Below are 115343 nucleotides of genomic sequence, written 5' to 3'. Positions count from 1 at the left end.
TGCCCATGGTCAGTTTCACCGTACGACTCCGATTTCCCGCCGAGGAGCGCGCCGACATTGCGGAGACACTCCGCCAGCTGGCCGAGGCTTCCCGCCAGGAGCCGGGCTGCGTCAGCTACATTCCCCACCAGGTGGAGGATGATCCGGACACCATCGTGATCTACGAGCAGTACAAAGATCAGAAAGCGCTGGCAGCGCATCGCGCCTCGGACCACTTCCAGAAGCTGGCAGTCGGCGGCCTCTATCAACGAATGAAGGACCGCGCGGTCGAGAATCTGACTGCGATCCTCTAATCAACTCTCCTGAACGGCGGGCTGCAAAAGCCCGCCCATACCTACTTCCGCACGGCCTGTCCTCTTTCTTTTCCGATTCCCTTTGACCTGGACTCGCGTCCAAGGCTACGATGCGGTACGGATATGCCCACCCCTCCCCTGTCTTGTGAAGTTCGTAGAGCCGTCGCGTCCCCAAGGATGGCAGTGCTGGGGGCTTCCCTTCTGCTGTGCCTTTCAACCCCGCAGGCGTCGGCGCGGGCGATCCACTCGAACGGATTTTTTGCACCGGGAGCCGTCCCGCGCGCACAGCGCCACGAATACCGCCACGAAATCGAGCAGATGGAAGAGGCATGGCGCAACGCCATTCTCAAAGGCAACGCATCCACCCTGGATGGTCTGCTGGCCGACGATTACACCGGAATCACCGCCAAGGGTGCCATTCAGACCAAGGAACAGGCGGTGAACAGCGTCCGGTCGGGAACGCTCCAGGTTTCCGCTTTGAACATCTCAGACCGGAAAATCCGGGTCTACGGATCCACCGCCGTAGTCACCTCGATAGCTGAACTGAACGGCACACAGAAAGACGTGGAGCTTTCCGGCCGCTACCGGTACACTCGGGTCTACGTCCGCAAACCCGCCGGCCAGTGGAAAATTGTCAGCTTCGAGGCAAGCCGCATCCAGGACGGGGCAGAGCACAAGTAACCCTCAAGCACGCGGAAAAAAGACATCTCCTCTCAGGAACATAGAGGGAACCCTGTCCAGAACGGGACTGCGTTACCTTTGAACAACCTATACGTTACTTTTATGCCCATTGACTTCCTCCTTCGGAGAGCGTTACCTAGGAACTATCAGATTGTGGCCTGTTCTAAGTCACAAAACCTCTATTCGAAACCACTAGAGCAAGACACGTTCTCGTATAGACGAACTGCAATTCCTGCCAATGTCTACGCGATTCTGCCTTGGGGGTCCATGTGATCAAGCGCACAAATTTGTCTGTACTTAAATTTTTCGCACTACTCTTTCTGTTGCCCGGACTGGGAGGCCTCGTGTTCAGCGCGATGGTTTCGACTGACTACCTGGAGAACATGCCCAAGTCGCCTGCACCCGCGGAGCAGCGAACGATTGCCCGCAATGTCCACGGCGTCCTGATTTACCAGACGGCTGCAGAGGACCAGCGCCTGTCCGCGATGGAGTATGGCTCGGTTTCGGTCTTTCTGCTTGGTCTGCTGCTGGGGATTGTGTATCTGGAGAAGTGGTCTACGGTACGTCAGGCGGAAATCCGGATGGATACCGATTTGCTGGAAGAGGCGGGAGTTTAAGGCTTCATGAAGGGTTAAATCTCACATTCTCTTCGTTCGATACCTGCAAATGAGCCTCGCTGTGCATCTGAAGAGATGGCAGCGAGGCTCAATATTTAAGATCAGCTATCCTGCCAACCGTTTACTTGCTGTATTCGTCACGCAGGCAGGTCTGGCGGCTTACCATCGGTTGCGAAACTCCATCGATGTAAACCTGCTTCACGTCGGTCCGGACGTCGAGTGGATCGCCATTGGCAATAACCACATTTGCCGTCTTGCCCACGTCGAGCGAACCCAGCTTGTCTCCAAAGCCGAACATCTCTGCCACGTTCAGCGTGATGGCCTTCAGCGCGTCGTCATGCGGCAGCCCATAGCCGACCGCGAAGCCTGCCGAGTAAGGCAGGTTGCGTACGGAATGAGCACCGCCCGGTCCGCCCGCCTCCGCTGAGGAGATGGCGATTTTCACACCACGCCTGGCCAACTCGGCCGGCAGCGTAAACACTGCGTCATACCGCTCGTTCGCGCCTGGCGCCTCGTAGATCGATCCCACGATAACCGGCACCTTCCAGGCTGCGATTTCGTCGAGAATATCCTGCGTGTGGGTAACGTGGTTCAGGATGACCTTCAAATGGAACTCCTGAGCCACCTTCATGATCGTCTCCACGTCGTAAGCCTGTTCTACGCCAATCACCACCGGCTTTTCGCCGTGGAGATAGGGCAAGAGCGCTTCGAGCTTGAGGTCGCGCTCGGGAGCCTTGTCCGGGCCCTTATCGGCATCCTTGTCGCCGGGCTTAGCCGATTTCTCAGCTGGCTTGTCCTTCTTCTTCGCCGCGTCCAGACCCGCCTCGTAGTGCTGCGCGTCCATCAGGCTCTGCCGAAGCTGCGTGATCAGGCCCATGCGCGTGGAAGGGAATGCTCCGCCGTTCCGTCCGCGACGCCGCTGGTCCGCGCCATAGTTCATCGCCAACGCTACATCGCGGCCAAGGATCATCTGGTCGCGACTTTTCCCGGCAAGCTGAATGAAGATATCCTGCCCGGCCACCGAGTCCTCTGTGCCCGGAGCGACGACGGCGTTGGTGATGCCATTCAGCCGCGCGACGGGAATCAGTTCGGTCTCAGCATGGAAAGCGTCGGCCGTGTGCATGTGCGGCATGATCTCGTCCGAAGGCTCGGAAAGATCGTTGCTGTTCTCATCGGATCCAACTTCGGTCAGTCCCAGCGTCGTGTCCGGATCGATCAGCCCCGGGTAGACAGTCATGCCCTTGGCATCGACCACCGTCGCGCCCGCAGGCACTGTGACCTTACCCGCTTCGCCAACGGCGGCAATCTTGCCGTCGACGATGATGAGGACACCGTTCTCGATTGTTCCGTGGGAGACCGTGAGCAGCTTGCCGCCGGTGATCGCAATCGGACCCTGCCTGGTTTGCGCATACAGAGAAGTTAGTCCGGCGAGACACACCGCGGGCAGCAACAGAGATGCAAATTTGAAATTGGTCATTAGTCGCCGTCCTCGTTCGCGTGGCCATCGTCAGAACCAAACCCGCCACCATCGTGCATGGCGCCCTTAAAATGCGGCGTGCCCAGGCCGGGAGCCGCGATATCGAAGAAAAGATCGCCGTCGATATAGACCTTCTCTGCGTGGGCATAGTTTGAAAGCGGGTCCATGTTCCAGACCACAAGGTCGCCGTCCTTGCCGACATCAATCGAGCCCACGCGGTCGTCCACGCCGATGATCCAGGCCGGATTCAGCGTGACCATCTTGATCGCCTCATCCTCGGTCGCTCCACCGTAGTGCACCATCTTGCCCGCTTCGGAATTGAGCCGCCGGATGTGGTCGTTGGAATCGCTCTTGAGAGCCACGCGCACACCGGCGCGCATGCTCATGACCGCGTTCCACGGAATCGCATCCCAGGCTTCATCCTTGTAACCCCACCAGTCACTGAACGTGGCAATCGCCGTGCCTTCCGGCGCAATCTGTCCCGCAACCTTGTACATCTCCAGTGCATGATGGAAGGCGCGAATCTTGTAGCCATACTCCTTGGCAATCGCTTCTTCAGTCAGGAACTCATCCGCACGATAGCAGTGGATCTGCACGAATAGCTTGCCTCGCAGCACGTCGGCCAGCGCCTCCAGTTTCAGATCGACTTTCGGTGCAACGGCTGTCTTGTCGCCCTTGGCCACCTTGGCGTTGTAAGCATCCCAGCTCGCCATGTACACCTTGGCGTTCTCGAAGGACTGCCGCATGATTTCGAAGTTGCCCATGCGCGTCGAGGGCAGTTGATTGCGGCTGCCATACACTCGCTTGGGGTTTTCACCTGAGGCAAACTTGATCGACCGTGGCGCGTTGGGGAAAAACATCTGGTCGCGCGACAGGCCGAACTTGTTCTTGATGACAACAGCCTGACCGCCAATCATGTTCGCCGAGCCATGCAGCAGCAGCTCCGTCGTCACGCCGCCGGCTAGAGCCTGATAGAGCGCCTTGTCACGATTGTCGAAGGCATCGATCATCATCATGCTCGGCGTGACCGGGCTAGTCGCTTCGTTCACGTCGCTGCTCAGGGCAGAGTGCGAGTGCGGATCGATGATTCCCGGCGTCACCCACTTGCCGGTCGCGTCAATGACCACGGCCGAGGCTGGAGCATCGACGGTCGCGCCCACCGCGGCGATCTTGCCGCCATGCACCCACACCGAGCCGTGCTCGATGGTGCCGTGGCTGGCAGTCATCACCGTGGCGTTTTTCAGCACCAAGTCAACAGGCGCCTGTTGCGCGCCCGCGAGATGCGTTGAGGAGAGAATCACTCCCGACAAGAGCGGGAGACACATATGGCGTAACTTCAAGAGCTGACCTCCGATGGGGAGCGATGCAGATGGACTGAATCAGGAATCGAGCAGGGTTGGCGCGGTCGAACGGGCGCTCACATAAGGAATCGATTGCGCTGATGCTACCACGGCTGGCGGCCCCGGCGCGACGAGGGATTTCGATCGCTCAGCCGGCGGAGACGCCCGCCAGCAGCACCGCATCGGCAATGGCCGCAGCCTCCACAGCCGCCTGGACCGAATGTACGCGCACGATCGAAGCTCCATGCAGGATCGCCGCCGTGAGCGCAGTAATGCTGGCCCGTTCGCGGGATTCGGGGCCTACATTGCCTTCCCGCAGCACGGAAATCGTACGTGCCAGGAATGACTTCCGCGACAACCCAGCCAGCAGAGGCCGTCCAAGGACAAGCAGTTCTCCCTGCTGCGCCAGCAGCGCGTAGTTTTCGTCGAAGCGCTTACCGAAGCCGTAGCCAGGGTCAAGCACAATCGCATGTTCGGCAATGCCTGCTTGCAATGCGGCTGCGAGGTTCGCGGTAAGCCCATCCAGTACCAGTGGCAAGACTTCGCTCGGGGCCAGCGGCGCCTGCGTTTTCCACGTGTCCGGCGTGCCGCGTGTGTGCATCAGGACCACGCCGCAGCGCATCTCCGCACAGACAGAGGCCATCTCCGCATCCCATGTGAACCCACTCACATCGTTCACGATCTCGGCGCCTGCAGCTACTGCCGCGCGCGCCGTTGACGCCTTGTAGGTGTCGGCGGAAATCACCGCATCGGGTCGCGCCTTGAGCACACCCTCGATCACCGGCAACAGCCGCGCCTGCTCCTCATCCGCACTGACAGCGGCGGCTCTCGGATCACCAGCGTGGGAGCCCGGCCGCGTGCTTTCTGCGCCGAGATCGAGGATCGCCGCGCCTTCTTCCAGCAGAGTCAGCGCGTGATCAACCGCACGTGCCGGATCGAGATACCTGCCGCCATCGGAGAACGAGTTCGGCGTGATGTTCACCACGCCCATCACCAGCGTCCTCGCGCCAAGCTCCAGCGAGCGGCTCCGCAACCGCCACTGCACCAGTGAGCGCATCGCAAAGCCTCGGCTTCGTTCGTCAGAATTGATTTCTGTCGTCATTCCATCCCAATCGTATAAGGTGGCAGCAACATGCCCGAGCCCACCCCACCCGCAGCCAACGAAACCGCCCGCATCGAAGCCTTCTCCGACGGCATTTTTTCGATCGCCGCCACGCTGCTCGTGCTTGAACTCAAGCATCCGCCGCCGGAGTTGCCCTTCTGGCAGGGCCTCCTGCACATGTGGCCCGGCTATGTGAGCTTCGTGCTCAGCTTCTTCTTCATCGGCATCATGTGGATCAACCACCACCGCCTGTTTGCCCACATCACCAAGGCCGATGACCTGGTGATGACCGCCAATCTCATGCTTCTGTTCGGAGTGGTTTTCGTACCGTACCCCACCTCCCTGATGGGTGCGTCGATCACCATGCTGGACACTGGCTACTCACGCAACGTCGCCATCTTTTACAACGCCAGTTACATGGCAATCGGCGTCCTCTTCAACCTGCTCTTCTTCGTCTGCCGCCGCCAGAAGGTGCTCGACCACTACCTCGGCGTGACCAACGTCCGCGAAGCTGCGCGACAGTATGCTGTCGGTCTCGCCTACTATGCTGCCTGCGTCGCCATGACTTTCTGGAGCGTGCCCTTAAGCCTTGTCATGAATGCGCTGATGGCGGTCTGGTTCCTCATTCCGCCGCGCCACCGCGTACGACGCCAGCGAAGGCAGGCCACCCGATCCGCCTTATAAATCCTGCTTCTAACCCGAGCCCTCGTAACGCCGCAAGCTACAATCATTTCGATACCTAGAACGAACAACATACTGTTTTGGAGATTTCAGGATGCAAATGAAGCTGTTTCGCGTGTTCGCCGCTATCTCACTTGCTGCGACCATGATCGCCGCCCATGCCGCCGATAAGCCCAAGGTCGAAAAAGCCAAGCCCGCCGAGGTCGATCCATACAGCCAGGTGCAGCCAGCCACCGAAACCCTCGACCTGGCCGCTTACCAGCGTATCCGCGACGAAGGACTGAACCACTCGCACGTGATGGATTTTGCCTACGCGCTGATGGACGGCATCGGTCCGCGCCTCACCGGGTCGCCAAACCTGAAGAAGGCCAACGAGTGGACCCGCGACACGCTGACCAAGATCGGCCTTGAAAACGCGCATCTGGAAGACTGGGGCGAGTTCGGTCTGGGCTGGCAGCAGTTGAATACGTGGGCGCGCATGGTCACTCCCGACACGGCCGTCCTGATTTTGCAGGCCACGCCGTGGTCGCCCTCGACCCCCGGCCCTGTGACCGGCGATGTGGTCTTCGTCAGCATCCAGACGGAGAAGGATTTCGACCAGTACAAGGGTAAGCTTGCCGGCAAGGTTGTCCTCTTCGGCGCCATGCGCGAAGTGTCGCCTGTCGATAAGGCTCTCTTCGAACGCTACACCGAAAAGGAGCTGGAAGAGATCGCCGAATTCCCCGTTTCCGGCGGCGGTGCTGCCGGTCTCACGCCCGAGATGCAAGCTCGTCTTGCCACGCGTATGGAGCGTCTGCGCCTCATCGACAAGATCGCCCAGTTCTTCGCCGATGAAAAGGTCGCGGCCGTGATTGAACCCAGCCGCGATGCCAAGAACGGCGGCGGCTCCGGTGGCACGCTGTTCGACGACAACGGCGCGACCATCGGCCGTACGCCTTACCTCGCTGACAAGCGCGTGAAGATTCCCGTAGCCGTGGCGGCGATTGAAAGCTACGGTCGGCTCTATCGCCTCACCCAGGCGCATGTGCCGGTCTCGGTCGAGATCGACGTTGAAACCAAGTTCACCGGGGAGCACGAGCACGGCTTTGACACCATCGCCGAAATCCCAGGCACTGACCCGCTGCTGAAGGATCAGGTCGTCATGGTCGGCGGCCATCTCGATAGCTGGATCGCCGGCACCGGCGCTACTGACAACGGAGCAGGCACGGTCGTCGCCATGGAGGTCGTTCGGATCATCAAGTCGCTAGGCCTCAAGCCACGCCGGACGATCCGCATTGCTCTCTGGACAGGGGAAGAACAGGGCATCTTCGGATCGAAGGGCTACGTGACGCAGCACTTCGGTTCGGCGCAGCTCTCGACCGCGCCTGACCAGATGCAGCTGCCGGAGTTCATGCGCCGGGCGACCGGGCCGCTGGTGCTGAAGCCTGAGCACAAGCTGCTCTCCGGCTACTTCAACATCGACAACGGCACCGGCAAGATTCGCGGCATCTACACGCAGGGCAACTATGCCATCGCGCCTATCTTCGCCCAGTGGATCGCGCCGTTGAAGGATCTCGGCGTCACCACCGTAACCAACCGCAACACCGGCGGCACCGATCACCTGCCCTTCGACGCTGTCGGTCTGCCCGGCTTCCAGTTCATCCAGGACGATATGGACTACGAGAGCCGCACCCACCACTCCAACGAAGACACGGTCGAGCGCCTGCAGCCGGCTGACCTGAAGCAGATCGCCACGGTCGAAGCCATCTTCGTCTACAACGCAGCCCAGCGTGACCAGATGCTGCCTCGCAAGCCGTTGCCCACCCCAGACCAGGAAGAGCAGAAGCGCAAGCCGCTTGAGGGCATCTATCCCGGCGCGGTGACACCCGAAGCAAAGTAAGACCTGCTGAACCAACAACGCCCGCGTGAATAACTTCACGCGGGCGTTGTTTTGCCTTCGTTCTTGCCTTTCTTTCTGTCATTCCCGAAGGGAATCTGCTGTACCGTTTCGACAATGATCTGCAATCGCCATGGCACGTATATTGGTAGCTATGTTCGGCCTAAGACCCACACCTCAAAGATTCTGGAAATGGTTCGTTGCCAACGATGACGAGCTTTTTGATTTTGAAAAAGATCAAGAGCGAGTCTTCGATAAACTCGCGTCCAAAATGCGCCAGATCGACCCCAATCTAACCTTCGAATTCGGGCCTAAAGCACTGGCTGGCCGCGACTTTGTTGTCAGCGCCGGCGGCATTAAGAGTGCATTCCCTGCGGTTATATCTTTGGTCAGCGCAACACCCAAACTCGCTCGCTGGAATGTCATCGCCTTCCGTCCGCGCAGAACGCCGATCATGCAGCTGGAATTTAAGGGCAAACAAGCAGATCCCGAATTGATTCAGTTTTCGCTCATCGATAACGGCAAGAACATTGGAATTGTCCTCTTTATCCCTAACTACCAAGAGCAAGAAATCGCCTGGAAAGAAATCGGCTACCTCCTGCTCGATGAAGCACTCGGAGAGTACGATGTCGAGACAAAAGTCGGTCCTATCCAATTCTTCTCGCCTGACGATCCGAGTACCGAAGAGCGGTACCCTTTCGTCGACCTGCCTGAAATCTTTGACAGGCATGTTCTCACCCTGCAGAGACGCAACGGAATCAAGCCGCTACTAGCAAACTAGTCTAACTAGGCGAGCCGCCTATTCAGCAAGGCTGTGTGGCTTACGAATACGCCTGCGCCGTTCACTCGACCTCTTCGCTGAGCGGTCCCGAACAGCCTTCGGATCGACACCCTCGCCGCGATCAAGCGCAGCCAGCCTTGCACCGAGCTCTTGATTGAAGATTGCAAGCTGCGCAGCCCGCGCCTCATCATGCTCTTCGAGCAACCGCAGTGCTTCGCGAACTACTTCACTGGCGGATGTATAGCGACCTGATTCCACCTTGTCTGCGACGAACTTTTCCAGTTCCGGAGTCAATGAAATATTCATGGCAAGTCTCTGATGTCGATCTTCGATCAAATAACAGGCTTTGTCAAAACCTGTTATCGACAAATCTAGCGTTCCACATTTTGATCGCCAGTTGCGACCATCTGCCTGTCAACGGACTCAAACGAGCGCCGAGTATAATCCGCACTGAGAAGCAGTGATAGAAACTCGCAGGAGAAGATGATGTCCGCCCAAATTACCCCGTTGAAGCAGCTACCAGCCTGGCAGGCCCTCGAAGCACATGCGGCCAGCCTCGCCCCCGTGCATCTCCGCCAGCTCTTCGCCGATGATCCTTCGCGCGGCGACCGCCTCAACGCCGAGGCTGGCGGCATCTACCTCGACTACTCCAAGCACCGCATCACCGACGAAACCCTGAAGCTTTTCTGGCAGCTCGCCGAAGAGTCCGGCCTGGCTGCGCGCCGTGAAGCCATGTTTACCGGCGAAAAGATCAACCTGACCGAGAAGCGCGCCGTCCTTCACACCGCCCTGCGCGCGCCGAAAGACGCCGTCATTGAAGTCGACGGCAAGAACGTCGTTCCCGAGGTTCACGAAGTCCTCGACAAGATGGCTGCCTTTGCCGACCAGATCCGCAGCGGCAGCTGGCTTGGCTATACCGGCAAGCCTATCGTGAACATCGTCAACATCGGCATTGGCGGCTCCGACCTCGGCCCGGTAATGGCCTACGAGGCGCTGCGGCACTACACCCAGCGCAACCTCACCTTCCGCTTCGTCTCGAACGTGGACGGGACAGACTTCTTTGAAGCGACCCGCGACCTCGACCCCGAAGAGACGCTCTTTATCATCTCGTCGAAGACCTTCACCACGCTCGAAACCATGACCAACGCCCACACGGCGCGGGTCTGGTCGCTGGCCAAGCTGAAGGAGCATGCAGCCATCGCGCGGCACTTCGTCGCTGTCTCGACCAACGCCGAGGCTGTCTCGAAGTTCGGCATCGACACCGCCAACATGTTTGGATTCTGGGACTGGGTCGGCGGGCGCTACTCGATGGATTCCGCCATCGGCCTCTCCAATATGGTCGCTCTCGGCCCGGACAACTTCCGCGCCCTGCTGGCGGGTTTCCACGAGATGGACGTGCACTTCCGTACCACGCCCTCTGAGAAGAATCTGCCGGTGCTGATGGGTATGCTCGCTGTCTGGTACAACAACTTCTTCGACGCGCAGACCATCGCCGTGCTGCCCTACGACCAGTACCTCAAGCGCTTCCCTGCCTACCTGCAGCAGCTCACGATGGAATCGAACGGCAAGCACGTTACGCTCGATGGCCGCATCACGGACTACCAGACCGGACCCATCATCTGGGGCGAGCCCGGCACCAACGGCCAGCACTCGTTCTATCAGCTCATTCACCAGGGCACGAAGATTATCCCCTGCGACTTCATCGGCTTTGAGAAGTCGCTCAACCCGCTCGGCAAGCACCACGACTACCTGATGTCCAACGTCTTCGCGCAGGCTGAAGCACTGGCCTTTGGCAAGACCGCCGAAGAGCTTAAGGCGGAAGGCGTCGCCGACTGGCTGATCCCGCACAAGACCTTCGAAGGCAACCGGCCATCGTCAACCATCCTCGTCGAGAAGATGACCCCGGCTGTCCTCGGCAAGCTGGTCGCGCTCTACGAGCACAGCGTCTTCGTGCAGGGTGTGATCTGGCAGATTGACTCCTTCGACCAATGGGGCGTAGAGCTGGGCAAAGTCCTCGCCCAGCGCATCATCCCCGAGCTTGAGAGCGAAGAAGAGCCCGCGCTAAAGCACGACAGCTCCACCAACGCGCTGATCAAGCGCTACCGTGCCGGAAAGCGAAAGTAGCAGCGACCATTACAGGAAAAATCATCACAAGCAAAAATATGCCGGGCGCTCAACCCTCTTCGTGGGGACGATCGCGCCCGGCATGGCTGAATCTCAATAAAATCTAGTAGTCGATACCCTTCAGATAATCCCCCGTCTGCACATACTCAAAGTGGTTCGGATCCAGCTTCATGATCAGCGCCGCGGTTCCGTTATCCATTGTGGCGTGCGAATCATCCGGCGTGTAACGGACCACAGAGTTATCGAGGATGTAGTTGCTGAACGCCTGGCTGGTCCTATCCTGCGCATCCTGCCGCTTGTAGTAAGCCTCCTGGTGAGATGCCCAGGCGGCATCGCTGGCTTCATGTTGAATTTTGGCTCGTTCTCCCACTGCGTGGATTTCGTTGATCGCCTGCTGCGTCTCCGCTTGAATGACCGCAGGATTCGTCTTGTAGCTGGCATACATAGCCTGCAGTGTTGCGAGTTCCTCGCCGAGCAGGTTTTCCGGCAGCATCACCTGGTTGATCGTCACCGCATATGTGCCCGGCATGAAGGGCTGCTGGATACACATCGTGATCCCAGCGAACAATACTCCTTTGCCATCGTGAGAATCAACATGCGTTTTGAAGTAGTGGCAGTTGTTCCCAAGATCGTCGGCGCTCACCATCTCGATCGACGGCGCTGGCTTGCGGCTCTTCGCTGCCATCTGCGCTGAAAGTGTCTGCATGAGCTTGAACGCCGGCATTCCGTAGGGTGCGGCTACGTAGCTGCCCGGCAACGGTAGACGCCCGCCCTGGGTCTCCATCTGGATCATCGAGCGCTGCTGCGGATTGGTCGGGTCCATCACCGGAATGTAGGCGCCGATCAGAAAGCTCTCATTGCCTGGTCCCTGCGCATACATCGTCCCCTGCTGACCGCTGGTGATGCGCCAGCCTTCGGGCAATCCTATGCTGCCACTGTTATCCGGAAAAGGAGTGGTCCGTAGCTGCCGCGCCGGAGCGCTCTTTCCACCGCCTTGGCCGGCTTGCGGCGCATCTTTCTTCCACGCTTCGTTCAGCGTCTTCATCATGGGAGCAGCGGTCGTCTTAAAGCGCCCTGACTGGTCGTAGATGACCGCAGCGCTCGGCCTCTGCCCTGCGGGCATGGCCACGATCACGATCCCTGCAATCGTACCGGTCCCGTTGGTCTTCGGCGTCAGCGTGAAGGTCGTCGCCATGCTGTCCGCCGTGCCCTTCGGCCGGAAGAACTTGCCGACCTGCGGCTTGTCACTGAAGTGCCCATGCACCTGCTTCAGGATGAAGCCCATCGCCCCTGGCATGGTCGACTGCCCGCTGATGGGCCCATAGACAATCTCACCGCCGCCCGGGTTATGGATGAATTTCAACCCGTCATCCGCAGCACTTGCCGGCACAGCCGCCAGAACAGCGAGCAAGACACTCGCTGCCATACCCAACACGTTCAAGTCCTTAACCCTCATCAGCTTCATCGCAATCTCCTGTCACTACACAGACTGCGGCAAACGCCGGAATTCTGCGTCATCGCTCGCATGCGAGAAGTCTTGCACAGCACAATGGAGCCAAACCATGGATAATCCGAGTGCAAGCATCTTTCCGGGCTAACCCTACTTCCAAGATGCAAAGGGGATTTCCAGCATGGCAGACGAAAATAAAACTACCCAGAGCAAGATCGCCCTCCCAGGCAGCCACAAGGCACCCGTGCCCGAGGCCACCCTGGTAGGTCCTACCGATCCCAGCCAGCTCGCCGAAGTCTCCATCGTCCTGAAGCAGCGCCGCGCTCTCAAGCTCAGCCATCTTCAGGGCAAGGTGCTCAGCCATGACGACTTCGCCTCCGCTTACGGCGCCGAGCCAGAGCAACTGGAGCGTGTCCGCCAGTTCGCCCGCGATAACGGCCTCACCGTCATCGATCGCCCAGACGAAGCCGCCCGCCGTACCATCACCGTGCAGGGCACTGTGAGCGATCTCGAAAAAGCCTTCTCCGTCAAGCTGAACGACTACGTCCATCCAACCTGCAAGTTCCGCGGTCGCACCGGCGCCGTCATGATCCCCACAGACCTTGCCGACGTGATCCAGGGAGTTTTCGGCCTCGACAACCGCCCGCAGGCCAAGCCGCACTTTCGCAAGCTACGGGCTGCCGGAGCGTCGGATGCTGCCGCCCAAAGCGTTTCGTATTCGCCAGCCCAGGTCGCGCAGCTTTACAACTTCCCAACCGACGTCACCGGAGCCGGTCAGACCATCGGCATCCTCGAACTCGGCGGCGGATTCAACCAGGACGACATCGCCAACTACTTCCAATCGCTTGGCATCCCCGCGCCCAACGTCACGACCGTCTCGGTTGACCGCGGCACAAACAGCCCCACCACCCCCGACAGCGCCGACGGCGAAGTTCTGCTCGATATTGAAGTAGCAGGAGCTGTCGCCCCGGGCGCGAACATTGTCGTCTACTTCGCTCCCAACACCGATCAGGGCTTCCAGGACGCCATGAGCACCGCAATCCATGACAGCACCAACAATCCTAGCGTTCTTTCCATCAGCTGGGGCGGTCCGGAATCCAGCTGGACGGATCAGTCCATGCAGAACATGGACCAGGTAGCGCAGGAGGCCGCGGCTCTCGGGGTCACGATCACTGTCGCTTCGGGCGACAACGGGTCGACGGACGGAGTCACAGACGGCTCGGATCATGTCGACTTTCCCGCCTCCAGCCCGCATGTACTGGCCTGCGGAGGCACCACGCTTGACTCCTCCAATGGCGCCATTACCAGCGAGACCGTCTGGAACGACGGCGCACAGGGCGGAGCCACCGGCGGCGGCTACAGCACCACCTTCGCCTCGCCCAGCTATCAATCTACGCTGGCAGTGCAGACCGGCCGCGGCGTGCCTGACGTCTCGGGAGACGCCGACCCGAACACCGGCTACAACATCCTGGTCGACGGTCAGCAGGGCGTCATCGGAGGCACCAGCGCCGTTGCCCCACTCTGGGCGGGCCTCGTCGCCCTGCTCAACCAGAAGCTCAACACCCGCCTCGGCTACCTCAATCCCGCACTTTACTCCACGGCCTCAGGCGGCTTCAACGACATCACGGAAGGCGACAACGGCACCTATTCCGCAGGACCCGGCTGGGACGCATGCACCGGCCTTGGCTCCCCGAACGGAACACAACTCGCCGCGCTGCTAGCTTCCACGCAAACCACGCAGGGAGCCTGAGATGACCGAGCCAACGAAACCAGCGCATGCAGACGCAGAAAAGGGAGAGGGCGCAGGCACCTCTCCCGATCCAACTACCCCGAACAATCCCTCGGGGCCTATCACCCCGGTCCAACCGGAAGAGCAACCCCAACCCGCAAAACCAGCCATTCCGCCGAACGAGCAGCCGCAGTATTAGCGGCTAGTAGAACAAATACTTCCGCCAGCGATCGTCGCCACGGCCCAGCATGCGCATGATTTGCCGGCTGGTGTGCAGGCTGAAGGAGCGCGGCTCCTTCATGAGCCTCATATCGTCCAATTCATGTAGCATGCGGTTGCCCTTGCGCCGGTTGCAACTGTGGCAGCACGCAACGAGATTCTCCCATGTCGAGTTGCCACCCCGCGAGCGCGGAATCACGTGGTCCAGCGTGAGCTCACCCGCAGGCAGCACCACGCTGCAGTACTGGCAGGTGTTGCGGTCGCGCAGGAGGATGTTCTTCCTGGAAAGTGCTCGCGTCTGGTGAGGAATGCGCCGATACTCCAGCAGGCGAATCACCGAGGGCATCGCCATGCGGCTGCGCTGGGCATGCAGGGTCAAGCCATGCTCTTCCTCTGTCTTCGCCACGCCCTTCAATACGAGCACGAGCGCACGGCGCGCTCCGCAGATGTTGATCGGCTCATAGGACGCATTCAGGACCAGCACCGGCATCTGCATGACCTGGCTCGACTGCGTCCAGCTGTGGCCCTCCCCCTGCGTACTAGCGGCATGGGCGGCTGCTTTGGCGAGTGACTTCTGCTTACGGGCATGTATCATGGCTTTTCCCAGCGACATCGCTTCCCCTCGTAGAATCTCGGTAAAGTCCTGTTACGGTTCCTGCACTGCGTTGCCTGTAACTTCCCTCTAACTCAACTGGCTTAATGCACCATCGGGTCAGGCCAGTCGTTTGCCAGCTCCTGCTCCGGCACTGAAAGCCGAATGTACTTCCGGATGTCGCGATCCATGGCTGGGGTTGTGCGTTGCGCCCGCGCCAAAGTCGCTACGCTTACTGAGGCGGCACCAGCCTCCACCAACATCTTGCTGCATGCCCGCGCCGTCGCTCCGGTCGTCAAAATATCGTCGACCAGCAAAATGTGCCGGCCTCTTACCGCCTCTGCGTCGGACACAAAAAAAGCGCCGCGCAGATTCACGCGACGCTGGCGGGGACTCAGTCCCGCCTGACTCTCCGTTTGCCGTTGCCTCACCAGCGTCCGCGCAGACAGCTCCAGCCTCCAGCCGGGATGCGTCCTCTTCAGTTCCCGTAGCGCCTCGGTCGCCAGCGCCCGCGCCTGGTTGAATCCGCGTTCAGCGATCTTCCCGCGATGCAGCGGCACCGGGACTATCAGCATTTCCTGCGGTCCACCAGCATCCGGCGCAAGCTTGGCAATTGCCATAGCCAGCATCCGCCCCAGTCGCCGAGCCAGCGGAGAGACCCGGTCATACTTCAGCAGGTGAATGGCCCCACGCATCGAGCCGTCGTACGTTCCGTAACTCACCGCGCGCACAAAAGAAGGAGGCGCCATCCGGCACGCTCGGCAAACGCCAGCCTGCGGGTCGGTTGCAGAGATAGGCGCAAACAAATCCTCGCCGCAGCGTACGCAGCAGTGTTCCCTTGCAGGAGGAATTTCACTCCAGCAAGCCGAGCAAACCGGCGATTCAGAAATCTCAGGGATGAGGGAGCCACAAAGGGCGCAGGCAGAAGGGAACAACGTGCAACTCAGTGCGTTACCCAGGCCATTCAGGATTTTTGCAGGCGCAGAAACCGTCGCGCGCCAGAAGAAGCCTCCAGAAGTGGAGACACTTCGCGAAGCACCGGAAATCGCTGAACGAGGGTCGCTACTGAAATCGCACCTCAATCTCGGCCGGCCGGTACACGCCGCCGTACCCTCAGTATACCCAGACCTCAGGAAAGAAAGCTATCTCCGCCTCCAGTCTTTTCATGTGAACGCAATCTCTTACGTACCTTCCACTCCACCTTCGATAGGCTCATCCTCGGCGAAGTCATTTGCAATCAGGTCACCGGACTTGCAATCCAATCGCCGGCACAGCATAGGCAGAGTCGAAAGGCGGATTCTGTGAACCTTGCTTGATGTGCGCTTGCCAGTCTGTCCAGTCCGCCCTAACAATAAAGCTGCTGGAGGACATGTTTGATGAAAACACGGAGAGAGTTCATTACCGGTTCGGTTGTCGCTGCCACGCTGTTCGGCGGCACAGTAGGAAACGGGGAGGAATCAATGCAGAGCCACAATCCAAATGACAGAGCCGAGGATCCCAGGGTCACTCGCGCCCGCCTTGCCGGACCGGAGCATGTCACGAAGGACGCGACGGTCGCAGAGTTGCGAGCCGACGGCACGATGGAGGTTCTGGTCAAAGGAACGAATGAATGGGTATGTGTTCCCGGTAACGAAAACAAGATCGGCGCTCCACCGATGTGTATGAACCCCATGGGCATGCAGTGGATGATGGATGCCATGCATGGGAAGCCGAAACCGACCAATGCTTCGCCCGGAATGATCTATATGCTCTGCGGTGCTACCCAGAGAAGTAACACGGATCCATCCGACAAGACTAGCCCCGCTATCCCGATAGGACCGCATTGGATGATTACCTGGCCCTTTGATGCTGCGGCGAATGGTCTCCCAACGACAGTTCGTGATAAGGGGGCCTGGGTAATGTTCGCCGGAACACCCTACTCTTATCTGCACGTGTGCGGCTCCCCTTGGGAAGGAAATGAATATCACGAAGGTGACAAGGCGGTCTGGACGATGGAGTATGCTCGGCCCTAAGTCCGGCCCTCGCTTGGCAGGGATCGTTCCGGCTCAGGGTAGAATTCTGACTTCCCAGCCCTGATCTCGTATATTCGCTGTATCCCGCAGCCGGAGGCTTCACCTTGCCTGACATCAAGCCAGAGAATCAGCCCGTTTTCAGTCCCTACGTCTCGCCCTCGGACAAGCGCCCCGAATTCACCCCGCGCGCTCTGCTGCTCGGCTGCTTCTTTGGCATCATCTTCGGCGCGGTCACGGTCTATGTCGGTCTGCGGGCGGGCCTTACCGTCGCCGCTTCGATCCCGATCTCGGTGCTCTCGATCAGCATCCTCCGCGTCTTCGGTAAGTCCTCCATCCTCGAGAACAACATCGTCCAGACCACCGGCAACGCCGGCCAGTCGATCGCCTCCGGCGTCATCTTTACGCTGCCCGCGCTGATCTTCCTCGGCTTCGATCTTGAATACTCCCGTATCTTCCTCCTTGCCCTCGTCGGCGGCTGGCTTGGCGTCCTATTTATGATCCCGCTGCGCCGCCAGCTCATCGTTGAAGAACACGCAACCCTCGCCTATCCCGAAGGCACTGCCTGCGCGGACGTTCTGATGGCCGGCGACCGTGGAGGAAGTTTCGCCAGCCGGGTCTTTCTCGGACTCGGACTGGGCGGCCTCTACACCCTTTTCCAGAACAGCAATCTTTTCGCTGCCTGGCCAGACTCACCCCACTACGAGCCCGACTTCGGGCCGCAACACATCCTTAAAGGCTCCGCCATCAAGTGCGACGCCACGCCGGAATACCTTGGCGTCGGCTACATCATCGGGCCCAAAGTTTCCGGCATCATCTTTGCCGGCGGCGTCTTTTCCTGGCTGGTGCTCATGCCGCTGATTCACTTCTTCGGCAACGGACTCACGCAGCCCATCTATCCCGGCACAAAGCTCATCAGCGCCATGACTCCCAGCGATCTCTGGATCACCTACATACGCCCGATGGGAGCCGGAGCCGTCGCCGCCGCGGGTCTCATCACCCTGGTCAAGACGCTGCCCACAATCGTCGGCGCGCTCACCAGCGGCTTCAGCAAGATGCGTAGCGGTGGCGCAGCCAAGGCCCGGCCCATCCGCACCGAAGATGACCTGCCCATGAGCGTAGTCGTTGGCGGATCGATTGCGCTGGTCGCCATCATGTTCATCTTTCTCCAGTTCAAGCCCGTCCCCGGCACCTACGCGGGACCGCTGGCCAATCTTGCCGCATCGCTCCTCATCGTCGTCTTCGGCTTTCTCTTCGTTACTGTCAGCTCGCGTATCGTCGGCCTCATCGGCAGCTCGGCCTCGCCCGTCTCCGGCATGACCATCGCAACCCTTATGGCGACCTCGGCCATCTTCCTCGTCAAAGGCTGGACCGCTCCCGCCTACGGAGCGCTCGCCATCACCGTCGGCGGAGCGGTCTGCATCGCCGCTTCCAACTCCGGCGATACAAGCCAGGACCTCAAGACCGGCTACCTCATCGGAGCCACCCCGCGCCTGCAGCAACTCGCCCTCATGATCGGCGTCTGCGTCTCGACCGTCATCATCGGCGTCACGCTCTCGGCCATGAACACAGCCTTCCAGGAGTTCCGCCAGTCCCCGCAACCGTGGGACATCAACGCCGCCCACTCCGGCGTCAATCAGCAACAGAACGCCAAGCTCCCCGAGACAATCCCTGTCGTCGACGCCAACAAGGTCGCCACCCCGCACAAAGCCAACGAATACATCGTCCTGAACGCTCTCGGCTCGTCTGAGCTCGCAGACGGAAAGTACCTCTACTCGCCCGCTACGCACAAGATTGAAGTTCAGTGGATCCAGGGCATCGGCAGCGAGAAGGCAGCCGCGCCGCAGGCACGCCTAATGGCCACCGTCATTAACGGTATCCTCACTCAGAAGCTCCCCTGGGGCCTGGTACTGATGGGCGTCTTCCTGGTGATCGCTGTTGAACTGCTCGGCATTCGCTCACTCTCGTTCGCTGTCGGCGCTTATCTCTCTATCGGCACCACCCTCGCAATTTTTGCCGGAGGCATCGTGCGCTTCCTGGTAGACTCCGCTCTCAAGAAGGCTGGTCACCAGGCGGATGACAGCGAAATCAGCCCCGGCGCTCTCTACGCCTCAGGTCTCATCGCCGCAGGAGGCATCGTTGGCCTGTTGGGCGTAGCCAAAGCCGCCTACGAAAACCTCACTGGCAACCACATCCCCATCCAGTTTCCTGAGATTCCCTACCTGCACAGCAACGGCACCGCTGTCGTGATGTTTGCAGCGCTGGCCTTCTCCCTCTACTACTTCGCCCGCAAACCCCTCAAACAGTAGGAAAAGTACTGTGACCACCGGCTATTCAGGAACGCCTCTTGCGAAGAAACTCGGCGTGAAGGACGCCCAGCGAACCTGGCGATACCAGATGCCGGCTTCGGTTGCCGATGAGATTGAGGAAAGCGGTTTCAAACCAGTCCTGCTCAAGACTCCCGCGAGCGGGCTGGACATGGCACACATCTTCGTGACCAGAAAAAGTGATCTCTCTGAGAAGTTGGCCCTGCTGCGGCCGCTCTTGAATCCCGCTGGAGCGATTTGGGTTTCCTGGCCCAAGAAAGCTGCAAAGGTTCCAACGGATATCACCGAGCATCTAGTACGGGCGGAAGCTTTTCCGCTCGGTATGGTCGATATCAAGGTATGCGCCGTGGACGAAAGCTGGACTGCCCTCAAATTTGTGATCCGGAAGAGCGAACGCGACCAAGACTAAACGAACGACAGTACCTCACTCGACGAAACAGCTACTGAAGCTGCCCCAGCCGCTTCCCGGCATCCACCGCCCCGGGGCTTTGCGGAGCTACCCTGATCGCCGCACTGAATGCCGCGCGCGCCCCGGAAACATCCTTCCGGCTCACCAGGATCTGTCCCCAGTAATTCAGGGTTGCCGCGGCCAGCTCCGGAGTCAGACGCCCGTCCCGCACGTCGCGCTCGGCCTGCCCCGCAAGCAGCTCGAAATCGGCCTCGCTCTGCGCCCGGCGATGTAAGAATCCCGGCAGATGCCAGCTCGTCGCCGCCCGGATGAACCGCGCCTCCGGCTCATCGGGAGCCTGGTTCACTGCCTCATCCAGCATCGCCAGCCCGTCCGTGGTCTGTTTGCGCAGATTCCAGATCGCCCAGCTATGCGCCACATCCAGCAACTGCAGGCTGCCGTGATACGCCTTCGCCACCGGATCCCCCGGATACGCCTGCTCCAGTTCGCTCAGCGCCGCATGCGCCTGCTTCGAGGAATCCTCGTTCCCGTTCGTAATCACCCGGAAATAGGCCGTCCGAGCCACACCCAGCCGGTAGGAATACTGCTGGCGGTCATATGCCGAATCCGGTTTCGCCGGCGCTGCGTTGACCTCAGCGGCAAGCAGCAACATCCAGCCAACGCAAACCAGCCTCATCCGTGATTGCAAATCCACTCCTCGCACGCTCGTAATCTATGTCTTTGTATTGGACGCAACGGACCAAGGATATGTTTTCCCCGGCAAGACCAGATTCAATCCTCTACCACTCACCCAACCTTGTATTTCCGTTCCTTCCACTTTGCCCTGATCCCCACCAGCTTCCGCAGCAGCGCAAACCACTGCAGAATGAGCAGTACCAGGATCCCCACCGGGTGCAGGATCGCACTCAGCCAGCTCTGGCGGTACCGGTAGGCGCTCACAAAGCGGATCGTCCATCCGAACACCAGCGCGGCAAAAGCCAGCCTCGCCCCCCGCGCTCCCCCCACGTACATGAGCACAGATCCCCACACCACCAACGGCAGCGGCAGCACCTGCCCGGCAATCAGCAGCACCGTAAACACGGGGAGCCGCACAATCTTCGCCAGGCCCTCGGTCGCGTTCTTGCTCAATCCCCGCCAGGTCTCAAACGTTCCGCGATACATCCGGCAGGTCGCTTCCTGGCTGAGGTCATAGATTGCCGTGCGAAACCCGTTCTCGCGGAAGAGCTTCGGCAGCATCAGCCCATCATGCATCGTCGTGCGAATCGCTTCGTGTCCGCCGCTGGCGAAATAAGCTTCCTTCCGCACCATCATGAACTGGCCGCATCCGGCCGCAAACGCAGGGCGTCGACCCCGGCGATCCAGAACCATCGGCAAAAATCCAAGCAGAATGAAGTGGATCAGGGGAAGCAACAGCATTTCCAGCGGAGTCTTTGTTTCTTCCCGCGGAAACCCGCTCACCAGCGCCTTCTCCGGGAGCTTCTTCTCCTCGAAGTTCAGCTCACTCAGCATCCGGTAAAAGGCTTCAGGCCCGACGCGTACATCGGCATCCAGAAAGCAGAAGACGTCGGTTGTTGCCTTTTGCGCCAGCAGCCAGCAGGCATGCTGCTTCCCGTTCCACCCCTCTGGTAATTCGTCCGCCCGCTCCAGCGTGACGCGCAGATCCTCTTCGGCAATGGCCTGAACGATCTCTGCTGTGCGATCTGTCGAGCCGTCGTCCAGCACGATGAGCTCCAGGTCAACACCCCGCGAGGCCAGCACAGCCTTGACGGTGGCCTCGATAGACCGCTCCTCATCCCGCGCCGGAATCAGGACCGACAGCGGTGGCAGAGGCTTGCGGTTCCATGCTAGCCCGGCCCGGCGAAAGAGGAACACATTGAACGTGAACAACACAGCCGGAATTCCGCAACAAAGCAGAGACAGCGCGGCCAGGCAATCCAGCAGGGTGATGCCACCCACGATGATCGGGTTGGGTATCTGGTCGATTCTGAATTCAATAAATATGGCTAAGAGTGAAGTCATCGTTCGTGCAAACTTCCATGGTCGTGATGGTATGGCTTGCCGGTCACAGCACAGGTGAACCGCTTCCACACCTCGTAGACGCCGCCAATGCCGCCGCCACCCGAAAGGATCGTCTCGAACGCCGCCGGGTCGCGCTCCGTTGCCAGCATCGTCAACTCATCCAGCGTAGCAGCCATCGCGTAGGAAAGCAGGTTGGTCCACGTTCGCGCGTCTTCCATCGTGCCGTCGGCGATCTCCAGCGGCTCGCCGATATTGATCAGCACCTCAGGCAGCCGCTCGTTCCAGAACGTATATTCAATCGCGATCGGCACGCACGTCATCCGCCCGCAACGGCTCATTAGCGCGCCCATCCCCGGGCGAAAAACTACCGGCCGCTTGCGCACATCATTGAACTGGCTCTCCGGCGTAATCCACAACACCGCGCCGGGCCGGTCCATTACCTGTCTTCCGGCTCTCAGCAGCTGTGCAGCGCCGCGCGGAGAGGAATTGTCCACCGGGAAAAATCCCATCGGCTTGAAGATGGAGTAGTGCTCGAGCGCAGTGGCGTCCATCGGAGCATAGTGCTCGCGCTCCGGCAAAATCGTCTGGCCCAGCACCATCGCCGTGAGCGGATCCCACCAGGATGCATGATTGCCAAACAGGATCAGCGGCTCAGCCTGCGGCGCAATTCGACCCGCATTTGCAACGCGGACGCAGTGAAAGTGCCGCCGGAGATACCAGCGCAGGTAGATCGAGAACAGTCCGATCGCGCGTCGCGAGGGCGCTCGCAGCTCCCCGCCCGCCCGCGCCGGATTGACCTTCGTTCGAGTCATGCGTGTGTGCCCGGTAACTGAATCGTCCGCCTCGTCAAACCGTCGCTGCGTGCTCCTCGACCTGGCTCTTCCCGGCAGCCTCTCCTCCACGATACCCCTGACCATATCTTTGGTCTACCGCATCCGCTGCGATCCACCCGGACATTAGAACCATCGGCATGCCAGGCCCCGGATGTGCCGCGCCACCAGCCAGGAAAAGCCCATCCGGATCGCGCCGCTTGTTCGATGGCTTGAAGGCGCCAGTCCACTTGCCATGGCTCGACAGCCCGTAGATCGCCCCGTTCAAAACCTTGTACCGGTTGTGAATGTCCACCGGCGTCAGCGCCCGCTCAAAAACAATCCGCTCTTCGATATCCGGCATCCCCGCAGTCCGCTTCAGCTTGTCCAGAATCACCTGCCGGTACTTCGGGAACATCTCGTCCCAATTGTGCTCAGGTCGCAGATACGGCGTATGTACCAAAACGTACAGCGCGTCGCCACCCTCGGGCGCTGTTGCAGCTTCTGTCCGTGTCGTCGACGCCAGGTAGCAGGTCGGATCCGGTGCGGGCTGGCCGAGATCGTAGATGTGGTGGAACTCTTCCTCTGGATCGCGCGAAAACACAAAGCAGTGATGCGCGAGATGGTCGTAGCGCTTGTTGAGGCCCAGATAGAGCACCACGCCGGAGCAGGCCGGCTCATACTCCCGTTCCTTATCGAACTTCTTTGCAAAGTCCCCGCCCAGCAGTTCGCGATACGTCCGCACCGCATCCTCATTCGAAACCACCGCATCGAAGCGCAGCGTCTCTCCAGCAGCGGTGGTCAAGCCGGCAATCTTGCCGCCCTCTACGACCAGCTTTTCAACCTCGGTCGAAGGGTGGTACTTCACGCCAAGCTCACGGCCCAGCTTTACCAGACCCTCGGGCACAGCGCGCGTTCCGCCCATCGGGTACCAGATGCCCTCCTCCGACTGCATATGCCCAATCGCGCACAAAATTGCGGGGGACGTATCCGGCGATGAGCCCACGTACTGCGTGTAGTGGTCCAGCATCTGAGCCACGCGCTCATCGGGGATGTACTCGCGAATCACGCCGCCCACCGTCTGCCCCAGCCGCATCTTCATCACATCGCGTAAAACGTTCAGCGAGAAGCTGCCCTTCAGGTCAAACGTGTCCATCATCGACCCGACGGGCTTCCAGAAGAAGAACTTGTTACTGATCTCATGCAACTGCTCGCTCAGCTCCTGGAACTTCAGAAAACCCTCGCCCATGCCCGCCTTAAGCTTGTCCAGAGAGGTGGCCATCGCAGCGAGATTATCCTCGAGATCCAGCACCAGCCCGTCCTCAAAGAAGCAGCGCCACTGCGGGTCCAGCCGCTCCATCGGGATGTAGTCTTCGAGCGTCTTCCCGGCTTCAGCAAAGATCCGCCGTAAGACTGACGGACGGATCAGGATCGTCGGCCCCATATCGAACCGGAATCCGTCGCCCTCAAGCTGGGCCGCCTTTCCGCCAAGCCACGCGTTCTTCTCAAAGACCTCGACGTCATAGCCCCGCGCCGCCAAAGTAGCCGCCGCCGAAAGCCCACCCAATCCCGACCCAATCACCGCAATCCGCATTCGTCTCTTCTCCAAAATCTCTATTTCAACTTACGCGCCGCCCGCATCAAGCGCGACAAACCCGTCCATCGTGCCAGCACTCCGCCGCCATGCAGCATCTGCGCCAGCCCGGCAAAAAACTCCACGTGCCGCTCGTCCGTGGGCGCATATGCGTACGGCGAAGGCTTCTGCTGCCGCTGAATCGTCTTCGGCACGGTCATCGCCAGTAATCCCTCCGCCCCGCGCGTCACGCCAAAACCGCTCCGCCCGCGTCCGCCAAACGGAATACGCGGATCAGCCGTAGGCACCACAATATCGTTGATAAGCACGTTGCCGACCCGTAACCGAGCCGCCAACATCCGAGCCTGCTTCTCCGGACCGAACACCGACGCCGTCAAAGCATAAGGGCAAGCCGCACTCGCCGCCACAGCCTCTTCCAAGTCCGCTGCCCGCATCACGCTCAGCAAAGGGGCAAACGCATCCGTTTGCATCGCAAGCATCGAAGGAGTTGCCCCGGAAATGAGTGTCACACCCACTGTCATTTCGCGCGCCTCCTGCCCGTCCAATGCAACTTGCGCACCCTGAACCTGTGCGTCGGCAACGAGTTCCGCCAGCATCCGCCGAGTTTTGTCCGGCACCGGAACCGGCGGCAAAGCAGCTAGCACCTCAGCCAAACGCTCCTCAAACTCCGGAGCGTCCTTCATCCCCACCAGAAAGACCCGCCGCGGCGCCATGCAGGTAAACGATCCATTGAATCGCAGCCCAAACGCCAGCGCTCGGATCGTATGCACCCAATCGGCCCCCGGCAGCACAAACACAGCGTCGCACCCGGAAAGCTCCATCGTCGCCGGGGTCAGCGTCTCCGCCAGTTGCCGCAGAACGGCTTTCCCCGTCTCCGCCGACCCGGTCAACACGACATGATCCACACCCGCCGCCATCGCATCTGTACCGGCCTCAACCGACGAGTCCAGCACCCGCAGCAACTCGGGATTCAGCCCGGACTCCACCAACATTCTTCGCAGCCCATGCGCCACGTCTTCGGTGCCCGGCGCAGGCTTCCAAAGTACGGCGTTCCCGGCAACCAGCGCCTGCAATGTCTGAACACCGGCCAGGAGCAGAGGATAGTTCCCAGCCGCCAGCACCAGCACCAATCCCCACGGAGCGCGTTGCACTTCGCCCTCAACGCCCGAAAGCCAGACCGGCCGCCCAGCAGCGCCAAGCTCCCGCGTCCGCAGCACTTCTTCCGCCTCGTTCTCCAAAAACCGGCAAGCCTCGATCAGCGGCAGTACTTCTGAAACCAGCGAATCCGCCAGCGTCCGGCTAAGTGCGCCCGGTAGGGAAACAGGAATCGTCTCAGCGACATCCACAGCCCGGGCTGCCAGTAACTTCCGCAGTCTACGAATCACCTTGAGCCGGGCGCGCAACGGGGCAGATGCCCAGTCCCGCTGGGCCACCATCATTGCTTCCCGATCGAAGAGAAACCCGGTCACTGGCTCTACCTGAGATACGAGTGTGGAGTGTGAGTGTGAAGTGTGAAAGACAAAACCCTGCGCATCACCCACAATTCACTCTATCTCGCGTTAGGGTTGGGCTCTTCGCCAGGCTGTTCACACTTCACACTCCACGCGCACTCGCTTGTTACCGGACCGACTCATAGGCCGCATTCCCCTGGAGCTGCGGCACCGGATTCCACCCTGGCTCTACCTGCAAGTCCTTCAGCAGCAGCCTCGAAGTGATCCGCGCCGACTCGAAGATCACCGGCAACCCGCTCCCAGGGTGCGTTCCGCCACCCACAAGGTAAACGCCATCCAGATCCTCAAAGCGGTTATGCGGCCGCAGATGCAGCATCTGCTTCAGCGAATGCGCCATGCTGAATGTCGCGCCCAGGTGCAGGTGGAACTCTGAATTCCACGTGGCCGGCGTAAGTTGCCGCTCCACCCGAATCCGCTTCTCCACATCCGTAATCCCGATCTTCTCAAGCTGCTTCAGAGCCATTGCGCGGAATCGAGCCTGCTCCTTCGGCCAGTCGACATTGCGATGTTCATGAGTCACCGGCAGCAAGACATAGAGCGTGCTCATCCCGTCCGGAGCCAGCGTTGGGTCGGTCACACAGGCATTCTGCACATAGAAGCTGGCATCTTCGGTCGTCAACTGGTGCTCATGTTCAATGTCCCGCAGATTCTGCTCGTAGCTCTTCGAGAGATAGATCGTATGGTGCGCCACATCGTCATACTTGCCGTCGATGCCCAGATACAGCATGAACGTCGAACAGGAATAGTCCTTGCTCTCGATCTTCTTATCCGTCCACCGCTTGCGCAGATGGTTGGGTACGAGCCGCTGCATCGCCTGCGCAAAATCCGCATTCACCACCACAGCATCGGCCTTGATTGTCTCTCCGCCAGCTTCTGAGGAAGTCCGTACACCGACAGCGCGGCGGCCCTCAAAGAGCATCGCGTCTACCTCGGTGTTGCGCAGAATGCGAACGCCCATGCCCTCAGCAATGCGCGCCATCGCAGCCGTCACGGCTCCACAACCGCCCACCGGGTGAAATACTCCGTGCTCATATTCCAGAAACGAAAGGATGCTGAACAGACTCGGGCAGGAGAACGGCGACATTCCCAGGTACTTTGACTGGAAGCTGAACCCGAGCCGAATCCGGTCGTCCTTGAAATACTTCCGCAGGTCGGAGTCCAGCGAGCGCCATGGCCGCACCAGCGGCAACATTTTCAGCATCTCCGGCGTGACCAGATCCTTCCAGCTCTCAAACGGAGACTGCAGAATGGGGGCAAACCGCAGCAGCTTTTCGCGGTTATCGCGGAAATACGACTCCAGGCGCGCCGCATCGGCCGGTGAAATCGCGGCAATCTGCGCCTTCATCCGCTCAACATCGGAAGTGGCGTCTACCTGTCCGCCCTTGCCAAATACCAGCCGGTACTGCGGGTCCAGCCGGTGCATCGGGACTTCTTTTTCCAGCGAGTGCCCGGTGGCCGCGAAGATTTCGCGCAACACCTGCGGATACAGAAAGAAGGTCGGCCCCACATCGAACTTGAAGCCGTCCTGCTCCATCGTCGAGGTGCGTCCGCCTACCACCCCGCGCTTCTCTACCACAGTGACTTCCACGCCGGCCTTGGCCAGCAACATTGCCGAAGCCAGGCCACCGGGCCCCGCTCCAACAATCACCACTCTGTCTGCAGCTCGATCAATCGGGTGCTTTGCGCTCATTGTCTCCGGCTTCAATTGCTTAGACGAGAATCCATCCGCTTTGCTCTGAAACTCTAACAAACGCCAGCGGAAATAGCCTCATCTCCCACTCTAGCCCCTGTACAGAGCCTTCCCGTTCCTGCATCGGGATTTAGTTTCGTATCAAACAAGTGAAGCAGGATCAATTTTTGATCCCGCGCGATTGAGCCGAAATCGAAAGTTCGCTTGAGGCCGATCCGCTAAGCAAATACAAGCGCAGAATATCGCTCAATCATCCATTCGGTATGCTGATATCAGCTCAATCGAATCTCTTTCCAAGGAAAAATCCAATTTCCATGCGGTTTTAAGAAAGCTTGCCTGCGCGCGATCATTGCCCATCGCCACCGGAATCTGGCCCGGCTCCCTGTTGAGAAGCTCCAATTCACGCACTATCGGTCGACCACCGAGAAATTGGCGCTCATCTTCGTCATCCAGGATGAAGAAATAGAGAGAAGTGAGTTCCCTGATTGTCTCTACATCAGGCTCCAACTTCACCCCTCGAAGTAGGAAATTGAGTGCAGAGATCGACTCAGCGCTATCAGGTTTGGGATGCGCCACCATGCCGCGGCCCGACGACACGAGCTTCAGTGAGCCTCCTGTATTTGCCTGTAGCAGAGTTGCCGTATAGGACCAGTCCACGTCAACCTTGGTGTGCAAGCGAAGAATCAGAGCATTCGGAAGAAACGGCACAACAGCCGACTCACACGAAGAAAATCCCCCCATTTCTTCTGCAGGCTTCGTCGTCAGCTCCTTCGCCGCAGGGCTCAAAGCAATCCGCCACTCGTCCTTCAAACAAGGCCGCACCACTGCTTCCGATTCAGTCTGCGCAGAGCAAACCAATCCCGCGAAGAGCATGAGCGTTACTGTGAGTATGGACCTGAGCCTGTTGTTAGGCGATCTCAAAGGTTCTCCATTCATCACTTCGATGCCCCAACCTCATCCTTGTAAACCTTGCCGCCCTTCATCACAAAGCTCACATGCTCCAGCACTTCCACCTTATCCAGCGGATTCGCCGTAACCCCGATCAGGTCGGCGTACTTGCCCGCCTCCAGCGTCCCGACATCCTTCGACCGTCCGATCAAATCCGCCGAGCTCTCGGTCGCCGCGCGGATCGCTCCCGCTGGCGTCAGCCCAAACTTCACCATGTAGTGGAACTGCTTCGCGTTGTCCCCGTGCGGATAGACCCCGGCATCGGTCCCAAAGGCAATCTTCACCCCCGCCTTGACCGCCTTGGCAAAATTCTCGCGCTGCAGTTTGCCCAGCCCGCGCTCCTTGTCGATCATCTCCTTGGGCAGCCCAAACTTGGCTGCCTCGCCCAGGATGTAGTCGTCGTTATAGATGTCCGCGTCGAGATACGTCCCGTGCTCCTTCATCAGCCGGATGCCCTCGTCATCGATCAGACTTCCATGCTCGATCGAATCGATCCCGGCCCGCACTGCATCCTTGATCCCCTCCGCACCATGCGCATGCGCGGCAATCTTCCGCCCGGCCCGGTGCGCCTCATCGGCTGCCACCTTCAGCTCCTCGTAGGTGAACTGCTCCGCCCCCGGCTTATCGCCCGCCGACAACACCCCTCCAGTTGCCAGGATCTTGATCACGTCGACGCCGTACTTCACCTGTTCCCGAACCACCCGGCGCACCTCCTCCGGTCCGTCCGCAATGGCAAAATCCTTCTCCGCCGGATACATCATGTTGTTCACCGCCGGGGCAAACCCGTTCATGTCGCCGTGCCCGCCAGTGATCGAAATCCCCGGCCCACTCGCTACCACCCGCGGCCCCGGAATGAATCCCGAATCGATCGCCTTGCGCAGATCCACCGCAAAGAACGGCTGCGAACCCACATCGCGCACGCTGGTAAACCCGGCCAGCAGCGTCTTGTTGGCGTTCACCACGCCGTTGAATCCACCCATGAACGGCGACTGCCGCACCTCGTTGATCGGGTCATACTGGTCCGCCCGCGCCTCCAGATGGGTATGGCAATCGATCAGCCCCGGCAGGACCCAATCCTGCGAAAGATCCACCACCTTTGCTCCCGCAGGAATCGTGACCTCGCCAGCAGCCGCCACCTTGGTGATCCGCTCATCCTCGATCACCAGCACCACGTTGTCCCGCAGCTTGTCCGAAGTAGAGTCAAACAGATGCCCGGCCTTCACATACACCGTCACGGGAGCAGTTGGCGCAACCTGTGCGAACGCGACACTACCCACCGCCGAGGAACACGCGACAGCACCGAAAAGACGAGAAGCGAGAAACAGGCGCAAGAGAAGGCTCCTTGAAACGAATCAGATTTACGAAAATCGGATAATTGTAAATCTATCGCACTTCGGTCTGGGCAGGGGGACTAGTCCAATTGACGACCAAAACTTGCCGTAAAGTGGCACTGACAAGACCTTCCTGCCAAGAAGATTGACATGAAGGACTAGCAGGTGATCGGATAGCTTAAACAGTCATGCAGAGAAAGTTAGTCGCCTCCATAGCCGGAATACTGCTCATCGCAAACCTAGATGCGTGCAGGCAGGCTTGCTATGCTCAATCCGCCGCGAAATATACGGAGATCACGCGCATCTCTTCTCTTGAAGGATGGGCCACCCCTGTGCATGAATCATCCCCGATGGACGCCTGCAGACCGCCCTTACTGGTACCTGATGATCACGTGGCTCTAGCCTGCTTCAGCGTGAAGGATAAGTTTTGGATTCCTGATTACTACATGGAAAATTCAACCCTCACAACTCGGCGATTAACCGCGACAGCTCCGTACGTAACTCAATTGTCTTGCGATGGCAAAGTCTTCGGATATACAGCGATGGCATTCGGTGTGGAGGTCGGATCCGCGTATCGGGTTTGGTGGTTTGATGAAAACAATATCGGCAGAATGACTTTATGGATCCGCTCGAATGAATACCCCGGCGCCCCTCCCTGGACGACGTGCCTGACCGAAGAGAATCTCAAAAAGAAGCGCGATACTATCCCTGGGCTGTCAGATTTGCCGTCGGCCACGCCGCATATAAAGAACTAAAAATCCAGCCAAAATAACCAAATCAATCTAGAGAAGAATCGCTAAACAGCGAGCCCTGCACGAGCCGCGGCTCCTCGCGCACCGGCGGAATCTCCGGAACAGCAGCCTCCCGCAACCTTAGTGCCGCAGCCGCCTGCATGGGAAACACCGCGCCTTCCCAGCTATTGCCCTGGCGACGCGCCAGCACCAGCGCTTCTTCATTTCCGGAGCTTGACGCCACCGCGACGCCGCGCTCATCCCAGATCGCCGAGCGCCCCGCCGGGACCCACCCGCCCGTAGGGTCCGCATGATTGGCCATCACCACCGCCATGCCATGCGTCTTCGCGTACCCGCTCAACAGCGAAGCATCCGCCTCGTAGCCAGCCTCACTCAAGAGCACCGAAGCCGCATACACCTTGGCCTTGTTCCGTGCCGCCTCCGCCGCAAACTCAGCCTTGGCCACATCCGAACAGATGGCCATCGCCACCGGCACCCGGCCCAGTTGCAGCAATGGCCCACCCAGCCCCGGCGCAAACACGCCCAGCTCGCCTGCATGCAGGTTACGCTTGGTATAGACCGCCACCTTGCCATCCGGCAGAAATGCCAGCGTGGCAATATGCAAAGCATCTGCGCCAAACCGTACCGGCGCGCCCACAAGCAGCGCAATCGACTCGCGCCGGGCAAGCGCCCGCAGCGGTTCCAGCCGGGTATCCTGCGCATGCAGCGTGAGCTCAGGCTGCGCGGCAATCAGCTCCAGCTCATACCCCGTGAGCGAAAGCTCAGGGAACACCAACAGCGAAACCCCCAGCCCAGCCGCCGCCGACGCGTAGCGCACATGCCGCGCCACGTTCGCCTCGACATCGCCCGCGCGTGCTGCGTACTGGGCCGCCGCCAGAATCCTAGCCATTCGCCCCCAGCTGTTCGGAATTCAGCCGTGCAAATCCTTCGTGCGCCAGCTTGGCCAGCGCCGCCGTCAGCGTCCGCGACCCGTTCAGCGACTCAGACCGCTCCAGCCGCATTCCCAGTTTCTCCGCGTGCTCGCGAAAATCGATATCGATGTCGAAAAGAATCTCCACGTGATCGCACAGAAACCCGATCGGCTGCAGGATCACCGTCTTCTCTCCCGCCGCTGCCAGCGCGTCCAGCGTGTCCTGCACGCCCGGTCCGATCCAAGGGCCGCCGCTCGCTCCCTGGCTCTGGAATGCGAAATACCAGCTAGGAACCTCCGGCACCAGCGCAGCCACGGCAGCCGCCGTCCGCTTGGCCTCGACAGGATAAGGATCAGGCTCGCCCGCCCCATCCGGCCCCTTCGCAGAACTCGGCCAGAGAATCGGCTGCCCCGGATTCGCCGCCGGAGTCTGAATTGTCCGGCAAGGCACCGAGTGCGCCGTAAAAATCACCGCCGCGTACTTGCCTGTCTCGGCGAGCACGCGCTCCTGCGCCACCCGCAGCCGCTCTGCAAAAGCCTCGGCCAGCAAAGGCTCATCCGCCCAGCCTTCGAGGAAATCCATCTTCATGCCGGCAGCCTCAGCCAAAGCCGCACGGCGATACAGCCCGACAGAAGTCCGCGAATTCTGCGGCGCGAGACAAATCACCGCCGCCTCATCCACGCCATCCGCCCGCATCTGCTTCACGGTGTCAGCAATGTAAGGCCGCCAGTTCCGCATCCCCACATACACTGGCTCGCCCAGCTCCGCCGCCAGCAGTTCCGCCTGGATCATCGTCAGATCCGTCAGCGGCGAATGCCCCTTCGGCTCCCCAATCAGCGAATACCGGTGCTGAATCTCCTCAATGACATGCTGCGGCATAGGACGCCCGCTCACCACATTGCGCAGGTAGTCAGGAATCTGCTCAACATTCTCCGGCGTCCCGTGCGCCAACAACAAAACCGCTCGCTTACCCAAGCTTCACCTCACCCTTGACCGCCGGAAGCGCGTACTTTGGCCCGTGCTCCTTGACCATCTTCACCACCGCCTGCACATGCTCCACCGGAGTCCCCGGCACAATCCCATGCCCCAGGTTGAAGATATGCCCAGCCCGCCCGGCAGCCTGCGCCAGCACCTGCTTGACGCGCGTTTCGAGAATCGGCTCCGGCGCAAACAGCGTAATCGGATCCAGATTCCCCTGCACCGCGCACGCATACCCCATCGACCGCCAGCCCTCGTCCAGCGGTGTCCGCCAGTCCAGCCCAATCACGTCCGCGCCCGTCTCCCGCATCGCCGGCAGCAAGCTGGCTGTGTCCACGCCAAAGTAGATGACAGGAACGCCCATCGCCTGCACCGCGCGAATCAACCGCGTCGTCACCGGCAGCACGTAGTCGCGATAATCCTCAACCGACAGCGAACCGACCCAGCTGTCAAAAATCTGGATGACATCCGCGCCCGCATCCACCTGCTGCTTGCAGAAGGCAACCTGCATCGTGAACACCTTTTCCAGCAGCTTCTGCCACGCATACGGCTCGGCGTACATCATCTGCTTGGTAAAGATATAGTTGCGCGACGAGCCGCCCTCGATCATGTAGCTGGCCAGCGTGAACGGCGCCCCGCAGAACCCGATAATCCCCTTCGAATCGCCAAAATGCCCGACCACCTTGGCAATCGCCGCCGCCACATACTCCAGCTCTCCGGCGCGGTCCGTCCGCAGCTTGTCAATGGCTTCGACGGTCCGCAAAGGATGATGTACATGTGGACCCTCGCCCGCCACAAACTCAAAATGCAGCCCCATCGGCTCCAGCGGCAGCAGCAGATCGGCAAAGATAATCGCCGCATCGACACCCAGCTTTTCAGCAGCCGTAATCGTCACCTCGGCAGCAATATCGGGGCGCTTGCAGATTTCGACGAGGGTGTGATGCTTCCGCACCTCGCGGTACTCCGCCATATATCGCCCAGCCTGCCGCAAAAACCAAACCGGCGGACGGTCCACAGGCTTCTTCAAGCAAGCCCGCAAAAACCGCGCCCCACCCGTCATGCCAAAAGGCACAGCCGACAAATCCGAATCCTCGATCAAAGTGCTCATTACGTTAAATTCTAGTCCGTCGGCCACCATGCATCCAGCGACAGCACTTCCACGCTTTCATTCCACGCAGCTCAAACTCTTGGCTGCAACTACGGCCACCGTCATCCGACGGTCTCGTGAACTCTACATTGGGTAAGAAAAGCGGACGAGACGCACCCAGGTATGCTGGATGCCGTGCGTCTGTTGTTCATTTACCGCAAGGGCTGGCAAAAACAAGGCATTGAGGATCGCGGATCCGTCGCATCCAAATCAGTACTCACTACGTTCGCCGCGTTTTGCCCGACCGGAGAGCCGTCAAGTCTACAAAATCACCCGGCTCAGAACCATCGACTGCCGCAATGACCGCAGGAAGATGAGGCTCGACTTCGGGCCATTGCCCGGAGGGCAGCACGACAATCGCCAGCCTGCGATCCTTCAAATTTTGCTGATAAGAAAGATTGCGATCCGCCGTCACAAAAACGTCAAAGCCCGCCTCTTCAGCCGCCCGCAATAAATCACCGTTTCGCAGTTCTGACCAATCAAGTTCAGCCGCGCGAACGACATCATGATACTCAAGGAAACGCGCCAGGGGTCGAGGCGCGTTCTGGTCAAAGAGAACCTTCAAAGTCGCGCAGGCTCAAGACTATCGCGGTAGGAAAGGACAGCCCGAATCTCTTCGGGCCTCAAATCATAGTTATAAGCAATCTCATCCACCGATTCGCCGCCATCCCAGCTGGAAACAACCAAATCGACCGGCACGCGCGTGTGGCGGATCAGCGGCACACCACTCACCTTACCCGGGACTACCTCAACGCTTTCGCAGCCGGACCAATCCATGAGTGCCTCTGCATAAATTCTAGACCCATTTTCGATTGAGTGTGAAGCGCGAACCTTCATCCAACAGCGTGATAAACCCAAAGTGGACTAAACAGCCTTATGCAGCGCAGCCCGCACCTTCTCCACATGTACTCCATGGCTGCGAATCGCTTCATGAAGCTGATCGCCGGTCACGCCAAACTCCTTCGACCAATAGGCGATATCAGAAGCCATCTTGGGGTTGATTTCCTTCGGATCGTGCGGACCCTTGGTTTGTTCTTCGTGAATGGCATGTGCCTCGTGCGCCTTCGGCGCGTCATGGTGTTCAGACATTGGATAATTCCTCTCAGTTCCCTAGCTTGGATGCCAACCCCCGAGAGGAGATGTACCGCACAGCCTCATAGCTACTCCCTGGTCGCCACTCCCTGACCTGCGTCGAACCACCCACGAAACTGCCACACGGAACCCCAGGCATCCCGCATTCGTATCTCGCTCCATGCTCAATCTGGCAAAGCGCACCCTCGCACTCGCTCTAACCACCGTTATCTTCCCGCTCTTACCCTTTGCCCAATCCGTCCCCACCATCACCGCAGAAACCCATCTCATCGACACCACCATCAGCGTCCATGACGCCAAAGGCGGCCTCGTCCTCGACCTGGCCAAGGACGATATCTCCATCGTCGAAGACGGCATCCCGCAGACCATCCGCTTCTTCTCCCGCGCCGAGCAGCTCCCCCTCAGCATCGGCCTCATCATCGACTCCAGCGGCAGCCAGGAAAAGTTCCTCAAAGACCACGAGCGCGACATCGCCCAGTTCCTCCATCAGACCATGACTCCCGAGGACCGCGCTTTCGCCGTCTGCTTCGGCAACCACCTGCGCTTGGTCACCGACTGGACCAGCGGCTCACCAGCAGATCAGGCCACGATGATGGCCGCACTGCACAGTTACGACAAAGGCAACCACGACCAGCCCGAGATCGGCCCGAAAGAGGACCGCGAGCTCGGCACCGCGCTCAACGACGCCATCTACTATGCCACCGAGGAGAAGATGACCGGCATCCACCAGCGCCGCAAAGTCCTCGTCGTCTTCAGCGACGGCGAAGAAAACTCCAGCGAGCACGACCTCGTCGACACCATCGAAGCCGTCCAGAACGCCGACACTCTCGTCTACGCCATCCGCTATACCGAACTCAAGCACGGCAAAATGGATGCCCGCGACCGCTACGGCATGCGCGAGCTCGACCACCTTACAAACCAGGCCGGCGGCAAATCCTACGACTCACATGCCATGAAGGTCAGCGAAGCCTTCGCAGAAATATCGGGGGAATTAAGGTCGCTCTACGCCGTTGGCTATCACGCCACCAACCACGACCCAGACGGCACCTTCCGCAAGATCGTCGTCAAGAGCACGCGCCCAGGACTAGTCATCCGAGCCCGCTCCGGCTACTACGCTAAATAAGAATGTCTACCCACGCTCGTAATGAAAATGCAGCTCCTGCTCGCTCTGTACCGGCACACCATTCTTCATCGCCGGCGTGTAGGTCCATCCGCGCACGGTAGCGATCACCGTATCATCCACCGGCGAACCTAGCCCCTTCAGCAGCGTCAACTGAGCAATCTTCCCATGCTCATCAATCACCGCGTCCAGCACCACGTCGCCTCTGGTCCCATGCGGCAGCGCAGTCAGATCCGGCTTGGGATAAGGAAAGTACGTCTGCAGCGCAATGGTGATATCGCCCTCACCCAGTCCGCTCTGCGCCGCCAGCCCCAGCCCCTGCTGCGACTGCGTCTGCTGCGAAGCTTCCAACTGCTGCTTTTTCGGAGCCGGCGTCGGCACGGTTGCAGGCTTTGCCTTCGCTTCACTCTTCAGCGGAGCATCCGCATGAATCGGGTGATAGCTCCCCGGCGCATAAAACGTCAGCGCGGAAACACCCTGCGTCGTCCCCGGCAACTTGTAGGGCGCAATCACCGGCCCACTCCGCACCACTCCACCAATGATCAGCAGAATCAGGCAGCAGTGCAGCACCGCCGACACAAACTGTCCCTGATACCGCGAACCCATCGCTTTTAGCCGGGACCCAGTTGAGCGCATTAATCCTCCCTGCAAGACCTCAGGTACAAACCATCATAGGCCAACCGAAGTTTGAGAGATGACCCAGACGACTACCGCGAACCGTAGTTCTTATCAATCCACTTCAGATACTCGCCCGAAGTCACTTCCTGCACCCAAGCCTGGTTATCCAAATACCAGCGCACCGTCTTTCGCAGCCCGGTCGCAAAAGTCTCCTTCGGCTTCCATCCCAGCTCGCGCTCAGCCTTGGTCGCATTGATGGCATAGCGCCGGTCATGCCCTGGCCGGTCGGTCACGTACGTAAGCAACTGCGCATGCGGCACATGCGGCGAATCCGGCAGAAACTCATCCAGCAGCGCGCACAGCATCTTCACCGTGTCCAGATTCGCCTGCTCATTCCACCCGCCAATGTTATACGTCTGCCCCGGAACACCCTTTTCCAGCGCCACCCGCAGCGCGGCAGCATGGTCGCCCACATACAGCCAGTCGCGCACCTGCATCCCGTCGCCATAGATCGGCAGCGGCTTGCCATGAATCGCCTTATCCAGCACCAGCGGCAGCAGCTTCTCCGGGAATTGCAGCGGTCCGTAGTTATTCGAGCAGTTGGTAATGATCACCGGCAAGCCATAGCTTTTCATCCACGCCCGCGCCAGCAGGTCGCTCGACGCCTTGGAAGCAGCATAGGGCGAGTTCGGCTTGAACGGGAACGTCTCCTCAAACGGAGCATCCCCCGGCTTCAGCGAACCGAAAACCTCATCGGTGGAAACATGCAGGAAACGAAACTTCTTCTTATCCTCATCGTCCAGCTTGCCAAAGTATGTCCGCGCCGCCTCCAGCAGCACAAACGTCCCATTGATATTCGTCGCCAGAAACTCCCCCGGCCCCACCAGCGAACGGTCCACGTGGCTCTCGGCAGCAAGATGCACAATCGCCCGCGGCGCATACTTCTCCATCAGGCTGTCCACCAGCTCACGGTCCTGGATATCCCCGCGCACAAAGTGGTAGCCCGGCTTGTCCTTCACCGGTTCGAGATTATGCAGGTTGCCGGCATAGGTCAGCTTGTCCAGATTGACCAGCGGCGTGCCAACTTCGGTAAACCAATCGAGAACAAAGTGCGACCCGATAAACCCGGCGCCGCCAGTGACAAGGATGGGGGATTCGTTGGTAAGCATCTTGCTCCAAGTGTAATCGCCGCCTATCTGGATAGCGATACCAGAATGGTTGTAGGGATTGGAGGCGGAATTCTGTCTGGATACTGAAGAGCTATCGAAAGCGAAAAATCAAGGGCGCGAAGCGCCGATCAAAAGTGCGGAGCAAAAAAAACGGCCCCCGAACTCTCGGGGGCCAAGTTGCCTTGGTTCTCTCGTGTTGCGAGAGCTTGGTTGGCGGCCAAACGGCGGGGTTGCCGTCAGGCGCGGGCTAAAGCCTCGGGGCGTGGCTACAACCTTACGGTCGTGCCGCACCTGTCTGGGACGCATCTAACCGGGGGGTGGATCCGTCCTGGGCCGCCAAACTGTTTTCCATCAACCGAAGCTCGACATAGCTCGTGCGCACCGGCTTGGGCTTCGCACTGGCGTCTGTGTCGGCAGTCGCGACAGGGGCATTGCCCAGCGAAACTGCATGCATTCGGTAGACGGGAATCTGATGTTCGGTAACGAGGTAGCGCTTGACCGCCTCCGCGTACCGGGAAGAATTCTGGATGCCTACGCTGCCTGCTCCGGGAGCATGTGCTTCCACTTCGAGCAGGTAACCCTGGTGGCCGGAAAGGTTGGCAGCCATTTCATCAAGCTGCGCCTTGGCATCCTTCGAAAGAATCGCCGAACCGCCCTTGAAGGCCACTGTGACCGTGTTCTTCTCGGCGTAGTTGTCGAGACCGTTGACGGTGGTGTTCACCTTGTCGACCTTGCCGCTCGCCTGACCGGCGATCGTGCCAGCCTGCTGCGCCTGGGTCGTGGCAGCTGAAGCTACCTGGTTTGCCTGGTCCGCAGTCGACTGAGCCTTGTTGATGCCCGCCGTTGCGCGTCCGTCGACATCCTTGATGTCCTGCGCGTTTTTGGCGTTGACTTCGTCAAGCTCATTCAACTGACCCTTAATCGGGGTAATCCGATTGTTTACCCACTTCTTGCGGGCGAAGGGATTCACATGGCCCCAGAACCCTTCCTTCGGCGGCTCACTCAGTTTGTCGAGGTGACTCTGAGATTGGGGGGAGGGCTGATTCGCCGAAGGAGCTTGGGTGCTGGTGCCGTCGGTCGTCTGCTGAGCAGACGCCGAAGAAACGCATAACGCAGATGCCAGGGCGAAGAGTGCTGCCTGGCTGGAGAATAAATTCCGAATCGCAATCTTCGTCATTTTGGGGGTCTCCCTAATCGTCGTTAACTCGAAGACTTTGGCAATCTTTCGAGAAGAGTGGGTCATGCCCTCTCGCCGATCTATATTGCAACGGCCATGCCAAACTCTGTTTCAGTCGGGAGAATTTCGTAAACTATTGAAAATAATTACTTTAAATAGGATTCGGTTCTACCTTGAGCGCTTTTCAAGGAAACGATACCACTCAGCCCAATGTACTTTTTGCAACACGATGTAATTTTTACCGTGTAAGGCAGATGGGCTGTTTTTCGAAGTGCACCTATTTTGGTTCAACCTGCACAATCCGGATATCTGGCACCGCCCCAGCCCAATCCGGCACGATCGAATCGAACGCCAGACGGAAGTCTTCCTGGCCGCCGGCCTTCAGCGGGATCTGCGCCTGGGTCGCCGTATCGATATAGGGCTCGCGGGAGCGAATGACCAGCAGCGGCACGGTCTCGTTCTGCGCCACCTCCTGCGCCCCATTGCGAAACAGCACCTGGACCCGCACGCTGGTCAAAGTCTTCTCTCCATTGTTGGCGATGTGCCCATCTATATAGGTAACCTTGCTACCTGCCAGGTTGGACGACTCGCTCATTACCACGTTGGTCACCACGAGATTCGCAGCGTACGGATCGAGCGCCCCGTTGATCGGCGTCGCCGCCGGCGGTTTCGGCCTGCCATTCAGCAGGAATCCCGCCGCCACCATACCCAGCACCAGCACCAGTGCCACCACCAGCGGAACCCAGTTGCGATCCCTGGGCTCTGCGGCTTCCGTCCGTCCGCCAAATGGAGAATTCGCGCTCACACCGCAGATTCTACACCGCGCGTCTGAGCGGGGATCACAGCAAAGTTGCACCACAAATTGCTGCTAAGGGGATGGCAAACTTCCCTAAAGAATTAAGTTGATGGATGTTGGCAAATCCGTCGATACGTCCAGTACGTACTCAAAACAAATGCCCGTGAAAAGTACGCGGAATGAGCATCGTTTTGCCCTGCAGGCGAGTCATATCTGTGAGTAGGCCGTCACAAATTTTCTCCGGGAACCACATCCGTTCGTGGCCCGTATTACGCATTCATTCGTAGAAAAGGAAAGGAAGTCCGCGATGCAAGCCCACTGTCCCGAACAACCCGTCGCGGCCCTCGCAAGCGCCCATCCAGCAGAGAGAGAAAATCACGCTGGCCACATGCTCTACCAAGGGGCAATCGTGGTCGCGATCCTCGTCTTCCTGCTCAGCTTCTGGTCCTGCTAACAGCGCAAAGGCTGCTCAGCCGAATCTTGCTCGCCCCGCGCTCTGCCGGAAATCCGCACCCGTCATCTCCACACGGACACACATCTCAGCCAGCCGCGACCGCATCCGTTCGCCGATCCGGTCGCCAAGCGTCTCATCGCGCGTAGCCCGCTGCGTCGCCGTGCCACCCGACCCAACCGGCGGCTGATCCGCATAGTTGGTCGTAATGATCGTCGTTCGCTTATCGTTGTAGCGGGTATTCAGGATCAGCGCCACCGTGTCCCAAACCCAGTCCGTAGGCTTCTGCGCACCAAGCTCATCCAGCACCAGCACCTCAGCCTCAAACACCGGCTTCAGAACATCGAGTTCCGTCGAATTCACCTGCGCGTTGTAGCTGTGCTGAATCTGCTTCAGCAGCTCGCGATAGTCATAAAAGAGCGCCTTGACGCCCTTCTCCTCGATCAGCGCCAGCATCATCCCGACAGCCAGATGCGTCTTTCCCACCCCGATCGACCCGGTAATCAGCAATCCCTTTCCGTCGGTCTCGACCGGGTATGCCTCGACAAACTTCCGCGCCGTCAGATGTGCCTGCTTCATGGACCCATCGGCCCCGCGAAAGCCTGTCTCGTAGCTGTCCAGACTGCAATGCTGATACCGTTTCGGAATTCGCGCCGCGGCGATCCGATGTTCATTCCGCGCCGCCTGCTGGCAAACGCAAATCCGCGCCGCCCGGCCACCAGCCTCAGTGACCACCAGCACCATCCCCGCCCCGCCGCACTTCTCGCATTCCTCAGCCATCGCACCAACCCTACGTATCAAGACTAACGATTCCAGACTAGTCCACAATCCAGACCCGCGTTGCCAAGCAACGGCCTCTGCAAATGTGGATTACTCCATCCTCACAATCCCCGCAAAGCCCTGTTCCCTATTCCCTATTCCCTGTTCCCTGACCACCAACCACTAACCACTCAAATGCTAATCTTGCATGGCCATGCCCCAACTGCGAATCCTCTTCGGCAGCGCCGTCTTCCTCGCCTCGTTCCTCCTCTTCCTCGTCGAGCCCATGGCCGCCAAGCAGCTCCTGCCCATCTTCGGAGGCTCCGCCGCCGTCTGGATCACCTGCCTGGTCTTCTTCCAGACCGCCCTGCTCGCCGCCTACGCCTACGCCCACTGGCTAGCAATGAATCCGCGCCCCATCACGGCCAAATTCCAGCAAGGCCTGCTGATCCTCGCCTCAGCAGTCGCCATCGTCTACGCAATCCACACCCCCAGCCAGAACCAAACCAGCGACAGCCCCGTCCTCGCCATCTTCGCCGCGCTCAGCGTCTCCATCGGCCTGCCGTTCCTCATGCTCGGAGCCACCAGCCCGCTCCTCCAGTCCTGGCTGGCCCGCATTGGCAACGGCGAGATCCCCTACCGCCTTTACGCCCTCTCGAACCTCGCCTCACTCCTCGCGTTGGCCCTCTATCCCACCGTAATCGAGCCATACTTTCCACTGAAAATCCAGCGCATCGCCTGGGCCGCGGCATTCGCAGTCTTCGCCATCCTCTGCATCCTCCTAACCCGGAAAGCCGGACTCGCCCCAGCCCAGCTATCTCAGCCGGAAGCCGAACTCCCCGCCGCCCCCCGCATTCACAAGCTCCTCTGGCTCCTGCTCCCCATGGGCGCAGCCATGCAGCTAAGCGCCGTCACCACCTACATCACCGCAAACATCGCCCCCATTCCCCTGCTTTGGATCCTCCCGCTCGCGGTCTACCTCATCACCCTCATTCTCGCCTTTGAATATCCCCGACTTGCCCCCAGATGGCTCATCACCCGCCTGCTCGCCGTCATGCTCGCCAGCCTCGGCTATATGCTCATGCAGGTCGACGTCACCCTGCCCATCCGTATCGGCATTAGCTTCTTTCTCGCTGAACTCTTCCTCGCCTGCCTCTTCTGCCATAGCGAAGCCTACGCGCTCCGCCCCCAGCGCCCGTCCGAATCGACGCTCTTCTACCTGCTCTTCGCCGCCGGCGGGGCACTCGGATCGTTCCTGATCGGCATCGCTTCCCCGCTCATCTTCCGCTTCAACCTCGACCTGGCCCTGGCCTTCTTCGTCACCGCCGCCCTCGCCGCCCTGCTGAGCTTCTTCGCCTGGCGCGCCAACTGGGGCGTCCGCCTGCTCTGGTCTGCCGCCACCATCCTCATGCTCGGCTTCACCGTCCTCATCCACACCGCCTACGAACACAACACCCCTGTCGCCATCCGCAACTTCTACGGCGCGCTCCGCGTGAAAGAAACCCTCGGCTACCCCGCCGGCGCCACCCAGCGCGTCCTCTCCAACGGCAACATCCAGCACGGAACGCAGATTTTCTCGCCCGAACTCCGCACCGTCCCCACCACCTACTACGCGCCCGACTCCGGCATCGGCCTCGCCATCAACAACTGCTGCGCAGGTAAAAAGGCTCGCAACATCGGCGTCATCGGCCTCGGCGCCGGAACCATCGCCGCCTACGCCCAGTCCGGCGACCGTTTCCGCTTCTACGAGATCAACCCCGACGTCATCCCCATCGCGCAGAACATCTTCACCTACATCCGCGAAGGCCAGGCCCGCGGCGCGCAGATCGAGATCACCACCGGCGACGCCCGCACCGCCCTCACCCAGCAACTCGCCGCCACCGGCCCCGCCAATTTCGACGTCCTCGCCGTAGACGCCTTCTCCGGCGACGCCATCCCGCTCCACCTTCTCACCACGGAAGCCATCACCCTCTACAAAAAGCACCTCGCCCCCGGCGGCGTCCTCGCCTTCCACATCTCCAATCAGCACGTAGAGCTCGAACCAGAAATCACCAAGCTAGCCCGCGCCGCCAACCTGCAGGCGGTCGTGGTCAACAGCCGCATCAACGAAGAGCGCGGCGAATTCTCCGCCACCTGGATGCTCCTGAGCGACAACCCAGCCTTCTTCCAGCAGCCGGCAGTCTTCAACCACAGCCACCCGCCCAAGCTCTCCCCGAAAATGGAAGCCACCGTCCGCCCCTGGACCGACGACTACTCCAGCCTCCTGCCCATCCTCCGCTGGTGACCGGCTGCTACAGTGAATCCCATGGATAGCCAGCCCGCATCCGCCCAGCACGACAAAACGACCATCCTCAGCATGGCCGTCCTCGCCGAAATCCTCGCCACGCAACTCCACGAGGGACTCGGCCACGGAGTAACCGCCTGGCTCCGCGGCGACATCGTCACCGACCTCACCAGCAACCACCTCTCCGCCATGATCCCCGACCGTCTCGTCGACGCCGGCGGTACCATCGTCAACTGCATCGCTGCCCTCATCGCCTTGCTGGCCATGCGCACCCTCGCCAAGAGCTCCAACACCCGCTACTTCCTCTGGCTGCTGGCCGCGCTCAATCTGCTCCCCGCCGCCGGCTACTTCATGCTCTCCGGCATCTTCGACTTCGGCGACTGGGCCGAAGTCATCCGCGGCTGGCCCCATTCGACAGCGCTCCACATCGGCATGGCCCTCATAGGAGCCGCCGCCACCATCCTCTTCGTGCGCCTGCTGGCCATCTCCATCCAGCCCTTCGCACCCAAGGGCAAAACCTACAACACGGTAGGCCGCCTCCCCTACTACGCCGCCGGCATCTTCAGCTGCCTCGCCGGAGCGCTCGACCCGCTAGGCCTGAAATTGCTCCTGATTTCCACCATCCCAGCAGCCTTCGGCGGCTCCTCCGGCCTGTTATGGGCAGACTCTTTCATCCCCAAAACCTCCGCTGACTCCAGCGAGCCAAAGGAAATCATCCAGAAACAACCAGCTTGGTGGATCGTAGCGATCATTCTGGGCAGTGCCTACATCTGGTTCCTCGGCCGAGGCATCCACTTCACCCACTAACCGCCCGTCCTATTCCCTATTCCCTGATCCCTGTTCCCTGCCCTTTGAATCCAATTGCCACCAAACCGAATCCAAGGTAAACTAAGACGATTGCAGGAAAGGTCCACCAAAGTCATGCCAAAGCCAGGAATTCACCCCACGTACGAAACAGTTCAGGTTTACTGCTCGTGCGGAAACTCCTTCGATACCCGCTCTACCCACAAGGGAAAGATCGGCGTTGAAATCTGCTCCAACTGCCACCCGTTCTTCACCGGCAAACAGCGCCTGGTGGACACGGCAGGCCGCGTCGAGCGCTTCCGCCGCAAGTACGCCGAAAAGGCCACCCCCGCAGCGAAGTAACTCCAACCGCAGCGGACCAATAAGGCCTTCGCCCTGGCGAGGGCCTTGTCGTTTCCGCTGAAAGCGAGTGTGAGTGCGAGAGGCAGGTTGTTCCGCACGCACAACTCTCGCGACCTCAACAAGTTCGCTTTTCACACTCACACTCCACACTCACACTAGGCACCTATGAGCGGCAAAGGCTTCACCATGAAGAAGGACTGGGACAACCCCCTCGAACACGCGATGCCCGAAGAGGCCCGCGTCCCCGCGTCTTTCTCAATCAGCGGAGTTCCCGTCGCTCCCGCGACAGTCCTCGCCCCCATGGTCGGCGTCACAGACACAGTCTTCCGCCGCTTCATCCGCAACGCCAGCCAGTTCACCAACTCGCAATCAAGCAACGAATCCGGTCTTAAGGTAGGCCGGGGCTTCAGCCCCGGCACCAACGGCGCAGAAAAAGAAGGGGCTTTAGCCCCTGAGGTACGTTTTTCAAACGAAGTCGAAGCCGAGGTAACCAACCAGCAATCCGGCTGCGGCCTCCTCATGACGGAGTTCACCTCCGCCGACGGCCTCTCCCGCATGCGCGAATCCAAGCGCAAGCGCTACCTCACCTTCTACGAAGACGAACACCCCATCGCCGCACAGATCTTCGGCTCGAACGCCGAAACCCTCGCCGACGCCGCCCGCATCGTCCAGGACACTGGCTTCGACACCGTCGACCTCAACCTTGGCTGCCCCGCCAAGCGCGTCGTCGGCTGCAACGGCGGCTCCGGCCTCCTGCGCGACCTGCCCAAGATCGGTCACATCTTCAAGGAAATCCGCAAGTCCGTCACCATCCCCTTCACCGTTAAGTTCCGCCTCGGCTGGAACGACTCCAGCATCGTCTGTGTCGAACTCGCACGCATGGCTCAGGAAGAAGGTCTCTGCGCCGTCGCCCTCCACGCCCGCACCCGCGAGCAGGGATACACTGGCCAGGCCCGCTGGGAATGGATCGCCGCGGTCAAGGACGCCGTCCAGATCCCCGTCATCGGCAACGGCGACATCCGCACCCCGGAAGACGCCGCCGCCATGGTCGCCCAGACCAATTGCGATGCGGTGATGATCGGCCGCGCCGCCCCGTCAAATCCCTGGATCTTCCGCCAGATCGCCGAGTACACCGCCACCGGCCACTACACCAAGCCGACCGAGCTCGACCGCTACCGCATGATCCGCACCTACTTCCAGATGCTCCTCGACGAAGCCGAAGCCACGTCAGAGCTGCCCCGCGCCCAGCGCCACGGCGAAACCAGCGGCAAGATGAAGCAGTTCGCCAGCTGGTTCACCCACGGCGTACCCGGCGGCAGCAAACTCCGCCAGCAAATCTTCCAGTCCAAAACGGGCAGCGCCGTCCTGGCAGCAGTAGACCAATTCTTCGAAGCGCGCCTAAACGCCCCCGCGAGCGAAATGCAGCCCGAAGAGCCAGAGTTAGCCACGTTCCCGGAAGAAGCCCTGGCCTGCAGCGACTAAATTCCGCGAATTTCGAGAAATCAGAAACACAACGCCCCACACCTCGACCGAGATGTGGGGCAAAATTTTGTGCGCAGCACGAAGGCGGAGAGAGCAGCGATCTTCAGGCCCCTGAATCCGATATCAAGGAAAATGGGCCTTCAGCCCCGGGCCCTTCCACCGAACGCTATTTCACCAGCTCCGCCAAAACCTCAACCTCTTCCCTCTTCAAGCCGCCCGGTACATCCATCGCCCCAATCACCAGCGCCTTCCCCGGCGTCAGCATCGTCACCTGTTCCAGCGTAGTCTGCCGGATCGTCGGATCTGGAGCCCCCGGCTTCTCATCCGCCACCGAAGACTGTTCTATCTTCGTCTTCAACCGCAAGCCCTCTGCTCCCCCATCCAGCGAAGAGTCAATATTCAACCCCACGTCGATATACTGCACCTGAGTGTTGGTGGAAGCATTCTCAGCCGTGGAACCGGTAACAATCGGCACCTTCGTCCCCTGCTTCAGCACACCCTTTTCGCCCACGGCCACTACCAGCGAATAGTGCTGCGCAGCGCCCTTCTTGCCGCCGTCCACGTCGGTAATGGAATACGTCAGGCGATACGTCTTCTTAGCCACATCCAACTCGGCAACTAACTTATGCGCCAGCGCAAGATCCTCGCCGCTGGCCTTGATCGAAATCGCATGCTGCATCGGCAGGCCATAGATCCGAGCATTCGGAAGTACATTGCGCAGATCCGTCTGCACATCGTTCAAATCGTTATTCGTCGTCAGATGTGTCAGGTACAAAGTCTCATAAGTCGTCGGCTTTGGAGCAGGCTTGGCGTCTCCAGACGCCGACTGCGCCACCGCTGGAGCAGCCAACATCGCACCACAAACCGTAAGTCCAGCAAACAAGCGCAGAGCAGACCACATTTCCTTTTGCAATTGAATTCCGTTCATCGAGAGCCTCGCAGAAGTTAGACATAAAGCCGCCGCACGCCATCCATTCAGCGCCAATCGCAGCTTCTATCTCACAAGACGCCAGCATCCCCTAACCGCTCAAAGATTCTAGTATCGCCACGCAGCACAGGTCTTCAGCCTTCCCGAACTACATCGCCGTCAACCTCATCATAAGAGGCAATAGGCAAATCTCCCGGCACTTCATAGGCGATCAGCGCAAGCACGATGAACAGCAACACATAAGGCACAGCAGCGATCAGTGACGATACAGCCTGGATCACGATTACCTCGGCATACGACATCGCTTGCGCGGTCATTGCTGTCGCCATTCGCGACGTACACCATCCAACAGCTCCGGCAACAGCCACACTCAACACCGCCAATAACTGTGCTCGCCGCATGGCTTGTCGGCCGATGGTTCTCACCCCTGGAGCTATCAACCATTGCATTGCAATAGGCACCGCGAAATAAGCTGGAGCCATCTCCAGAAGTACGCCAGCAAGATAACCCCAAACTCGCGCAGACACTGGGGTGCTCATTGGATATTTAACAAAGACCAGACTCAATGGCCCGAGAGTAAGGGAAGCGAGCACTACCAGCCCGAATATCTTTCCCGTAAGCACCACAACTCCCCGTGGCGATCGCCACCGTGATTTGCCCTCAATCAATGCTGAATCGTCCGCTGTAGCAAATCTTCCGCGCACCATCTGCGCCGTCATACCAAGAGCGACGCAGTAAAGCAGGATACAAAGAAACTGCGCGATCCAGAATGTCGCTCCAGAGAGAAGTGCAATACGTGGAAGCGATTCTGATGCCGGAGTCAGCAAAGTTGAATCGCCACCGAAAACAGAGTGTGGGCGCAGAGCCTCAACAATGGAGCGAGCGACAACCTTCTGCAGCGTCCGCAAAGCAAATGTCGCAATATCCGCCGCCAGCACCGGCACCCAAAGCACCGGATACTGCCAGAAAAGAAACGACGCTCTACTAAAGAGTTTGCTCATGGCGATAAGGGTTTAAGTACTCCGAATCATAGAACGACGAATCGGGTAAGAGCTTAAGGTTTCGCGAGGATTTCTAAAGCCAAATACATTTTTGTGCTAACCTCCGATTCATACGGCCCGCTTCCGAAGCACTCGCTCGAAGGAGCACGATCCCAATGCGATCCTTCACCATCGTCATTGCCGCGTTAACCATCGCCACCGCCGCTCTCGCCGCAACGCACCCGCGGACAGATACGTCTTCGGCTAAATTAGCCGCGCAGAGTTGGGACCCCGCCGCGGCGGCCAAGTACCTCGACAGCCGTCAGGTCTGGTGGCAGGAATGGCCCCACGCCCAGAAGGACCACGGCACCATGTGCGTCTCCTGCCACACGCAGGTGCCCTACGCGCTCGCCCGCCCAGCCCTGCGCAAGTCCCTCGGCGAACAGGCTATCTCCGACCCGGAACGCGCCATGCTCGACAGCATCCTCAAGCGCGTAAGCCTCGGCAACGAAGCCACTACCTTCTACACTGACGCCGAGCACGGCCCAGGCAAAACCCACGAAGCCCGCAACGCCGAGTCCGTCAACAACGCCATCATCCTGGCCAGCTATGACGCCGCAGCGGGCCATCTGCAGCCATCCACCCGCACCGCATTTGATCAGATGTGGGTCCAGCAGGAGCAGTCCGGCCCAGGAAACGAGAAGGTCGCCGGCGCCTGGATCTGGCAGAACTTCCACTTCTCCCCCTGGGAAGCCCCCGAGAGCGAATACTACGGCGCAGCGCAGGCCGCAGTCGCCGTCGGCATTGCGCCCGACAATTACGCTGCCGACCCCAAAATCCAGCCCAATCTCGCCCTGCTCAAAAACTACCTCCGCCGCGAAGCTCCAAATCAGCCGATCATCAACCGGGTCGCACTCCTCTGGGCCTCCGCAAATCTCCCCGGTTTAATGACCGATCCCGAGCGCAAAGCCCTCGCCGCGGAACTCGCCAGCAAGCAGCACCCCGACGGCGGCTGGAGCCTGACTGAGCTCGGAGAAGGAACCTGGAAGCGCCACGACAAAACTCCCTTCGACCTTCGCAGCGACGGCTACGCCACCGGACTGATCGTTCTGGCCCTCGAAGAAAACGGCATGGCCAAATCGCCCGAATCGCAAAAAGGCCTGGCATGGATCGTGGCCAACCAGAGCAAGGCTGACGGCCTCTGGCCAGCCTGGTCGGTCAACATTCAGCGCGACCCCAGCACAGGCGTCGGGAAATTCATGAGCGACGCGGCCACTGGCTTCTCCGTCCTGGCGCTGGAACATCAGTCAAAGTAGCCCGTAACCATCAGCCACGAATCTTCCGGCAGGGCAAGACGTAAATCGCCGCAAAACCCTCTCACGGATTGCGCACTGTCGTGCACGCATTGCGCTGCATCACAACGCGTATTGCGCGATACCAGACGCCGATTGCGCATCGTGCCATAAAGATTGCGCATCGTAAAACGCTGATCACATCGTTTTCGGCCGAGGGACCGCTCAAGTCCCACCCCGCCTGCGATACACCACCTTCAGCTCGCGTCTCCAGTGCTCTCCGACAGCGATCAACTCCCACTCCACCTGCGGCGAAAGATAGCGCAAAACGATCTCATTCGACGGATGAATCCGCAGCGCCGGAGCCACCAGCAGCAATCGCGGCGGGCGCGCCGAAACCTCAGCCCCGGCAAAATAACCCTGCCGCTCGAACGCTCCAACTTCCCTGTTTCCAACCACTTGGCGGTCAGCATTCAGCGCACGCACGCGAATCCAGTAATCCAAACCCTGCAGCGGCAGATGCATATCCTCATCCGCCTTCACCTCCAGAATCGCCAGCCGCCCCTCACGATCCAGCGTCAACAGATCCAGCATCCCCCGGTCGCCACTCGAAATCGCTGGCACCTGCGTATACAAGAACTCTCCCCTCAAGCCTGGGAGTAAGTCCGCTAAACCCATTCGAATCAATGACTCCAACCACCGCTCCGGCTGCATCCGATAGAGCGCATCAGTCCCGATCCCATCCGCCCGGCGGCTCTGAAACAGGCCAGCAAGCAGCTCACGGCAAAGCACTTCCGTCTCCTCCGTCAACACTGTTTCGTTCGCCCCCGCGCCAAACGTGACCTCCGCCTCACGCGCAAATGAGAGCCTTGATGCTTGCCTAACCCGTGCAAATTCAAGCCCATGCACCAGCAGCCCAACCTCCGCAGCAGAACACGCGCGCACCTCGACCCGTTGCCGGTCCCCAATAGGCACCAGCGCCATCACCCGCGCCACACCAGCCTGCGCCCGCTCCAGCGCAACGGAAACATCGAAAGCATGCACCAGCCGCGACTCAAGATTTCCAGAATCGAAAACGTCGATCTCGACGAGTTCTTCCGAGCGCGGATCGAGCGTAAACAATTGAAACTGGGCGAGATCCCCGTTAAGCCAGGCCATCCGCTCCGCCGTCGTCCGCCACGCTCCGGCCGGCAGAATCACCTTCAATCCGCTGAAGTGGCGGCTCGGGCCGGACTTTTTCACTGAGTGCTCGCGGCAGTAGTCGAGCCAGAGCAAGCCCAGCGTCAGCACCCCATCTACCATCGCAGCTGACTCATCCGGGCCGACGCCGATCACGGCCTCAGCAGACTGGCCGCGCAGCAAGCGCCCGCGAGCATAGGCCGGTCCAAAGCTGTGCTCAAGGTCCGTCGCAGCACGCAAACCATCCACTTTCCAATCCGGGAAATTACGCTGCAGCACGCGCTCCAGAGTACGCAGATACTGCCGGCGTGCGGCCTCCTTCACGTTCGGGGTCCGACGCTCGAGGGTGGCCACAATATCCAGTGCGACCGGCTTGGGCTGGCCCATTTTGCGCGTCAATAGACGCAGGCTCCCCGCACGCGGCTGCGCCTCTACGACAGTCCGGACGAGATTGCGCTCCTCACTCCAGAGCTGAAGCACGCAGCGCCCATGCGACTCGGAGACGGAACACTTCGCGGTCCGCAGGTCAAAAATGACCCGGCCATCTTCGAGTACTGCCGCTGCGGGATGCTGCGCGACATACGCATCAATGAGTTCCGCGAGCACAGCCGGAGATACGTTTTCGCCTACGCCCGCGCGAGGCATGTCCTGCCTACCAGCCCATCCGGCTGCGCAGGCTGGTGACGTGCGCGGTATGGTGCCGGCTGTGCCAGCTGTAATTGGCCAGCACCACGCCAAGTCGCTGCCGTCCCGACACCGGATGTACGTAGCCGCGTTCGAATTCGGCATCGCCCATCGACTCCAGCACCACCAGCCAGCGCTCGTGGATCGCGGTCAGCAGGGTCAGCGAAACTTCGATCGGCAGCTTCGAATCAGCCAGTTTGGCCCATTCCGCTTCCTCGTACGGCTTGATGGTCGGCCAGTCCTCGGTGAGCGCCAGCTTGAAGCGAATATAAGCATTCGCATGGCTGTCAGCCACGTGGTGCACCAGCTGCCGGACGGTCCAGCCGCCTTCGCGATAGGGCGTGTCGAGCTGGGAGTCGTCCAGGCCGGCAACTGCAGTCTTCAGATGCTCGGGCAGCAGACGCAGCACGTCGAGATGGGCAGCACGCTCTGCCACACCATTCTCCGCCGGCGCAGCGAACTGCCCGATCGGGTATTTCAAGACATCTACATGGGTCATGGGCAAAACAATATCAGATCGTAAGTCGCTCTAACTAGGGAGATAAACAGCAAAGCCCCGAACTCTGAATGAGAGAGTCCAGGGGCTTTGCCTTGCGCCACTCCTGTTAAGGAAAGTCTATGCGTGGCGGTGATGGTGGTGGCGATGATGATGGTGATGACGACCCGCCGCGAACGACGGAGCAGCACACACCAGCAACAGGAGGGAGGCGATGATGATCTTCTTCATGCTTGCAGCGTAGCACGGTTTCTGGTGGACAATGTGAGCGCAATAACACCGTAGGGCTACTCAGGAATCAACGCCGCCAATGTCCGATAATTACCGCGTAGCCGGAGCTAAGCCGGGGGCCGGGTTCAAGCATGAATCTGGCCCTGTCAGCCCCTCCAGTTTTCGCTGCCGAATGGAATTCCCGCTACAGGCGTACACTAGTGAGTACGATGAGTGCAGCTCAAAGCTACCCCCTTTCCATGACGCAGGCCGGATTGCCCGCGAGCCAACCAGCGAGTCATAAGCGCTATTTCTTCGAAAAATTTGGCATCACTGAGCGATTGCTGGAACGCTGCCTGGGCGAGGCACTTTCCGCCGGCGGCGACTATGCCGACCTTTACTTTGAATCAGTCACGGCAATCTCGCTGGGCGTGGACGAGCAGATCGTCAAATCCGCCAGCCAGGGAACCAGCGCCGGATGCGGCATTCGCGTGCTCTCCGGCGAACGCACCGGCTATGCCTACACCGACAATCTGAGCCCGGAGCGGCTGATTCACGCAGCCAAAACGGCTGCTCTGATCGCCTCCGGGCCGGCCAAGCAGCCGATCCATGGATTTCAGGATCAGCCTCGAGCGGATCTCTATCCCGTTCCAGTAGGCGGTTTCGACCTCGACCTGGCGGCCCGTCTCGACCTGATTCAGCGCGCCGATCGTGCTGCACGGGCGTTCAGTCCGCACGTCATTCATGTTCGCGCGAGCTACTCCGAGGAACTACGCCGCATTCTCGTCGTCGGATCGGACGGCGCTTTTGCCTCTGACACCCAACCCCTCTGCCGCCTTAACGTCTTCGTCATCGCCAAGGACGAGCAGAACACCACGCGCGGTTCGGGCGGGTGCGGCGGACGCGGCGGTTTGGATATCTTCGTTGGCTCGAAGAGTCCTGAGAACCTGGCGCGCGAAGCAGCTCGCGGAGCCATCCTGCAGCTCGGTGCGGTTCCGGCGCCGGCGGGCGAGATGGAAGTCGTGCTCGGCCCCGGCTGGCCCGGTATTCTGCTGCACGAGGCAGTCGGGCATGGCCTCGAAGCCGACTTCAACCGCAAGAAGACCTCGGCCTTCGCTGGCCTGGTAGGGCAGCCGGTGGCCAGTTCCAAGGTCTCAGTGGTCGACAACGGCACCATGGCCGGGCGGCGCGGTTCACTGAACGTGGACGACGAAGGTTCCCCGACGCAGGAGACCGTGCTGATCGAGAACGGCATCCTGAAAGGCTATCTGACCGACAAGCTTTCTTCCCGCCTCACCGGCGCAGCCAATACTGGCTCCGGGCGGCGCGAGAACTACCAGTGCATCCCCATGCCGCGCATGACCAATACGTACATGCTGGCCGGGGACGACGAGCCCGAGGACATCATCCGCAGTGTGAAGCGCGGCCTGTATGCCGTGAACTTCGGCGGCGGCCAGGTCGATATCACCAACGGCAAGTTTGTCTTCTCGGCGTCTGAAGCCTACCTGATCGAGGACGGCAGGATTACCGCTCCGGTCAAGGACGCAACGCTGATCGGCAACGGACCAGAGGCGCTGAAGTATGTCTCGATGGTGGGCCACGATCTGAAGCTCGATGAAGGCATCGGTACCTGCGGCAAGGCCGGCCAAAGCGTACCGGTGGGCGTGGGAATGCCCACGATCAAGCTGGACAAGATGACCGTTGGCGGCACCGGACGGTAAAGATTCGTCTCGTGGAAACCTGCAATTTACACCGAAACCAGCACCGGAACCTGTACCAGAAATGAGGAATTCCTTGACAGCGAATGCATTGGAACTGAACCAAGTGGAAGAACTGACGGAAGAAGTGGTGGAAACCCAGGCGGAGACAGTCCCAGCGGAAGTCCTCGTAGCCGTGGAGCTGGAAGCTGAACCCGAACCGGTCAAGCTGGCTGCGGCGAACATGCCCGAAGTCGAAGTGAAGCGCTGGCACGGCTCTGCCGACAACCGCGTCTTCGGCTGGCAGCGCATGCCGATCAAGGAGGCTTTGCGGCTTCAGGAAGATACCTTCCGCTGCCCTGAGTGCCTGGGACGCGTTCGCCTGCGGCCCGCTTCCGTGGAAAAAGGATTGGCCGAGCGCGGCGAGCATTACAGCAAGAACACCGGCTGCAGCATGGGCGATGCCTTCGACGGGCAGAAGAAGCCGCACATCAAGCCGATCAACTAGGCAGTTCCTATCCTAGACGCCATGGACCTTGGCCAGCGCATTCACCGCGTCGGCCTCCTTGTCGATCTCGCTGTCTCTCGCTTTGACGCGTTCCACCCAGGCTTTCAACTCATCCTTGGTCTGCTTGAGGCTGGACGCGGCATCGTCGGAAAAGATGCTGCCCAGCTCAGTAATCGTCGTCTCGGCATCGGTAGGAATATGGGGATGCGCGCGAACCTCCGCGGACTCCTCTGACCAGGCGGTGAGATAGCGACTATAGGCATCCACATAGTCCTGCGGGCAGCCGCTGGTGTCGATCTGGCGGCCGGCGGTAACGTAGGCGTTCATGCGGTCGGACATCCTGTCCAGATCGGCATCCGAGGTTGGCTTGCGAGCCTCGATATCGGCTTTCATGGCAGCGCTCAGGGTGCTGTCCTGCTGGCGAACCTGCTGAATGGCCGCAATCTCCGCCTGGCGACGTGCAGCAGCTTCCGCCTTCTCACGCTGTTCGACGCGGTACCCGATGACCGCGAGAATACCCACCACCACGACGATCAGGAACAGGACCACGCCGCCGGTGATCAGCAATGCCGGCAACACCGGAGAGCGCCGCTGGGCAACCGGAGCATAGTAGCCCGGAGGGATGATCACCGGTGCCATGGAGAATTGCGCTCCGCACCGTGCACAGGCATACGCCCCAACCGGGTTGCCGTATCCGCATGCCTGACAGGTTTGCATAATGTTTCTCCCTACCGGAATTGATGTTGCATTCAGTTGGATTGGCCTATTGCGATGCAGGCCCCTCGTCTATAAGAGCGCAAATTCCTCGTATCGCCGCTCAACTTTCCCGGAGTTACTGCAAACACTATAATCCCGACCTATGTTTACTTACGACGCGGAATTACTGGCCTGCCTGGGAACGCCTCCCTCTACGATTGCCGATGTGCTGGCCACGATGCAGGCCATCGACTCGCTGGCCGTGGATGGCGATGGCCTGAAGTGGTTCAACTGGCTCTATTTTCAGGTGACCAAGGCAGTGGAAGACCGAGTAAACTCCGGCGGGTTTGCCGATGCTGCATTTCTTGCCCTGCTCGACGTTGAATTTGCGAAGCTCTACTTCACCGCGCTGCGTGGGTCGCTTTCTGGCGAGGGCATCGCGGATTGCTGGCAGACGTTGTTCAGCCGCCGCAACGATACGCGGCTGGCGCGGATTCAATGCGCCCTTGCCGGCATCAATGCCCACATCAACCACGACCTGCCCATCGCTATCGTAAATACCTGCGGATTGAGTGGGATCGCCCCAGAGCATGGAACGCCACAGTACAACGACTACACCACGCTGAACGCAACACTCGACAGCCTGATTGACGAGGCGAAGCAAACGCTCAATGTGCGCCTGCTGGGGGAAGTGCTCCCAACCGTCAATGTGCTGGAGGATACCGTTGCCGGATGGAGCGTTAGCGCAGCCCGTGAAGCGGCCTGGAACAACTCCCAGCTACTCTGGCATCTGCAGGGCCAGAGCCTGCTCTCCGGCGCATTTCTCAACACTCTCGACGGGCTGACGACCGTCGTAAGCAAGGGGCTGCTCGTTCCGATTGTTGAATCGATCCAGCTGACGCAGCAGATTGAGGCAACATGAAACTTTCAAAGTGCAAGTGCCCGCTTTTACTGGAAGGCTGCATTGCCTTTTAACGAAATCGTCCAGCACTTCGGCGAGCTGCGATGAATGCCGAAGGTCGTCCACAGGCAGAGCACGAGGCAAATTTGATAGCTTCAAGGTATGTCTGAAGTAACTGCAGTCTCCTCGACCCAAGCCAGTCCAAGTTCCGATCTTGACCTGAAATCTCTCGCCGCTGAAGTTGTCGCCCGCGCCACGAAAGCCGGTGCAACAGACGCTGAAGTGGTGGTGAGCGAGGGCGATGAGTTTTCCGTCTCGGTGCGCATGGGTGAAGTGGAAACACTGCAGGAGTCCGGCTCGCGCGGACTGGGACTCAAAGTGTACCTGGGGCAGCGGTCAGCTTCTGCCTCGACCAGCGACTTGACCCCGGACGGCATCGAAATGCTGGTTTCGGGCGCACTCGCGCTGGCGAAGGTTACGGAGGAAGACCCGTTCTCCGGCCTGCCGGATGCGCATGAATTTGGCCAGCTGGACAACGACCTGCGCCTCTACTTCGAGGATGTCTACTCACTGCCTGCCACCGAGCGCATCGATCGCGCCCGCCGGGCAGAAGCTGCTGCGCTGGCCGCCGACCCGCGCATCACGAATTCGCAGGGCGGATCCTTCGATGCGGCGACGGGGCGGCGGGTGCTGGCCAACTCCCGCGGCTTTCTCGGCGACTACCGGACCAGCTACTGCGGCATCTCGGCTGCTCCTCTGGCAACCGGAGACGATGGCGTGATGCAGCGGGATTTCTGGTCTTCGAGCGCACGGCGCATTGCCGACCTGGAATCGCCGGAGTCGATTGGGCAGGAAGCTGCGAAGCGCGCGCTGCGCCGTCTCGGAGCCTGCCGTGTGCCAACCCAGCAGGTGCCGATTGTTTTCGCGCCCGAGGTTGCGCGGTCGCTGATCGGCCACATCTTTGAGGCGGCTTCCGGCGACGCCATCTGGCGCTCGGCCTCCTTCCTGGCTGGAAAGCTGGGCGAGACGATTGCCAACAAGTCCATCAACCTGATCGACGATCACACGATGATCCTGCCCTCGGGCGTCGGTGGATTCGGCACATCGCCGTTTGATGGAGAAGGATTGCCGAGCCGCCGGACGGTCGTTGTCGAAGACGGCGTGCTGCAGACCTACCTGCTCAACACCTATACCGGCCGCAAGCTCGGCATGCGCTCGACCGGCAACGCCACGCGCGGAGGCGGAATCGGCGGCGGCAATCTCTACCTGATGCCGGGAAGTCAGACCCCGGAACAGATCCTCGCCGATATCCCGAATGGCTTCTACGTCCTGAGCCTGATGGGCTTTGGCGCGAACATGGTGACCGGCGACTACTCGCGCGGTGCCTCCGGCCTCTGGATTAAAAATGGCGAGCTGACCTATGCCGTCGAAGAGGTGACGATTGCCGGCAATCTCCGCGAGATGTTCAAGAACATTTCCGCAATCGGGAATGATCTGATATTCCGGAGCTCGGTCACCGCGCCAACCCTCCGCGTCGACGGTATGACCGTAGCAGGCGCGTAAAATTCAGCCCATGCCGCATCTCTCGCTGAACCAGAGCCTCGCCTTCGATCCGGCCTTGCCGGAGGAGGCACTGCGCCAGCTCCCGCAGCGGCAGGCGGCGGTCTTTGCGCTCTATGGCGAAAATGAGGCAGCCGAGCCATACATCGGCCTGACGCCAGACCTGCGCCGCCGTCTCGAACGGCTGTTGCGCCCGGCAAAAGGACAGACCAAGCGCCTGCAGCTGGTCTCCCGCGTCCGGCGCATCGCCTGGCAGACGAGCGGGTCGGAGTTTGAATCCCTTCTGCTGCAGTTTGCACTGCTCGAAAACGCCTATGGCGCCAAAGCTCTCGAACGCATGAAGCTGCGCGCGCCGGCATTTGTGAAGTTCCACGGCGGCAATCCGTATCCTCGCCTAACCGTCACCAACCGGCCCAGCCTGAAGGAAAGCCAGTGGGCCTTCGGGCCATTCCCCTCCCGCGCGGCAGCCGATCGCTACGCCGAGGAGATGTTGAAGCTTTTCCTGCTCCGCCGATGCGAAGAGAACCTCGACCCCAATCCGGCGCATCCCGGCTGCGTGTACTCAGAAATGAAGATGTGCCTCGCCCCTTGCTACCAGGGCTGCACCGATGTCCGCTACGCCGAAGAGGCAGAAGCCGTCCGCAGCTTCCTGGCCACGCGCGGCGAAAGCAAGCTGGTGCAGATCGGCAAACTACGTGAGGAAGCTTCCGAGCAGCTCGAGTTCGAGCAGGCGGCCCGGTTGCATGCACAGTTCGAGAAGGTTGAAGCTGTCCGCGCTCTGGCTCCGGAGCTCGTCCATCCGCTTTCGCAGCTGCGCGCCTGCATTCTGCAAGCCTCGACCCATCCCGACGAAATCTCGGTCTTTCTCTACCAGGATGGTGAAATGCGAGGACCTGCCCCTTTCAGCACGCTGGGGATGCGCATCCAGAATGAGCAGTCAGGGTCGAGCTCGCTGTTTGCCCAGCCGATGGCGCTGCAACCGGTGCCCGAAGCCGACAACGGTGCGCCCATGAAAGTGGCGCGCGATGTGCTGGAATCCCGTTTGGAAGCTGCTCTGGCGACCTTATCGAGCTCAAGACCGCAACCCAATGCCACCGTTCGACAGGGGCATCTGGCTCTGCTGGCCCGCTGGTATTACCGCCCCCAGCAAAAGCGGGTTGGCGAGGTATTCTTTCCCCCGCCCACCGAGGCTGATACACAAACAGAAGGAGCATGGCCTGTGAAAGCCATGCTCCGGGGTATCGGCCGTGTTGTCGCAGCCAGTCTGCGTTAGTGCCACGCGACGCGCTTCCACCTGTTTTCCACCGACGGAATTGGTCGCGAAGGCCTGCTTTATCCGAACACGAGTGCGGTCAGGACGAGAAAGGCCGCGGAAGCTAAAGTTGCGATGCGCATAGTTCGTGCTCCGGAAAAGGAAAGGTTTACAACGCGTGTAAATATACGCCATTCCCACAACAACTGAAAACCCCGCGCGCCACTCGGTTTCAGCCCGCCCATGCCGCCTGCTGGTACACTTGAGGTCTCCGGAGTCTGCTCCGGCAACAATTATGGTCGAACTGCTCCCATCCATTCTTTCCGCTGACTTTGCCAACCTCGCCCGCGACGTAGCCGAGGCCGAGCGCGGCGGCGGCACCGTCATCCACGTCGATGTGATGGACGGCCATTTCGTCCCGAACATCACCCTCGGTCCGCCCCTGGTCAAGAGCCTGCGCAAGGCCACCAGCCTGCCGCTCGACTGCCACCTGATGATCGAGAACCCCAATGACTTCATTCCTGCTTTCGCTGATGCCGGGGCGAACTGGATCAGCGTCCACTATGAAGCCTGCACTCACCTGCATCGCACCATCGAGCTCATCCATAATCACGGCATGAGTGCCGGAGTGGTGTTGAACCCGGCCACGCGGATCGAAGTTCTCGAAGAAATCCTGCCCATGCTGCATCACGTGCTCATCATGAGCGTCAATCCGGGCTTCGGCGGCCAGAAATTCATTCCTTTCTCGCTCGACAAGATACGCAAGCTGGCCAAGGTCCGCAAGGAACGCGGTCTGGCATTTAGAATTGAAGTCGATGGCGGCGTGGCTCACGATACCATTGCCCAGGTAGTCCAAGCAGGTGCGGAGCTGCTCGTGGCCGGAAACGCCGTGTTCGGCACCGGTTCAGCAGAGCAGAATGCGCGGGAACTTCTGGCGGCAGCCAAAGCAGCAGCAGGCGAAAAAGCCTGAAGCACAATCGAGGTAGCATGACCCTGTTTTCACACCCACTCTTCAGCAAGCCCGTATCGGCTAAGTCCGTCCGCCGTTTCGGCGCGGCGGCTGGCATCCTTGTTCTTTCTCTCGCCCTGGTTCCGGCTCAGGCCAAGACCAAGGTGCCCAAGAAAAAGAAGAACGTGGACCTGAGCGCCAATCCGCTGGGCAACGTGCAAAGCCGCCAGCCGGATAAGGAGCTCTACGACAAAGCGATGCTCGCCCTGAAAAAGGGCCGTTTCGACGTGGCCCGCCTCGACCTGCAGACCATGCTGAACACCTATCCGAACTCCGAGTACCAGATGCGCGCCAAGCTGGCCGTGGGCGACAGCTGGTTCAAGGAAGGCGGCACGGCGGCGCTGGCCCAGGCCGAGTCCGAGTACAAGGACTTCATCACCTTCTTCCCGCAGGCACCGGAAGCGGCGGAAGCGCAGATGAAGGTGGCCGACATTTACTTTATGCAGATGGAAAAGCCTGACCGCGACTTCAACAACGCGGTGCGCGCCGAGCAGGAATACCGCGCGATGATCAACCAGTTCCCCGACTCCTCGCTGGTGCCACGCGCCAAGCAGAAGCTCCGCGAAGTGCAGGAAGTGCTGGCCGAGCGCGAGTTCCTCATCGGCCAGTACTACAACACCCGCATGAACTGGGCCGGCAGCATCGCCCGCCTGCAGACCGTGGCTGACACCTACCCGCTCTACAGCAAGAGCGATCAGCTCTGGCTCACCATCGGCGACGACTATGCCGGGGAAGCTCACATTATGCAGACGGCCCAGGGCCTGCCGGGCGCTGTGCGGGAACGCCTGACTGCCATTTATCAGGACAAAGCGGCTGCTGCTTATGCTCACGTCATCACTCGCTATCCGATGGCTCCTCATGTGGAAGATGCCCGTGACCGGCTGGTAGCCATGAATCGCCCCGTCCCAGAGCCAACGGATGCCGCCGTCGCCGAGAGCGACGCCGAGGAAAAGAGCCATCAGCCCCTGCGCTTCACCGATACGGCGATGGGTATGATCAAGCACGGTCCGCTGGTCGTTCAGGCTGCCCACGTTGGCGAACCGACCATGACGCCGGCAAACCGCACCACTGCCCCGACCATCACGAGGGAAAATCAGGCTATCGTGACGGCCGCCTTTCGAGCGGGTCAACCTGGCGCTCCCACGGGCAATGCACCGACTGCTACGCCGACCGCAGCCAACGAGCCTCCCCGCTCCGATCAACCCCAGGCTCCGCTGCAGTTTGAGCCTGTCCAGGGACAGGGTGCGGGTGCAACCGGCGCAGGATCAGAAATCATTGCGGCTCCCAGCAAACCGGATGCCCCGCCCGCCGATGATCCAAATGCGGTTGTAAAGTCCATCAGGCCTACGGAAACCAGTCTCCCCCCCGCCGAAGCGCCGGCCACGGCTCCAGACCAGGTCAACGACATCAAGCCCGGCGTGATGCCGGCTCAGAACACCGCCAACGAGACCAACGACCCCAAGTCCAAGGTCAAGAAGCCCAAGCTGGACCAGAGCGAGGAATCCTCCAGCAAGAAGAAAAAGAAGAAGGGCCTGAGCAAGCTGAACCCCTTTTAGCGATAACCTCGATACGTAGCAACAAAAGCCCCGAAGCCGAACTGGCCTCGGGGCTTTTTGCTGCTCACGTGGGGTTATACGCCGACGGTTACCTTCCGGATCTTCTGCAGGAACTCGGTCGGGTGGATCGGCTTCGAGAGCACCTCGAAATCGTGTCCATTTCCCCGCGCAATATCCAGCAGGTTGGCGGTAGCGGCCTGGCCGGAGAAGAGAAGAACGCGGCACTCCGGGTGGCTGGCCTGTAATTGAATGGCGAGATCAATGCCGGAAAGCTCCGGCATCACCACGTCCGAGATCAACAAATCAGGTGGATTTGAATCGGCAGCCGCCATCACTTGCAGCGGATCCGTAAACGAAACAGCATCAAAGCCACTACGCTGAAGAATCATGGCCAGAGTACTGGCAATCACCTGTTCATCATCGACGACGAAAATACGGTACTGCCTTTGGGGTGTTGTAATTACACTGCTCACTTGCACATCCTCCCGCTCGGGGGTTAGTTCTGGGGCCCATGTCGCAGATGAGGATCGCAAAGGAGGCCTGCGGAGCGCCTCAAGTAGCCTATCCGTTGACCCGTCCTCATGTATGTTCGAATTCGAACCCAACCTTGCCTTTCAAAGTAGTAATCTCTGGCTAGATCGCTTTTTACAAGACTTATTTTCAGGAACGGTGCGTTGGTGAACCGCAAGCCATTCAAAAACACTCTCTTGAACGAGTTGGAGCCCGAAATAATTACCCGTCTTCGACTTACACCGGTTGAATTTGAATTGAAGCACGAAATGCAGACGCCCCACAAGCCTATCTCCCATCTCTATTTTGTCGAGTCGGGTATGGCATCGATGACCGGTACGTTCGAAGATGGGTCACAGGTGGAGGTGGGTACCTTTGGCTTCGAGTCGGTGATCGGCATCTCCGCCCTGATGGGTACAAAGAAGGCCTTGAATCGTGTCTACACGCAGATTCCCGGACACGGCTATGCGTGCCCGATTGATGCCGCCCGTGCGGAGTTCAACCTGGCCGGCAAATTTCACTGGCTTGCCCTGCGGTACGTGCAGGCGCAGCTGGATCAGGCCATGCAGTCGATCGCCTGCAACGCCAAGCATAAGTTCCAGCCGAGGCTAGCCCGGTGGCTGCTGATCTGCTCCGACCGGGCAGGCAGCGATACCTTCAAGATCTCGCATAGCCTACTGGCAGACATGCTCGGAGGAACCCGGGCTACCGTGACCCTGGCAGCAGGCGCATTGAAGAAAAAGAACCTCATCCGCTATCAGCGCGGCGTAATGACCATACTCGACCACAAGCGCCTGGAAAAAAACGCGTGCGAGTGCTACCAGATCGTCAAAGACCACCTGAAGAACTTCAACGAGTTCGAAGCGCCAATGACGGAATAGGCTCCGCTCCCATCAGCCAGTGTTGCGCAGACCGGCCGAGATGCCGCTGATGGTCGCCGAGATGGCCCGATTGATCTCAGGCGTATCCTCCCCGGCGCGCTTGCGCTTGAGCAGGTCCACCTGGATCAGGTGCATCGGGTCCACGTACGGGTTACGCAGCTTGATCGACCGCGCCAGGACCGGGTTCGACTGCAATAGCTCTGTCTGCCGGGTAATCGCCAGCACCGCCTTCACCGTCCGCTCGTACTCCGCCTCAAACGTACCGTAGACGCGGGTGCGCAGCTCCTCTTCCTCGACCAGCGTCGAGTAGAGCCGCGCTGTCCCAAGATCGACCTTGCCCAGCGCCATCTCCACATTCCGAATCAGATCAATGAAAAGCGGAAATTCCTTGGCCATGGTATTGAGGGTCGCAATGTCGCCACCCTCGGCCAGGTACTGTTCCACCGCCTTGCCCACGCCGAACCATGCCGGAATCAGCAGCCGCGACTGCGTCCAGCCAAAGACCCACGGAATCGCCCGCAGCGTGTCGAGGCTCAGCGAACCTTTGCGCTTCGAAGGCCGCGAGCCGATCTTGGCATGTTCGAGCTCGCCCATCGGCGTCGATTGCGCAAAGTAGTCCAGCAGCGTCGGATCATCCAGGATGTGCTTCTTGTAGAAGGCATAAGCCAGCTCGGAAAGCCGGTCCAGCGCCTGCTCCCACTCCGGCTTGAGCACGCCGGTAAAGTGCCCCTCGGGGTCGCGCAGATTCGGCCGCGCCAGAGCGTCCAGCGATGCGGCAATCATGAGTTCGAGATTACGCTCGGCCAGCACCACGTCCGCGTATTTGAAGTTGAGCACTTCGCCCTGCTCGGTGATGCGGAACTGCCCTTCGAACGAATCGAGCGGCTGGGCAAAGATGGCTCGATGCGTCGGTCCGCCGCCGCGGCCTACCGTGCCGCCACGGCCGTGGAACAGCCGCAAGTTCACGCCGGCCTCGCGAGCCACGGCATGCAGCGCACGATGGGCGCGGAAGATCTCCCAGGTGCTGGTCAGCATACCGCCATCCTTGTTCGAGTCGGAGTATCCGAGCATCAGCTCCTGGGTGTCGCCCCAGGTCTTGAGCAGCGCACGATAGTCGGGACGCGCCCAGAGCTCTCGGCAGATCTCCGCCGAATTCTGCAGGTCCTCAATCGACTCAAACAGCGGCACCGGCATCACACCCGGATCCCTGCCCGAGCCTTCCAGCTTCACGCCAGCCAGACGGCCCAGACGGACCACCGCCAGCACATCCTCAACACACGTCGCGCCGCTGATCACGTAATGGCGGATCACCTCGGGCGTGCAGCCTGCCTTGGTTTCCGCAATCACGCGGAAGGTTTCGAGAATGCTGGCCGTCTCCGGCGATTGCGGCTGCGGCAGCTCGGCGGCAAGCGTATCTTCGCCGGCCTCCTTCAGCGCCGCCTTGTGCAGCTTGGCATGCTGGCGAATATCCAGCGTATGGAGGTGCAGGCCGAAGGTATTCACCAGCAGCAGTAGCGGATCGATCAGGCTGCGCGCAATGCGCAGGCCGCGATTGTCCGCCAGCGACTTGCGCAGGAGGCTCAGGTCGGAGGCAAATTCATCGGCAGAGGTGTAGCCGGGCAGCACCTGCGCCAGCTTCTCCTGCGTCTCAGACAGCGCCGACGGCCGAGCCAGCGGCGGGGTCACATGCCCGGAAGGGTGCAGCGTGCGCCGCACTCTCGCGCGAATGCAGATCAGGAAGCGCCGGTACAATTCAAACTCAAAATGCTGCCCGTAAGCCTGCGACTCCGCCGTGCGAATACGAGACTCATACTCGTCAAGCCGAACACGCACCGTCTCGTCCACCGGCATCTGCTGCGCGGAGGTGCTCAGCAGGTCAACGACAGTCTGCAACTGGCCATCGTAGAAGTGCAGCAGGTGTTCCCGCGCCAGCTGAATCGCGTTGCGCGTCACCTCCGGCGTCACAAACGGATTCCCGTCTCGGTCGCCGCCAATCCACGAGCCAAATGCCAGGACCTGAGGCAGCTCGTGCATCTCGATCTCGAGTCCATACGCCGCATGCAGCGCGTTGGCAATTTCGCGATAGAGGCTGGGCAGCGTGGCAAAGATGGAAACATCGTAGTAGTCGAGGCCCATCTTGATTTCGTCGTACACCGTCGGCCGGCGGCTGCGAACTTCGTCCGTCTGCCAGAGCGAAGTGATCTCCGCCAGCACCTGCTCTTCGAGCCGGGCGATATCTTCTTCGGGCAGCGGGATCCGGTCCAACTCTTCCAGCAACTCACCAATGCGTCGCCGCTTGAACATCACCGAGCGCCGCGCCACCTCGGTCGGGTGCGCCGTAAACACCGGTACCACCAGCACCTTGCGCAACCAGTCGAGAGCCTCGTCGGCCGAGATGCCAACCTTCTTCATCGCATGCAGCGTTCCGGCCAGCGAACCACGCTGCTTGCCCGCCGCGCCGCTCAACTGCAGCGCCAGCCTGCGCCGTTTGCGGTGGTTGGTCTCGGCCAGGTTGATCAGTTCAAAATAGAATCCAAAGGCTCGCGTCAGCAGTAGCGCGCGCTCCACCGGCAGCTTATGGACAAGCGCCAGCGCATGCGCAGAATGGATGGCCGCCGAAAGCGCGGCCGCCTGGCCGTCCGCCTGCGACTCCGCCTCGCGCCGCTGAATGGTGCCGAGCCGAAGCTCTTCGACCTGCGCAAACACCTCGTCGCCAGCCTGCTCGCGCAGCACTTCGCCCAGCAGCATGCCCAGTGAACGCACATCGCGCCGCAGCGGAGCCTCTTTCAGCTCCCCTGTGTCCGCCTGTAACTCCGCCAGCCGCTGCGACCAGCTCTCAGGATTCCATAACAATGCCATCGTCTCTTGATTATGCCCTACGTCCCCGCAGAGCCATGCCAAGGAAAAGTACGACTCGGATTTGGCCTGCGAACCCCGGCCTGCCGGCAGTGCTTACCCGACATATTTGCCGAGGAAGTCTCGCATTGCTTCAGCAACTTCATTCACATGCGTTTCGAGCGCAAAGTGGCCGGTATCCAGAAATTGCACCTCGGCCTCGGGAATATCCCGCTTGTAAGCCTCAGCCCCCGGCGGAATAAAAAACGGATCATTCTTGCCCCAGATTGCCAGCAGCGGCGGCTTCGCCGTGCGGAAGTACTTTTGAAACTCCGGATAGAGCTTCACGTTGTTCGCATAGTCGAGAAATAGATCCAGCTGAATGTCGGTATTCCCCGGCCGCGAAACCATCGCGTAATCCAGCGTGTACCCCTCCGGCGCAATCTGCTCCGGATGCTTCACGCCCTCCACATACTGGAAGCGAATCCCCTCAAAGCTCACCGCCGCGTTCCGCACCACCTCGCGATGCTCCGCCGTCGGCTCGCTCCAATACTTACGAATCGGCCCCCACGCATCGCCCAGCCCGTCCTCATAGGCATTGCCATTCTGCGAGACGATAGCCGTCACCCGCTCCGGGTGCGCCATGGCCAGCCGAAAACCAGTCGGCGCTCCGTAGTCGAAGACATAGAGCGCATAACGCTTCAGATGGAGTGCATCCGTAAACGCCTCAATGGTCTTCGCGATCGCCGCAAACGAGTAGTTGTAGTTGCGGGCTACCGGAACCTCCGTAAACCCAAATCCCGGTAGGTCCGGCGCGATCACGCGATACTTATCCGCCAGCCGCGGAATCAGTTCCCGGTATTGAAAGGAAGACGTCGGGAAGCCATGCAGCAGGAGCACCACCGGCGCATCCTCCGGTCCAGCCGCGCGATAGAAAACGTTGACGCCATCCGCCTCCACGCGACTAATGTGAGTTTGAGGAATCTGCGATTGATTGGTCATGATCCTTCCCTTCCCTTGTTGAAAAGCTGCCGCAGACAAAATCGGACTGAGACTGCGCAGGCCAACGATGCTGCCGCTCATTATGATGAAATCTTTCCGGTTCATCCTGCTCCTCGCTGCGACATCAGCAGGACACCGCAGATACAACGATTTGATGGTTACATCAATTGCGTAACCTGTCAAATAAATTTATACTGGTTACATTGCGATTGAAAGGCAACCTCGTGACCACCCAGGATGCGCCCAAACCGGAAAGTAAATTCTTGACGCTGGCCGACCACCCCGCCCTCGACCTGTTGAACACCGTGCCCATGGTCGACGGCGCGCTCGTCGATCTGTTTCAGACCGACGCCGATGTAGTCCTGTGGCTCAAGACGCAGGGCTGGCAAGTCGACGAGGCTTCCGCGAAATGGAAGCCTGGCACGCTCCTGGAAGCGGCACGCGAGCTTCGCGAAGTCATTCGCGGCCTCGTTGCCAAACGAGAAGCTGGAAAGCAGATCGATCCAGACAAGCTGAACCGTTACCTCACCGAGGCACGGAGCCACCTCGAACTGAAAGCCATGAAAGACGGATCGCTGCAGCTAAGCCGCAAATGGAAGCAGCGATCGGCTGAGGAAATCCTGGCGCCACTGGCAGAGTCTGCCGCAGAACTTCTAACGCATGGAGATTTCAGCCTTGTGCGTCGCTGTGAGAGCGACCAATGCGTCCTGTGGTTCTACGACAGGACAAAGTCGCACCACCGGCGCTGGTGCAGCATGGCCACCTGCGGTAACCGGCATAAGGTAGCCGAATACCGCAAGCGCCGCCAGGCAGAAGCTTAGCCTGCTCTGCGCAGCTGCTCTACGCGACTGTCCTACGCGACTGTCCTACGCGAACTGTTCGACGTTCATGCCCAGTTCGTAAGTCTCGCCATGAGCCAGCAACTCTTCCCACGTCACTTCGCGCTTCTGATAACCGGCCATACGTCCCAGCATGCAGCTTAGCGCCGTTTCCACTCCGGCAGCGATCTCGTTGTGGCATTTCCCCGAAGTGATGCTCTCGATAAAGGTCCGTTCCTTGTCGCGGTCCGCAAACTTCAGGTTGTCCGAGAAGGCCCCATTCGCCGCAAACTTGCCTTGCGCCGTCGCCGCCTCCGGATCGTTCCACGCCCATTCCTTCGCGCCGCCGATCTGCACTGGCCCCGCATATGGCACCGTGCCATATCCGTCTGCGCCGAAGAACTTCAGCCCTGCCTCAAACAGCCCATAACTGCCAAACTGCTTTGAGGCAAACGAAAGATGCACTCCGTTGGGATACTCGAAGTCCACACGATAGGTATCCCAGCAGTCGCCCACATGGGTCAGCACAGTGCGGCCGCCCGTCGCCGTAGCCTTCACCGGGTGCATCCCCAGCATCCAGTTCGAAAGGTCGATGATGTGGATGTTCTGCTCTACGAGAATGTCCCCGGAAAGGGCTTTGTACCAGAGCCAGTTGCGCAGACGATGCTCGTCCTCAGAAGCCCCGGCCCGCACCTTTTCGAGCGAAGCCGGAGCGTTGTAGTAGCCCACGACCTGGCCCAGCTTGCCCAGGTCCCCGGCCTTGATCTTCTCCGCAATCGCCGCAATCGGCGGGGCGTTGCGGCACTGAAAGCCCACGTCCACGCTCTGCGTCGGTTTCACGCGCTTGGCGATCTCCAGCGCATGCTTGGCCTGCTTCACGTCGATGCCCACCGGCTTTTCGCAGTACACATGCTTACCCGACGCAACGGCAGCCTCAAGATGCTGCACATGAAAAAACGGCGGAGTAGAAATCTGGATCAGGTCCACATCCGGCGAAGCGGCAAGCTCTTCAAACGCATGCGGCCCGCGAAAGGTCAGCTTATCGGCAATCGGCGCATGGCCCAGGTCGGTGTTGACCTTGTTGAAGTGCTCCTTGCCGGCAGCCAGGTTGTCAGCGAACATATCCGCCAGAGCAACCACCTGCGCGGAAGTATTCTGCGCAAACGAAGTCGCCACCGAGGTCCCGCGCGAGCCGCAGCCCAAAAGCGCATGGCGCACTGCCGAGTTTGCCTGGTAGCCGAAAACAGTGCTGGGCTTCAAAATCATCACGCCCGTTGCAGCCGTACTCTGAACAAATTGCCGACGATTCATGGTTCCTCTTTCGCGAACAGGAAGGTAAATTAGCTGGCCAGTACTTCGTTCAGAATGCGCTGCAGATAGATCTTTTCAGCACGCACATCCTCAATCTGCTGCGGCCCGGAAGTCTCGCGCTCAATAGTCACAGCGCCGGTGTACCCGACCTTGTGCAAGCGGGTGAAAACCTCATGGAAGTTGACTAGCCCCTTACCAATCAGCACTTCTTCACCCAGTTCGCTCGGGTTCGTCGGCCACTTACCGTCCTTGGCATGGATAGCGCGGATGTGCGGCCCGAGGATCTCGACTGCATCCACTGGATTGGCCTTGCCATAGAGAATTACGTTTGCCGTGTCCAGCCCCACGCCAAGATTCGACATGTTGACGTCGCGAATCATGCGCGACATGGTCGTCGGCGTTTCCTGCCCTGTCTCCATCAGGAAATGCTGCCCGTTGCCCTGGCAATGCTTCGCTACGGAACGAATCGCCTCCACTGCGCCGGGGTAGAGCGGATCAGCTGGGTCCTCAGGAATAAAGCCGCAGTGCGTCTGCACCTGCGTCACGCCTAGCTGCCTGGCAAAATCGGAGACCTGCCGCAGCGCGTCCATGCGTGCCTCGCGATACTTGGGCGGGACGAGACCGATCGTGGACGGTCCTTCGAGGAAATTCCACTTCAGCGGCTCCGGACGAACAACCTCGACCGTCGTGACCGTGATCTCGTACTTCTCCATCAGCCCGCGGAACTGACTCACAACCGCGGGCGTAAACCCGTTGATGTAGCCGTCCAGCGAGAGAAAGCAGTTGGTCAGGCCGAGTTCCTTCAGCACACGAAACTTCTCCTCCGGCGCGCCAAACGGAACGATGAGCAGACCCAGTTCCATTGGCTTCAGCGGCTTCGCCGCCGCAAACGTCCTTGCCGGCTTCAGTGCCCCAGCCGCTACCGCCGCCGAAGCAGCCCCTAGAAATTGCCTGCGATCCATACCTTACCCCTTGAACGCTGCATGCTGCGATGTCCTCATTAAGCAACATCGCGCTATGTTCTGACTACTGTAAATGGAATCGTTCCCAATTTCTAAGAAAGTGATCACTGCTCATCCAGCGCCATCATGAGCTCTTCCCACTCGGCGGTAGAGTCAGCGAGTTGCTTGCGCAGATCATCGAGCAACTTCGACTGCCGCTCCGTCTCCCCGACGGAGACGAAATTGCCCAGCGCGCCTTCCGTATGTGCAATCGAAGCCTCGAGGCGCGGCACTTCTTCCTCAAGAAATGCGCAGCGCTCCTCCATCTGCTTCAGCTTGATGGGGTTCAGCTTCTTAACGCGATCCTTGCCTGCCGAGTCTGTAGGTACGACCGCGCCGTTCGTGGCAGCAGCCGGCGCGGCGACGGAAACAGCCGGAGCAACCTTGGCCGGCAATGCTGCCGGAGTCTTGCCTACAGCAGCCTCCTCCTGATCCCGCATATAGTCGGCAAAGCCGCCTGGATACACCAGCACGCCGCCATCTTTGACCTCGAGCACCTTCGTCGCCAGCCGGTCGAGAAAATACCGGTCATGCGAAACAAAGATCACCGTGCCGGTGAAGGATTCGATTGCCTCCAGCAGCACGTCCTTCGCCCGCATGTCCAGATGGTTCGTAGGCTCATCGAGCAGCAGGAAGTTTGAAGGCGAAACCAGTATCCGCGCCAGCGCAAAGCGGTTGCGTTCGCCACCCGAAAGCACCCCCAGCGGCTTGAAGACATCGTCGCCGGAAAATAAGAAGCAGCCCAGCAGCGAACGCAGCGCCAGCTCCGGCACCTTGATCGCCGCCTTGCTGATGTCGTCCAGCATCCGAGCAGTCGGGTCCAGCACCTTGTACTGGTCCTGTGCAAAATACTCGGGGATCACGTTATGCCCAAGCTGCACCGAACCCGAAGTCGGAGCTTCCATCCCCATCAGCAGCCGGATCAGCGTCGATTTACCCGCGCCATTGTGCCCCACCATCGCAACACGATCACCGCGGTCGATGGTGAAGTTGACGCCCTTCAGAATCTCTTTTTCACCGTAGCTCTTGGCGAGATTCTGCACCGTCACCACGGTCTTGCCCGAAGGCGGAGGCTGCGGAAAGCTGAAGTGAATGACCGGCTCTTCCTCGGGAATCTCGATGCGCTCGATCTTTTCGAGCTCCTTGATCCGCGACTGCACCTGCTTGGCCTTGGTAGCCTGCGCGCGGAAGCGAGTAATGAACGCCTCGAGATGCTCGATCTGCTCCCGCTGGTTCTTGTACGCGGCAATCAGTTGCGCCTTGCGGTCTTCCTTCTGCTTCAGATACTTGGTGTAGTTGCCTGCGTAGATCTGCAGCTTCTTGTTCCAGATCTCGACCGTGCGATCCACCGTCACATCCAGAAAATACCGGTCATGCGAGATGAGAATGTAGCCAAACGGATAGGTGCGAAGATACGTCTCCAGCCAGTTGCGCGTCTCCAGATCAAGATGGTTGGTCGGTTCGTCCAGCAGCAGCAGATTTGGCCGGGCCAGCAGCAGCTTGGCCAGCGCTATCCGCATTTGCCATCCGCCCGAAAACTCCTCCGTCCGCCGCGCCCAGTCTGTCTTTGAAAAGCCAAGCCCGGTCAGGACAGCACCCACCTGCGCATCCAGCGCGTAGCCGTCCAGTGCGTGAAAGCGCCCCTGCAAGGTCGAGTAACGCTCCGCAGCCGCCGTGTACTCCGAGCCCTGATGGTCGAGCGTACTCATCAAGCCAGCCAGCCGCTCGATCTCCACCTCCATATCGCGGAGTTCATCAAAAACCGACAGGCACTCGTCGAAGACCGAGCGCCCGCTCAGCCTCAACCCCTCCTGCGGCAGATATCCAATGGACATACCGCGCGTCAGCTGCATCTGCCCGTAGTCCAACTGCTCCAGACCGGCCAAAACCTTCATCAGGGTCGATTTGCCGGTGCCGTTGGCCCCGACCAGCGCCGTCTTTTCCTGCGACGTGATCAGCCAGTTGGCGTCCGTAAAGAGAATTCGCGGCCCAAACCGCTTGCCCGCATTTTGTAGAGAAAGCATTCCTTCTCAGGGTATCGCCTTTGGCTGCCGCACCGGAACTCCCCGCCTGTCCCGATCGCCATCCAGCGCGATTTCCTGGCATCAACATGGCTTTTGCCAACCCCGTTCGCAAGCTGTAACCTTCTGTGCAGCAAGGCATCGAACCTGCAGGTCGCCCGCAATGGCGCGGCCACGGGAGGAAACAATGTTCGACTCCGACGTAGCCAGGGACAATCGCTCGAGCAAGACCACACGCCGCATCTTCCTCGGCAGCACCGCGCTCGGCGTCGGAGGCTTTCTGGTACTGAAAACGATCCAGCCGCCCGGCCTCGAAGCCAGCACGAAGGTCAATGGAACCCCCGGCATGGTCACCATCGTGAACTTCAGCGACGACGGCAAGAAGCTCGGCAAGACGGAAGTAGCCAAGATCGTGAAGACCGACGGCGAATGGTTCCAGCAGCTCGGCGCCAACTCCTTCAACATCGCCCGCCACGCCGACACCGAAATGCCCTATTCCGGCGCTACCTGGAAAGAGCACGCCAAGGGCATCTATCGCTGCATCTGCTGCGACACGGCGCTTTTCAGCTCAGAGACCAAGTTCGAATCCGGCACCGGCTGGCCCAGCTTCTGGGCTCCCATTGCCAAAGAAAACGTCGCCTCGAAGGATGACCGCTCCCTCGGCGAAGACCGCACGGAAGTTCTCTGCGCCCGCTGCGACGGCCACCTCGGCCACGTCTTCACCGACGGCCCGCAACCCACCGGCCTGCGCTACTGCATGAACTCCGCGTCGATGCGATTTGTGAAGTCATAAGCGAGCTATGCCGCAAAATTAGAAATGAGGGAAATCGCCATGCAAAGACCCGTACGGATCGGATTCGCACTTTTGCTTTGCCTCATCGCCGGCTCCGTAGCGGGAAAAGTCGTAATCCATGCCGCAAGCCAAGCCACGAACCAGAAGCAGCGCCCGACCAGCACTCCCTACGCCGGCGACCTTTCCATCTTCGAATACCCCGACCGCGACCAGAAGCTTCACGTCGATCGCGTGATGGACCTGCTCGGAATCACACCCGGCAAATCAGTCGCCGACATCGGCGCTGGATCAGGCTGGTTCACGGTACGTGCCGCGGCCCGCGTCGGCGCCGAGGGCACTGTTTATGCCGAGGACATCAACCCCGAAGCCGTCGACTACATCACGCAGCGTGCCGAACGCGAGAAACTCTCGAACATCCACGCCATCCTCGGCACGGTCACCGACACCGAAATCCCCGGTACCAGCGTCGACGCAGTCCTGATCCTCAAGACCTACCACGAGTTCGCAAAGCCCATCCCGCTCATGATGAAGCTCAAAGCAGCGCTCCGGCCCGGCGCCAAGATCGGCATCATCGACCGCAACGGCAACGGCACCGACCACGGCATCATGCCCGAAGTGGTCGAACGCGAAATGTCCCAGGCCGGCTACAAACGAGTCGGCATGTACGACTTCACCAAGACCGACGGCCAGGACTACTTCCTCATCTTCACAGCGAAGTAGATAGCCGCGCCGGCCTCTGATTCGTTAGATACTGAAAGCGTGCCTTTCACGCCAGCCCACGCCGCAGCCGCCCTGCCTCTTCGCCGCCTGCCGTTGCTGACTTCTGCACTCGTCATCGGCACCTTTGCACCTGACTTCGAATACTTCCTTCGCCTCGCTCCCGGAGGTGGATACGGACACACTCTGCCCGGTGCCTTCGTGCTTTCCCTACCCTTAGCTCTGCTGGTGCTGTGGCTCTTTCACACCTATGTGAAACGGCCCTTCTGCGAAGTGTTGCCCGATGCGTTACAGCGCAAGGTGAATCCTTACCTGTCACAGTTTCAGTTCAACGACGCAAAACGGTTTCTGCTGATCCTCCTTTCGATTTTGACCGGCATCGCCACCCATATCGCGTGGGACTCATTCACCCATCCCACAAGCTGGCTCGCACAACACTGGCCGTTTCTTAACCAGACAGTGGCCATGCCGTTCGGCAGGCAGATCGCTTATTACAAGCTCTTTCAACACTGCAGCTCTCTCATCGGAATAGCCGTGCTGGCGATATGGTTCGCGCGCTGGTACCGCACATCCGACAGCGGTAACAACCTGGCGCCACGACTCTCCTCGACACAGAGATCCCAACGCATCGCATTCATATCCGTGATTGCCACATTCTGCGCATTCGCGTGGTCGTTTCTACTCGTGCATCGCGAATCTCGGGAAGGCATGATCGGAGCTGCGATATGTGCTTTCATTGCGGTGGCATGGTGGCAGCTTGTTCTCTACGGGATCTTCGTCACAAAGCAAAGATCTCAAAGGCTACAAATACCTACGGCCATACGTTGAGACTCAACGCATGGCCGTAGATCGTTTCGCATAGGAATCAGTTGCTGCGCAGCGCCACCATCGGCTCAATGCGTGCAGCTCTTCGCGCAGGCAGAAAGCCCGCGAGGAAAGCCACAACCAGCAGCAGCCCAACTGTTCCGGCAAAGGTAAGCGGATCGGAAGGCTGCGTACCGAAGAGCAACGCGCTGATCGCCCCAGCCACAGCATACGAAGCCACGGTCCCGATCACAACGCCGATGAGCGCCATGCGCAGCGTCTTGCCGATAATCGCCGACTGCACCCGTTCGCGTGTTGCGCCCAGGGCCATGCGAATGCCAATCTCCTGCGTCTGTCGCGTCACCGAATAAGAGATCACGCCATAGATGCCAAGCGATGCCAGGATCAGCCCCAACCCGGCAAAGATACCCACCAGCACAGCGAAGAATCGCCGCGGCGATACTGCATGATCCACCACCCCCTGCATCGTTTGGAACTCCGAAGAAGGCTGCCCGGGATTCATGGTGCGAATGGTGCTAAGGATGCTGCTGCTCAACGACGCCACAGACTGACGCGACTTCACTACCAGCGAAAGGCTGCCCGGCCCCCACACAGAGGACTGCGTGATAGGCAGGTACATCTGCCAGCCAATCTTGCCCTCAACTGCGCTCTCATGCACATCGTCGATCACCCCGATGACTCGAATGTCGTGCCCCTGTAGAACGGCGACGCGGCCCACCGGATCCTGGTGCGGCCACATAAAATCTGTCGCCGACTTATTTAAGATCATGACCAGCTCAGTCTTGTCATTGTCCGACCAGGCGAAGTCGCGTCCATGCAGCCGCATCCCCATTGACGCGATATATCCGGGCGAGATGATGTAGACAAAAGCTCCGTGGCCTTCATCCGGAGGATAAGGCCGTCCCTTAGGCTCTGGAGCACCCCAGCCGCGGTTACGCAGCAAGGGCAGATTGTCCGTGATGCCGACAGCTTCGATACCCGGCAAAGCAGCAACTCGCCGCTGCATTTCAGACAGGAATGCGTTGAGCTTCTCCGGCTTATCGATGGAGTTAGGCGTATCGATCGCCATGGCAGCCGAGTGGCTCGGTTCGAAGCCAAGATCGATATCCATCACGTGCAGAAAGCTGCGTAACAGCAGCCCCGCAGCAACGATGAGCACGCAGGCCATCGCGACTTCGGCAATCACCAGCACCGTGCGCAGACGCTCATGCTTGCGCCCGCTGCTGGTGCCCGGTCCGGAGTCCTTCAATGATTCCTGAATATTGGTGCCTGAAAGCTTAAGTGCGGGCACAAAGCCAAAGAGAAGACCCACGAGCAACGTAATTCCCAATGTCCATGCGAGCACCACACCGTCCACGCGAACGCTGCTCATCAATGGCAGCGCGATCGATCCCTGATGCGCAAGCCAGTAGGAAGCGCCGTACGCCAGCGCGAGCCCCAAGGCAGCACCCGCAGCCGAGAGCACCAGGCTCTCCGTCAGCATCTGCCTGATCAGCCGCCAGCGGCGTGCGCCAAGCGAAATGCGCAGTGCAAACTCCTTCGTTCGCGTGGCTGCGCGAGCCATCATCAGATTCGAGAGGTTCACGCAAACGATCAGCAGAATCGCGCCTACAGCGCACCACAGTACGACCAGAGACCGCCTGAGAGATCCACTGACATAGTCCTTCAGTGGTAAAGCCCAGCCTGCATCCTTGTAAGCATGTATCGATAACGGCTGCGCCTTTTGCCAGTAAAACTTAGGGAAGAGTTCCTTGCCTTCCTGCCGCACCTGCTGAATCGTTACTCCCGGCTTCATGCGGCCAATCATGGTAAGCGTATTTCCCTGCTGGCGAATGTCGTTCATCACCACAGGATCGAACATGTCGACCTTCTCACCTGGGGAGAAGACCGCACCGAAATCGAAGCCTTCAGGTAAGACGCCGACAACAGAAATCGGCTTGTCATTGAGTGATATCTTTTTTCCGACGATCGATGGATCGCCGTTATATTGAGTCTTCCAGAACGCATAGCTTAGCAGCACCACGCCGCCGGTTCGTGTCTCTTCGTCCGTAAAGGTGCGCCCAAGCACCGGCGTCACACCAAGCATGTGGAAGAAGTTTCCTGCTACCGAGATATCTGTCGCTGGCTTGGGATCTGCAGTGCCCGTGAGTCGCAGGTTATCCGGTGAGGAGAAAGCATAGTATCCCGTCACATCGCTATAGCTATGGTTCATGGCGCGCAGGTCTTCATAAGCATCTGCCGAATACGTAGCAGCGGAGAGATTGTGCCCGGCATCCGGCGGCGTAATCCAAACAAGCTGGTCAGGATCAGAGAACGGCAGCGGCCGCAACATCAGCGTTCGCACCACGCTGAACACAGTGATATTCGCACCAATCCCTAGGGCCAGAATGATCACAGCCACCGCGGTGAATCCGCGATCCCGGCCCAGCGTGCGCAGCGCATAGCGCAGGTCCTGCACCAGGTGCTCCATACGCAGCCATCCCCATCGCTCCCGCGTCACATCCGCCACCATCGGTACATTGCCAAATTCACGCATCGCCGCTCTCCTTGCCTCCGCCGGAGACTCGCCACGAGCCACCCGGTCGGCCACAGCCATCCTCAGATGGCTGTCGATTTCTTCCTGCAACTCCGCCTTGCGCCTGCCTAAACCAAAAGGACTCATGCTTCGCTCGCCTTTGCCGACATGATGGCTTCAATGGTCGCCACCATCCTGCCCCAACGCTCGTAATCCGCCGCCAGTTGCTTCTTGCCCAGCGCCGTGATCTTGTAGAACTTCGCTCGCTGGTTGCTGTCGCTCTTCTTCCACTCCGACTTCACCCAGCCCTGCCGCTCCAGCCGGTGCAGCGCTGGATAGAGCGACCCGGTCTCAACCTGCAGCACTTCGTTCGAAGTGGCGCGAATCGCTTGGCTCACGCCATAACCATGCTGTTCTCCCCACTGCAGTGTTTTCAGAATGAGCATGTCCAGCGTTCCCTGCACCAGTTCGATCCGGTTTTGATAGTTGTCCTTCGTTGCCATAGGCTGTAGAACCTCTACATGATGATGTAGATGTTCTACTCCCTTGCGCAGGTTTACGCAACCACCTTTTCGCAAGTTCCCCGGATTCTCGGTCTTGCAAAAATTTCTTTGGAGCCCTACGCCCTGCCGTAGACTACTCACATTCCTGTCGAAACTCTCCTTAAAGCGAGAACTCCTCATGAAACAAGCTCTTACCCTCGCCTTCCTACTGCTCGCCACCGCAAATTTCGCCAACGCTCAAGCCTCGAAAGAGGCTGAAACCAAGTCGCGAGAACGCGCTGAAGCCCTCCGTATCGCCGATGCCTGGCTCGACAGCGTGCAGGTCTACCAGCACATTCCAGCCATCTCCGCGGGCGTCGTCTCCGGTGACAGCCTCATCTGGGCCAAGGGCTACGGCACTATCGACGCTAACCATTCCATCCCCGCCACGCCGCAAACGCTCTACTCCATCTGCTCCATCTCGAAGCTATTCACCTCGGTTTCGCTCATGCAGATGTACGAATCCGGTAAAGTCCGTCTCGACGAGCCGCTGACTACTTATCTGCCCTGGGCCAAGCTCAAGCCGGTCACGGATGACACCGTTCCCGTCACACTGCGCGGCCTGCTGACGCACTCCTCCGGCCTACCCCGCGAGTCCGACGAGCCCTACTGGTCCGGCCCAGACTATCCCTTCCCCACCCAGGAAGAAGTCCGTAAAGTCATCGGAACGCAGACTATGCTCTATCCGTCCGAGCGCTACTTCCAGTACAGTAACCTCGGCCTTACGCTGGTCGGCGAAACCGTCGAAGCCGTCTCTGGCGAGAAGTACGCGAAATACGCACAGACCCACGTCCTCGACCCGCTCGGCTTGAGAGACACCCACCCATTCCTGCCAATGGACCTCTACGGCAAGCGCCTTGCCGTCGGCTTCGGTGCGATCCAGCGCGACGGTACTCGCGAGCAGCTGAAGGCCTTCGACGCCCGCGGCATCACGCCCGCCGCCGGATACACTTCCACCGTCGAAGACCTCGGCAAGTTCGCCTCCTGGCAGTTCCGCCTGCTGCGCACCGGCAAGCCGGAAATCCTAAGAGCCTCCACCCTGCGCGAGATGCAGCGCGTCCAGTTCATGGACCCCAACTGGAAGACCTCCTGGGGCCTCGGCTTCACCGTTGTGCATCGCGACAACCATACCTACGTCGGCCACTCCGGCGACTGCCCCGGCTATCACACCACGCTTGAGCTTCGCCCGCAGGACGAGCTTGCCGTGATCGCTATGGAAACCGGCGCGGAGCACCCTGGCACCTGGGCGGATGCTGTCTTTGGCCTGCTCGACAAGCGCAAAGGCTACGCGTTCAAAGCTCCCGCACCGGCCACTGGTGTCGATCTGGAGGCCTTTGCCGGTCACTACTCCAGCCAGCCATGGGGAGCAGAGATGCTGGTGCTTCCATGGGCAAGCGGACTTGCCGTCCTGCAGCTCCCGAACGCCAATCCCGCCGAAGCCATGTACTTCCTCAAGCCTAAGGGCGGCGACATCTTCCGCGTTGTCCGTGAAGATGGCAGTGAGGCCGACGAGGTCACCTTTGTTCGCGACGGCGCAGGGAAAGTCACCGGCTATAAGCAATTCAGCAACACCCGACAACGGATCGCTATCCCCACGGAGCCGCCAGTCAAACTCAACGAATGAGCATCGGCAAAGACCAGACCGCAAGAGAAAGAAAATTCATACCGGGAGTCTTACCTTGAACAGAGCAGTCATCACACTGTCCAGTCTCCTCTTGCCCGTCGCACTCTTGATCAGCGGCAATGCCCAACTGCGCCGTCTCTCCGCCGACGACCTGCCCAAAGTCGTCCGTATCTCCGACCCGCGCATCTCTCCCGATGGCAAGACCATCGCTATAACCGTGGCGCGCGCCAATCTGAAAGAAGACCGCTACGACGCGGAAATCGACCTCATCGATATCGCCACCAAGCAATTGCGCGTGATGACCCACGACCGGCTCAAAGTCGGCTCACCGCGCTGGTCTCCCACTGGCGACCGCATCGCGTTCCTGGCCGAAGGCGACAACAAAAAGACACAGATATTCATTCTGCCGTTGAATGGAGGCGACGCGTTCCAACTCACCCATGCGAAGACCTCCATCAGCCTGCTCGCGTGGAGCCCTGACGGCGCAGCCCTCGCCTACGCCGCCGAAGACGAAGCTCCCGAGAAGAAGGACGAAGCCAAGTTCGAGGACGCCTTCGAAGTAGGCGACAACAGCTACCTCGAACGATCCCGCGCCCTTCCAACCCACATCTGGCTGGCTCCAGCGTCAGGCGGCGAAGCCAAACGCCTCACCTCCGGCAACTGGTCTCTTCCCAACAACTTCGCGCCCTCCGGCCCTCCATCACAGCTCAGCTTCACTCCCGACGGCAAGTCGCTGCTCTTCGTCAGCGCTGACTCCCCACTCAGCGGCGACACCGACTCGACACGCCTGCAGATGCTCGATCTGGGTTCCGGCAAGGTTCACCGCCTCACGACCGCCACGACCGAGGAGTCAAACCCCGTGCTTTCGCCCGATGGCAAGCTCGTCGCATACGCCTATCCTCGCGACGGCAAGCCCAGCAACGAAGAAGCTGCCTACGTCGTTCCCACGGCTGGAGGCACAGGAAGCGACGCAGCGTTCGCGCTCGACCGCAGCGTGTCTCCCGCAGCGTGGCTCGCCGACAACAAGACACTCGTGCTCACCGGCCCGGATGGCACGCACCCTGCAGTATGGCTTCAACCCATCGGCGGCAAAGCCACCAAAATCGACATTGGCAATCTCAACCCATCGGCCATCGACGTGGCAAAAAGCGGAGCGATCGCCTTCACGGCCACCGATGTCGCGCATGCTCCGGAGCTGTTCTATGCGCCGCAGCCTGGCCAGTCGCCAGTCCAACTCACCCATCTGCAAACCGTGACCGACGGCGTCGAACTCGCCAAGCCTGAAACATTTCACTGGAAGAGCGACAAGTTCGACGTCGACGGCATCCTTACCTATCCTGTCGGTTACACAGCCGGCAAGAAATATCCTCTTGTCCTTTACATTCACGGCGGACCTTCCTCGGCTTCGTTTGAAAGCTTATCCATGGGGCCACAGATCTTTGCCGCAAAGGGCTGGCTGGTCTTTGAGCCGAACTATCGCGGCAGCAATCACCAGGGCAATGCCTTCAAGTCCGCCATCGTGAAGGACGCTGGCGCTGGTCCTGGACGCGACGTGATGGCCGGCATCGCCATGCTCGAAAAGCGGGGCATTGTGGATGAGACGAAGATCGCTGTTAGCGGCTGGTCTTATGGCGGTTATATGACCTCATGGCTGATCGGCAACTACCCGACTGTCTGGAAGGTTGCCGTCGCCGGAGCTCCGGTTACCGATCTCGTCGATCAGTACACGCTGAGCGATAACAACATTCAGCGCGCGGCTAACTACGGTCCCTCGCCCTTTGTTGGCGACAATTTGAAGACCTATGCAGAGCAGTCGCCGATCACGTATGCATGGCGCATCAAGGCTCCTACGCTGATCATGTCGGATGTCGGCGACTGGCGCGTGACGACGACGCAGGCTTACAAACTCTACCACGCGCTCAAAGACAACAACATTCCGGTCAAGTTCGTCGCGTTTCCGGTTCCGGGCCACAGTCCTGCTGATCCTATCCGCGCCCGCGACGTTTACCGGCGCTGGACGGAGTGGCTGGCAACCTATCTGAACGGAGAAATTCCCGCTGCGAAATGAACGCTACGGGAAAGAGGAAGCGCATTGGGTTGCTCTTCAAGTTCGCTGGACGAAACTTTGGAGAATGGGATGGGGGAGGGGTATTTATTTTCCCTTTGCGTGCGAACCCAAATGTTGCGTATTGCGATTATGCACCAAAGCGAATAATCAAACGCAACTTGGCCGCAGATTTTTTTGAGCTACTCGGCGGACCCGTGCGACGCGGCCAGAGTGTAAGAAAATAGAAGCATGGCAACCGAACGCGAGACTGTTCGCATGGACAAGTGGCTGTGGGCGGCGCGCTTCTTCAAGACACGCGCGCTGGCCTCGAAGGCCTGCGATCTTGGCCGCATCCACTCCAACGACATCCAGGCTAAGCCTGCCCGCGACGTGCGCGTGGGAGATATGCTGCGCATCAAGAACGAGGCTGCCGAGTTCGAGATCGAAGTGCTGCTGCTCAGCGAAATGCGCGGCCCCGCCGCCGTCGCCCAGACGCTCTTTCGCGAAACCGAAGCCAGCCGGACACGCAGGCTGGAGCTGGCCGCCGCGCAGAAAGCCCTCTACGCACTCGAAGGAATGCCAGCCGCCAAACCCTCCAAGCGCGACCGCCGCCAGATCAGCCGCTTCCGCGGCCGCGACTGACCGCGTCGGAACACCGCTCCACTTTGCATCTCGGATCCAGGTTAAAGATTGTTTACATGTGACGGATACAACCTATCCTCGATGAGCACATTGGCGATTTGGCACCAGTCCAAAAGCGCAAGTTTGAGGGATCCTCTCGCTTGATTAGCTGTAAGACGATAGCAATCTTCAAAGTTGTCGTGCTTTGAGAAGCTGTTCCGCGTCAACTCGCCAAAGTGAAGAGCTCGACGAGCATTCTTATGCGTTCTTTCTGACGACTGGCGGGAAATCGCTTCGTCCTTGTGAGGTCTGCGATTCCGTGCAGGCCTGCCCAGAAGAGTTCCGAAAGGACCTCCGGCTTCGAGCCGTGTCCTTGAAATAGCTCCATGAGTTGTGCGAATGCGAACCGGAGTTCTGGAGGAGTGGCCGCGTGAGCGAAGGGTATGCTCAGGCTGAGCGAGAGCATCACCTCGTAGAGTGCCGGTGAAGACGCGGCGAACTCCAGATAGGCGGTTGCGACTGATTCGACCGTTTTTCCAGGCTTGGCCCGCTTCCGTGCCTTTTCCAAAGCCAGACCGATCTCCTGAAAACCCTCGATAGCCACCGCAGCAAGAATTCCTTCGCGGCTTCCAAAATGAGCGTACAAGACGGGTTGGCTGTAGGAGATCTCGTCGGACAGCCGACGAACGGTGACGCTGGGCCAGCCTTCCGACTCCGCTATCCGCCGTGCGGCACTGAGAATCTGTGCCCGGCGGGCCTCTCTGTCACGCTGTTTTCGCTCCGCAAGCCGGTTCGGCACAAGTGTTGTTTCCATTGGCTATGATTATAGCATTGCTAGAACTTCTACCGGAGATTAAATCATTTACGAATGTTCTTGCATCCGACCACGCAATGCCGCATCATTTATAGCGTTGCTAGATTTTCTAACAAAATGCAACACGGAGAAGAGAAATGAACACGACAGCAAGCTTCGTCAGTTCCGCAGATGGTTCGACTTTGAAAATCAATTCACCGCTCTTCTGGTTCACCCTCTTGATACCGGTCGCTATCATCGGAATTGGCATCAACTTCATCCTCAACCCGGTTGGAGCCTCAACGGCCTACGGCATTCCGATCCACGACCCCGCTGCCTTTCCCTTCATGTGGGTCAAGGGAATTCGCGACATCTTCTCGGGTCTCGTCGTCCTGACGTTTCTTCTTCGGGGAGACCGGCGCACCACCGCAATCCTCTTCGCCCTTGCGATTTTCATTCCGGTCGGCGACGGGTTGGTCATTCTGGCTCATCTTGGCTTTGCGCCGCCCATCTTCATCCACTGGGGAACAGCGCTTTACATGATGATCGTTGCAGCGTTTCTTCTAAGAAAGAAGTAGCCGTGACTCAACCGCAGGTGCTGGTCGTGGAGGAATCATCATGGAAGTCTTGAATGTTGTCGCAATACTCGTCGCTGGGTTGATGGTTGGATGTGAACTGGCGATCGCTGTGTTCATTCATCCCACGCTCGATAAACTCCCGGATGAGGTTCACCTGCCGGCCGCAAGCGCCCTGGCTCGCGTACTGGGGACTGTCATGCCGTTTTGGTACGCCATTGGCTTCTTGCTCATCTTAGCCGAAGCAATCATTGAATGGCGTCAGTCTGGGATTCTACCAATCTGGTTCGCTGCTTCGGCTATATTGTGGATGCTGGTGATTATGTATACGATCACGACCCTCGTGCCGATCAACAACCGGATTGCTTCCTGGGAGAAGTCCACTCCGCCTGCCGGTTGGAAGGCCTACCGGAGCAAATGGGATATGCATCACCGCTGGCGTGTTGTCCTGCTCACGATAGCTTTCGCGATTCTTGTCGTGGGAATTTTGTAGCGAACGCTCTTGCGGGCACGATTCGTTTGCAGGACCAACCGAAACCGTGAAGAGGAAATCAAATGCCAGAGACAACAAGCAAGACCGGTGCATTGCCTGCCGACGATCTCAGCCGCGCCTTGGCTCTTACCCAGGTGGATAGTCCGACAGCCCAGCATATCGGTATGGTCGGAAACACGTACACGATCACCATCGCCGGCAAAGATACCGGCAATCGCTTCTGCGTGATTGACATGCATGTGCCACCCGGCGGCGGGCCGGGGCCGCATCGTCACGACTTTGAAGAGACTTTCACCATCATTGACGGCGAGTTGGAGGTGACCTTCCGCGGAGAGAAGTTCATCGTTCGGGCCGGGGACACGGTCAACGTTCCGTCCAATGCTCCTCACCAATTTCACAACGCATCCTCAAGCCCTGTCCGGATGCTCTGCATCTGCTCTCCAGCGGGGCATGACCGGTTCATCCTTGAAGTCGGAGTTCCTGTCGCGACGCGCACCACGCCGCCACCCAGGCTCGACCGGAAACAGATGGCCGAGTTTCTACAGAAGGCAAAGGCAGTCGCCCCGAAATATCACACTGAGCTTCTGGACCGGGCGTAGACAGACCAATTGCTTTACGAAGAGATACCAATTCGTTTCGATATATCGGATTGCCTCTACTCGTCGCAAAAGCTATTACTCTCGAATCGCGAGAACAGGCCAACGCACGCCTCGAGCATTGAACAATCAGCCTTGCGGCGTTGCGAGTGTTTTAGACAATCCGAAAACCAGCTACCCACTTGAAACCACTACCCAACACAATCTGCGCCAAGTATCGTGGTGACCTATGAACTTGCGCACCCAGATCCTCGTGTCTCTGCTCCTCACCGCCGCCATCTGCACCCCTATCCCAGCTCTCACGCAGGCTCCTAACACCCTTACAAAGAAAGAGAAGGTACAAGGGTGGCGCCTTCTCTGGGACGGCAAGACCACTGCAGGCTGGCGCAGTGAGCGCGGCGGGCCTTTTCCCTCGTCCGGCTGGGTGATCAAGGATGGTCTGCTGACCACCACCGATCTTGGCGGAAAAGAAGGCGGTGCGGCCGGCGACATCGTTACTACTCGCAAGTTTGCCAACTACGAGCTCTCCGTCGACTTCCGCATCACGACCGGAGCCAACAGCGGCATCCTCTACGTCGTTGACCTGGACCTCAAACATGGGTCCGGCTCACCGGTCGGGTACGAGTATCAGATCCTCGACGACGCGGTGCATCCCGACGGCAAGCTCGGCAAGGATGGCGATCGCACTGTCGCCTCTCTCTACGACCTGATCCCCGCCGCCGGCACAGCCGACCACACCAAACCGATTCATCCCATTGGCGAGTGGAACACCGCCCGTATCGTCGTGAATGGAAGCCACGCCGAGCACTGGCTCAATGGCGTCAAGGTACTCGAATACGACCGCGATTCCCCGCAGTTCCGCGAACTCGTTGCCAACAGCAAGTTCAAGGTCTATCCCAACTTCACCGGGATGCACGATACCTGCATCGACCTGCAGGATCACGGCTTTCCTGTTTCCTTTCGCAACATCAAGATCCGCGAGTTGCCGCCGACAGCAGCCAAATAGCGCGTCCTTCGACCGCATTGCGGTTTAGCGGCTGCGTGATAATGCACTGTTTGAGAGAGTGCACATACGAGGGCGCTGCGGCAACAGGCTCACCGATGCCTAACATCGGGCGGACCAATTGGAGTTTGTGAGTATCTGCATGAAGACCAACGACGCGGTAACGCTGCGCCAGCTGCGACGCATCGACCTTCGATCAGCAGCCACGATTCTTGGCCGTGCCATGTGCGACAACCCCTTGCACGTCCGGGCCTTCGCAATACCGGACCGGGAGCGCCGCAGCCGCGCGCTGGAGCGGTTCTTCCGGCCGGTACTGATTGGTCTCCACCAAAGAGGGATGATTTACGGCGCTTATTGCGATGGCACGCTTGTTGGAGTTTGCGGCGTTGCCAGGCCCGGCCTTTGCCAGCCTGGTCCTCTCGAAAAGCTTCGCGTGCTGCCCGCTGTCGTGTTCGGCACTCCATTCGGCACGGCGCCTCGCGTCCTGAGGTGGACCGGCGCCTGGGCGCATCGCGATCCTGCGGAGCCCCACTGGCATCTGGGACCGGTTGCCGTCGAACCCAACTCCCAGCGCCGGGGTATTGGACGCGCTTTACTGGACTCGTTCTGTAGGCAACTGGATGCCTTGGGAGAAGTTGGGTATCTCGAGACCGACCGGCGGGCAAACATTGAGTTCTATCAGAAATTCGGGTTCACAGTGGTGGCTGAAGCCGATGTGTTGGGAGTTCCCATCTGGTTCATGTCCCGTCGTGTCGGGAATCCGCGCCAGGGCTGAGAGGCGTGAACGCAGCAATCTCATTGGCCGAGGGATAAGTGAGGCCCTTGTGGACACTGGGAAGGCAATTGTGTGGCTTGCCTCTACCTAGGCTCATTCCATGCTTTACTATAGTTAACGATAACTTTAGGTCGACCTTGAGCCGCCGCAATACGGGCTCCGGCCTGCGGCATGTATGCTGTTGTCGATTGTTTGGACTTCAAACCTGATTGTTTTCAGAGGATCTAGATGACCAAATCCTTGTTTGATCTCAGCGGCAGAGTGGCCGTTGTCGTGGGCGGCACCACCGGCATCGGCCACGCTCTTTCGCTTGGCCTGGCCGACGCGGGAGCCGATGTTGTCGCGTCCTCACGCCGCCTCGAAGAGGTAGAAAAGACCGCAGCCGAGATCCAGGCCAAGGGCCGACAGACGCTTGCGCTTACCTCGGACGTGAAGGATCGCGATTCTCTGGTGACGCTGCGCGAGGCGGTGCTCGAGTTCTTCGGCAAGGTCGATATCCTCATCAACTGTGCGGGGACCACCAAGCGCGGCCCGACGCTCACCTTCGCTGAAGACGACTGGAACCACATCCTGGAGACCAACCTGACCGGCACACTGCGCGGCTGCCAGGTCTTCGGCGAGACGATGCTGGCGAAGAAGTATGGCCGCATCGTCAACATCGCTTCGCTCTCGACCTTTGTCGCGCTCAATGAGGTGGCTGCCTACGCAGCCAGCAAGGCAGCCGTGGGCTCGCTCACCAAGTCGCTGGCGGTGGAGTGGTCCAAGCACGGCGTCAACGTGAACGCCATTGCTCCGGGTGTCTTCCGCACCGCGCTGAACTCGACGCTGTTGGACAGCACGCCGCGCGGGCAGGAGTTCCTGACGCGCACGCCGATGGCCCGCTTTGGCAGGACCGAAGAGCTGGTGGGCGCGGCTATCTATCTCGCCTCGGACGCAGCCTCGTTTGTCACCGGCGAAATCATCACTGTCGATGGCGGCTTTCTCGCCAGCGGCGTCAACCAGTAAAGGGAATCCAGTTGAGTCTTGTATTGAAGCCCAAAGAAACTTCGCGCTGGGATCTCGTCTCGCTCGGCGAGGTCATGTTGCGCCTCGACCCCGGCGTAGGACGCGTTGCCACGACGCGCACCTTTCAGGCCTCGGAAGGTGGCGGCGAATACAACGTTGCTCGCGGACTCAAGCGCTGCTTTGGCCTGCGCTCCGCCATCGTTACCGCGCTGGCCGATAACCCCGTCGGACGGCTGGTCGAAGATTTGATGTACCAGGGTGGCGTGGATCAATCTCATGTCCGCTGGGTGAAATATGACGGCGTGGGACGCACCGTACGCAACGGCCTCAACTTCACCGAGCGCGGCTTTGGCGTGCGTGCGGCACTTGGGTGCTCGGACCGCGGCAACACCGCCATCAGCCAGCTCAAGCCCGGCGAGATCGACTGGGATGAGATTTTTGTGCGCGAAGGTACGCGCTGGTTTCACACTGGCGGCATCTTTGCGGCGCTGTCGGAAACGACACCACTGGTAGCCAAGGAAGCGATTGAGGCTGCGCATCGCAACGGCGTCATCGTGAGCTATGACCTGAACTACCGCGACTCGCTCTGGAAGTCGATTGGCGGCAAGGCGCGGGCGCTCGAAGTGAACAGCGAGCTTGCTCCGCTGATTGATGTGATGTTGGGCAATGAAGAGGACTTTACCGCGTCGCTCGGTTTCGAGGTCGAAGGGCTGGGCGAGGTGGATACACACGTTGGCGAGCTCGATACCAGCAAGTTCCGCCGCATGATCGAGCAGGCTGTGGCCAAGTATCCCAACTTCAAAGTAGTCGCCACCACCCTGCGTACCGCCCGCACGGCCACGGTCAATGACTGGGGCGCGGTCTGCTACGCAGACGGCAATTTCTACGAAGCCCGACCGATGCCCGGCCTTGAAATTCTTGACCGCGTTGGCGGTGGAGACTCGTTCGCTTCGGGTCTGATTTACGGGTTCCTCAGCGGCCAGGGTTCTCAGTATGCGGTCGATTGCGGCTGCGCTCACGGGGCTCTCGCCATGACTACTCCCGGCGACACCACCATGGTCACGCTGCCTGAAGTTGAGCGTGTGATGAAAGGTGGCGCAGCGCGCGTGCTGCGGTAAGGTCTCAGCGATTTTCGGGTGGATGAAGGGAACGGGCTTCAGCCCGTACATCAATAAGTCACATTACATCGGGGCTTTAGCCCCTGGGGTTCCAATGCATAAGTCAGCAGTCATTAAGAAAATTCGCGAAGTCGGTCTTGTCCCAGTCCTACGCGCCGACAGCGAAGAAGAAGCTCTTCAGATCGCCTACGCCCTCGAGGCCGGCGGCGTTACTGTGCTCGAAGTCACCATGACGGTTCCCGGTGCGGTGGACGCGATCCGCCGCCTTGCCTCGGAAGCAGGCGACCGCATCCTGATCGGCGCAGGCACCGTGCTCGATCCGGAGACAGCCCGCGCCTGCATGCTTGCCGGGGCGCAGTTCATCGTGAGCCCCGCGCTCAACCTGCGCACCATCGAGATCTGCCGCCGCTATGATGTTGCCGTCTTCCCCGGCGGGCTCACTCCGACCGAAGTCATTACTGCCTGGGAAGCAGGCGCAGATGCAGTGAAAGTCTTCCCCTGCTCGGCGATGGGCGGGGCCAGCTACCTCAAGGCTCTCAAGGCACCGCTGCCGCAGGTACAACTGATCCCTACCGGCGGCGTCTCGCTCGCCACTGCTGCCAGTTTCCTCGAAGCGGGGGCATTTGCGCTCGGCGTCGGCGGCGACCTGGTCGATAACAAGGCCATCCGCGCTGGGAAGCCGGAAGTGATCACCGAGAACGCCCGTAAGTATCTCGAAATCGTGGCCGCGCACCATGGAAAGGCAAGCTAGCCGATGAAAGCCCTCGTCCTCGAACAGCCTGGCGAAGTCAACGTAGGTACGGTCAGCGACCCCGCATCGGCGGGAGATGAAGTTCTGCTGCAGGTACGCAGCGTGGGCCTCTGCGGCAGCGACCTGAACTCCTACCGCGGCAAGAATCCGATGATCAGCTATCCGCGCATCCTCGGGCATGAAGTTGCGGCGACGGTTGTTGCATCGAGCAAGACCCATCCGCAGTTCGCAGCCGGGGTGAACGTTACGCTCTCGCCCTACACGCAGTGCGGCAAGTGCCCGTCCTGCCTGCGCGGACGGCCCAACGCTTGCCAGTTCAACGAGACCATGGGCGTGCAACGTGACGGCGCGCTGGCGGAATACATCTCCGTACCCGCAGGCAAGCTCTACGCCGCCAATCTCAGCATCAAGGAGTTGTGTCTTGTCGAGCCGCTGACGGTCGGCTTTCACGCGGTTGCTCGGGGGCGGGTCACGGCGGAAGACACAGTAGCCATCATCGGCTGTGGTGGCGTCGGCCTCGGTGCAGTCGCCGCCTCAGGCTTCCGCAAGGCGAGAACGATCGGCATCGACGTGGACGACGCTAAACTCGCCATCGCGAAGCAGTCCGGCGCTACCGACACCATCAATACGAGCCGCGAAGATATGCACGCGAAACTACAGGAGCTGACCGGCGGCCGCGGCCCCGACGTGATCATCGAAGCCATCGGCCTGCCCCAGACCTTTCGCGCGGCGGTGGAAGAGGTCGCCTTCACTGGCCGCGTCGTGTACATCGGCTATGCCAAGGAGCCGGTGGCCTACGAGACGCGCCTTTTCGTGCAGAAAGAGCTGGACATTCTCGGCTCGCGCAACGCCCTGCCCGAAGATTTCCGCGAGGTCATCCGCATGCTCGAAGAAGGCCGCTTCCCGGTCGATCAGGCTGTCAGCCATCAGGTCTCGCTTAGCGACGCGCCGGAGATTTTGAAGGCGTGGAGCACCAACCCCGCAGCCTTTTCGAAGATCATGATTCAGGTCAGCTAGATCAGGTGAGCTAGCTACTTTTCAGCAGGCTTGCCTTCGAGCGCCGCGTGCGGCCAGCCATCCGTCCAGTCGATGGTCGAGAGCTGCATCGACGGCCTGCCGGTCTTCGCGTCATAGGCGTGAAACACGATCAGATCCTCACCCTTGGGATCTGCTTTTGAGTGCAGCAGCAGGCTCTCGCCGCCCGGCCCCAGCCATGTCGCGTTGGGTTGCAAGAGTTGCGTTCCGCCACCCTCGGTCAGCGGCTTGCCGGTCTGATCGAGATAGGGCCCTGTGACTTCCTTCGAACGGCCCACCATCGTCCGGTAGGTGCTCTTCACTCCGCGGCAGCAAAGGTCCCACGAAGTAAAGAGATAGAAGTAATCGCCGTGGCGAACGATGAATGGGGCCTCAATCGCCTCCCAGTTTGGGGGTAGATTTGGCGGTGCGGGTGCGGCATTCTCCGGCTTGGCACGGCGCGCCAGCGAATACAACTTCGTGTCGGTTTTCGAAAGCAGTCCGTCCCCCCCCAGACGGCGCATCTTGATCCCATCCCAGAAACTGCCAAAGGCTAGCCAGGCGTTGCCCTTCTTATCCAGAACAAAGTTCGGGTCGATGGCATTGAAGTTATCTTCTGTCTTCGACTCCAGCACCAGTCCCTTGTCGATCCACTTGTATTCGGGGCTGGTGAAATCCAGCGTCTTGTTCACCGCGAGAGCGATGCCGGACGTGTTCTTGCCGAACAGAGAATACGAGTAGTACATCCGGTACTCGCCGTCGACAAAGGAGATGTCGGGCGCCCACAAGTCCTTTGTGCCGGGGCTGCGCTCGTGAATCCATGCCGGAATGTCATTGAAGACATGTCCGCACAGCTTCCAGTGCTCCAGATCCTCTGAACACCGCACGGCAAACTGCCCGCCATCCGGAGCCTTGCCCGTGGCGAAGACATACCAGGTCTTGCCCTCCTTGATGATCGAAGGGTCATGCGTTCCCGCCGCATCCCCCGAGAGATGCAATGCGTGGGGCCCAGCAGCAAAGCACCTGCCGAGAGGTATGAAGAGAAGGGCAAGCAGGAGAGCAGCAGGCATGAGTTTGCGGGGCATGGTGAATCCTTGATATAGCAAAATGACGCTTCCCGAAATTCGAGATAACGTTTTCCGGAAGTGTATCAGACTCGCTCCGAGGTCCGCCAAGAACGGAGGTTTCATTACCAATGTGGAATGCCCATGTTGCCTTTGTAACTCGAATCGAGCAGAAGTGTTATTCCCACTTGCAGAACGCATTGCTTAGCCTTAGCAAACCAAGTAAGCAAGATTCCCAGCAAGGATATGTCTGAGCCATGCGTGAAGTTGTCGTAGCACTGATGTTCACCCTTTTCCTTCTTTCGCCGAGCGTAGTCGCCTGCTTTTGCGCCAGTGAACGCCGATTGCTTCGCCGCAAGGCCAACAACTGCTGCCCCGAAGTTGACCGACGCGACCACCGCTGACCGACAGACAACCGCGCCGCATAAGGAACTCCTCATGCGGCGCCTTGTTCTACTGTGTGATCGAGCTTTCGTAGCGAGCGTTCTAGCTGCAACCGCTCGTGCTGCCGCAGCTCATGCAGCGATAGCAGGAGCCGTTGCGCACCATGATCGCGCCGCAGGTTCCGCAGCTTGGCGCGTCACCCATGTCATACATTTCCCGCATCGCGTCCGACGCGTGATACAGCCCACGGTCTGTCAGCTTCGGAATGCCGGCGGGAGCTTCCGTCACGCGAATCTCCGGCACTGGCCCCGTTGCAGAAGCATTGACCTGGTTCAACCGGCGCGCGATATCCTCAACCAGCTTGGTCAACGCCGCCCCTGTAACTCCGGGAGCCGACTCGGAAACAGCTTCCATGTCCGCATCCGGCAGCAGCGTCGGCGGAGGAGCGGGAAGCTCCTGCGCCTGCGGCAGCAATCCGGCGAAGAGCGGCAACTGCGTTCCCGAGAGGAAGCGCAACTGCAGCCAGCGGAAGATGTAGTCCATGAGGCTCTTGGCGTAGCCGATCTGCTCGTTGCCCGTCCAACCGCTCGGCTCAAAGCGTGTATGCGCGAACTTCTCGCAGAGCACCTTAAGCGGTACGCCATGCTGCAGGGCCAGCGAAATCGAAGTGGCAAAGGCATCCATCAAGCCCGAAACCGTCGAGCCCTCCTTGGCCATCTTGATAAAGATCTCGCCCGGCTGCCCGGTCGGGTAGAGGCCGACGGTGATGTAGCCCTCATGCCCGGCGATCGAGAACTTATGCGTCACAGAGGCGCGCTCCTCCGGCAGGCGGTGCCGGACAGCCTTTGGCGGCGCATTCAGATCCTGATTGGCCGGCGCAGCTGCCATTGGAACCACAGGAGCCGGCGCTGGAGCGGGTTTGATCGCAGAAGCCTTGGCTTCCGCTTTGACGAGCGCATCGAGCGTAGCCTGGAAAGCCTGCGCCGCCGCAATGACCTGCTTCGAGCTGATCTCCAGCTTGTCCGAAATCTTGCCTTCGAGCGTCTTCACGTCCGCCTCGGCAACCTCGCCGCCCGCTGCCAATGCAGCGAGCACACGCGAGCCAGCCGCATCCAGTGCTGTCGGCTCCGACTTCCTGACATCCTGGCTGGTATTCAATGGCTGCACGCCCTTCGAACCGTCGCGGTAGATGGCCACCGACTTCAGCCCCTGGCGCCAGCTCTCCGCATACGCCTCAGCAATATCGAAGACCGAAGCCTCGTTCGGCAGGTTGACCGTCTTCGAAATCGCGCCAGAGAGGAACGGCTGCGTCGCCGCCATCATCTTGATGTGGCCCATGTACTGGATGGACCGCGTGCCCTTCGACGGCTTGAAAGAGCAGTCGAAGACCGCCAGATGCTCCGGCTTGATGCCCGGCGCGCCCTCGATCGTTCCAGTTGCGTCAATGTAGCTGACGATCGCGTTAACTTCGTCCCCGCTATACCCAAGCTTGAAGAGCGCCGAGGGCACGGTCTGGTTGACGATCTTGATCATGCCGCCGCCCACCAGCTTCTTGTACTTCACAAGCGCCAGGTCCGGCTCAATGCCGGTGGTGTCGCAGTCCATCATGAAGCCGATGGTCCCCGTCGGAGCCAGCACCGTGACCTGCGAATTGCGATAGCCGTAGCGCTCGCCGTAGATCAGCGCCATGTCCCAGCACTCGCGGCTTGCGTCGACCAGCGCGTCGAGCTGCGGCGCGACGAAAGGCTCAGTGGAGGTTTTGGACTTGCCGATCTTGTTGACCTCGGCGCGGTGCATGCGGATCACGTCCAGGAATGGCTCGCGGTTCACATAGAAGCCGGGGCAGGCGCCACCCTGGCGGTCAGCCTGCGCGGTCAATGTGGTCGCCGAGCCCAGCGGAGGGCAGGTGGCCGCGATGATCGAGGACTGCAGGTATGCCTGACCGCACATGATCGCGGTCAGCGCGCCGGCGTAGTCGCGGCCCGCGTCCGAATCATACGGAAGGCCGCAGGCCATCAAAAGCGCGCCCAGGTTTGCGTAGCCGAGGCCGAGAGGCCGGTAGTCATGCGAATTCTTGGCAATCGCCTCGGTCGGATAGCCTGAGTTGTCGACGAGGATATCCATCGCCGTGATCATGATCGAGACACCATGCCGGTAGGCCTGGATGTCGAACGTGCCCGACGAAGTCACAAACTTGAGCAGGTTAAAGCTGGCCAGATTGCAGGCCGAGTTGTCGAGGAACATGTACTCCGAGCAGGGGTTCGAAGCGTTGATGCGGCCCGAATTCTTGCTGGTGTGCCATTTGTTGATCGTCGTGTCGAACTGCATGCCAGGGTCGCCGCACTGCCAGGTTGCCTCGGCGATCTTGCTCATGATCTCCCGCGCCTTGTAGGTCTTTACCGGCGAGCCGTCTTTCACAGCCTTGGTGGTGAACTCGCCGTCGCGCTCGTACGCCCGCATGAACTCATCGTTCACCCGCACCGAGTTGTTCGCGTTCTGGAAGAAGATCGAAGAGTACGCCTCGGAATCCGGCCCTGAGCCGTCATAGCCTGCCTTGACTAGCGTGTGGGCCTTGGCTTCTTCCTTCGATTTGCACTCGATGAAGTCAACGATATCCGGGTGATCCACGTTCAGGATCACCATCTTGGCCGCCCGGCGCGTCTTGCCGCCGGACTTGATCACGCCGGCGAAGGCATCGAACCCGCGCATGAAGCTGAGCGGACCGGAAGCCGTGCCGCCACCCGACAGCAGCTCCATCGATCCGCGGATCGACGAGAGATTCGTTCCCGTGCCCGAACCCCACTTGAACAGCATGCCTTCGGTCTTGGCCAGCGTCAGAATCGCTTCCAGAGAGTCATCCACGGCATTGATAAAGCAAGCCGAGCACTGCGGATTGCGGTAGCCGGTCACGGAGAAACGCACCGCGCAGGTGTGCGGGTCCCAGTGCCAGTTCTGCGCGTCGGAGTTCGGCTCCAGCTTGTCGCAGCCCACGTTGAACCACACCGGCGAGTTGAACGCCACTTTCTGCTGCACCAGCATCGACACCAGCTCATCGTGGAAGATGGCCGCATCCTGCGCGCTTGCAAAATAGCCGTTCGCCAAACCCCAGTCGCGAACCGTTTCCGCAACACGCGCTACTAACTGGCGCACCCCTGTTTCGCGCTCCGGCGTACCGATTTGCCCGTGCAGGTACTTCGAAGCCACGATGTTGGTCGCCGTCATCGACCAGTCGACCGGCACCTCGACATCCTTCTGCTCGAAGATCGACTTACCGCTCGCGTCAGTGATCGAAGCAGTCCGCTTCTCCCACTGCACTTCGTCATACGGCGACACGCCGGCCTTCGAAAAGCGGCGCGAGAAAGTCAGTCCGCCACGGGAAAAATTCGCCGAGGAAGCTGTCGTGGTGGCAGAAGTGGTCGGGGAGTAGATATCGGGCATTCGGTCTCCTTCAAGAACCTTTGGGGGTGGGTTCGTCGTACAAAAAAGCGGTCGGACAACTGCCGAGCCTCTTACAAAAGCCCTGCAGATTAGATGAAAATGGCGGGCAAAAGAATTCGCCTGCCACCTTCAATCAAGCATGGGAGAAAATCCAAAATTGTGCGGTCATCTGCCGCAGAAACCGGCAAGAAACCCAGAAATCCGCCTGAACAGAGTTACAGTCTCGTAACAACCGCAGATGCAAAAATACCGCTGTCCGTGGTGCAGGTCAAGCAAGAACCACAAGATGTTGTGTTTTCATCGGCTTGCATGGCACCAACTTGGGCAACCCCCGAAAATGGCTGTGCAAAACGGTAAAACCCGCCCGAATAGCGGGTTTTGCCGCTCCTCAACCGGTCGAAACCCGGACTTTGGATTCTCGATCTCGTCCGATCCGTACCTGAGCCTAGTCCCATTGGACGGCGCCCACAAGGCGCAAGATCGGTGCACTTATTGTGGACGCCTGTGCGAATTGTGGAGAACGCGGACGCCCCGCCGACTGCCTGGAGGAATCGTGGCAGGTCGTCGCAAGCAGATCCAGATGAAGGCAAATCTAGCTCTGCACGGGCGCAGCAGGCAGTGTAATCCGAAAGACGGCGCCGGTTGCCACACCATCCTGTGCAGACCCGCGACGTACCTCAATTCCGCCCGCCATGCCGGTCGACGATCTCCTTGGTAACCCACAGCCCCAGGCCCGTACCGATATCCGTCTTGGTGGTGAAAAACGGTTCAAAGATGCGGGGCTCGATTTCCGCCGGAATGCCCGGTCCGCTATCCTTCACCTGCAACTCCACCCAGCGGCGGCCAGCGTTCTCGATTGGAGCCAGGCTGACAATCACGGTACCGTCCTGGGGAGCGGCGTCTGCGGCATTCGAAATGAGATTCGAAATCGCCTGTGTCAGCTCTCCCGCCAGCCCCTGCACTGGCGGGCAATCCTGAAACTCTCGCTCTAAATGGATGTTCTTGGCCTTCAACTTGCTCGAATAAAGCCGCAGTATGTTTTCGATCAGGGTTGGAATCTCCACCCGCCCAGGCACAGCCGACTCCCGGTAAAACCCGAGCGTCTGCCGCGTGATGTGGGAAACGCGGTCCAGTTCGTGCTCAACCATCTCCAGCGGCGCGTGTGCGCTCTGCGGCAGATCGGGCATCCCCTTCACCAGGTACACCAGATTCACGACGGCCGCGAGAGGATTGTTGATTTCGTGTGCAAACGTTGCCGAGAGACGGGCCGCCGCAGCCAGCTTCTCCGTCTTGCGCAGAATCTCCTGCGATTTGCGTTCCTTGCTCGCATCCCTGAAGACCAGCACTACCCCGACAATGCGCCCGCGATCGTCCCGGATCGGTGCGGCACTATCCTCGATCGGCGTAAACATCCCGTTCCTGTGCCGCAGGACCGTGTGATTTGCCAGCCCGATGATGTTACCCAGCTCCAGAACCTTACTGACCGGATTCTCAACCGGATGGTGCGTGTACTCATTGAAGATCGGGAACGCCTCAGCCACGGGCAGCCCCTTCGCATCCTCCACCTTCCAACCGGTCAGGTCTTCTGCAATGGGATTGAGGAAGGTAATCGCACCAGTCTGGTCGGTCGCGATCACCCCGTCTCCAAGGCTTGTCAACGTTGAGCGGAACCACTCTTCGCGCTCAAGGACCTGCCTCGCATGCCGCTCGCGCGTGTTGATCTCGCGCAGGATGTAATACGCGAGGAGAATCAGCCCGAAGACGGCAATCAGGCTAGCCAGGTAGATGCTCAGCACTGTCCTGCGTTGACTTTCGGCGTACATCATCGCGCGCTGTGCCTGCAGACTTTCCTCTTCGCGGCGAATCTCTCGAACCTGCTCGTGAATTGTCTCCATCAGAGTCAGACCCAGGCCTGTCGTCACCAGCGCCTTGGATTCGCTGGTCTTCCCGGCACGGTACAAAGCAATCGTCTGCGCCAGCTCCGCCATCTTCCGGTCTGCGTTGCTGCGCATGGCCGCGACCCGAGCCACTTGCGAGGCGTTATCGGCCACCATGGCGCTCAACTTGTCGAGGTTCGGCGAAACACGGCTCTTGACGCGGTCATACTGGGTGAGGTACCGATCGTCTCCTGTAAAGAGGTAGCCGCGCTGGCCGGACTCCGCCTCTCGCAGCAGAGACTCCGTGAGGATCAGCTGCATCAGCACCTGCTCCGTGTGAACCACCCATCGCTGGTCTTCCACCTGGACTGAAAGCTGCTGCTGCGTAACGATCGCATTCACCGTCAACACAACGAACAGTAGGAAAAATCCTGTGATGACACCGAATCGCTTTTGGAATATTTGCATGGAATAGAGATAGGAAGCTTCGCGGCGGCACACCACCCCTTGAAACTCGAACCAGTATAGTTGGCGGCTGGCCGCTCCCGTCAACAAAAGCAGAGAGCGAGAGAACGTCTCAGAAGGAACACGATGGCCGGCGAGTGAACCGCTCCGATAAAACAAAAGCAGGCGTACCTTGAACAGCGCACGCCTGCTTCCTACCGCTACATTGAATTTAGTATGGCAACGACTGCGTTCCATCGCGCCGTACACCGTCCAGTCTTGCGGGGTCAATGCCTAGAGCTTTCAGAATCGTCGGTGCAACCTGGATCGTACCCACTTCCTGATAGACAGTCTTGTGCGTGATCGCCGGATTGGAAATGAGCAGCATCACGTTGGTGTCATCGTGCGCGAAGCCGCCGTGTTCGGAATGCTTCTTCGTGCTACCGGTGTAAGTGACGCCAACGTTCGGCGAAACGATGATGTCGGGAGTGCGAGGATCACCATAAGGCGGAAGTCCAGGCGTGTTGAAGTTCAACGCCAGCGCAGGGCCGTAGAATATCTCCCCGATACCAGCCTGCGCCGAATTCTCCTCCAAAATACCCACCGCGGTTTCCGTGTTCGCGGAATCAGCCAGCCAGATCTGCGAGATGTCATCTTCCGTCGGGCCAATACCAACCGGGTTCAACGGCGACTCTGACAGCGGAAGGTAGCTCGCCAGCAACGTCGCCGGCGACGTGCCGGTTTTCAGAATCGGGACATACTTGCTGGGATCGATCGGTGATTGGCCGTGCTTGGCGGTGATGATGATCAACGTGTCACCAGCGAGACCTTGCGCCTGGAGTTCTTTCGCCATCTTGCCGATCGACTCATCCACAAACTGGATCTCGCTCAGCATGGCCGGCGCCGGAGTCGCCGCTGCGTCCAGATAGCCGCCCACTGGGCCGCCGCTGAGTACCAGCTTTTCGCCAATGCTCACAGCCTGGAAGTTCATGCCAAAGATAGTCGGCACCTTGGCTGCCTTTCCATTATGGTTCTTGCCATCAATCTGGTTCAGAATGGCGTTGACCTTCAACGTGTCGTAGCACTGGATATTTTGAAAGCTTCCCGTCCAATCCGAAACATGCGCCGGGTCAGGAATTGTTGCGCAGTTCAAACCGCCTGGCGTGGTGATTCCGGGCAGGGCAACTACGGCTGAGTTGATCTCTGGTGCATAGAAATCATTGAGCGAACCACCCCCGGGACCCGCCACAGACGAGTATGCCGGATGCTTGTCAGACCATGCCGTATAGCCACCAGCGGCATGAATCACGCTGAAGATGGTGTTGGTCCGCGGAAAATTCCAGGGCCATACCGGTGCGCAACCCGCAGCAGGATCGCGCGGCAAGCGGGTCGGGTCGATCGAAGCAATGCCGCCGTCCGTGAGGCTCGCTCCCGGAGCGCCGCCATTCAGCTTGCTTTGATCGATGTCGATTCCCTCTTCGAACTCCGTCGTTGTACCTGTCGGAGCGGCTCCTGCGGTGCACGGTCCAGCCTGCACACCGTTTCCGGTCGTCTTGGCCGGCGCATCCAAAGAGCGATCATAAGCAACGTCGTAGTAAACGCCCATCGAACGGGGCGTTGCTCCAGAAATGATCGTCTCCAGTCCCGGAAAAGAGTCAGATGGCTTGGAGGTGCTGGCGGCAACGTAGTTGACACCTGTCACACTCAGCTTGGCAAGATTCGGGCAATAAGGATAGCCGTTGTTGACGCCGGGGACGCCCTTCGAACAGTTGAGGAAATCAACCGCGTGCATGCCGTCGATGCTGATCAACAGCACATGATGAACCGGCTTTTCTTCCGCAGACTGGGCTACCGCACTGGCCGCACAAAAGGCAGCCAAGGACATTACTAGCAGGAACCTGAAATACATATCCCCTCCTTGAGAGAGGATGCTAGCAACCAGCCGCCAGGCGAACTAGGCATGGACGATGAATGTTAGATCAATTTAACAAACCAAGATGTCCAGGTAATGCGTGAAGGTAACTTTCCATGGTTATCTTCGCGCCAAATTCCAGCCGCAACAACTTATGATTTGGAACTTGAAGAGCTACCTGTCACTTATTCGCTCGCTTCGATCTTCCGTCCATGCGCAGACTGCACCATGCGGCTGTCCACCTTGTAGAGGTAGCCAAAATTCTTTAGCTGTTCGCGCGAAATGTCCACCGTCTGTTCAAAGACAAACCAGCGCACGCCCTCCGTGCAGGGAGGCGCCGTCAGCGAACCCTCGTAGGTCCAGTAGCCCTTGTCCGCAGGCAGCAGACCGGCGGGACTCATCGACTCGACTGCTTTGTCGGTGGCGCCAACCGTTTTCGGCAGATGCGGCCAGAGTCCCGCAAGCACTGCATTGGGATTGCCCTCATTCAGCCGCACCGCGATTACGGCGATCTTGCCGTCGGCGCTTTTATGGACCAGATGTAGGCTCATATCCGGCAGTTTGCCCTTTACTGCTTCCTCACCCGGATGGTGAAAATGGAACTGGACCAGGTCGTAGCGGACGCCGCCGACCACGATGTAGCTGCCTGCCGGAGCGGCAACCTGAATCGTATGCCCGTTGTTCACCATCGACATGACGCCGCTGACGTAGTGGAACTCGATTGGCGGCAGATTCTTGTTGAGATGCGCGCCGTGAATATCGATGGGCGATTGCTCGTGTCCGTCAGAACAGGCTTTGTACGCCGGGTCCAGATGCCCCCAGTTGAGCGGGCCCGTCTTGCCCTCATAGGCCCACGGCGCTCCTGTCTGCTGAACAGCAGTCGGCTGCTGCGCGATAGCGCCAAGCGTCATCAACCCGAAAAGTCCAAAACCCGCCACAACCGCTCGCATACCACCCATTCCATTCTCCTTGAATCTCACTTCCGGATTCTACGAGATAGACGCCAGACCGCGCCCGAAGTCGCAACAGAAAACTCCACGCCCAGAGACTAAAACGGGCCCCCACCGGTTGGCAGAGACCCATTTCGATTACTGACCTGCGAACTACTTAGCCGCAGCCACCAGCCCGGCCTGCTCCGCCAGAGTCGCGGCCTTGTCGGTCGCTTCCCAGGTGAAGTCGGGCTCGTTGCGGCCAAAGTGACCGTAAGCCGCCGTCTTGCGGTAGATCGGCCGGCGCAGGTTCAAGCCGTCGATGATGCCCTTCGGCGTCAGCAGGAAATTCTTTCGCACCAACTCGGTGATCTTCGCAGAGCTGATCTTGCCCGTGCCAAAGGTGTCCACCAGCACGCTGACCGGCTCAGCCACGCCGATCGCGTAGGCCAGCTGCACTTCGACCTTGTCGGCCAGACCTGCAGCAACGATGTTCTTGGCAATGTAGCGAGCCACGTACGCCGCCGAACGATCGACCTTTGTCGGATCCTTGCCCGAGAACGCGCCGCCGCCGTGACGGCCCGCGCCACCGTAGGTATCCACGATGATCTTGCGGCCGGTCAAGCCGGTGTCGCCCATCGGTCCGCCGATGACGAAGCGTCCTGTCGGATTGATGTGGTACTTGGTGTTCTCGTCCAGCCACTCTTCCGGCAGAACCGCCTGGATGACGTGCTTCAGAATGTCCGCGCGCAGTTCGTCGTTTGAAATGTGCTCGGCATGCTGCGTCGAAATGACGACTGCATCAATGCGAACCGGCTTGCCCGCCTCGTCGTACTCGACCGTGACCTGGCTCTTGCCGTCAGGACGGAGGTAGGAGAGCTTGCCCGACTTGCGGACTTCCGAGAGCTTCCGCGTCAGCTTGTGCGCCAGCGAAATGGCCGCCGGCATCAGTTCCGGGGTTTCGTTGGTGGCATAGCCGAACATCATGCCCTGATCGCCCGCGCCGCCCGTGTCCACGCCCTGGGCAATGTCACCCGACTGGCGGTTGATCGTCGAAATCACCGCGCAGGTGTTCGAATCGAAGCCATACAACGCGTTGTCGTAGCCGATCGAAGCAACCACGCCACGCACCAGCGTCTGGAAGTCCACGTACGCCTTGGTCGTGATTTCGCCTGCAATGACCACCAGGCCGGTCGCCGTTAGGGTTTCCGCAGCAACGCGGCTGTAGGGGTCCTGCTCCAGGCAGGCATCCAGAATCGCGTCGGAAATCTGGTCCGCGATCTTGTCAGGATGCCCTTCCGTTACGGATTCCGAAGTAAACAGAAAACGGTCGCTCAAAACTTATCCTCCCGATACTGCCGCAGCCCAGCCTCAGCCGAGCCGCTTCTGTCGATGTGCAGAGGGGTATTCCGGGCGCCTGACTCCCCCACCCAAAGGCCTACGTCGGCCCCACGGCAGACACTCTGCCAGAGAAGGGATTGCGCCCAATACTGCATCTCTCCATGGTAATTGCCCCAGCCGCAACGCCGCAAAGCCACGCCGCTCAATGGCAACCAGCTTAGGCTAAATCGTTGCAAAAAGGGGTTGAGTGGAAAGAAAAGAGAAACGCTATCTGCGGTAGAGCCAAAGTCCAAGATGGCTCGCAGTGCTTGTGTACGAAAGCTGCTCACGCCCAGGGATGATCGTAGGCCACCAGCCGGACCGGTACCCGTAATAGCGGACCGCGAAAAACATCGCCAGCGCCACCACCATCAGCAGCAGCAATGCGCCAGCCCACTTCAGCCGTTCCGTTGCCGCATCCCGCGGACGCACCCGCGCCTTGCCCACATTGGCGGCAAAATCAATCCAGTTGCGATCATCGTCGAGCAGTTGGCCAGAAGCGGCGTAGGCGCGCTGGAAGCGCGTGACCCAGTCCATCTCGTCCAGGCCCAGGACGTTCACGTAGCCGCGAACGATTCCCTTGTTCAGGATGCCGCCGGGAAGCACACGAAACTCGTTCTCCTCCAGCGCGACCAGGTGGCGCTGGCTGATTTTCGTGACCTCGGTAATCCTTTCGAGCGCGATGCCGCGGTTCAACCGCTCATGCCGCAACTCTTCTCCAAAGCTTCCCATGCTCACCGGGACTCTTTCCCGAAAAAGATTTCCACAGCTACGATAAAACCTAATCGTCCCTGAGGTCAAAAGCCTTTCGTTCCTGTGCCTTTATTTTCATATAGCTAGTCAATTTCTGCGAACGATTCAACGCGATTCTTTTCATTCTGGGAATATTTTCGGAACATCGAAAAGGCAACAGGAATTTCCGCGCCATTCCCGTTTCATTCTGACCACAGGAAAACCCGGCCAGAACTACGGTCAGCCTACCTGATACCCTCGAAACAGGAGCCTCCAACATCGCTCCGCCACCTCTATGAACAAACTTGTCTTTGCAAACCTGATCCACCGCCCCATGCGCTCCATCATTTCGGCCGCCGCCATCGCCATTGAAGTGGTGATGATCATCTCCGTTGCCGCCATCTTCCTCGGCCAGATCGATGGCCAGAAGATTCGCACCAACGGCATCGGGGCGGACATGATCGTACGCCCGGCGAACGCCAGCTTCATCAACGCCGTCGGCGGGGCACCCGTACCGGCAAAGAACGCGGAAGCCTTCCGAAAGCTGCCTCACGTCACGGTAGCCTCGCCTGTGATCCAGAACTTCTCCCTCGGCGGCGGCGCTCCGGAGATCATCTACGGAATCGATTACGAGAGCTATAACGCTCTCCGTCCGTTCACCTTTCTCGCCGGCGGCCCATTCAAGAATCCCGATGACGTCATTGTCGACGACGTCTTTGCCAACACCGACAAGGGCTACCACGTAGGCGACACCATCAAGATCCTCAACCACCCCTTCCGCATCTGCGGTATCGTCGAGAACGGCAAGGGCGGCCGCAAGATGATTAGCATCGACGAGCTCGGTGCGCTCATGGGCTCAGACGGCAAGGCTTCCCTTTTTTTCCTGAAGACCGATAACGAGTCTAACCAGGAAGCTGTTCGCCAGGAGATTCAGTCCACCCCAGGCCTCCAGACCTACCAGGTTCAGACCATGCATGAGTGGATGTCACTGATGACCCCCGACCACATCCCCGGCTTCAACATCGCCCTCGACGTCGTCACCGTCATCGCAACGCTGGTCGGCTTCCTGGTCATCTTCCTGTCCATGTACACCGCCATCCTCGAGCGCACCCGCGAGATCGGCATCCTCAAATCCATGGGCGCATCGAAGACCACCATCGTCAGTATGGTCCTGCGCGAATCGGTCCTGATGGCCGTCGTCGGCGTCGCTTTAGGCATCGGACTGACTTACGGCATCCACGCCTTCCTCGACAAGAAGTTCCCCACGCTCTTCTTCGAGATCACCTCGCCATGGATCATCAAGGCCTCGATCATTGCCTTCCTCGGAGCCATCCTGGGCGCGTCGTATCCAGCTCTCATGGCCGCTCGCCGCGACCCCATCGATGCGCTTTCGTACGAGTAACGAGTTTCGTTCGATCCCACACCTCAAAGGCCGCTTGGTTACCCAGGCGGCCTTTCTGTTTCTGACGGCGATACCAGGAAGGAACGATGTCAAAGATTTTTCACAAAGCATGACAGTTTTCCGCTCTCTCCTGCGCAATGGACAAATGCGGTCCACTACACCAGTTCAGGAGAACGCATATGGTCATAGCCAAACTCTCGCCTCAACAAGTCACCGGAGCACTCCGCTCGACCGGCTCCACTGACCCCGACATCCTCTTCGCCAAGAAAGAAGAGTTGTTGTCGGAAACGAAACGTCTGAAACTTCTCGGCGTTGTTCCGATCGTCATCGGTACCATTATGACAATCAGCATCATTGGAGCGATCGTTGGCGTTCCGATGCTCTTCTTCGGCTTCTCTGTCCGCAAATCCATCCGTCACAACAATACGGTCGCGGACGCAGCCTTCGCCGAATACATGCGTTCCCTCAAGGCAGCCTGAATCTGCGCATCGCATCCCGGATTCGTCCCACGGGCTCTACTACCCAGAAATAACGCGCGAAGCAAAACGGCCATGCGCGTTGCGTGGCCGTTTGCTGTTCTGCCCGGAATCTACTTATTTTCGAGCGCATACTCCATCGCCCAGATGCCAGAGGGACGCATGTACATGCTGGCCCGGAACATCCCTTTCGCATCATAGGCTTCAGGTGTCCGGAAGAAGTACCCGCGATCCCGCCAGACGACGTTGTTGACACCCTTGGCCGTCGCGAAACCCTCCGCTGTCATGCCCTCGGCAATCATCTGCGATGCCACGGCAAAGGTCGCGCCGACCCACACCTCTTCCACCTGCGGATTGATGTGCAGCAGCTCTCCATGCGCACCAATGCCGTTGATCGCGCCAGCCTCGCCGCCATTGAACTTCATCACGTTGAAGTCATACACCTTCTTAAGCGCTGACTCGGACTGCGCCGCCGGCACAATCTCGCCCAGCCCCGTCAGATCCGCATACCACTGGCCCGCGAGTTGCTCCGCCTGGATGGCATCCGTCTGCTCGCCCTTCACCGCGTAGTTGTAGTAGCTGCCATTCCATAGCTTCTTCTGGAACGCTGCCTGCGCCTTGCTAAGCAACGCCGTATACGCATCGGATTTGGTTGACTCATGCAGCGCCCCGGCCATCTTCGCCGTTGCCTTCAGCGCTGCAAGATAGAGCGAACCGGAGTACGCGCTCTCTCCCGTAGCGATCCAGTCGTCATACGTCTGGTCAGGAAAGCCGCCGTTCTCGATCAGCCCGTCGCCATCCGTGTCGTACTGCTTCAGGTGCTCCATCGCCTGCTGCACCGCGGGCCAGCTGTACTTCAGGAATGCCTCATCCTTCGCGCCCGTCAGTACATAGTCGCGCCAGATCATCAGTACATACTTCGAATTCAGATCCCGCCAGTTCGACACATCCTGGTAGTTGTACTGGTTTGAATTGATGACGGGATCTTCCTGCGGCGCGCCGAGATCGTGAGGAGCAGCCCCGGCAACCTTGCGCGTGTACTCGACGATCCGGTGCTCGCGCTGCGTCTTCCATGACCAAATGTACTTCTGCGAGTTCGACTCAGGGATGGTGTCCGTGTACTCCCGCATCTCCTGCTTCTCAATCTCCGGCCAGAACTTCACCAGCGGAAACGACCCATAGAACCGCACATCGCTCGTCCCATAGAAGGGATAGTCGAAGCACTCCATATACGTGAAGCTGTCGGCAATCTTCGCTGACGGATGCTTGGGGTTGCCATATCCCGTCTTCTCATGTCCCCAGAGCGTGCCGCCATCGGCCAGATAGTAGAGCTCGTTGAACAACTCGGCCCGATACCAGGCTGGCTTCGTCTCATCGGAGATTACTGGCTTCTGCCACGCATCGATGGCCTTGCTCCACGCATCGGCATTCTCGAGCGCGGTCTGCGCCAGCTTCCATGCATGCGTGCCCTGGCTGCCGACAAACTTCGTGTAGTGCTTCAGCCACTTGCGTCCGCCGCCGAATTGCGCGACCGGCAAATCCCAGCTGAGCGCCATCGGGACAACCCGCTTGGCATGCGGTGCCAGCGTGAAGCGCACCGCAATCGCCCCGGCCAGCGGATCGCCGCTCGAAGCCACGCGCTGATCCACATTTGGCAGCCGCCCGTCTTTGGAGAAAGGTGCCCACACCTCAGCCCCATCGCCCGTTGGATTGTAGGTCCCGAGATAACTCACCTCGGCCCCATCGCCACCTAGCGCAGCAATGGCAAACTGCCCATCCCACTCCTCATCGACCGCGCTGGAACGCAGCCGGTCAAAGACGATCCCGGACATAGCGCCCGACCCGATTTTCGTAGTCTCGTATCGATTCACATCCTGCTGGCTCAGCGCCCCATCCAGGTTGCGCGACCCATCCCGGAACCAGCCCACCATGTTCGTCCACGAGAACAGGATCGATACAGTCATCGGCTTGTCAGTCGGATTCTCCGCCGTCCACCGGTAGACGGCGACCGGATAGCTCGTCTCCTTGTAGTTATCCGGGAGCACCGGCGAATACTGCTCCACGGTGAGCTTCACGGGCAGAGACTTCGTCCCATAGGAAAACCACGACTTCGGATAGAGCGCCGCATACTCGCCATCGCCAGCCGGATAGCCCCAGTTCCACGCCGCCAGCGTACCATTCGCCGGCTTACCGACAGACAGCGCCTCAGCCACCGCCGCGCCGCCCTCGGGCTGCGCAAAGACGGCAAACTGGTTGGCCGGAACATCCTGATATTTGTGGACGCCAGCCTTCACATGCCAGCGCTCAAACTTCCCCCGGTAGCTCTGCGAAAACGTCCCTGCGCCAAACCCGCCCACCGGCGCGCCCTGCCAGTAGCCATCGTCGATCAGCGTCGGAATCTCCGGCCTGTGCCCGCCCGGATTTTTCGGCGGGGTTCCAATCGGAATCCGCCAAGCCACAGTAGGAATCGCGTCAGCGCTTCCCTGCGCCATACCCTCACCGGCAAGCAGGCAAGCCCCCGCTGCCAGACAACCCAGCGCACACACAGCCGTTGAACTAAAACGTTTGATTCGCAATGTTTTCAGCCTCTCAGGAGAATGAGCGCCCATCATACACGCTGCCATCCCAATGCGAGTAGCTTTGCTTTTCTTTTGCGCGATCCTGAGGTTGCTACTCAAAGCTGGCGATGTTTATCGCGGCGCTCCACGGAATGTCGAAAGAATTTCGATTGTGCCAATAATGTTTTCATTGAATTCTCCCAGCCGCTCCGCGGGGATCCAAAGTTCCAGAGCGCTCGCCGAACCTACTTTTTGCACTGGAAACTCCTTCAGAAAATCCGCGCCCACAGAGAACCGCAGGACGTAACCAACATATCCAGAAGCCTCATCTTTCGTATTCCACTCCCGCGCGATGAACGTAGCGTATTCCTCATTCATCACCGGATAAAAGATAGGCTGCCAAGAGAGGCGAGGCGGAAAAGCCCTGAATTCGCTTTCTGCGATCAGGTCCAACTCCTTCTGGCCAACAGGCCTGTAAAGAACGGTGGTAGCAACATCATGCATAGTTTTCGATGATACCCTCGCTACTCAGCAAGTCGCAGGTCCCCAAGCCCGAACACCTTCGTACCCCGCAGAATCCCGTTGGCCCGACGCGCCTCGCCTGTATACTCAAGCCGAAGCGCCCACCAGAGGCGCCATATTTCTATTGAATTGATATTCCCCCGGAGACTGAACGGAAGATGTCCCTGAAACGCCTCGCCTATCCCGCTTGGATACTGTTCCTGACGCTCTTCGCCATCTTTCACGCCCTGCATCTCCGCGCTGATTTCCCAAACTTCTCCCCCTGGCAGGACTGGTCCAAGTACACCGACGAAGGCTGGTACGGCAATGCCGCCATCCGCGCTCATCTCTTCGGCAACTGGTACATTCCGGGCGATTTCAACCCCGCCCCGGCTGTTCCGGTATGGCCCTTCCTGCAATGGCTGCTCTTCTTCGTCACCGGAGTGACCCCGCAGGCCGCCCGCGGCCTCGCCGTCGCCTTCTTCTTCCTCAACCTGCTGCTCAGCTATAAGCTCTTCCGCGAACGCGGCCCGCGCTGGGTCGGCCTGCTCGCCGTCACCCTGCTCGTCACCAGCCCATTCCTCTACTGCTTCAGCCGCCTGGCGATTCTTGAACCGCTGCTCATCGCCCTCACCCTCGGCGCCATGAACCTGGCCATCCGCCTGCCGCGCTTCGAGCGCAAAGAAGGTGTCGCCGTCCTCATCGGCCTCATCTTCACCGGCATGATGCTCACCAAGACCACCGCCGTCTTCCTCCTGCCGGCGCTTGTCTGGATGATGGCCCTGCCCTTTTGGGGCGAGAAGCGAAAGCTGCTCCGCATTCTCGTGGCAGCCGGGGTATCGGCAGCCGCGTCCTTCAGCCTGTGGATGCTGATCGTTATCGACCAGGACCTTTTCGCCGACTACAAATACCTCTTCTTCATCAATGTGTATACCAAGCCGCAGGGGCTGTTCGGCCGCTGGCTGAGCTTCTGGTGGTCCTTCCACGGCGGTCTCTGGGTCGATCTCGTTCTCATCCCGCTGGCCGGCATTCTCATCGTCGCCGCGGTCTGGACGCGCGCCCGTATCCGCCGCAGTAACTGGCGCCCCAACTGGACCGCCGGCCTCTGGCGTGACCCGCTCTTCTCCGGCTCCGTGCTCGCAGTGGCAGGATACATCGGCTTCATGACCTACCAGAACCACCCGCAGCCCCGCTACTACACGGTCGTCGCCTTTTTCAGCTTCTTCGTCGTCGTCCGCATCACCGCGCAACTGCTTTACCAGCCCTTCGCCGACGCAAAGCTGGCGCGGCAGGTAGGCCTGGTAATCCTCGCCATTGTCGCCATCACCGCGGCCGTGAACAGTGTATGGACCATGCGCTACGTCCTCCACCCCGAATACACCTTCGTCAATGCCGCCCGCGACCTGACCAACTACATCGATCAGCACCCCAACGGCAACCGGCTGCTGGTGTCGATCAGCGGCGACGAGATCACCCTCGTCACCCACCTGCCCACGCTCTGCGATGACTTCGGCACGATGGAATTACCCGACAAACTCGCCAAGTACAAGCCCGGCTGGTACGCCGTCTGGAACGACCTCGATCCCGGCACCCTCGAAGACCTGCACATCCACTATTCGCTCGAACAGGTAGCCAGTTTTCACGCCTTCGACGATGAAGAGCGCGACACGCTCGTCCTTTTCAAGCTGCACCCCCTACCCGATGGAAAACCTCGGCTCGCCGAAGGCAAGAACCTGCAGGTCGTCCTACCCGACGACAAGATCGACGTGCCAATCGAGTAAGCCCGGGCATCCGTAAATTTTGAGTATGGCGTGATAATTTGTGCCGAGAATTTAAGCGCGAGCCTTGCGCTTCTCAAGCTCTCGCTGGAGAGCCTTCCCGCGTCGCTCCGTATCCGCTCCGAGCGCCTCAAGACCACCGAGAATTTTCCCTGCCTGACGCGCAGTGAGCTTCGGGAACAACTTATAGTTCCGCCCCGCAGCTCTTAATCTCAGGCCATAAGTCGAGTTTCCTCGCCCGGACACAATCACTCCGAACCTTATCCTCGACACGCTATCCAACGGATAGGACTCCGATATCCAATCTTTGTTCTCCCAGTCCAGCCACCGAAGCCTCGATATCGTCATCGTCGTTCGGTTGCACTCCAGCTTCTCTGCTCCCGGATACGCGATCGCGACAACCCTGCTTATATGCCAGCAAAGAAGCACGGAGGAGATCACTATTATGGCTAGTGGGAAAAGAATTCGAGAAGAATCTATCGGGTATGCATGCATATCCTGCCAGAGGCTTGTATCTCCATGCTTGCCGCCAGAGAAAGCCATCGCGCAATCCGCTGTGAGGATGAAGAGGAGACAGGCGAATCCGACGTAAAATCGTTTATGGGGAAACGTGCTGATCGTATCGAAATTCACCCGGACTAACCCGGGTTCGACAACGATGTCTATCGCACCTTTAGGCATGGCCGCAGTCTACTACGGCAATCATCCTGAACTAACTTACCGCCCAAGATAAGTCTTGTACTGCTGCTCCAGCACCCCGGCACTCCGCGCCAGCGCCAGCTTGGCCAGATTGAACTGGTACAGGCTGTTCACCAGATTGCTCTGCGCGCTCTGCAGTGTGGACTGCGCCTGAGTCAGCGGCAGCGTATCGTCAATTCCGGCATTGAACCGGTCTGTCTCATCGGAAAGCGCCTGGCTTGCCAACTCGACATTCGACCGCGCCACATCCACCAGCTTCTGCGCCGCCTGCACGTCCAGAAGCGCCGTCCGCACCTGCTGATCGATCCGGTCCCGTTCATCCGCGAGTTGCAGATGCACTCCGGCAAGCTGCGCCTTGGCCACATCGCTGTCGCCTCGCAACGTTCCTTCGCGGAAAATCGGCACAGAAAGCGTCCCGATCGCCGAAAGTGTCCCATGCGAACCAACGCCGGATACCTCGGTCACGCCGTAGTTGCCCTTGAACTTCAACGTTGGCAGCCGCTCCGCTTTGCGCGCCGTGAGGGCGAAGCGCGCCTCGCGCTCCTGGGCTTGAAGATTCTGGTAATCCTGCCGGTTGGCATACGCCTCGGTCCGAAGATCCTCGGGAGTCCGCGCAGCCAGTTCGCTGTACGGATTCGGATCGGTCAGCAGAATCTTCTGCCCCGGCGCCAATCCGATCTCGCGCTTCAGCAGAATTTCGTCCTTCTGGCGCTTGTTCTCCGCCGCCACTACCGTCTGCTGCTGCTGCTGATACTGTACCCGGGCCCGCAGTTCGTCCAGATTGGCGACCACGCCGGCCTCATGCTTGTCATGCGCCTGATCGAGCAGCACCTTGTCCGCATCCATCAAAGCTTTCGCGTTATCCACCTGCGCCTGGTCGGCAATCACCGCGAGATAGGCCCCAGCAACCTGCTGGACAACTTCGCCGCGCGCCGACATCTTGGCAAAATACGATGCCTTCTCCGCGGAGCGCACTGCCTTATAGCCATCAATATAGGAACCCGAGAAGAATGTCTGCTCGTAGTTCACCTGGCCAGTCGTTACGTCCGCCTTGGTGATAAACGAGAGCCCCGTCGGCAATCCATTCGGAAACAAACCGCTGAACTTGCTCAAAATCCCCGGCCCAAAACCAAACGCCGCAAGATTGAACTCGTTGTAGCCCGTCGCCCCGCTCACCGTGATCGACGGCAGAAAAAGCTGCAGCGCCTCGAACTCCTGCCCGCGCAGCGACTTCTCGCCCTCCTCGGCCTCCTTCAGGCCAAGGTTATTCTCGAATCCGCGCGCCACTGCCTCGTCCAGCGAAAGCCGGATCACCCCATCCGTAGCAGGCGCCTTCGTGACAGACCCGTAGTAGGGATTCAAGAGCGAACTCGGGTTGGGCATGGGGCTAGAGGGCAAATCGGTCGATTGGCCGAGCAGCGCCGAAGCGCCGGTCAGGACCAGACCGAAAACAGGCACACCAGCCCTCAAAAATGGAGATTTTGACACTCGCATCGCTAACATCATTCTCTCAGATGTTCCAAGCCGCCTCAGGATTCCGGGATTGCCGTAGAAACGCTGATTTTCCCGAAAATCGACCCGCGAACGAAGGATTAAGAAATCTGCGCTGCCCATCACAAACAAGGGACCCAATCGAGTTTAAAAAAGAAAATGCCGCGACTGGCCAAAAATTTCCTTTTTGCATCATGTCTGAAACGCGACATCCAGCGGCCGCCGCTTCCCATACAGTTTGGAAATTGGCAAGTCCTCAGACAGCCAATCACAAGACAGGCGGCAAGGGTGTTGGGTTTTCGCGATTTCCCTGGCTTTACCGATGGCGAAGGAGAATCGCACTGGCAGCCGTCGGACCTTGCCCCGTCGAAAAATTTGCTTCTTAGCACCGCAACCGTTTCTTCGAAAGGAACACCATGTCCCATCCTTCAAAAGCTCTCCTCAATGTAGAAGACACCCTCAAGAATGTCATTGATAGCCTGGTCGACGGGCAGGAAGGCTTCCAGAAGCTCGGTGAAGAACTGAAAGACCCGACCCTGAAGTCCTACTTCCTGGCGGAATCCCTCACTCGCGCCCACTTCCGCGGCGATCTCGAAACGATCCTCCACCAGGAAGGCGTTCACGACATCAAGGAAAAGGGCACAGCCAACGGAACAGCTCTGCGCATTTGGGCAACGCTCAAGACCAAACTGGGCGGCGGCGACCACACCTTGCTCGAAACCGCCGAACAGGCAGAGGACGCAGCCAAGGCCGCCTATCAGGAAGCGCTCCAGTCCGAGCTACCCCTACCCGTCCGCCAGGTGCTCTCCAGCCAATCCGCCCATGTCCAGGAATCCCACGACTACGTCAAGGCAGCCCGCGACAGCCGAGCCTAACCTAGCCCCAGAACAACAAAAGCCCGGACCGGCAACTCGCCCGTCCGGGCTTCTGTCCTGTGGTCTAATCTTCTTCCGTTTCCACCGGCCGCCTCGCCGTCGCGAGAAGTTTCTCCGCCACCGCCTGCGGCACCATGTCGTACTGCTTCATCTCCATGTGAAAGCTGCCGCGGCCCTGCGTAAGCGAAGTCAGCGTCGTTCCGTAGCTCAACATCTCAGCCATCGGCACCTCCGCGGCAATCACCGCGCTTCGGCCCCGCGACTCCATCCCCAGCACCCGCCCGCGCCGGGCGTTCAGGTCTCCCATCAGCGCCCCGGCACATTCGTCCGGCCCGGTGACCTCGACCTTCATAATTGGCTCCAGCAAACAGGGCTTCGCCGCCTCCATCGCCGCGCGAAACGCCTTCCGACCCGCCATCTTGAAGGAAAGCTCATTCGAATCCACGTCGTGATAGCTGCCGTCGTAGACGGTCGCCTTGAAGTCCACCACAGGAAATCCCGCCAGGAACCCGCGCAGCGCCGTCTCCAGAATTCCCTTCTCCACCGCCGGCACATACTGCCGCGGAATCGCTCCGCCAAAAATCTCGTTCCCAAACTGGAACCCCGCCCCGCGCGCCAGCGGCTCCAGCCGGATTTTGCAGTCGCCAAACTGCCCATGCCCGCCTGACTGCTTCTTGTGCCGCCCCTGCGCCTCCGCCGTCCCGCGAATCGTCTCCCGGTATGGAACCTTGGGCGCCTTCAGCGTCACCTCCGTGTGATAACGCCGCTTCAGCCGCGAAACCACCGCCTCGATATGCTGCTGTCCCGCCCCTGCGACGAGGAACTCGTGCGTCTCCGGGTCACGGAAGAACCGCACCATCTGGTCCTCTTCCATCAGCTTATGCAGCGCCGCCGCCAGCTTGTCCTCATCGGCCCGCGACTTGGCCTCGATCGCATACGTCATGCTCGGTTCCGGCCTCGGCTCCGGCTCTACGCGGATCTCCGCGCCCTTTTGCCCCAGCGTGTCTCCGGTCTGCGTGTCGCGTAGCTTCGCCACAGCACCCAGATCCCCGGCGTGAAGTTCAGGAACTTCCACCGCCTTCCTACCCTGCATGATGCTCAGGTGCGTCAGCCGCTCCTGCCCCTTGCGCGTGTAGTTTTCGACCGTCGAATCATTCCGCACCACGCCGCTCACAACCTTGAAAAAGCTGATCTTTCCCGTAAATGCATCGCTCATCGTCTTGTAAACAAACAGCGCCACCGGCTCCGGATCAGCCACCGCTCGAAGAATGATCCCCGTATCGATCGCGATGCCGCCATGTCCATGGCCGAAAGCGCCACCCGAAGCAGCAGCGCCGTTCGAACCGCCATTACTCGTCGCCGTCTCGCCGCTCGCAGAAATCGACTCACTTTGCTCGGCAACAGCCGACATCACCGCAATCGGAGCCCGCTCCGCCGGAGCCGGCGCGTACACCTTCAGAAAATCCAGCAGATGATCCGTCCCCACGTTCATCGCGCCGCTGACGAACAGCACCGGGAAAATCCTGTCCTCGCGAATCGCCTCATGCAGCGCCGTAATCAGGTGCTGCTCCGGAATCGTCCCTTGGGCAAAAAACTCCTCCATTAGCTCGTCCTTGCCCTCGGCCACCAGTTCGACTAGAGCCTCATGCGCAGCACGCGCCATGGCCAGCATCCCACTCGGCACCTCACCGATCCGTCCAGCGCCGTTCCCACCCGGCTCGTAGAAGAAAGCCTGCATCGTCACCAGATCGACCACGCCATGGAAGCCCTCGGGCCCAGTGATAGGCAGCTGCACCGGAACGCACGTCCGCCCCCAGCGCTCATGCAGATCCTCCATCAGGGCCGATAGCCCATGCCCGCCGCCAGCACGCGGAGAATCCATCTGGTTCAACACCACGATCCGCGGCAGGTTGGCCTCGGCGGCATAACCCCACACTCGCTCCGTGACCGCCTCCACGCCGCACTGCGCATTCACCAGAACGAGCGCCGCCTCGACGGGGAGCATCGCCGCCCGCGCCTCGTGCGCAAACATATGAAAACCCGGCGTATCGACGAGGTTCACCTTCACCCCCTGCCATTCGGCAAAGGCCACAGCATTCTGCATCGTCGTTCCGCGCAGTATCTCCTCTTCGTCATAGGCAGTTACCGCCGTCCCATCCGCTACCCGGCCCTGCGTCGAAGTCATCTTCGCCGCCTGCAGCAGCGCAGCGATCAGCGTCGTCTTCCCGCTGTGCGCATGGCCCACCACCGCAACATTGCGTATATCACTGCTTTGATACGCTCTCATCGCAGCACCTCCTGACGCTGGCCTTCGTCGACTGCGCGTCACCCGGATCGTCCGGATACATCACGCTCGTCATATCCGGCGGACAAAGATATCCCCGGCTCGCCCGGCAAAGAATGCTGGTCATGAAGCTGACGAAGTTATCCAGAAGAGTATTCAGGCGGGTGTTGAAGCGCTCCCACCAAGACAAAGATGGCTCATGCGAAGAAGCCGTAGAATGCAGCCCATCCATGTTGCTGCCGATTACCGTCATACGGAAACCTCCGGCAGGCGCCAGCGCAAGAACTGAGGTATGCGCGCAGCGTCTTCTCAATTAGGACCCGAAGCGTATCACAACCAACATTCCACAGTCTTGCCCATGCGGAGTGATTTTAGTAATCCATCCCCAACCGGGAACTAATTCCCCGCCTCTGGTTCCATACAGATATGAAGCTGGAACAACTTACGCAAGGCATGGCTGCTACGCTGGCCTCACTCTTTATCATCCTCACCCTTTGTATCTTTACCAGCCAGCAATCTAGTGCCAACGGCGAACGCATCATCCTCGCCAAATTCACGTCTGACTGTCCGGACAACACAACTATGTTCTTCCACCTCACTGAAACCGAAGCTGCCCAGGTCAACGCGGAACGAGAGCAGACTCGAGAGGGCAGAATCCCCATCGAAAAGCTATTGAAAGATCGCACTGAACACGTCGACTACTTCTCGGCATCGGAGAATACGCCCGTAGCGGCGATCGAAATGATGATGGCGGATCTGCGAAACAACCATCCTGGCAAAGTCTTCCTCATGATCACTTCTTCTCACATGGATAGGTTTCGAGAAGTTGTGCCTCCTCTCATCCCAAAACACGAAGACGACAACAGGTGCTTTGCTCCGCCTTATATAGATTCCTCACTCTTCAGTTTTCCTGAGCGGAAATCCTAAGATGCGCGCCCGTCATTTTGAATTCGCCCACTAGCCGATCCTGTAAGCTCAGATCGATGAAACTCTTCCTAGCCATCATCGTCCTCATCCTCATCGCCGGCTCGATCTACGCCGACTACAAGTGGAAAAAATGGATCGCCGCCCGCAAGCAGGAGCACGACCGCTAGCCACGCCTCGCCTCAGCATCCCACCAGAGAATTCCCCGCCCACCGCGACTCTTTTTCGCCCCGAACGTTACAATAATGGCGAGGACAACGTCCAAAAGCCCATGAATCTTCATACCGGTTTCCGCTCTCATTCTCTCCGCGCTGCAACCCTGACCGTCGCCGCCGCAGCCCTGCTCGCGTTCAGCCACATCGCCAGCGCCCAGTCCACCCAGGTCCACGACCCCTCCGCGCTCAAACCGCCCGCCGGAGCCCGCGTCGCCATCGTTGAATTCGAAGACATGGAGTGCCCCGACTGCGCCCGCGCCAACCCGCTCCTCAAGGAAGCCGCGGCCAAATACAACATCCCCTGGGTCCGCCACGACTTCCCGCTGCCCATGCACCCCTGGAGCTTCCAGGCTGCCGTCAACGCCCGCTGGTTCGACACCAAGAGCAAGAAAATCGGCGACGAATACCGTGACGCCGTCTTCGCCAACCAGCCCAGCATTACCTCAATCGAGGTCCTGCGCACCTTCACCGAGAAGTTTGCCGCCGACCACAAGCTGACCCTGCCCTTCGCCGTTGACCCCCAGGGCAACCTCACCGGCCTCGTCAAAGCTGACTACGCCCTCGGGCAGCGCATCGGCATCGAACACACCCCGACCATCTGGGTCACCACCAGCCAGTCGAAAGGCGCACCCTTCGTCGAAGTCGTCGACCGCAGCAAGCTCTACCAGCTCATCGACCAGGCCCTCGCCGACACCGCCAGCGCCAAGCCCGCAGCCCCAGTGAAAGCCGCCGCAAAGAAGTAGTGCAGCAGGATTGGTTCGGCGTACTCTGAAGTCAGGAGTGGATCATGCCTACCCCAAGCTCAGGTTCCAGTCTCGATTGGTCGCAATGCGCCGCTGTGGAAAGCGTTCCCGGCAAGCTCAGCGGCGCATGGGTGCTCAAAGGCACCCGCATGCCAGTCTCCGCAATCTTCGAGAACCTCGAGGCCGGAGCCAATCTCGACGACCTGATGGAATGGTTCGACGGCCTCGATCGCGAACAAGTAAAAGCGGTGATCCACTTTGCCGTGAGCAGCCTTGAAAAAGCTCCCTCCTACGCCTGAAACTTTCCGATGAAGATTCTTTTCGACCAGGCCACGCCAGTCCCCATTCGCTCCTATCTCAAACGTCACGTAGTGAGAACAGCAGCACAGCAGGGATGGGCGACCCTACGCAACGGTGACCTCATCCACTCCGCAGAGGCGGCCTCTTTCGACCTGCTCCTGACCACGGACCGGAACATGGGTTACCAGCAGAATCTCGCCGGCCGCAGGATAGCCATCCTTGTCCTAGACATCCAACAGTGGCCCAGGCTGCGCCCTCATGTGCAACAGGTGGTCGATGCAGTGAACGCCGCAACTCCCGGCTCATACCGCG

106 protein-coding genes and 1 pseudogene (1 of these 107 running past the window's edge) are annotated in these 115343 nt (G+C 59.6%); 53 read left to right on the top strand and 54 right to left on the bottom strand.

Annotated elements, in window-relative coordinates; genetic code table 11:
- Positions 1-5: 5 nt before the first annotated feature.
- From AC5S27_RS02570 to AC5S27_RS02560, 3 genes are all read left to right on the top strand, one after another.
- The gene (locus AC5S27_RS02570) at positions 6-293 is read left to right on the top strand and encodes a putative quinol monooxygenase (protein WP_493933018.1); all 288 of its coding nucleotides are present in this window, start codon (positions 6-8) and stop codon (positions 291-293) included.
- 183 nt (positions 294-476) lie between these two features.
- Positions 477-974: a nuclear transport factor 2 family protein gene (locus tag AC5S27_RS02565; protein WP_493933017.1), complete on the top strand. Its 498-nt coding sequence runs from the start codon at positions 477-479 to the stop codon at positions 972-974.
- Positions 975-1318: 344 nt separating this feature from the next.
- A complete protein-coding gene (locus tag AC5S27_RS02560; RefSeq protein ID WP_493933016.1) occupies positions 1319-1591 on the top strand; it encodes a hypothetical protein in 273 nt (90 codons plus the stop codon).
- 121 nt (positions 1592-1712) lie between these two features.
- On the opposite strand, the gene AC5S27_RS02555 is transcribed toward AC5S27_RS02560, so the two are convergent.
- The 3 genes from AC5S27_RS02555 to folP all read right to left on the bottom strand — a co-directional run bounded on the left by AC5S27_RS02555 (position 1713) and on the right by folP (position 5465).
- A complete protein-coding gene (locus AC5S27_RS02555; protein ID WP_493933015.1) occupies positions 1713-3068 on the bottom strand; it encodes an amidohydrolase family protein in 1356 nt (451 codons plus the stop codon).
- Complete coding sequence (locus tag AC5S27_RS02550; RefSeq protein ID WP_493933014.1) at positions 3068-4408, bottom strand: amidohydrolase; 1341 nt, start codon at positions 4406-4408, stop codon at positions 3068-3070. The genes AC5S27_RS02555 and AC5S27_RS02550 overlap by 1 nt, the downstream gene beginning before the upstream one ends.
- A gap of 148 nt (positions 4409-4556) precedes the next feature.
- On the bottom strand, positions 4557-5465 hold the full coding sequence (folP, locus tag AC5S27_RS02545) for a dihydropteroate synthase (RefSeq protein WP_493933013.1): 909 nt from the start codon (positions 5463-5465) through the stop codon (positions 4557-4559).
- 75 nt (positions 5466-5540) lie between these two features.
- Here folP and AC5S27_RS02540 point away from each other — a divergent pair, with 75 nt between their 5' ends.
- From AC5S27_RS02540 to AC5S27_RS02530, 3 genes are all read left to right on the top strand, one after another.
- Entirely contained in the window at positions 5541-6194 is a 654-nt protein-coding gene (locus AC5S27_RS02540) for a TMEM175 family protein (RefSeq protein ID WP_493933012.1), read from the top strand.
- A 97-nt stretch (positions 6195-6291) separates the two neighbouring features.
- Entirely contained in the window at positions 6292-8070 is a 1779-nt protein-coding gene (locus AC5S27_RS02535; RefSeq protein WP_493933011.1) for a M20/M25/M40 family metallo-hydrolase, read from the top strand.
- Positions 8071-8200: 130 nt separating this feature from the next.
- On the top strand, positions 8201-8848 hold the full coding sequence (locus tag AC5S27_RS02530; protein WP_493933010.1) for a hypothetical protein: 648 nt from the start codon (positions 8201-8203) through the stop codon (positions 8846-8848).
- Between the two features lie 18 nt (positions 8849-8866).
- On the opposite strand, the gene AC5S27_RS02525 is transcribed toward AC5S27_RS02530, so the two are convergent.
- Positions 8867-9154: a type II toxin-antitoxin system ParD family antitoxin gene (locus AC5S27_RS02525; protein ID WP_493933009.1), complete on the bottom strand. Its 288-nt coding sequence runs from the start codon at positions 9152-9154 to the stop codon at positions 8867-8869.
- A gap of 180 nt (positions 9155-9334) precedes the next feature.
- Between AC5S27_RS02525 and pgi the strand changes: the two genes are divergently transcribed.
- A complete protein-coding gene (gene pgi / locus AC5S27_RS02520) occupies positions 9335-10972 on the top strand; it encodes a glucose-6-phosphate isomerase (RefSeq protein WP_493933008.1) in 1638 nt (545 codons plus the stop codon).
- A gap of 103 nt (positions 10973-11075) precedes the next feature.
- Here the strand turns inward: pgi and AC5S27_RS02515 are convergent, their stop codons facing one another.
- A complete protein-coding gene (locus AC5S27_RS02515; RefSeq protein WP_493933007.1) occupies positions 11076-12437 on the bottom strand; it encodes a hypothetical protein in 1362 nt (453 codons plus the stop codon).
- A gap of 166 nt (positions 12438-12603) precedes the next feature.
- Between AC5S27_RS02515 and AC5S27_RS02510 the strand changes: the two genes are divergently transcribed.
- A complete protein-coding gene (locus AC5S27_RS02510) occupies positions 12604-14172 on the top strand; it encodes a S53 family peptidase (RefSeq protein WP_493933006.1) in 1569 nt (522 codons plus the stop codon).
- Position 14173: 1 nt separating this feature from the next.
- Entirely contained in the window at positions 14174-14350 is a 177-nt protein-coding gene (locus tag AC5S27_RS02505; protein WP_493933005.1) for a hypothetical protein, read from the top strand.
- Between the two features lie 3 nt (positions 14351-14353).
- On the opposite strand, the gene AC5S27_RS02500 is transcribed toward AC5S27_RS02505, so the two are convergent.
- From AC5S27_RS02500 to AC5S27_RS02490, 3 genes and pseudogenes are all read right to left on the bottom strand, one after another.
- Complete coding sequence (locus tag AC5S27_RS02500) at positions 14354-14866, bottom strand: HNH endonuclease (RefSeq protein WP_493937258.1); 513 nt, start codon at positions 14864-14866, stop codon at positions 14354-14356.
- A 200-nt stretch (positions 14867-15066) separates the two neighbouring features.
- The gene (locus AC5S27_RS02495) at positions 15067-15711 is read right to left on the bottom strand and encodes a ComF family protein (RefSeq protein WP_493937257.1); all 645 of its coding nucleotides are present in this window, start codon (positions 15709-15711) and stop codon (positions 15067-15069) included.
- 12 nt (positions 15712-15723) lie between these two features.
- Positions 15724-15897, bottom strand: a pseudogene (locus AC5S27_RS02490) (double zinc ribbon domain-containing protein); the annotation flags it as partial.
- A 441-nt stretch (positions 15898-16338) separates the two neighbouring features.
- Here AC5S27_RS02490 and AC5S27_RS02485 point away from each other — a divergent pair.
- The 3 genes from AC5S27_RS02485 to AC5S27_RS02475 all read left to right on the top strand — a co-directional run bounded on the left by AC5S27_RS02485 (position 16339) and on the right by AC5S27_RS02475 (position 19707).
- Entirely contained in the window at positions 16339-16974 is a 636-nt protein-coding gene (locus tag AC5S27_RS02485) for a hypothetical protein (RefSeq protein ID WP_493933004.1), read from the top strand.
- 104 nt (positions 16975-17078) lie between these two features.
- Complete coding sequence (locus AC5S27_RS02480; RefSeq protein ID WP_493933003.1) at positions 17079-19280, top strand: OPT family oligopeptide transporter; 2202 nt, start codon at positions 17079-17081, stop codon at positions 19278-19280.
- 10 nt (positions 19281-19290) lie between these two features.
- Complete coding sequence (locus tag AC5S27_RS02475; protein WP_493933002.1) at positions 19291-19707, top strand: DUF3052 domain-containing protein; 417 nt, start codon at positions 19291-19293, stop codon at positions 19705-19707.
- A 31-nt stretch (positions 19708-19738) separates the two neighbouring features.
- On the opposite strand, the gene AC5S27_RS02470 is transcribed toward AC5S27_RS02475, so the two are convergent.
- From AC5S27_RS02470 to AC5S27_RS02435, 8 genes are all read right to left on the bottom strand, one after another.
- Positions 19739-20395, bottom strand: a complete 657-nt coding sequence (locus tag AC5S27_RS02470) for a hypothetical protein (protein ID WP_493933001.1) — start codon at positions 20393-20395, stop codon at positions 19739-19741.
- A gap of 98 nt (positions 20396-20493) precedes the next feature.
- Complete coding sequence (locus AC5S27_RS02465) at positions 20494-21726, bottom strand: glycosyltransferase family 2 protein (RefSeq protein ID WP_493933000.1); 1233 nt, start codon at positions 21724-21726, stop codon at positions 20494-20496.
- Positions 21723-22538 carry a lysophospholipid acyltransferase family protein gene (locus tag AC5S27_RS02460; protein ID WP_493932999.1) on the bottom strand — a complete coding sequence of 272 codons (816 nt, stop codon included), beginning with the start codon at positions 22536-22538 and terminating at the stop codon, positions 21723-21725. The genes AC5S27_RS02465 and AC5S27_RS02460 overlap by 4 nt, the downstream gene beginning before the upstream one ends.
- A gap of 34 nt (positions 22539-22572) precedes the next feature.
- Positions 22573-24129 carry a phytoene desaturase family protein gene (locus AC5S27_RS02455; RefSeq protein WP_493932998.1) on the bottom strand — a complete coding sequence of 519 codons (1557 nt, stop codon included), beginning with the start codon at positions 24127-24129 and terminating at the stop codon, positions 22573-22575.
- Positions 24130-24149: 20 nt separating this feature from the next.
- A complete protein-coding gene (locus tag AC5S27_RS02450) occupies positions 24150-25598 on the bottom strand; it encodes an aldehyde dehydrogenase family protein (protein ID WP_493932997.1) in 1449 nt (482 codons plus the stop codon).
- A gap of 148 nt (positions 25599-25746) precedes the next feature.
- Positions 25747-27330 carry a phytoene desaturase family protein gene (crtI, locus tag AC5S27_RS02445; protein ID WP_493932996.1) on the bottom strand — a complete coding sequence of 528 codons (1584 nt, stop codon included), beginning with the start codon at positions 27328-27330 and terminating at the stop codon, positions 25747-25749.
- A 246-nt stretch (positions 27331-27576) separates the two neighbouring features.
- The gene (locus AC5S27_RS02440; RefSeq protein ID WP_493932995.1) at positions 27577-28140 is read right to left on the bottom strand and encodes a hypothetical protein; all 564 of its coding nucleotides are present in this window, start codon (positions 28138-28140) and stop codon (positions 27577-27579) included.
- A gap of 125 nt (positions 28141-28265) precedes the next feature.
- Complete coding sequence (locus AC5S27_RS02435; RefSeq protein WP_493932994.1) at positions 28266-29609, bottom strand: Xaa-Pro dipeptidase; 1344 nt, start codon at positions 29607-29609, stop codon at positions 28266-28268.
- 188 nt (positions 29610-29797) lie between these two features.
- Here AC5S27_RS02435 and AC5S27_RS02430 point away from each other — a divergent pair, with 188 nt between their 5' ends.
- Positions 29798-30364, top strand: a complete 567-nt coding sequence (locus tag AC5S27_RS02430; RefSeq protein WP_493932993.1) for a hypothetical protein — start codon at positions 29798-29800, stop codon at positions 30362-30364.
- 22 nt (positions 30365-30386) lie between these two features.
- Here the strand turns inward: AC5S27_RS02430 and AC5S27_RS02425 are convergent, their stop codons facing one another.
- From AC5S27_RS02425 to AC5S27_RS02400, 6 genes are all read right to left on the bottom strand, one after another.
- Entirely contained in the window at positions 30387-31250 is an 864-nt protein-coding gene (locus AC5S27_RS02425; protein WP_493932992.1) for a carbon-nitrogen hydrolase family protein, read from the bottom strand.
- Positions 31243-32247, bottom strand: coding sequence for a ferrochelatase (locus tag AC5S27_RS02420; protein ID WP_493932991.1), 1005 nt, complete (start codon positions 32245-32247; stop codon positions 31243-31245). The genes AC5S27_RS02425 and AC5S27_RS02420 overlap by 8 nt, the downstream gene beginning before the upstream one ends.
- Positions 32240-33358: a uroporphyrinogen decarboxylase gene (hemE, locus tag AC5S27_RS02415; RefSeq protein WP_493932990.1), complete on the bottom strand. Its 1119-nt coding sequence runs from the start codon at positions 33356-33358 to the stop codon at positions 32240-32242. The genes AC5S27_RS02420 and hemE overlap by 8 nt, the downstream gene beginning before the upstream one ends.
- Positions 33359-33617: 259 nt before the next feature.
- On the bottom strand, positions 33618-33962 hold the full coding sequence (locus AC5S27_RS02410) for a DUF5615 family PIN-like protein (protein ID WP_493932989.1): 345 nt from the start codon (positions 33960-33962) through the stop codon (positions 33618-33620).
- Complete coding sequence (locus AC5S27_RS02405) at positions 33959-34174, bottom strand: DUF433 domain-containing protein (protein ID WP_493932988.1); 216 nt, start codon at positions 34172-34174, stop codon at positions 33959-33961. Before AC5S27_RS02405 ends, AC5S27_RS02410 begins: the two co-directional genes overlap by 4 nt.
- An 87-nt stretch (positions 34175-34261) precedes the next feature.
- Entirely contained in the window at positions 34262-34486 is a 225-nt protein-coding gene (locus AC5S27_RS02400) for a DUF3606 domain-containing protein (RefSeq protein ID WP_493932987.1), read from the bottom strand.
- Positions 34487-34649: 163 nt separating this feature from the next.
- Between AC5S27_RS02400 and AC5S27_RS02395 the strand changes: the two genes are divergently transcribed.
- Positions 34650-35612, top strand: a complete 963-nt coding sequence (locus tag AC5S27_RS02395) for a VWA domain-containing protein (protein ID WP_493932986.1) — start codon at positions 34650-34652, stop codon at positions 35610-35612.
- A gap of 6 nt (positions 35613-35618) precedes the next feature.
- Here the strand turns inward: AC5S27_RS02395 and AC5S27_RS02390 are convergent, their stop codons facing one another.
- From AC5S27_RS02390 to AC5S27_RS02375, 4 genes are all read right to left on the bottom strand, one after another.
- Positions 35619-36245, bottom strand: a complete 627-nt coding sequence (locus AC5S27_RS02390; protein ID WP_493932985.1) for an energy transducer TonB — start codon at positions 36243-36245, stop codon at positions 35619-35621.
- Between the two features lie 71 nt (positions 36246-36316).
- A complete protein-coding gene (rfbB, locus tag AC5S27_RS02385; RefSeq protein WP_493932984.1) occupies positions 36317-37396 on the bottom strand; it encodes a dTDP-glucose 4,6-dehydratase in 1080 nt (359 codons plus the stop codon).
- A 274-nt stretch (positions 37397-37670) separates the two neighbouring features.
- Complete coding sequence (locus AC5S27_RS02380) at positions 37671-38573, bottom strand: OmpA family protein (RefSeq protein WP_493932983.1); 903 nt, start codon at positions 38571-38573, stop codon at positions 37671-37673.
- A 277-nt stretch (positions 38574-38850) separates the two neighbouring features.
- The gene (locus AC5S27_RS02375) at positions 38851-39378 is read right to left on the bottom strand and encodes a DUF2393 family protein (RefSeq protein WP_493932982.1); all 528 of its coding nucleotides are present in this window, start codon (positions 39376-39378) and stop codon (positions 38851-38853) included.
- Positions 39379-39676: 298 nt separating this feature from the next.
- Between AC5S27_RS02375 and AC5S27_RS02370 the strand changes: the two genes are divergently transcribed.
- A complete protein-coding gene (locus tag AC5S27_RS02370) occupies positions 39677-39823 on the top strand; it encodes a hypothetical protein (protein ID WP_493932981.1) in 147 nt (48 codons plus the stop codon).
- Between the two features lie 15 nt (positions 39824-39838).
- Here AC5S27_RS02370 and AC5S27_RS02365 read toward each other — a convergent pair whose 3' ends face one another.
- Entirely contained in the window at positions 39839-40600 is a 762-nt protein-coding gene (locus tag AC5S27_RS02365; protein ID WP_493932980.1) for an ATP-binding protein, read from the bottom strand.
- A 193-nt stretch (positions 40601-40793) separates the two neighbouring features.
- On the opposite strand from AC5S27_RS02365, the gene AC5S27_RS02360 reads away from it, so the two are divergent.
- The 4 genes from AC5S27_RS02360 (at position 40794) to AC5S27_RS02345 (ending at position 45491) form a co-directional block, all read left to right on the top strand.
- The gene (locus tag AC5S27_RS02360) at positions 40794-42863 is read left to right on the top strand and encodes a fused MFS/spermidine synthase (RefSeq protein WP_493932979.1); all 2070 of its coding nucleotides are present in this window, start codon (positions 40794-40796) and stop codon (positions 42861-42863) included.
- Between the two features lie 21 nt (positions 42864-42884).
- Positions 42885-43670, top strand: coding sequence for a hypothetical protein (locus AC5S27_RS02355; RefSeq protein WP_493932978.1), 786 nt, complete (start codon positions 42885-42887; stop codon positions 43668-43670).
- Positions 43671-43784: 114 nt separating this feature from the next.
- On the top strand, positions 43785-44009 hold the full coding sequence (gene rpmE, locus AC5S27_RS02350; RefSeq protein ID WP_493932977.1) for a 50S ribosomal protein L31: 225 nt from the start codon (positions 43785-43787) through the stop codon (positions 44007-44009).
- Between the two features lie 186 nt (positions 44010-44195).
- Complete coding sequence (locus tag AC5S27_RS02345) at positions 44196-45491, top strand: tRNA dihydrouridine synthase (protein ID WP_493937256.1); 1296 nt, start codon at positions 44196-44198, stop codon at positions 45489-45491.
- A gap of 166 nt (positions 45492-45657) precedes the next feature.
- Here AC5S27_RS02345 and AC5S27_RS02340 read toward each other — a convergent pair whose 3' ends face one another.
- Positions 45658-46419, bottom strand: a complete 762-nt coding sequence (locus AC5S27_RS02340) for a secretin GspD/PilQ domain-containing protein (RefSeq protein WP_493932976.1) — start codon at positions 46417-46419, stop codon at positions 45658-45660.
- A 134-nt stretch (positions 46420-46553) separates the two neighbouring features.
- A complete protein-coding gene (locus tag AC5S27_RS02335; protein ID WP_493932975.1) occupies positions 46554-47420 on the bottom strand; it encodes a hypothetical protein in 867 nt (288 codons plus the stop codon).
- Between the two features lie 155 nt (positions 47421-47575).
- On the opposite strand from AC5S27_RS02335, the gene AC5S27_RS02330 reads away from it, so the two are divergent.
- A complete protein-coding gene (locus AC5S27_RS02330; protein WP_493932974.1) occupies positions 47576-48715 on the top strand; it encodes a hypothetical protein in 1140 nt (379 codons plus the stop codon).
- A 201-nt stretch (positions 48716-48916) separates the two neighbouring features.
- On the opposite strand, the gene AC5S27_RS02325 is transcribed toward AC5S27_RS02330, so the two are convergent.
- Together AC5S27_RS02325 and AC5S27_RS02320 are read right to left on the bottom strand one after the other, a co-directional pair.
- Positions 48917-50515: a hypothetical protein gene (locus AC5S27_RS02325; RefSeq protein WP_493932973.1), complete on the bottom strand. Its 1599-nt coding sequence runs from the start codon at positions 50513-50515 to the stop codon at positions 48917-48919.
- Between the two features lie 7 nt (positions 50516-50522).
- Entirely contained in the window at positions 50523-51053 is a 531-nt protein-coding gene (locus AC5S27_RS02320) for a YfiT family bacillithiol transferase (RefSeq protein WP_493932972.1), read from the bottom strand.
- 467 nt (positions 51054-51520) lie between these two features.
- Between AC5S27_RS02320 and tldD the strand changes: the two genes are divergently transcribed.
- Together tldD and AC5S27_RS02310 are read left to right on the top strand one after the other, a co-directional pair.
- Positions 51521-52981: a metalloprotease TldD gene (gene tldD, locus AC5S27_RS02315; protein WP_493937255.1), complete on the top strand. Its 1461-nt coding sequence runs from the start codon at positions 51521-51523 to the stop codon at positions 52979-52981.
- Between the two features lie 73 nt (positions 52982-53054).
- Positions 53055-53465, top strand: coding sequence for a hypothetical protein (locus tag AC5S27_RS02310; RefSeq protein WP_493932971.1), 411 nt, complete (start codon positions 53055-53057; stop codon positions 53463-53465).
- Positions 53466-53477: 12 nt separating this feature from the next.
- Here the strand turns inward: AC5S27_RS02310 and AC5S27_RS02305 are convergent, their stop codons facing one another.
- Entirely contained in the window at positions 53478-54182 is a 705-nt protein-coding gene (locus AC5S27_RS02305) for a hypothetical protein (RefSeq protein WP_493932970.1), read from the bottom strand.
- 142 nt (positions 54183-54324) lie between these two features.
- On the opposite strand from AC5S27_RS02305, the gene AC5S27_RS02300 reads away from it, so the two are divergent.
- From AC5S27_RS02300 to bamD, 5 genes are all read left to right on the top strand, one after another.
- A complete protein-coding gene (locus AC5S27_RS02300; protein WP_493932969.1) occupies positions 54325-55083 on the top strand; it encodes a DUF5995 family protein in 759 nt (252 codons plus the stop codon).
- A 141-nt stretch (positions 55084-55224) separates the two neighbouring features.
- The gene (locus tag AC5S27_RS02295) at positions 55225-56625 is read left to right on the top strand and encodes a TldD/PmbA family protein (protein ID WP_493932968.1); all 1401 of its coding nucleotides are present in this window, start codon (positions 55225-55227) and stop codon (positions 56623-56625) included.
- Positions 56626-56635: 10 nt separating this feature from the next.
- Positions 56636-57895: an excinuclease ABC subunit C gene (locus tag AC5S27_RS02290; protein WP_493932967.1), complete on the top strand. Its 1260-nt coding sequence runs from the start codon at positions 56636-56638 to the stop codon at positions 57893-57895.
- Positions 57896-58169: 274 nt separating this feature from the next.
- Positions 58170-58844 carry a ribulose-phosphate 3-epimerase gene (rpe, locus tag AC5S27_RS02285; protein ID WP_493932966.1) on the top strand — a complete coding sequence of 225 codons (675 nt, stop codon included), beginning with the start codon at positions 58170-58172 and terminating at the stop codon, positions 58842-58844.
- 17 nt (positions 58845-58861) lie between these two features.
- Positions 58862-60439: an outer membrane protein assembly factor BamD gene (bamD, locus tag AC5S27_RS02280; protein ID WP_493932965.1), complete on the top strand. Its 1578-nt coding sequence runs from the start codon at positions 58862-58864 to the stop codon at positions 60437-60439.
- 74 nt (positions 60440-60513) lie between these two features.
- Here bamD and AC5S27_RS02275 read toward each other — a convergent pair whose 3' ends face one another.
- Positions 60514-60912 carry a response regulator gene (locus AC5S27_RS02275; RefSeq protein WP_493932964.1) on the bottom strand — a complete coding sequence of 133 codons (399 nt, stop codon included), beginning with the start codon at positions 60910-60912 and terminating at the stop codon, positions 60514-60516.
- 306 nt (positions 60913-61218) lie between these two features.
- Between AC5S27_RS02275 and AC5S27_RS02270 the strand changes: the two genes are divergently transcribed.
- Positions 61219-61830, top strand: a complete 612-nt coding sequence (locus tag AC5S27_RS02270; RefSeq protein ID WP_493932963.1) for a Crp/Fnr family transcriptional regulator — start codon at positions 61219-61221, stop codon at positions 61828-61830.
- 12 nt (positions 61831-61842) lie between these two features.
- On the opposite strand, the gene ppc is transcribed toward AC5S27_RS02270, so the two are convergent.
- Both ppc and AC5S27_RS02260 read right to left on the bottom strand, forming a co-directional pair.
- A complete protein-coding gene (gene ppc / locus AC5S27_RS02265; protein WP_493932962.1) occupies positions 61843-64689 on the bottom strand; it encodes a phosphoenolpyruvate carboxylase in 2847 nt (948 codons plus the stop codon).
- A 93-nt stretch (positions 64690-64782) separates the two neighbouring features.
- Positions 64783-65667, bottom strand: coding sequence for an alpha/beta fold hydrolase (locus AC5S27_RS02260; protein ID WP_493932961.1), 885 nt, complete (start codon positions 65665-65667; stop codon positions 64783-64785).
- A gap of 224 nt (positions 65668-65891) precedes the next feature.
- On the opposite strand from AC5S27_RS02260, the gene AC5S27_RS02255 reads away from it, so the two are divergent.
- Positions 65892-66488, top strand: coding sequence for a CGNR zinc finger domain-containing protein (locus tag AC5S27_RS02255; protein ID WP_493932960.1), 597 nt, complete (start codon positions 65892-65894; stop codon positions 66486-66488).
- A 45-nt stretch (positions 66489-66533) separates the two neighbouring features.
- Here AC5S27_RS02255 and AC5S27_RS02250 read toward each other — a convergent pair whose 3' ends face one another.
- The 3 genes from AC5S27_RS02250 to AC5S27_RS02240 all read right to left on the bottom strand — a co-directional run bounded on the left by AC5S27_RS02250 (position 66534) and on the right by AC5S27_RS02240 (position 70821).
- On the bottom strand, positions 66534-67796 hold the full coding sequence (locus AC5S27_RS02250) for a Gfo/Idh/MocA family protein (protein ID WP_493932959.1): 1263 nt from the start codon (positions 67794-67796) through the stop codon (positions 66534-66536).
- A 29-nt stretch (positions 67797-67825) separates the two neighbouring features.
- The gene (locus AC5S27_RS02245) at positions 67826-68758 is read right to left on the bottom strand and encodes a sugar phosphate isomerase/epimerase family protein (RefSeq protein WP_493932958.1); all 933 of its coding nucleotides are present in this window, start codon (positions 68756-68758) and stop codon (positions 67826-67828) included.
- Between the two features lie 104 nt (positions 68759-68862).
- Entirely contained in the window at positions 68863-70821 is a 1959-nt protein-coding gene (locus tag AC5S27_RS02240; RefSeq protein ID WP_493932957.1) for an ABC-F family ATP-binding cassette domain-containing protein, read from the bottom strand.
- 184 nt (positions 70822-71005) lie between these two features.
- On the opposite strand from AC5S27_RS02240, the gene msrB reads away from it, so the two are divergent.
- From msrB to AC5S27_RS02225, 3 genes are read left to right on the top strand one after another with little or no spacing between them, the layout of a single operon-like run.
- A complete protein-coding gene (gene msrB / locus AC5S27_RS02235; RefSeq protein WP_493932956.1) occupies positions 71006-71611 on the top strand; it encodes a peptide-methionine (R)-S-oxide reductase MsrB in 606 nt (201 codons plus the stop codon).
- 39 nt (positions 71612-71650) lie between these two features.
- Complete coding sequence (locus tag AC5S27_RS02230) at positions 71651-72331, top strand: class I SAM-dependent methyltransferase (protein ID WP_493932955.1); 681 nt, start codon at positions 71651-71653, stop codon at positions 72329-72331.
- 39 nt (positions 72332-72370) lie between these two features.
- The gene (locus AC5S27_RS02225; protein WP_493932954.1) at positions 72371-73156 is read left to right on the top strand and encodes a DUF4184 family protein; all 786 of its coding nucleotides are present in this window, start codon (positions 72371-72373) and stop codon (positions 73154-73156) included.
- A gap of 37 nt (positions 73157-73193) precedes the next feature.
- Here the strand turns inward: AC5S27_RS02225 and AC5S27_RS02220 are convergent, their stop codons facing one another.
- Positions 73194-75815: an ABC transporter permease gene (locus AC5S27_RS02220; protein WP_493932953.1), complete on the bottom strand. Its 2622-nt coding sequence runs from the start codon at positions 75813-75815 to the stop codon at positions 73194-73196.
- Positions 75812-76171 carry a PadR family transcriptional regulator gene (locus AC5S27_RS02215; protein WP_493932952.1) on the bottom strand — a complete coding sequence of 120 codons (360 nt, stop codon included), beginning with the start codon at positions 76169-76171 and terminating at the stop codon, positions 75812-75814. The genes AC5S27_RS02220 and AC5S27_RS02215 overlap by 4 nt, the downstream gene beginning before the upstream one ends.
- Before the next feature lie 178 nt (positions 76172-76349).
- On the opposite strand from AC5S27_RS02215, the gene AC5S27_RS02210 reads away from it, so the two are divergent.
- The 3 genes from AC5S27_RS02210 (at position 76350) to AC5S27_RS02200 (ending at position 80523) form a co-directional block, all read left to right on the top strand.
- Complete coding sequence (locus AC5S27_RS02210) at positions 76350-77834, top strand: serine hydrolase domain-containing protein (protein ID WP_493932951.1); 1485 nt, start codon at positions 76350-76352, stop codon at positions 77832-77834.
- 55 nt (positions 77835-77889) lie between these two features.
- On the top strand, positions 77890-79902 hold the full coding sequence (locus AC5S27_RS02205; protein WP_493932950.1) for a S9 family peptidase: 2013 nt from the start codon (positions 77890-77892) through the stop codon (positions 79900-79902).
- Positions 79903-80130: 228 nt separating this feature from the next.
- Positions 80131-80523 (top strand): RNA-binding S4 domain-containing protein, encoded by a 393-nt coding sequence (locus tag AC5S27_RS02200; RefSeq protein ID WP_493932949.1) that lies wholly within the window; start codon positions 80131-80133, stop codon positions 80521-80523.
- 202 nt (positions 80524-80725) lie between these two features.
- Here AC5S27_RS02200 and AC5S27_RS02195 read toward each other — a convergent pair whose 3' ends face one another.
- Complete coding sequence (locus AC5S27_RS02195; protein ID WP_493932948.1) at positions 80726-81301, bottom strand: TetR/AcrR family transcriptional regulator; 576 nt, start codon at positions 81299-81301, stop codon at positions 80726-80728.
- Between the two features lie 152 nt (positions 81302-81453).
- On the opposite strand from AC5S27_RS02195, the gene AC5S27_RS02190 reads away from it, so the two are divergent.
- From AC5S27_RS02190 to AC5S27_RS02150, 9 genes are all read left to right on the top strand, one after another.
- The gene (locus AC5S27_RS02190; protein WP_493932947.1) at positions 81454-81873 is read left to right on the top strand and encodes a DUF4267 domain-containing protein; all 420 of its coding nucleotides are present in this window, start codon (positions 81454-81456) and stop codon (positions 81871-81873) included.
- A gap of 40 nt (positions 81874-81913) precedes the next feature.
- A complete protein-coding gene (locus AC5S27_RS02185) occupies positions 81914-82363 on the top strand; it encodes an anthrone oxygenase family protein (RefSeq protein WP_493932946.1) in 450 nt (149 codons plus the stop codon).
- Positions 82364-82425: 62 nt separating this feature from the next.
- On the top strand, positions 82426-82962 hold the full coding sequence (locus tag AC5S27_RS02180) for a cupin domain-containing protein (protein WP_493932945.1): 537 nt from the start codon (positions 82426-82428) through the stop codon (positions 82960-82962).
- A 226-nt stretch (positions 82963-83188) separates the two neighbouring features.
- The gene (locus tag AC5S27_RS02175) at positions 83189-83965 is read left to right on the top strand and encodes a 3-keto-disaccharide hydrolase (RefSeq protein ID WP_493932944.1); all 777 of its coding nucleotides are present in this window, start codon (positions 83189-83191) and stop codon (positions 83963-83965) included.
- Between the two features lie 139 nt (positions 83966-84104).
- A complete protein-coding gene (locus AC5S27_RS02170) occupies positions 84105-84737 on the top strand; it encodes a GNAT family N-acetyltransferase (RefSeq protein WP_493932943.1) in 633 nt (210 codons plus the stop codon).
- 228 nt (positions 84738-84965) lie between these two features.
- Positions 84966-85742 carry a glucose 1-dehydrogenase gene (locus tag AC5S27_RS02165; RefSeq protein ID WP_493932942.1) on the top strand — a complete coding sequence of 259 codons (777 nt, stop codon included), beginning with the start codon at positions 84966-84968 and terminating at the stop codon, positions 85740-85742.
- 23 nt (positions 85743-85765) lie between these two features.
- The gene (locus tag AC5S27_RS02160) at positions 85766-86860 is read left to right on the top strand and encodes a PfkB family carbohydrate kinase (RefSeq protein WP_493932941.1); all 1095 of its coding nucleotides are present in this window, start codon (positions 85766-85768) and stop codon (positions 86858-86860) included.
- A gap of 94 nt (positions 86861-86954) precedes the next feature.
- Positions 86955-87611 carry a bifunctional 4-hydroxy-2-oxoglutarate aldolase/2-dehydro-3-deoxy-phosphogluconate aldolase gene (locus AC5S27_RS02155; RefSeq protein WP_493932940.1) on the top strand — a complete coding sequence of 219 codons (657 nt, stop codon included), beginning with the start codon at positions 86955-86957 and terminating at the stop codon, positions 87609-87611.
- A gap of 3 nt (positions 87612-87614) precedes the next feature.
- Positions 87615-88628 (top strand): zinc-binding alcohol dehydrogenase family protein, encoded by a 1014-nt coding sequence (locus AC5S27_RS02150; RefSeq protein WP_493932939.1) that lies wholly within the window; start codon positions 87615-87617, stop codon positions 88626-88628.
- Between the two features lie 14 nt (positions 88629-88642).
- On the opposite strand, the gene AC5S27_RS02145 is transcribed toward AC5S27_RS02150, so the two are convergent.
- Both AC5S27_RS02145 and AC5S27_RS02140 read right to left on the bottom strand, forming a co-directional pair.
- Positions 88643-89710 (bottom strand): arabinan endo-1,5-alpha-L-arabinosidase, encoded by a 1068-nt coding sequence (locus AC5S27_RS02145; RefSeq protein WP_493932938.1) that lies wholly within the window; start codon positions 89708-89710, stop codon positions 88643-88645.
- 465 nt (positions 89711-90175) lie between these two features.
- Positions 90176-93511 (bottom strand): vitamin B12-dependent ribonucleotide reductase, encoded by a 3336-nt coding sequence (locus AC5S27_RS02140; RefSeq protein ID WP_493932937.1) that lies wholly within the window; start codon positions 93509-93511, stop codon positions 90176-90178.
- 93 nt (positions 93512-93604) lie between these two features.
- Here AC5S27_RS02140 and AC5S27_RS02135 point away from each other — a divergent pair, with 93 nt between their 5' ends.
- Positions 93605-93868, top strand: coding sequence for a hypothetical protein (locus tag AC5S27_RS02135; protein WP_493932936.1), 264 nt, complete (start codon positions 93605-93607; stop codon positions 93866-93868).
- 320 nt (positions 93869-94188) lie between these two features.
- Here AC5S27_RS02135 and AC5S27_RS02130 read toward each other — a convergent pair whose 3' ends face one another.
- The 5 genes from AC5S27_RS02130 to AC5S27_RS02110 form a co-directional block, all read right to left on the bottom strand.
- Positions 94189-95856 carry a CHASE3 domain-containing protein gene (locus AC5S27_RS02130; RefSeq protein WP_493932935.1) on the bottom strand — a complete coding sequence of 556 codons (1668 nt, stop codon included), beginning with the start codon at positions 95854-95856 and terminating at the stop codon, positions 94189-94191.
- A 208-nt stretch (positions 95857-96064) separates the two neighbouring features.
- Complete coding sequence (locus tag AC5S27_RS02125; protein WP_493932934.1) at positions 96065-97741, bottom strand: alkaline phosphatase family protein; 1677 nt, start codon at positions 97739-97741, stop codon at positions 96065-96067.
- 188 nt (positions 97742-97929) lie between these two features.
- Positions 97930-98703 (bottom strand): carbonic anhydrase, encoded by a 774-nt coding sequence (locus tag AC5S27_RS02120; RefSeq protein ID WP_493932933.1) that lies wholly within the window; start codon positions 98701-98703, stop codon positions 97930-97932.
- A 144-nt stretch (positions 98704-98847) separates the two neighbouring features.
- A complete protein-coding gene (metK, locus tag AC5S27_RS02115) occupies positions 98848-100011 on the bottom strand; it encodes a methionine adenosyltransferase (RefSeq protein ID WP_493932932.1) in 1164 nt (387 codons plus the stop codon).
- Between the two features lie 270 nt (positions 100012-100281).
- Positions 100282-100785: a helix-turn-helix domain-containing protein gene (locus tag AC5S27_RS02110; RefSeq protein WP_493932931.1), complete on the bottom strand. Its 504-nt coding sequence runs from the start codon at positions 100783-100785 to the stop codon at positions 100282-100284.
- A gap of 295 nt (positions 100786-101080) precedes the next feature.
- On the opposite strand from AC5S27_RS02110, the gene AC5S27_RS02105 reads away from it, so the two are divergent.
- Positions 101081-102187, top strand: coding sequence for an ABC transporter permease (locus AC5S27_RS02105; protein ID WP_493932930.1), 1107 nt, complete (start codon positions 101081-101083; stop codon positions 102185-102187).
- Positions 102188-102366: 179 nt separating this feature from the next.
- On the top strand, positions 102367-102666 hold the full coding sequence (locus AC5S27_RS02100; protein ID WP_493932929.1) for a DUF5362 family protein: 300 nt from the start codon (positions 102367-102369) through the stop codon (positions 102664-102666).
- Between the two features lie 110 nt (positions 102667-102776).
- Here the strand turns inward: AC5S27_RS02100 and AC5S27_RS02095 are convergent, their stop codons facing one another.
- Entirely contained in the window at positions 102777-105155 is a 2379-nt protein-coding gene (locus AC5S27_RS02095) for a GH116 family glycosyl hydrolase (protein WP_493932928.1), read from the bottom strand.
- A 198-nt stretch (positions 105156-105353) separates the two neighbouring features.
- Positions 105354-105725 carry a hypothetical protein gene (locus AC5S27_RS02090; protein WP_493932927.1) on the bottom strand — a complete coding sequence of 124 codons (372 nt, stop codon included), beginning with the start codon at positions 105723-105725 and terminating at the stop codon, positions 105354-105356.
- A 176-nt stretch (positions 105726-105901) separates the two neighbouring features.
- On the opposite strand from AC5S27_RS02090, the gene AC5S27_RS02085 reads away from it, so the two are divergent.
- Entirely contained in the window at positions 105902-107503 is a 1602-nt protein-coding gene (locus AC5S27_RS02085) for an ArnT family glycosyltransferase (RefSeq protein ID WP_493932926.1), read from the top strand.
- 51 nt (positions 107504-107554) lie between these two features.
- On the opposite strand, the gene AC5S27_RS02080 is transcribed toward AC5S27_RS02085, so the two are convergent.
- Both AC5S27_RS02080 and AC5S27_RS02075 read right to left on the bottom strand, forming a co-directional pair.
- Positions 107555-108181, bottom strand: a complete 627-nt coding sequence (locus AC5S27_RS02080; protein ID WP_493932925.1) for a hypothetical protein — start codon at positions 108179-108181, stop codon at positions 107555-107557.
- A 36-nt stretch (positions 108182-108217) separates the two neighbouring features.
- Positions 108218-109657: a TolC family protein gene (locus AC5S27_RS02075; protein ID WP_493932924.1), complete on the bottom strand. Its 1440-nt coding sequence runs from the start codon at positions 109655-109657 to the stop codon at positions 108218-108220.
- Between the two features lie 449 nt (positions 109658-110106).
- Here AC5S27_RS02075 and AC5S27_RS02070 point away from each other — a divergent pair, with 449 nt between their 5' ends.
- Positions 110107-110565, top strand: coding sequence for a PA2169 family four-helix-bundle protein (locus tag AC5S27_RS02070; protein ID WP_493932923.1), 459 nt, complete (start codon positions 110107-110109; stop codon positions 110563-110565).
- Positions 110566-110629: 64 nt separating this feature from the next.
- On the opposite strand, the gene AC5S27_RS02065 is transcribed toward AC5S27_RS02070, so the two are convergent.
- Both AC5S27_RS02065 and AC5S27_RS02060 read right to left on the bottom strand, forming a co-directional pair.
- Positions 110630-112852: an elongation factor G gene (locus tag AC5S27_RS02065; RefSeq protein WP_493932922.1), complete on the bottom strand. Its 2223-nt coding sequence runs from the start codon at positions 112850-112852 to the stop codon at positions 110630-110632.
- The gene (locus tag AC5S27_RS02060; protein ID WP_493932921.1) at positions 112830-113102 is read right to left on the bottom strand and encodes a hypothetical protein; all 273 of its coding nucleotides are present in this window, start codon (positions 113100-113102) and stop codon (positions 112830-112832) included. The genes AC5S27_RS02065 and AC5S27_RS02060 overlap by 23 nt, the downstream gene beginning before the upstream one ends.
- Before the next feature lie 173 nt (positions 113103-113275).
- On the opposite strand from AC5S27_RS02060, the gene AC5S27_RS02055 reads away from it, so the two are divergent.
- The 4 genes from AC5S27_RS02055 to AC5S27_RS02040 all read left to right on the top strand — a co-directional run.
- A complete protein-coding gene (locus AC5S27_RS02055) occupies positions 113276-113776 on the top strand; it encodes a hypothetical protein (protein WP_493932920.1) in 501 nt (166 codons plus the stop codon).
- A 268-nt stretch (positions 113777-114044) separates the two neighbouring features.
- Positions 114045-114731 carry a DsbA family protein gene (locus AC5S27_RS02050; RefSeq protein WP_493932919.1) on the top strand — a complete coding sequence of 229 codons (687 nt, stop codon included), beginning with the start codon at positions 114045-114047 and terminating at the stop codon, positions 114729-114731.
- 44 nt (positions 114732-114775) lie between these two features.
- Positions 114776-115030: a DUF433 domain-containing protein gene (locus AC5S27_RS02045; protein ID WP_493932918.1), complete on the top strand. Its 255-nt coding sequence runs from the start codon at positions 114776-114778 to the stop codon at positions 115028-115030.
- 9 nt (positions 115031-115039) lie between these two features.
- A protein-coding gene (locus AC5S27_RS02040) for a hypothetical protein (RefSeq protein WP_493932917.1) crosses the window boundary here: on the top strand, positions 115040-115343 show its 5' portion. The gene runs 23 nt beyond the window's last position; the window shows 304 of its 327 coding nt (coding positions 1-304); it begins with the start codon at positions 115040-115042; the stop codon falls past the right edge of the window.

The organism is Acidicapsa borealis (assembly GCF_059115245.1).
This window is presented reverse-complemented; position numbering and strand designations above follow the sequence as displayed.

Coding starts and splice junctions, on each gene's coding strand:
- AC5S27_RS02150 (WP_493932939.1), top strand. CDS start 87,615: ATGAAAGCCCTCGTCCTCGAACAGCCTGGCGAAGTCAACGTAGGTACG.
- msrB (WP_493932956.1), top strand. CDS start 71,006: ATGTTCGACTCCGACGTAGCCAGGGACAATCGCTCGAGCAAGACCACA.
- AC5S27_RS02525 (WP_493933009.1), bottom strand. CDS start 9,154: ATGAATATTTCATTGACTCCGGAACTGGAAAAGTTCGTCGCAGACAAG.
- AC5S27_RS02510 (WP_493933006.1), top strand. CDS start 12,604: ATGGCAGACGAAAATAAAACTACCCAGAGCAAGATCGCCCTCCCAGGC.
- AC5S27_RS02110 (WP_493932931.1), bottom strand. CDS start 100,785: ATGGGAAGCTTTGGAGAAGAGTTGCGGCATGAGCGGTTGAACCGCGGC.
- AC5S27_RS02500 (WP_493937258.1), bottom strand. CDS start 14,866: ATGCAGATGCCGGTGCTGGTCCTGAATGCGTCCTATGAGCCGATCAAC.
- AC5S27_RS02065 (WP_493932922.1), bottom strand. CDS start 112,852: ATGAGAGCGTATCAAAGCAGTGATATACGCAATGTTGCGGTGGTGGGC.
- AC5S27_RS02230 (WP_493932955.1), top strand. CDS start 71,651: ATGCAAAGACCCGTACGGATCGGATTCGCACTTTTGCTTTGCCTCATC.
- AC5S27_RS02145 (WP_493932938.1), bottom strand. CDS start 89,710: ATGCCCCGCAAACTCATGCCTGCTGCTCTCCTGCTTGCCCTTCTCTTC.
- AC5S27_RS02555 (WP_493933015.1), bottom strand. CDS start 3,068: ATGACCAATTTCAAATTTGCATCTCTGTTGCTGCCCGCGGTGTGTCTC.
- AC5S27_RS02360 (WP_493932979.1), top strand. CDS start 40,794: ATGCCCCAACTGCGAATCCTCTTCGGCAGCGCCGTCTTCCTCGCCTCG.
- AC5S27_RS02185 (WP_493932946.1), top strand. CDS start 81,914: ATGGAAGTCTTGAATGTTGTCGCAATACTCGTCGCTGGGTTGATGGTT.
- AC5S27_RS02365 (WP_493932980.1), bottom strand. CDS start 40,600: ATGGCTGAGGAATGCGAGAAGTGCGGCGGGGCGGGGATGGTGCTGGTG.
- rpe (WP_493932966.1), top strand. CDS start 58,170: ATGGTCGAACTGCTCCCATCCATTCTTTCCGCTGACTTTGCCAACCTC.
- bamD (WP_493932965.1), top strand. CDS start 58,862: ATGACCCTGTTTTCACACCCACTCTTCAGCAAGCCCGTATCGGCTAAG.
- AC5S27_RS02220 (WP_493932953.1), bottom strand. CDS start 75,815: ATGAGTCCTTTTGGTTTAGGCAGGCGCAAGGCGGAGTTGCAGGAAGAA.
- AC5S27_RS02390 (WP_493932985.1), bottom strand. CDS start 36,245: ATGCGCTCAACTGGGTCCCGGCTAAAAGCGATGGGTTCGCGGTATCAG.
- AC5S27_RS02335 (WP_493932975.1), bottom strand. CDS start 47,420: ATGAGCAAACTCTTTAGTAGAGCGTCGTTTCTTTTCTGGCAGTATCCG.
- AC5S27_RS02485 (WP_493933004.1), top strand. CDS start 16,339: ATGAAAACACGGAGAGAGTTCATTACCGGTTCGGTTGTCGCTGCCACG.
- AC5S27_RS02170 (WP_493932943.1), top strand. CDS start 84,105: ATGAAGACCAACGACGCGGTAACGCTGCGCCAGCTGCGACGCATCGAC.
- pgi (WP_493933008.1), top strand. CDS start 9,335: ATGTCCGCCCAAATTACCCCGTTGAAGCAGCTACCAGCCTGGCAGGCC.
- AC5S27_RS02380 (WP_493932983.1), bottom strand. CDS start 38,573: ATGACGAAGATTGCGATTCGGAATTTATTCTCCAGCCAGGCAGCACTC.
- AC5S27_RS02425 (WP_493932992.1), bottom strand. CDS start 31,250: ATGGCTAGGATTCTGGCGGCGGCCCAGTACGCAGCACGCGCGGGCGAT.
- AC5S27_RS02370 (WP_493932981.1), top strand. CDS start 39,677: ATGCAAGCCCACTGTCCCGAACAACCCGTCGCGGCCCTCGCAAGCGCC.
- AC5S27_RS02530 (WP_493933010.1), top strand. CDS start 8,201: ATGGCACGTATATTGGTAGCTATGTTCGGCCTAAGACCCACACCTCAA.
- AC5S27_RS02135 (WP_493932936.1), top strand. CDS start 93,605: ATGAAAATGGCGGGCAAAAGAATTCGCCTGCCACCTTCAATCAAGCAT.
- AC5S27_RS02245 (WP_493932958.1), bottom strand. CDS start 68,758: ATGGATCGCAGGCAATTTCTAGGGGCTGCTTCGGCGGCGGTAGCGGCT.
- AC5S27_RS02355 (WP_493932978.1), top strand. CDS start 42,885: ATGGATAGCCAGCCCGCATCCGCCCAGCACGACAAAACGACCATCCTC.
- AC5S27_RS02395 (WP_493932986.1), top strand. CDS start 34,650: ATGCTCAATCTGGCAAAGCGCACCCTCGCACTCGCTCTAACCACCGTT.
- rpmE (WP_493932977.1), top strand. CDS start 43,785: ATGCCAAAGCCAGGAATTCACCCCACGTACGAAACAGTTCAGGTTTAC.
- AC5S27_RS02570 (WP_493933018.1), top strand. CDS start 6: ATGGTCAGTTTCACCGTACGACTCCGATTTCCCGCCGAGGAGCGCGCC.
- AC5S27_RS02100 (WP_493932929.1), top strand. CDS start 102,367: ATGGTCATAGCCAAACTCTCGCCTCAACAAGTCACCGGAGCACTCCGC.
- AC5S27_RS02070 (WP_493932923.1), top strand. CDS start 110,107: ATGTCCCATCCTTCAAAAGCTCTCCTCAATGTAGAAGACACCCTCAAG.
- tldD (WP_493937255.1), top strand. CDS start 51,521: ATGACGCAGGCCGGATTGCCCGCGAGCCAACCAGCGAGTCATAAGCGC.
- AC5S27_RS02200 (WP_493932949.1), top strand. CDS start 80,131: ATGGCAACCGAACGCGAGACTGTTCGCATGGACAAGTGGCTGTGGGCG.
- AC5S27_RS02515 (WP_493933007.1), bottom strand. CDS start 12,437: ATGAAGCTGATGAGGGTTAAGGACTTGAACGTGTTGGGTATGGCAGCG.
- AC5S27_RS02080 (WP_493932925.1), bottom strand. CDS start 108,181: ATGCCTAAAGGTGCGATAGACATCGTTGTCGAACCCGGGTTAGTCCGG.
- AC5S27_RS02190 (WP_493932947.1), top strand. CDS start 81,454: ATGAACACGACAGCAAGCTTCGTCAGTTCCGCAGATGGTTCGACTTTG.
- AC5S27_RS02325 (WP_493932973.1), bottom strand. CDS start 50,515: ATGCCTCGCGCGGGCGTAGGCGAAAACGTATCTCCGGCTGTGCTCGCG.
- AC5S27_RS02240 (WP_493932957.1), bottom strand. CDS start 70,821: ATGCTTTCTCTACAAAATGCGGGCAAGCGGTTTGGGCCGCGAATTCTC.
- AC5S27_RS02270 (WP_493932963.1), top strand. CDS start 61,219: ATGCAGACGCCCCACAAGCCTATCTCCCATCTCTATTTTGTCGAGTCG.
- AC5S27_RS02340 (WP_493932976.1), bottom strand. CDS start 46,419: ATGAACGGAATTCAATTGCAAAAGGAAATGTGGTCTGCTCTGCGCTTG.
- AC5S27_RS02300 (WP_493932969.1), top strand. CDS start 54,325: ATGTTTACTTACGACGCGGAATTACTGGCCTGCCTGGGAACGCCTCCC.
- hemE (WP_493932990.1), bottom strand. CDS start 33,358: ATGAGCACTTTGATCGAGGATTCGGATTTGTCGGCTGTGCCTTTTGGC.
- AC5S27_RS02250 (WP_493932959.1), bottom strand. CDS start 67,796: ATGAATCGTCGGCAATTTGTTCAGAGTACGGCTGCAACGGGCGTGATG.
- crtI (WP_493932996.1), bottom strand. CDS start 27,330: ATGAGCGCAAAGCACCCGATTGATCGAGCTGCAGACAGAGTGGTGATT.
- AC5S27_RS02540 (WP_493933012.1), top strand. CDS start 5,541: ATGCCCGAGCCCACCCCACCCGCAGCCAACGAAACCGCCCGCATCGAA.
- AC5S27_RS02495 (WP_493937257.1), bottom strand. CDS start 15,711: ATGGCGCCTCCTTCTTTTGTGCGCGCGGTGAGTTACGGAACGTACGAC.
- AC5S27_RS02305 (WP_493932970.1), bottom strand. CDS start 54,182: ATGCAAACCTGTCAGGCATGCGGATACGGCAACCCGGTTGGGGCGTAT.
- AC5S27_RS02045 (WP_493932918.1), top strand. CDS start 114,776: ATGCCTACCCCAAGCTCAGGTTCCAGTCTCGATTGGTCGCAATGCGCC.
- AC5S27_RS02345 (WP_493937256.1), top strand. CDS start 44,196: ATGAAGAAGGACTGGGACAACCCCCTCGAACACGCGATGCCCGAAGAG.
- AC5S27_RS02330 (WP_493932974.1), top strand. CDS start 47,576: ATGCGATCCTTCACCATCGTCATTGCCGCGTTAACCATCGCCACCGCC.
- AC5S27_RS02465 (WP_493933000.1), bottom strand. CDS start 21,726: ATGACTTCACTCTTAGCCATATTTATTGAATTCAGAATCGACCAGATA.
- AC5S27_RS02055 (WP_493932920.1), top strand. CDS start 113,276: ATGAAGCTGGAACAACTTACGCAAGGCATGGCTGCTACGCTGGCCTCA.
- AC5S27_RS02090 (WP_493932927.1), bottom strand. CDS start 105,725: ATGCATGATGTTGCTACCACCGTTCTTTACAGGCCTGTTGGCCAGAAG.
- AC5S27_RS02295 (WP_493932968.1), top strand. CDS start 55,225: ATGTCTGAAGTAACTGCAGTCTCCTCGACCCAAGCCAGTCCAAGTTCC.
- AC5S27_RS02455 (WP_493932998.1), bottom strand. CDS start 24,129: ATGCGGATTGCGGTGATTGGGTCGGGATTGGGTGGGCTTTCGGCGGCG.
- AC5S27_RS02165 (WP_493932942.1), top strand. CDS start 84,966: ATGACCAAATCCTTGTTTGATCTCAGCGGCAGAGTGGCCGTTGTCGTG.
- folP (WP_493933013.1), bottom strand. CDS start 5,465: ATGCGCTCACTGGTGCAGTGGCGGTTGCGGAGCCGCTCGCTGGAGCTT.
- AC5S27_RS02430 (WP_493932993.1), top strand. CDS start 29,798: ATGCAGAGAAAGTTAGTCGCCTCCATAGCCGGAATACTGCTCATCGCA.
- AC5S27_RS02125 (WP_493932934.1), bottom strand. CDS start 97,741: ATGTATTTCAGGTTCCTGCTAGTAATGTCCTTGGCTGCCTTTTGTGCG.
- AC5S27_RS02405 (WP_493932988.1), bottom strand. CDS start 34,174: ATGGATTGGTCCGGCTGCGAAAGCGTTGAGGTAGTCCCGGGTAAGGTG.
- AC5S27_RS02130 (WP_493932935.1), bottom strand. CDS start 95,856: ATGCAAATATTCCAAAAGCGATTCGGTGTCATCACAGGATTTTTCCTA.
- AC5S27_RS02215 (WP_493932952.1), bottom strand. CDS start 76,171: ATGGCAACGAAGGACAACTATCAAAACCGGATCGAACTGGTGCAGGGA.
- AC5S27_RS02175 (WP_493932944.1), top strand. CDS start 83,189: ATGAACTTGCGCACCCAGATCCTCGTGTCTCTGCTCCTCACCGCCGCC.
- AC5S27_RS02180 (WP_493932945.1), top strand. CDS start 82,426: ATGCCAGAGACAACAAGCAAGACCGGTGCATTGCCTGCCGACGATCTC.
- AC5S27_RS02155 (WP_493932940.1), top strand. CDS start 86,955: ATGCATAAGTCAGCAGTCATTAAGAAAATTCGCGAAGTCGGTCTTGTC.
- AC5S27_RS02535 (WP_493933011.1), top strand. CDS start 6,292: ATGAAGCTGTTTCGCGTGTTCGCCGCTATCTCACTTGCTGCGACCATG.
- AC5S27_RS02320 (WP_493932972.1), bottom strand. CDS start 51,053: ATGACCCATGTAGATGTCTTGAAATACCCGATCGGGCAGTTCGCTGCG.
- AC5S27_RS02460 (WP_493932999.1), bottom strand. CDS start 22,538: ATGACTCGAACGAAGGTCAATCCGGCGCGGGCGGGCGGGGAGCTGCGA.
- AC5S27_RS02505 (WP_493933005.1), top strand. CDS start 14,174: ATGACCGAGCCAACGAAACCAGCGCATGCAGACGCAGAAAAGGGAGAG.
- AC5S27_RS02120 (WP_493932933.1), bottom strand. CDS start 98,703: ATGGGTGGTATGCGAGCGGTTGTGGCGGGTTTTGGACTTTTCGGGTTG.
- AC5S27_RS02105 (WP_493932930.1), top strand. CDS start 101,081: ATGAACAAACTTGTCTTTGCAAACCTGATCCACCGCCCCATGCGCTCC.
- rfbB (WP_493932984.1), bottom strand. CDS start 37,396: ATGCTTACCAACGAATCCCCCATCCTTGTCACTGGCGGCGCCGGGTTT.
- AC5S27_RS02140 (WP_493932937.1), bottom strand. CDS start 93,511: ATGCCCGATATCTACTCCCCGACCACTTCTGCCACCACGACAGCTTCC.
- AC5S27_RS02060 (WP_493932921.1), bottom strand. CDS start 113,102: ATGACGGTAATCGGCAGCAACATGGATGGGCTGCATTCTACGGCTTCT.
- AC5S27_RS02290 (WP_493932967.1), top strand. CDS start 56,636: ATGCCGCATCTCTCGCTGAACCAGAGCCTCGCCTTCGATCCGGCCTTG.
- AC5S27_RS02260 (WP_493932961.1), bottom strand. CDS start 65,667: ATGACCAATCAATCGCAGATTCCTCAAACTCACATTAGTCGCGTGGAG.
- AC5S27_RS02050 (WP_493932919.1), top strand. CDS start 114,045: ATGAATCTTCATACCGGTTTCCGCTCTCATTCTCTCCGCGCTGCAACC.
- AC5S27_RS02085 (WP_493932926.1), top strand. CDS start 105,902: ATGTCCCTGAAACGCCTCGCCTATCCCGCTTGGATACTGTTCCTGACG.
- ppc (WP_493932962.1), bottom strand. CDS start 64,689: ATGGCATTGTTATGGAATCCTGAGAGCTGGTCGCAGCGGCTGGCGGAG.
- AC5S27_RS02400 (WP_493932987.1), bottom strand. CDS start 34,486: ATGTCTGAACACCATGACGCGCCGAAGGCGCACGAGGCACATGCCATT.
- AC5S27_RS02095 (WP_493932928.1), bottom strand. CDS start 105,155: ATGGCGCAGGGAAGCGCTGACGCGATTCCTACTGTGGCTTGGCGGATT.
- AC5S27_RS02210 (WP_493932951.1), top strand. CDS start 76,350: ATGAAACAAGCTCTTACCCTCGCCTTCCTACTGCTCGCCACCGCAAAT.